The sequence below is a fragment of the Microbispora sitophila genome, assembly GCF_014892245.1.
Classification (GTDB): Bacteria; Actinomycetota; Actinomycetes; order Streptosporangiales; family Streptosporangiaceae; genus Microbispora; species Microbispora siamensis.
Genome location: NZ_JADBGC010000008.1, coordinates 97,960 through 210,977, shown reverse-complemented (window position 1 = coordinate 210,977; position 113,018 = coordinate 97,960). Strand labels below are relative to the sequence as shown.

Below are 113,018 nucleotides of genomic sequence, written 5' to 3'. Positions count from 1 at the left end.
GGGCCTCAGCCAGGCGGCCCAGCTCCGAGAACCGGATGCCGAGGTTGTACAGCGAGCCGGCGAGATCGGGACGGTACCGGTCGGGATAGGCCTCAGCCAGCTCCCGGCGTATGGTCACCGCCTCCTGCTCGACCGGCAGGGCCTCAGCGGGCCGGCCCGACTCCCAGAACCGCACGCCGAGGTTGGACAGCGAGGCGGCGAGGTCGGGACGGTACCGGTCGGGGTGGGCCTCGGCCAGCTCCCGATAAGTGGTCACCGCCTCCTGCGTGGAAGGCAGGGCCTCGTCGGGCCGGCCCAGCTCTGAGAAGGTGGAGCCGAGGTTGTACAGCGAGCCGGCGAGATCGGGACGGTACCGGTCGGGGTAGGCCTCAGCCAGCTCCCGAAAAATGGTCACCGCCTCCTGCTCGACCGGCAGGGCCTCAGCCAGGCGGCCCAGCTCCGAGAACCGGATGCCGAGGTTGTACAGCGAGCCGGCGAGATCGGGACGGTACCGGTCGGGGTAGGCCTCAGCCAGCTCCCGATAAATGGTCACCGCCTCCTGCTCGACCGGCAGGGCATCGTCGGGCCGGCCCAGCGCCGAGAAGTAGACGCCGAGGTTGGACAGTGAGCCGGCGAGATCGGGGCGGTACCGGTCGGGGTGGGCCTCGGCCAGCTTCCGATAAATGGTCACCGCCTCCTGCTCGACCGGCAGAGCATCGTGGGGGCGGCCCGACTCCCAGAACCGCACGCCCAGGTTGGACAGCGAGCCGGCGAGATCGGGACGGTACCGGTCGGGATAGGCCTCAGCCAGCTCCCGAAAAATGGTCACCGCCTCCTGCGTGGGAGGCATTGCCTGAGCGGGGCGGCCCAGCTCCGAGAACCAGATGCCGAGGTTGGACAGCGAGCCGGCGAGATCGGGACGGTACCGGTCGGGATAGGCCTCAGCCAGCTCCCGAAAAATGGTCACCGCCTCCTGCTCGACCGGCAGAGCATCAGCGGGCCGGCCCAACTCCCAGAACCGCACGCCGAGGTTGGACAGCGAGGCGGCGAGATCGGGACGGTACCGGTCGGGATAGGCCTCAGCCAGCTCCCGGCGTATGGTCACCGCCTCCTGCTCGACCGGCAGGGCGTCGTCGGGGCGGCCCAGCTCCGAGAACCGGACGCCCAGGTTGTACAGCGAGCCGGCGAGATCGGGACGGTACCGGTCGGGGTAGGCCTCGGCCAGCTCCCGATAAATGGTCACCGCCTCCTGCGTGGGAGGCATTGCCTCAGCGGGGCGGCCCAGCTCCGAGAGCCGGACGCCCTTGATCGTCAGCCATTGACCACGCTCGGCACTACGATCACCCGGGGGAAAGGTGTCGAGAACCTTGCCGGCGATGATGGCGTCCGCCTCGGCGAGGGCCAGCGACGGATAGGGCATGGCGTTTGAGATCGCGATCAGCGTCTCCCGCGGTGCTTGCAGCTCGGCAGCCACGCGACTGACCAGAGGCAAGATACGCTCCAACAGGGACTCAGCGGCCTCGTAGTCGGTCGAAGCCCGACCCAGCACGATCAACGCCTGCTGCGCCTGGATGTCGTCCAGCTCGGTCAGACACGCCCGCGCCAAGTCATCGGAGGCGGCAAGCTGGTGGGTCACATGCAACTCCGCCAGCCGATCCGGGCGCAGGCTGCCCAACCAGCCCTCTCCACCATCCGGGGGATACAGCCCGCGCAACCACCCGGCGATCTTCCTGCTCTGGGGCACGCCCGGCACCCGGCCGACCACCGCTACCGCCTCAGCGGCCGTTCGCGCCCCGAGCAGTGCCCCCGCGGCGACGATCTGGGCCAGCATCTCTCCAGTCAGACCGGCTGGCCCGTCACACAGGCCCATCGCCTCGGCGCTGCCCCGCCAGAACCGCGCCTCATGTCCCAGCAGATCCTCAAGGACCATGCCAAGATCCACCCGTACCGTACGCAACCCGCCCGACTCTTGGGCAGTCAATAGGCCGACCAGCGCCGCCGCATGCAGGTCGAGGATGCGCGCACGACCGACGGTGTCGCCGATGACAACCTTCGGGGCTGCGGTCACCCCCAACTTTCGGGCGAAGTCCGCCACCGCGGCGTCCACCACCTCGGCGTCGGTCATCTCCGCTTTCACCCGTGGCGATAAGACCATCCGCTCAACGGTGGCACGGGCATGCGCCTCGCGGACCGGGCGCTCTGCCGAGCCCAGCCGAGCCCACCACTCGCCGACATCACGGGCCAGCAACAGCAACCGCACCCGCTTGCCGTCATCGGCCACCACCGACCGCAGCAACGCCTCCAGCCCCCGGCGCGTCTCGGCATAGTCCACGACAACCAGCACGTTCGCCTGGGAGACCTCCCGCCACCGCTCCAGTGCTGTGGCCTCCTCACCCGCTCCAACCCGGATGACACCCCACGTGCGCTCGTCCAGCCGTGAGATCAATCGAAGCATCAGCCGTGTCTTGCCGACACCGCCCGGCCCGGTCACCAACCGCACCCGCGCCGCCGATGGGTCCGCGCACCAGCCCTCCAACGCGGCCAGCTCCACCTCACGGCCGACGAAGTCGACCGCTTCACGATGCGGCGCGAGAAGACTCGCCGGCCCGGTGTCGCCACTGGTCAACTCGGCCGCCGACCGCGCCGTCTCCCTGGCCCGGTCACGCTCGCGGACCGCGTCGTAGAGTGTTGGGGCGAACGCCCCCGACACCGCACCGACGATGCCCCCGACCCAGGCCCAGGGCGTATCGCCGAGCACCTGCCCGACCGCCGCCCCCGCGCTGGCCAGTCCCACTCCCAGGCCTCCGGCAGCCAAGGACCGTTTCGCACCGCCCATGGCCTCCATAGTGGAAGCCGCCCATACACCTGTCGCCGTCCGTCACCACAACGTGATCCACGGACGGTCGAGGGCTTCGCTCCCTCAGCCCCGGCCCAACGGAGTGCCGTTGGTTGCAGTTGGGGTTGCAGTACGAGGCCGTCCAGGACGGTTCAAGACGGACCGCGCAGGCCCGCTGACCTGTATTGAACTCTCTGGAACCATGATCGGCCGAGCTTTTAATCCGTCGGTTCAGGGTTCGAGTCCCTGGCGCCCCACCACTCCACACCCCATCTGACCTGCGGTTTCTCGGTTGAGATGGGTCTCGCGGCGAGAAGTTGATCTCGTTTGGTTGCTCGTTGTTAGCTCGCGGGTACGGACCGGGCACCTGTTAGATCGTTTAAACGCCCACCGTCAGGCCAGACCTCAAAGACGACCGGCAGAAGACCACAACCGAAGACCTTGCCGCGCCCCAGCGTCAAGTGAGGCTCTGGTCAGCTCCCTCTCGTCGTGTGGAAGTCGAAGGAGAAGAAGAGGTCGGACCAGCGGAAAGAAGAGCCCAGTGCAACCGTAGGAGACCGCCGTGGCGGCTGACCGGGGACGTGGTCTGCTGCGGCAACTGCTGCACGACCACCGGGACCTCGGGCCGCGCCGGAACTGCAGGTGCTGGCCCGCGCCCGCGCCGAGGAGGACCGTGCTGGGTGAAGAGAGCCAGCCAGAAGTGGTCCAGCGCCGGGTGGAGACCAGCCAACACCGCCTGCTGGCCACGATCTTCGGGATGAGTAGCCGTCACCCGGTGCGCCTGATGCGTCGGCCCGCACCCAACCTGTATCCGGCCGACGCCGCATTGTCCTGCCGGCGGGACTTCACAGTCACCGGCTGGCCCGCCGCGACGCGGGCGCACCCAGTCTACCTCAATCCCGATCAAGTTCGATGAGCCGCCATAGATTCTTCATGAATCAGGAGTTGCACCCTTTAGACTGTTTTCAGCGGGCCCTGTCGCATGGGATATCTACGCAGTGACACTACCGTTGCCGCTTCCACATAGAAGAATCCAGCTATATGTATAGTTGCCATCCGAACCCATAAGGAGATTGATCTCAAGGAAACACGTAGACCCGTCAAAGCCGCCACTGAACTTGGAGCGGGATGTATACTTATATCCGCTTTTTGGGTACCCTTTCATGGCGGAATAGTAAACACCCCCCGATAATTCTGGCTCTTCTATTAACTTTCCGGCCGTAGTGCGGGGGGAGATGAGTGTGGATGTGGTGGGACGCACCTCGCGTTGCTTCTTGTCGTATCGGACATGAAATGTTTGACATACATCGATGATGCTCCCTGTGCTACAAATATGCACTCGACCCCCTGATGTAGTTGAGCCCTTCCCGCCTCCATGGGTAGACGAGTTATGTGTCGGCGAGGCCGACTGGACGCTGTCGCTGCGGATAGGGGCGCGATGGCCCCCGGATTCGATTTGTGGATTCAGGCCGCATGAAGCGGCAATCGTGGTGACGAGAGCGGCCATCGCCGCGCAACCTCGATCTATGCGACTGTTCTTACGCACGGTTCAGACCCTTCAATTTAGACTTTGTACACCTATAGAACGGGGCCTGGCGCCCTCATCAGCGACTGATGAGGGCGCCAGGGTGTTCAGCAACTAGCCGAAGATCCACCAGTAACCGAACGAGCCATCGTAATGCGCGCGGCCCCTGATAGCAGCAGACGCTCACATGTTCCTCGTAACCGTACTTGTATGGCTCCTACTGCAACGCCGCGGTCGACGCCGACCTGAGTGATTGTCGTGCGAGCCACGATCTGAACATGCGACGGGGGCCCGGAGACGATGTGTCCGGGCCCCGTTTCACGCGAGAACACGAAGGGATGGATGCTGCAATGCCGAAAGACGCGCCGCCGAATGTGGCGCCTGGCCGGAGGCGATCCCGATGGGACCGCGTCGGCGGGTATGGAGATGCAGGCCAAGCTTCACCGTTGGGCGGCGACCGAGCCCGGCCGCAGGTTCGACGACCTGTTCAACCTCGCGCATAGCCGCTGAAAGTCGTCGGGGGCGTGCGCGCGGAATCCCAGTAATGACGAGCCCGAAGGTCACCACGCTGCTGGCAAAAAAGCCGGCCTGGGTCAGAGCAGTGTTCCAAGGTTAGTGGTCAGGAACCACGGCCAATTGAGTAGACGTACCCGTGCTGGCCGTACGGCGTAGCCGAGATGCCGGTTGCTGACCGCTGTGCTGGCGGAAGTCGTCCGACCCATCGGGCGGGGTCACAGCCGGTTGCTGCTCCATGCAATTCCCAAGCTGACAGTGCGGTTCGATCCCGTCACCCGATTCAAGCCGAAGGGCCTGGTCAGGACGTGAATCCCGATCCGACCCTGAGCATTTCTAGGCGCTCTCAGCCCGGCCCCCGGCGAGCGTAGCCTCTCTCCGGAAGCAGTGGCACACATCGATGCCCGAGGCCATATGCCCACGTGGACGTTCAGCCGTGTAGAAGCTCTGGCAGAAGTGGTCGCCACATCCACATTCGCCCCTGCGTTGAACTGTTCGGCACCATGATCGGCTGAGCTTTTAGTCCGTCGGTAGGGTTCGAGTCCCTGGCGCCCCACCACTCCACACGTCTCTCACCCCAACTGATCAATAACGGTCGCTCAACCATTGCTGTCGCAGGCTTTCGGAGCGCGGTCTGCGGGCCGGGCGCAGCGCGAAGTAGACCACCGCGCCGGAGGCCAGGTACAGCACGGCCTGCACGTTGAGGACGAACACCACATTGAGCACGTCGCCGAGCAGGCCGGCGGCCGCCATGCCCAGTCCCTGCGACGCGTTGTAGACCATGTAGAACACCCCGAAGGCCCGGCCCAGATCACTGTCGGGGACGCTTTGCTGGATCTGCGCGAACGCGCCGCTGTTGTACGCGATGCCGGGCACGCCGACCAGGATGAACAGCACGATGTACACCTCGATCTGACGCGAGAGCGCCGGACCGTTCCAGATGGTCAGGCTGAGCAGGCCGAACGAGGCGGCGCCCAGGCTCATCAGCAGCCAGGGGCCAAGGCGCGCACCGAACAGGCCGACGACGAGCCCGCCCGCCACGCCGCCGATCGCCTGGACACCGCGCAGCACGCCGGTGAGCGTGCCGTCGGCGTGCAGCGCGCGGCTGACGAACACGACGAAGAGCACCGCGAACAGGCCCTGGGCGACGCCGCCCAAGGCCACGCTCTGGAACGTCACCCGGACGCTGCGGTTGCGCATCGTCGTCATCAGGCCGAATCGCCAGTTCTCGAAGAACGACGTGGCGCCGCAGTCCGGGGCCGGTTCCGCGGCGTCGTGGTGTGCCGTCCGGCGGGCGGCTGCGATCAGGGCGGCGGCCGTCACGAAGGCCACGGCGGCGCCGATCGCCAGGTAGCGGGTTCCTTCCCGGGTGATGGCGAAGCCTCCGAGCGAGCTGCCGATCAGGCGCCCCACGCTGGTGTTGAGCGCGACCATGCTGTTGGCGCGCACCAGGTGCGCGGCCTCGACCAGCCGCGGCAGGGCCGCGTTGCGGGCCGAGTCGAACGTCTGGGTCAGCATCGCCTGGGCGCCGGCGACCAGGCAGATGATCCACAGGCGGTGGCCGGGTTCGCCCACCAGCGGCATCACCACCGCCGCCTGCAGCAGCGCGACGCCGCTCATCAGGCGGAACCGGTCGAAGCGGTCGGCGAGCGCCCCGGCGAACGATCCCATGGTGATGCCGCACAACAGCTCGACGAGGAACACGGCGGAGGTGACCAAGGCCGAGCCGGTGACGCCGAAGACGTAGATCGGCAACCCGGTGATCAGCAGCCAGCTCGCCACGCTCGAGGCGAGCCCGGCGAGCCAGACGAGGACGAATCCGCGGTGGCGCAGCAGCATCACCATCTCAGATGAATTCCGGTGTGGGATAGGCCTGCAGGCTGAGGCTGACCGGCCGGGCGTCACTCGGCGCCCCGTCGCGCAGCGGGCGCAGGTACGGCCGGATGACGGCGTCCAGCGTCAGGGTGAGGTGCCGCAGTTCCGCGGGGGTCAGCGAGAGCGTGTAGTTGTGGAAGGTCGCGCTCTCCTGCCACTGGTCGGGCAGCTTGTGCTGCTGTTGCCGGTAGTGCTGCAGCGAGCGGAACACCTCGTCCAGTTCCAGCGAGGTCAGCGCGTCGTTGACCTGCCGGCCCTGCTCGTCCCCGGGCTCCGGAAGGAACTCCAGCCCGGTGGCGACGGCGCGCCACGGCCGGTCGCGCCGGTTGGCGCCCTGCGCGGGCACGCGCTCGATCAGCCCGTGGCGGGCGAGCTGGTGCAGATGGTAGCTGCAGTTGGAGCCGGTGTCGTCGAGCGCCTCGGCGCACTGCGCCGCCGTTCGCGGGCCGGCCGCCAGCAGGTAGCGCAGCAGGCGCAGCCGTAGTGGATGGGCGAGCGCGCGCAGCGTCGTGGGGTCTTGGACGCGTACGCGCCGTTCCGGCTTTGTCGGTTCCATGGGCGCTCCTAAACGAAAGACTTCTTTCGTTGATACGCCCCAAAGACGTGTTCTCGCAAGGATTCTTGCGAATCGATGTGGTACGACGTAGGTCCGGCGTGGCCGACCTGGTCCTGGAGCCCACCGTGGGGCGGCGGCGCCGGAGACGACGGTTCAGTCGGCATTGTCGAGCGGAGGACCTGCTCGACGGGTGCCGACACCGCCCTTTTCTCCCTGGCACTCCCACGACCGCGGGTTCAGCGGGGACGGCGGCCCTTCCTGCCCCGGCCGGTTTGCGCGCCCCGGCGACCCGACCCGCCCGGAGCGGGACTCCGCGGCTGCTTCCGCGCCTTCTCCTGGGCAGGCGCGGGGGTACGGCCCCGCGAGCTGTTCACCGTACGCCCGCGGACAATGCCGATGAAGTCATCCACCAGCTCAGTCGTCGCCTTCGTGGGCCAGGCCAGCGCGACCTGCGACTGCGGCGTCTCCACAACCGGCCGGTAGGTCAGATCCTTGCGGTGATACAGGCGCGCCAGCGACTGCGGGACCAGCAGCAGCCCGGCCCCCGCCGCCACCAGCTGGATCGCCTCCGCCGTCGTGTCCGGACGCGTGAAGGCCGGCAGCCCCGGCTGGGCCGTCCACTCAAGGGTGTCGTCCCTCGGATGGAGCACCTCGTCGTCGGCGAGATCGGCAACAGTCACCTCGTCGGCGGCGGCCACCATGTGGTCCTTCGGCACCACGACCACGGTGGTCTCGACATAGAGAGGAATCACGCTGAGCCCTTCACGGTCCACGGGCAACCGGACGAACCCGGCGTCGGCGCCGCCGTCGTGCAGGAGCTTCACCACCTCGGCGGCGGGAACGGGGACCAACGTGAGTGGCACGTCGGGCACACGCTCGGCCCAGACGTTGACCCATTTGGCGGGCGTCACCCCAGGCACGTAAGCCAGCCGGAACTCCCTGTCGCTCACCTCCTCAGGGTATCGATGTCAGTGGAAGCGGCTTCGCGCCATACCCTTGACACCATGACCAAGCTCAAGACCACCCAGACGATGAAGCCCGCGACCGCGGCCAAGAAGCTGGGTGTGCTCCTCTCGGCCACTCCCGCCGAGTTCCAGGAGGGAGTCGTCTCCAGGGATGAGCTGAACGCGCTGCAGGCCAATCCGCCGGCATGGCTGGCCGATCTGCGGCGCAACGGGCCGCACCCCAGGCAGGTCGTCGCCGTGAAGCTGGGCATCTCCAACTCGGGCCTGGCCAGGGGCGGCATCACCGGGCCGCTCACCACCGCCGAGATCGACGCCATCAAGGCGGAGAACCCCGAGTGGCTCAAGCGCGAGCGGTCGATTCAGGCCGAGGTGCGCAAGGAAGCGCAGCGCCTCAAGCAGCGCTAGTCCGCCGATGGGAGCGGCGATCTGACTCGATTCGGTCCGCGCGCTCTCAATCCGTCGGTTCAGGATTCGAGTCCCTGGCGCCCCGTACGGTCCTGGGCTGATCCCGTTTCCGCGTTAGGCTTGCTCGGCGTGCTGTGGGGCTGGCTGTGGTGGGTTGTGCCGCTCATCGCGACCGTGGCGCTGTACGGCCTGGCTCTGCGTCAGACGGCAGGGGTGGCCGCCGGGGGCGTCGTGGTCGCGTTGGTGCTGACCGCGGGGACGGCGAGCGTCCTCGGGGAGTCACCCAGGTCCGTCATCGGCGTGACACTGCTGGCCGCCGGACTCGCCGCGGTCACCTGGGCCCTGGGCAGGTCGCGGCGGCGCGGCCGGGCGACACGCCGGGCCGTGGCCGTCTTCCGCGCGGCCGTGCCCGATGTGCCGGGCGTGGCCGCCGAGGCCGAGCGGCACCGGATCGCCGCCGAACTCCACGACACCGCCGCCCACAGACTCACCGGCATCGCGGTCGGCGCCGCCTCCGCCTTGCGTCTCGCCGACCCGGCTCTCGTGGCGGAGGCCGCCCGGTATGCCGCTGAGACCGGCCGCCTGGCCACCCGGGAACTGGAGCGGCTGACCGCCGGCGGCACCGGTATCGGCTCGGCCGATCTCGCCGACGTGGACGCGTTGGCCGCCACGTGGCCAGAGCCGCGTCTCACCTATGTCAGAACAGCCGGGAGCGCCCCGCCCGAGATCGCCGCCGTCGCATACCGGGTGGTCCGCGAGGCGCTGACCAACGCCCTGCGGTACGCGCCGGGAGGCGCCGTACGGGTCTGCGTCGACCGCGAACCCGGCCGCCTGGTCGTCACGATCGTCAACGATCCTGGCGAGCCGGTCGTGGACAACGCGGACGTGGCACGTGGACTGGGTGGTGGATACGGGCTCGCCGGGCTCAGGACGGCGGTGGCCGCCTGCGGAGGGTTCCTGTCGGCGGGGCCGGATGACCGGGGGTGGGCCGTGCGCGCCGAACTCCCGCTATCCCCTGACGAGGGCCAGGCATCGAGGTCGTACGAATGGCGTGGCCGGCAGGCGTCCGACGCCGCGCTTGCGATCCTCGCGGTGGCGCTGTCCATCGGTACGAGCCTGTTGACGACCGACACGCCCGAGAGCCTCCCCGGAGAGGCCGCCCTGCTGGTGCCGCTCTTCTTCGCGCACGCCCTGCCGCTCGGCCTGCGCAGGCGGGCGCCGCTTCTCAGCCTGGCGGCGGCGTTGTCGGTCTATCCGGTCCTGCTCGCCGCCGGGCTCGCCGGCTGGACGAAGCAGCCCGCAGGGGACGTGTTCCTGTGGTGCCTGTGGGTTGAGCTGGCGCTGCTCTACGCGCTGGGCGCGTACGGCCCTCGCGGCGCGTACGGCCCTCGTGCACGCCGGCGGTGGGGGGCTCTCGCCACGGCGGCGGTGGGGGCGATAGGCGGGCTTGCTCTGGCGTGCGGGCCGGGGATCGTGGGAGACCGGGCAGCCGCGTGGGCGGTGCTGGCCCTTGGCGTCGCGGTCCCGTCGGCGGTGGTGTGGGGGCTCGGCCTGGCGGCGGGGGCAAGGCGTGCGCGGCGCCATGCGGCCGTGGCTTGGGAGCGGGATCTGCTCGGCCGCGAGACGGCGACGGTCGTGCTGGCGGAGCGGAACCGGCTGGCGGCGGGCCTGCGGCGTACGGCCCTGTGCCATGCCGGGGCCATCGTGGTCGCGGCGGACGCGGGCCGGCTGGACACCGTGCTGGCCGAGGCCAGGGCCGGGCTGGCCGCGCTCAGGGAGTCGCTCAGCGAGCTGCGCCGCCAAAGCGGCGACGACCCGCCCCCGACCATCGCCGGAATCGCCCTGCTCGCGGCGCGGCACCAGGGCACCGTCCGGTACGCCGGAGCCCGCCGCGAAGCGTCCCCCAGCGTGGAGGTCGCCGCGTTCAGGGTGGCCGAGTCGATGCTGCGCGGCTGCGCACGGGATGAGCGGGAGATCACCGTGACCTGCCGCGCCGACGGCGTTGCGGTCTCGGGGCCTTCCGCCGGCACGGGCGGGGATCGGCGAGTCCGGACGCTGGCCGACGCGGCCGGAGGTAGCGTCTCGGACGCCGGGGACGGAATGGTAAGGGTGTGGCTTCCGGAGGTGCTCCCGTGATCAGGGTGACGGTCGCCGACGACCAGGCGGTGGTGCGGGCGGGCATCGCGGCGGTCCTGGACGCCGAACCCGATCTGAGCGTCGTGGGCCAGGCCGCGGATGGGGAGGCCGCCGTGGCGCTGGCCGTGTCGCTGCGGCCCGATGTGGCGCTCATGGACATCCGGATGCCGGGCCTCGACGGGTTGCGGGCGACCGCCCGGATCGGCGCAGAAGCGCCGGGCACGCGGGTGGTGGTGCTGACGACGTTCGGCCTCGACGAGTACGTGTTCTCGGCGCTGAGGGCCGGCGCCAGCGGATTCCTGCTCAAGGATGCCGAGCCAGAGCGGGTCGCCGACGCGGTCCGGGTGGTGGCCTCGGGAGACGCCCTCCTCGATCCGGGGGTCACCCGACGCCTCATCGATCGGTTCGCGTCCGAGCCGGAACCTCGTGACGCCGCCGTCCTCGGCACGCTCACCCGGCGCGAGACCGAGGTGCTGACGCACGTCGCCCGTGGTCTCACCAACGCCGAGATCGGCGAGGTTCTCCGGATCAGCCCATCGACGGTCAAGGACCACGTCGCGGTGATCCTCGCCAAGCTCGGCGTCCGTGACCGCCTCCAGGCGACCATCACGGCGTACGAGACCGGCCTGATCCTCCCGGGCAGGCGCTGACCCCCGCCGTACGGCGGGGGTGACGACGGTTCCGCGGGAGGAGGTCGAGGCGGGTTCGGCTTCCTAGCGTGGCTCGCATGAGATCCAACCTGTTGTCCGGCGGCGCGTTGTCGCTCGCCGGGGTGATCGTGGCGGCCGTGGCCGGGACGGCGGCCTTCGTCGGGACGGCCGCCGCCGTCCCGGCCGTGATGGTGTTCTCCGCGGCCGGCGTCGTCGCGGCGGCGGGAACCGCCTGGGTGTTCGGGCGGGCCGCGACAAGGCGGCTCGGCGGCCCGCGGGCGCTGTGGCCGTACGTCGCCGGCGTCGTGCTCGTGACGGCCGGGCCCGCGGCCCTCACGGTGATGCGCCCCTTCCCCGTGCCGCCCACGGCCGCGGCCCCGACCGGCGTCTCCCACTGGGACCTGTCCACGGGATCCCGCATCGCCTACGTGAAGATCGCCGCGTCCGGTAAGCCGCGCCCGACGCCCGTGATCTTCCTGCACGGCGGCCCCGGGACCCCCGGAGAGGGCGTCCCGGAGGCCGGGCGGGAGCTGGCCGCGGCCGGTTTCGACGTTTACGCCTATGACCAGGTCGGCGCCGGCCGGTCCACCCGGCTGGCCGACGTGACCGGTTACACCGTCGCCCGGCACGTCGCCGATCTGGAGGCGATTCGCCGCGCGATACACGCCGAGAAGGTCATCCTCGTCGGCAGGTCATGGGGCGGGACCCTGTCGGCGGCATACATGGCCGCCTATCCCAGCCACGTCGCCAAAGCCGTGCTCACCTCACCGGGCGCGATCTGGGAACCGGCCTTCCCCGGCGGACCGGGCAGTCCCTGGGACCGTCTCCCCCCGGCCCAGGCCGAACGCGCCGACGAGCTGACCTCCGATCCCCGGTTCCTCCTCCAAGCGCTCCTGCTCCAGGTCAACCCGGCTGCCGCGCACGCACTCGTGCCCGACGCCGAGGCCGACGCGTACTTCCGCGAATTGCTGATCACGGCCAAGGACGCCACCGGATGCCCCGGAAGCCCGCCCGCCCCCGTCCACGACAACCCGCCCGGCTTCTACACCAATCAGATGACGTCCGCCGACGCCACCACCGTCCCGGACCCGCGTCCGAAGCTGCGGACCGTCCATGTGCCCACGCTCATCGTGCGCGGCGAGTGCGACTACCTGAAATGGGCGGTCACCTACGAGTACCGGCGCACGCTTCCCGAGTCGACCCTCGTCTACGTGCGCGGCGCGGGGCATTCGATCGCCAACGGCCGCCCTGACCTCTACCGCGACCTGCTCATGACGTTCCTTCTCGACCGCCCGCTGCCCCTCCCGCCGGTCACGTCGGCGGACAAACCCGCCTGACTTGCATGGCTCCGGCGAAAGTGGTCCGGCCTACGGGACCACGGCCTGGGCCGACGTATGGGCAGCGCGACTTCGACGTGCTCGGCCAGGACCGGCAGCCGGCATTGCTCGTTGACAAGGAGGTCGACGGGTTGAGAAACAGCCCCGGAGGCTCTTGCGGGGAAACTCAAATCCTGTCGACCTTGCTGAGTGATCGGCCTACTCTGGCGGTATGGCCCATGGAAAGACCTCCTTCGTCTGCTTGCCTTGCCGAGCCTCGTACAAGCAGCCATATCCAGGCCTGGGCCTTGACGATCGGCTCTGTCCGCGATGCGCCCAGCCGCTTGTCCACGTCGGCTCCGCCTTCGCCGCTCCGCGTCGCCGGGACAGCGCAGGCTGGCGGACGCTCTCGGTTCTGCTGCACGCGGGTGTCCGCTTTCACAAGAGTTGTTGTGGGGGCCCTGGTTACCGCCCACGCTCGCTCAGCGAGGTGCGCGCACGAATGACGTACGCCCGGAGAACCGGAGAACCCTTTTCCAAAGCTCTGGTGCGCCCCGAACTGCCCTAGCCGACTGCCGGATCAAGCCTTCCGTGCCCGGCTCGCTGCCCTTTCCGGATGCATCGAGGCGCGTGACGATGAGGCAGGGAGGAGTGCGGCTTGTCACCGAGAAGCCGGACGCTGCGGGCGCTGAAAATTGATCTGCTGACGCTCGTGGGGTGTTTTCTGGGTCTGGTGCTCCTGAACCTTGTGGACGAGCCCGTGAGGTCCGGCGGCTGGCGCGCGGTAAGTGTGACCTTGGCTGTTCTGGCGTGGGTGCTCTCGTTGGTGATCATCGTCTGCTTCGTGTTCGCCGTTGTGGATGGTTTGAAAGTGGTCAAGCGCCGACGCGAGCGATCTCGCGGTTGATCTTCATGCCTGTCGGGCTGCCCCCAGCTTCACCGCCCTGCTGAGACGAGAAGGCTTCGAATCCTTACGGCGATCGTCCGCGACGTCACACTTCGCTCCCGCCGGTCCTCTTAGGTGGCGTGACCGTTCCCGTACACGTACAGCGGGCGGGACGGCGTGACCCACGGCGACAAGGAGCACTCGGGCATGACCATTCTCGTCACCGGAGCCACCGGCACCGTCGGCCGGCAGGTCGTCCGCCATCTTCTCGAGCGCGGCCGGAAGGTGCGGGCGCTGACCCGCGACCCCGGCCGCGCCGTCCTGCCGTACGGCGTCGAGGTGGCGGCGGGTGACCTCACCGACGCCGCCGGCCTGGAGGCGGCCTTCGACGGCGTCACCGCCGTCCACCTGATCAATTTCGGCGTCGGCTACCGGCCTCTCGCGAACGGACGCGACATCGTCGCTCTCGCGGAACGCGCCGGGGTCGGCAAGGCCACGGTCCTGGGCGGCTGGCAGGAGGGCACGCTGGAGCCGGCCGTCAGGGCGAGCGGCCTGGAGTGGACGTTCCTGCGGCCGATGCAGTTCATGGCCAACTTCCTCAACGACTGGGGCGAGTCGCTGCGGGCCACAGGCCGGGTGCGTGAGCCGTACGGCGATCGCCAGAGCCCGCCGGTCGACGAGTACGACATCGGCGCCGTCGCGGCGGCCGTGCTGACGCAGGACGGTCACGGCGGCAGGTCCTACCACCTCACCGGCCCCGAGGTGCTGACCGCGCGGCGCATGGTCGCGATCATCGCCGAGGTGACCGGCCGCGACCTGCGGTTCGAGGAACTCACCCCTGACCAAGTGCGCCGCGAGTGGAGCGGGCCGGGCCGGCGCCCGCCGCTGTCCCTCTTCCGCGCGTTCGCCGAGGCCGCGGGAGCCGACGAGGCGGACCTGGTGGAGAGCCTGCTGCGGATGTACGGCACGCCCAACGAGTACGCCACGACGCTGACCGACCACGTGGAGCAGGTCGCCGGCCGTCCGCCGCGCACGTTCGCCCAATGGGCCGCCGAGCACGCCCGTCACTTCCTGCCCGCGACACCGGCCTGACCCGCGCTGACCGGACGAAAGCGAATCGCATGATCCTCATCACCGGAGCGACCGGCGCCATCGGGCGTCTCGTCGTCCAGCAACTCGTCGCCGAAGGCGCCCACGTACGCGCCGTGAGCCGCTCTCCGCACGATGCGGCCCTGCCATACGGAGTGGAGGTCGTCCAGGGCGACCCGGCCCGGCCCGGCACGACCGCCGACCATTTCAAGGGCGTCGAGGCGGTCTTCCTGCACTCGCGCACCTTCGGGGACTCCGCCGACCGGCTCCTCGCCCTGGCCGCCGAGCGGGGCGTGCGCAAGGTGGTGGCCCTGTCCGCGATGAACATCGACGACCCGTTCGACCTCCAGCCGTCCCGCCGGCGCGGGGACCGGAACAAGGAGGCCGAGGAAGCGGCCGTCGCCAGCGGCCTGGCCTGGACCAGCCTGCGCGCCAGTAGCTTCGCCGGCAACACCCTGCAGGCGTGGGGCGCCCAGATCCGCGCCGGAGACGTCGTGCGCTACGTGCACGCGGGCTTCCGGGAGTCCGTGCTCGACGAGCGGGATCTGGCCGAGGTCGCGGCCCGCGCACTGCTCACCGAGGAACTGGCGGGCCGCCGGCTGGAACTCACCGGACCGGAGTCGCTGTCACACGAGGAGATGGTGGCCGTGATCGCCGCCGCGCTCGGCAGGCCCCTGCGCTTCGAGGAAGTCCCGCCGCGGGCCGTCGCCGCACACCTGATCGGCAGCGGGCTGCCCGAACCGTTCGTACGCGCCCTGATGGCCAGGTACGACCACTACGCCGGCCGCGACCAGCATCCCGTGACGGATGAGGTCGGCGAGGTCCTCGGCCGCCCCGCACGGACGTACGGCGACTGGGTGGCCGACCACATCGCCGCCTTCCGGAACGGATGAGCCTTCGATGCCGGCCGCCTACGTCGTCACCGCTCTGGTGACCATCGCCTTCACCACCTTCTCCGGATTCGCGGCCATGACCCGGTTCGCGCCGATCATGCGTACCCTCGGCCCCGCGCTCGCCCGAGCCGGCGTGCCGGAGTCGTGGCTGGTCTGGCCGATCGGCGCGCTGAAGGCCCTGGGCGCGCTTGGACTCGCGCTCGGGCTGCTCGGCGTGCCCCTCGTCGGCACGGCCGCCGCCGCGGGCCTCGTCCTCTACTTCGTCTGCGCCCTGTACACCCACCTGCGCGTCGGCGACTTCTCGCCCCAGTTCTACCTGGCGATCGTGTTCCTCGGTCTGGCGGTCGCCACGCTGGCGCTCGATCCCGCCCTGGTGCTGCACGCCACGCGCTGATTCGGTATCCGTACCGGCAAGGAGTCCCATGATGCGTGAAATCCCCCCGGCCGACGCTTCCGAGGTGTTCGCCGACCACCGCGAGTTGTTGTTCTCCATCGTCTACAACATGCTCGGCACGGTCGGCGACACCGAGGACGTGCTTCAGGAGACCTGGCTGGCGTGGGCGGCACGGGATGTGGCCGGCATCGACAACCACCGCGCGTACCTGGTGCGTGTCGCGGTCAACCAGGCCCTCGCCCACCAGAGCGCGTTGCGCAGGCGTAAGGAGACCTACCTGGGCCCATGGCTGCCGGAACCGCTGATCACCGGTCCCGACGCCGCCGGGCCCGCCGTACGCGCGGAGTCGGTGTCGATCGCGCTGCTGGTGATCCTGGAGACGCTCACCCCGCTGGAGCGGGCCGTGTTCGTCCTGCACGAGGTGTTCGCCTACCAGCACACCGAGATCGCCACCATGCTGGACCGCAGCCCGACCGCGATCCGGCAGATCGCCCACCGGGCGCGCGAACACGTACAGGCGCGGCGTCCGCGCGCCCGGGTCGACCGGCGCATGCACCGGGAGGTGACCGAGCGCTTCGTCGAGGCGGCGTTCGGCGGTGACCTGCCCGCGCTGATGGAGATGCTCGCGCCCGACGTCGTCCTGTGGCCCGACGGCGGGGGCAAGTCGGCGGCGGGCGGGCCGCGTCCGATCCGCGGCCGCGACAAGGTCGCCCGGGTGGTCGTGGCCAACGCGCGTGGCGGCGTGGACGTCCGGTATCGCCAGGTCAACGGAGACCCCTCCGTGGTGATCTTCGCGGAGGACGCGCCCCTCGCGGTGATGGTGCTCGACCTCGACCCGGGCGGGGAGCAGGTGCGCGACATCTACGTGGTCAGCAACCCCGACAAGCTCGGAACCATCTCCGACCGCACCACCGAGCGAGGACAGTCACCATCGGGCGCTTGATACCTGGACGATCGGTATCATCCATATCGTCGGAATCACCAATATCAAGATTATCGCGATCGGCCAGTGCATTTTGAGGGACATCGCGGAACGCTTCGCCACCAACATGTTCGGGAGAATCGCCAGGACCAGCAGAAGAAGCCAGGAGAAGACCGTGATGAACACGAACTCCGGAAAGGAATCGCGGTTGTTCGTAGGCGGGGGTCCAGTGATGATGTACTCGGAGAAGCTGATCGGAAAAAATGCGAATATTCCCAAGAGCAGATTGTAGACGGCCCCGGACACCATCCACGCTACGCGCGCTCCTGTAGCCGAACCCGAAGACGTGCGGTTCCTCTCCATTTCACGACTTCCCTCGACTCAGGTCACCGGAATTTTTTCAACATACGCGATAGATCCTGTTTTTCATACCCCAGGCGTCGGTCAACGGTGGAGCGCGTCCGGGGTGCCGTCCTCGAGGAGGAAGCCCCCGGACTGGTGGTGCCAGAGCCGGGCGTAGGGGCCTTCGGCCTGGAGCAGTTCGCTGTGGGTGCCCTGCTCCACAATGCGGCCCCGGTTGAGCACGACAAGCCGATCCATGCGGACGACGGTGCTCAGGCGGTGCGCGACCACGACCGCGGTCCGGTCCTGCATCAAGCGCCACAAGGCTTCCTGGACGAGGATCTCGCTTTCGGAGTCCAGGGCACTGGTCGCCTCGTCCAGCAGCAGGATGGGGGCGTCGCGCAGGATGGCGCGCGCGAGCGCGATGCGTTGGCGCTGGCCGCCGGAGAGCTTGACGCCACGCTCGCCGACCAGGGTGTCGAATCCGTCCGGCAGGGACTCGACGAACTCCGTGACATGCGCCGCCCGCGCGGCCTCGAAGATCTCGGCGTCGGTGGCGCCCGGCCGGGCGAACGCGAGGTTGTCGCGCACCGACCGGTGGAACATGGCGGGTTCCTGGGGAACGTAGGCGATCAGGCTGCGCAGGTCGGCTTGGCGCAGCCGGGCGATGTCCTGGCCGCCGATCAGGATCCTGCCGCCGTTCACGTCCATGAGACGCAGCAACAGCCGGGTGAGCGTGCTCTTGCCGCCGCCGGACTGGCCGACCAGCCCGATCTTGGCGCCGCTGGGGATGTCGAGGTCCAGGTCTTCGAAGAGGGGCGGGCCGCCGGCGTACCCGAACCTCACCCGCTCGAAGCGGACGCTCGCGTCGGCCGGGCGCAGGGGCTGCGGATCGGCCGGATCCACCACGGTCGGCGGCACGAGGAGCAACTCGGTGAACTGGGCCGCTTCGGTGAGCACGCTCTCGATGCGCCGGTAAATCTGGTTGAACTCGAACATGATGCTGATCGTGTTCGTGTAGTAGGTGAACGTCACCACGATGGCCTCCACACCGAGACCACCGCGGAGCGCCACGGCGAGGAGCAGGCCCACGGCGCTGGTGAGCACCGACAGAGGGGCGACGACGGTGTCCACCCGGAGGTTGCCGTAATCCCAGGAACGAAGGGACAACCTGCGCTGCTCGGCGATCCTCACCCGATATTCGGTGGCTTCGCGATCCTCGGCGGCGAACGCGCGGACCGTCTCCATGTTGGTCAGCACGTCGGCGACGTGGCCCGACACCAGCACTCTGGCGGCCTCGCGTTCGTCGACCAGGGCCTGGCGACGGCGGATGAGCGGAGCGACGAGAACAGCGGTGACGATGATGAGGCCCACGAGAACGAGGACCAGCAGCGGGTGATACCGCCACAGCACCACCGAGGCGAAGGCCAGGGGCATCACCTTGGCCATGATCGAGAATGTGAGCGTGTCGGCGAATTCCTCGAACCTGGAGGAGAAGCCGATCACTCGCTTGGTCAGCGAGCCGGCGAAGTTGTCATGGAAGAACGCGGTGTCCTTGGCCAGCAACTCGTCCATGCCCACCACGCCGAGCCGCTCGATGCCCCGGGCGTCGGTGCGGTTCAGGAAGTGCAGCCCCACGCGCCACAGCGCCTCGCCCGTCAGCAGCAACGCGCCGAAGCCGAGCACGTACGGCAGGAGCGCGTCGACGGTGCCTTTCCCGCCGGCGGACAGGTGCCCCACGAGCCCGGCCACCGCCAGTGGCGCCAGATAGAACAGGCAGATGTTCCCCATTGCCGGCAACGTCAGCGCGGGCACCGCGACCCGCCACTGGCGTCTCAGCTCACCGCAGTAGTAGCGCAGCGCCAGCAGGACCGCCGATTTTCGTACGGATGGGCCGTTTTCAGCGTCATCGACCGCCCCGAGCACAGCCATCAGCCCTCAGCCCTCCCCGAACGCCGACATCGCCGTGGACATGCTGCCGCAGCGTGTACGGAAAGAGCGAGCGATTTTTCTGTCACCCCGGCCAATAGGAGCGATCGGCGTGGACAATCACGCGGTGAAGGTCACTTGAACCTGACCGGTGAGCCTGGTTGCTCGGTGATTGCTCATCCGACCCCGGCACAGCACGCGGTGTCGTCATCCGCCGGAATGGCAGGGAGAATGGCAAACGAAACAGCATGAAATGACACGGTGTAACACCCCAGGGCCGACTGATCCACAGCGCTGTCCGACCACGACTATCCGCTTGAGTGGCCGAGGGGCCGGTCGTGCCCACGTACGGCAACGGCGGCGGGGTCGACCTCGTACGCGCCGGGGCGCTGAGCATGGGCGGGCTGCCGCTCTACCAGGCGAGGTTGCTGCTGGCGCTGCTGCCCTCCGAGGGCGTCCCCGTCACGCGGCAGACCCTCGCCGCCCATGTCCGACCCATCGATACCAAGAAAAGAGGATGCGCTGTGGCCAAGGAAATCTTCGTAGCGTTCGGGATCGACGTCGACGCGGTCGGCGGCTGGCTCGGCTCCTACGGTGGTGAGGACTCCCCGGACGACATCTCGCGCGGTCTGTTCGCCGGCGAGGTGGGCGTGCCGCGGCTCAACGCCCTGCTGAAGAAGTACGACCTGCCGTCGACCTGGTTCTGGCCGGGTCACTCCATCGAGACCTTTCCCGAGCAGTTCGAGCAGGTCGTGGCCGCCGGGCACGAGATCGGCGTGCACGGCTACAGCCACGAGAACCCGATCGCGATGAGCCGCGAGCAGGAGTCCACCGTCCTCGACTACTGCATCGACCTCATCGAGACGCGCACTGGCCGGCGCCCCACGGGATACGTCGCGCCGTGGTGGGAGTTCTCGCCGGTCACCAACGAGCTGCTGCTCGAACGCGGCATCAAGTACGACCACTCGCTCATGCACCGCGACTTCGAGCCGTACTACGTGCGCGTCGGCGACACCTGGTCGAAGATCGACTATGACAAGGACGCCCGCGAGTGGATGAAGCCGCTCGTGCGCGGGCAGGAGACCGACCTCGTCGAGATCCCGGCGAGCTGGTACCTCGACGACCTGCCTCCGATGATGTTCATCAAGACCAGCCCGAACAGCCACGGCTTCGTCAATCCTCGCGACATCGAGGAGATGTGGCGCGACCAGTTCGACTGGGTCTACCGCGAGTCGGAGTACGCCGTCTTCACCATGACGATCCACCCGGACGTCTCGGGCCGCCCGCAGGTCCTGCTCATGCTGGAGCGCCTCATCGAGCACATCAACAAGCACGAGGGCGTCCGGTGGTCCACGTTCGACGCCATCGCGGACGACTTCACGGCCCGCCGCCCCCGGGCGTAATCGCCCCGGTCTCGACGCAGGAGGGGAGTGTCCGGATGTGCGGCGCCTGTGGAGGTCCGCCCGCCGACTGGGCCGGGCCCCTCGTGTCCGGGCACCGGCGCCGGTGGGCCATCGCCGCCGGCGGCCGTCACGGTCATGAGCGTGCCGTACGGCGCCGCCCTGCACCTGCGGCTCGCCGCGTTCGGGCTGGGCGTCCGCGCGCTCGACCGGGCGGCGCCGTTCGGCTGCTCGCGGCGGACGGGAGGATCGTCGGCACCGGCCCACTGTGAACGGTGTGAGCGGAGAGCGCGCGGAGCCCGGAGGTCAGCCCTTGCTGCCGGTGTGCGCGATCCCCTGGATGAACTGTCGTTGCAGGAACACGAAGACGGCGATCACGGGAAGCGAGGCGATCAGGGAGCCGGCCATGAGGACCGGGTAATCGGTCTGATACTGGCCCTGCAACGAGGCCAGCCCCGCCGACAGCGTCATCTTCTCCGGGTCGGTGTTGACCACCAGCGGCCAGAACAGGTCGTTCCACGCCCACAGGAGCACGAGCACGGACAGCGCCACCAGCCCCGGCCTGGCCAGCGGCAACATGATCGACCAGTAGATCCGGACCGGGCCGGCGCCGTCGAGCCGGGCCGCCTCCTCCAGTTCACGCGGCAGCCCGAGGAAGAACTGCCGCAGCAGGAACACCCCGAACGCGCTGAACAGGCCGGGCACGATGATCGCCTGAAGGCTGTTGAGCCACCCGAGCGAGGACATGATCTGATACTGCGGAATCACGAAGAGCTGCGGCGGCACCATGAGGACCGACAGGAACAGCCCGAACAACACGTTCCTGCCGGGGAAGCGCAGCCGGGCGAAGGCGTAGGCGGCCATCGAGCAGAACAGCACCTGCCCGACGACCCGCCCGGCCGCCATGACGACCGTGTTGACGAACTGCTCGCCGAACGGCAGCAGGTCGAAGACCTTGGCGTAGTTGTCCCAGCGGCCCTCCGGCAGGAACGTCGGCGGCACCCGGGTGGCGTCGCTGAGCGTCTTGAGCGAGGTGATGACCTGCCACACGAACGGGGCCACCATCGCCAGCGACGCCGCGACGAGCACAGCATGCACGCCGAAGGCCCGGCGCTCGGACACGCGGTGCTCAGACATGGGGTGCTTGGACATGCGGTGGTCAGACATAGTGCACCCACCTCCGCTGGAGCCGGAACTGCAGGATCGTCAGCCCCGCGATGAGCACGAGCAGCGCGATCACGATGGCGGCCGCGTAGCCGCGGTCGTTGGTGACGAAGGCCCGCTCGTAGAAGAGCTGCACCACGGTCTGGAGCCGCCCGTACGCCGGGTTGGCCCGCGCCGACTGGCCCGATCCGGTCATCACGAAGACGAGGTCGAACAGCTGCAGCGAGCCGATCACCGAGACGATCGAGACGAAGAACGCGGTCGGCGACAGCATCGGCAGCGTGATCGAGAAGAACTGCCTGACGCGCCCCGCCCCGTCGAGGGAGGCCGCCTCGTACAGCTCCTTCGGGATGGCCTGCATGCCGGCCAGGAAGATGATCAGGTTGTAGCCGATGCTGCTCCAGATGCCCACGACGACCAGCGCGTACATGGCCGTGGCCGGATCGGCGATCCAGTTGGGACCGTCGATGCCGACCGTCGCGAGCACCTGGTTGACCAGGCCGTAGTCGCCGTTGTAGAGCCAGCGCCAGAGCATCGCGACCGCGACCGGCATGGTGACCACGGGCAGGAAGAACGCGGTGCGGTACACACTCACGCCCCGCAGCCCCGGCCGGTTGAGCAGCGCCGCGAACACGATCGCGAGCGGGATCCCGATCAGGCCGAGGGCGGTGTACGTGAGCGTGTTGAGCACCGCCCGCCCCACCTCGGGGTCGCCGAGGAGCCGGGTGTAGTTGTCGAGCCCCGTCCAGGTGTGCCCGCCGAACGCTCCCCACTCGGTGAAGGAGAAATAGGCGGTCTGCAGGACGGGCCACAGGTAGAAGATCGCCAGGCCGAGGCCGGTGGGGGCGATGAACGCGTACCCCCACAGCGCCTCGGCGCGGGGCCGCCGCGCCTTCTCCACGCGGGCCGCCCGTACGGCCCGCGATCCGGCGGTGGTGGTCACGTCACTCCTTGGCCAGCAGGTCGTTCATCCCGGCCGCCAGGTCCGCGGCCGCCTTCTCGATCGGCACCTCGCCGGTCCACGCCTTGGTGAGGTTGGTGAGCTCCGCCTCCTGCCAGGCGGCGGTGTTCTTGGAGACGGGGTAGGGCACCGCGTACGCGACGGCGTCGAGGAAGACCTGCAGCTTCAGCTCGGGGTGCGCACTCACCCAGGCGCTCTGGGTTCCGTTGTAGGCCGGGATCGGACCCTTCTTGCCGAGGATGTCGGCGGCCGGCTTGGAGCCGAGGAACTTGACGAACTCCCACGCCTGCGCCGGGTGCTCGGTCTTGGCCGACATCACGTTGGCGACGCCGTGGATGATCGTGGCCTGCTTCTCACCCTTCGGGAGCGGGGCGACGTCCACCTTGTCCTTGGTGTAGTCGTTCTTGGTGAACTCGGCCACGTCCCAGGAGCCGCCCCAGTACATGGCCAGTTTGCCGGCCTCGAAGAGCTGGAGCGGGGCGGTGTCGGTCATGGTCTTCAGGTCGGGCGACTGCTTGGCGGCGAGCAGGTCGGTCCAGAACTTCAGGCCCTCGATGGTCTTGGGATCGTCGTAACCCGACTTCCTGCCGTCCGGCGAGATCACGTAACCGCCGGCCTGGTAGATGGTGTTGTACTGGTATTCCTGAAAACTCGTGAGCTCGGCCCCGATGGCGTAGACGCCCTTGTCCGGGTCGGTGAGCTTGGCGGCCGCCTCCTTGAAGTCCGCCCAGGTCCAGCCGTCGGCCGGGTATTTCACCTTGGCGGCGTCGAAGAGCGTCTTGTTGTACCAGACGCCGACCGTGTCCATGTCCTTCGGCAGGCCGTACAGCTTGCCGTCGTAGGTGTAGAGGTCGACCAGCGCCTTGGGATAGACCGACGTGTCGACCTGCTCCTCGATCGGCTTGATCACGCCGTTGGAGGCGTAGAGCTGGAAGTTGGGGCCGTTCATCCAGAAGACGTCGGGCGCCGCCCCGCCGCTCGCCGCGGCCTTGAGCTTCGTCCAGTAGTCGGCCCACGGCGTGAGCTGGACATCGATGGCGATGTTCGGATGCGTTTTGGTGAACTCCGCCGCCAGCTCCTGCATCGCGCTCTGCTGGGTGGCGTCCCAGACCGCGTAGGACAGCGTCACCTTCTCCTGCGGCTGCGCGCCGGAGCCGGCCTGCTCACCGCCCCCGCACGCGGAGGCGAGCAGCGCCGCGCCAAGCAGTGGAGCACAGAGCGCAGCACCGCGTCGTGCCGACTTCCACATCTCCCGGTCCTCTCTTAGAACGTGGGAGTAATCATGGAGTCCTGTGAAATTTTGTTCAAGGGTGGCTGTGTTACAGATGGCTCACGAGCGGGGTGCGGCCGTCGAGCACGCGGTCCTCGACGTCGTCGAGGGCCAGCCGTACGGCGCCGAGCACCACGCCCTCCTCGCCGAGCGCCGACATGCGTACCTCCGGGGTGCGGATGCACCAGCGGTCGAGCTCGCGCCTGAGCGGCTCGATGAGCACGTCGGCCGAGCGCGAGAAGCCGCCGCCGACCACGACCATCTGCGGGTCCAGCGCCAGGACCAGCGCGGACGTGCCGAGTGCCAGGTCCCTGACGTAGCGGCGCACGGCCGTGGCCGCGGCCCTGTCGCCGGCCCTGGCCGCGGCGAACACGTCGCCGGCCTCGCCGCTGGCGGCGCTCAGATGCTCCTGCGCGCGGATCCAGCCGAGCACCGGCAGCGCGCCGATCTCGCCCGAGGCGTTGGCGAACCCCTTGTGCAGCTTGCCGTCGATGACCAGGCCCGCGCCCGTGCGCAGGCCGGCCAGCAGGAACACCATGTCCTTGGCGTAGCGGGCCACGCCGCGCCAGCACTCCGCGAGCGCGGCGAGCCTGCTGTCGTTCTCGACCAGCACCGGCCCCGGGGCGAGACGGCGCACGTGGGCGGCCAGGTCGACTCCGGTCCACTCGGGCAGCGCCTCGGAGAGCACCACCCTGCCGGCGCCGTCCACCAGGCCGGTGGTGCCGACGCCCGAGGCCCACACGTCGCCGCCGGTCAGGCCCGCCGCCTCCAGGCACTCGGTCGCCGCGCGGTCGACCGCATCCAGGCGCTCGGCCCGGCCCATCTCGGGCGTGACGGGGACGCGGGCGCTGCTCTGCACGGCGCCGTCCAAGTCGGCGACGACCGCGCGGACGTTGTGCCCGCCGATGTCGATGCCGAGCACCCGCCCCGCCTCCGCCCTGAACCGGTAGCGCCTGGCCGGGCGGCCCACGCCGCCCGCGGTGGGATCGGCCTCGGTGACCCAGCCCTTCTGCAGCAGCTCGCGAACCACGTCCTCGGTGGAGGCCCGTGAAAGCCCGGTGCGCTTGGCCACCTCGGTCAGCGTGAGCGACGTCCCGCCCTGCAGCGCCTTGATCACGGCAAGCGAGTTGAGCTGCCTGAGCCGTGAGAGGTCACCGCCGCTCGGCTCCTCAGCCATCGAGGCCCCCTTGCCGTCGACTTTCCCGGGACGAATAATGATGCTCTCCATGATATTGATTCGGGGAAGGTTCCATGACTGAGGTGACTTTAGCCGTCGTCGGCGGAGGCCTGCGAGGGCTGACCTACGCGCGCCGCGCGCACCACACGGGCGCCGGCCGCGTCGTGGCGGTGGCCGATCCCGATCCCCTCCGGCGTGCCGTCTTCGTCGAGGAGTTCGGAATCACGCCGGATCGCACGCACGCCGACTGGAAGGACCTGGCGGCGGGCGGCCGGGTCGCCGACGCGGTGGTCATCGCCACGCACGACCGGTTGCACACCGAACCGGCGGTGGCGCTGGCGGACCTCGGTTACCACATTCTCCTGGAGAAGCCGATGTCCACGAGCGAGCAGGAGGCGACCAGGATCGCCGAGGCGGCCAGGCGCAACGGCATCATGCTCGCGGTCTGCCACGTGCTGCGATACACGCCCTACACGCGGGCGATACGCGGACTGCTGGAGGACGGGCGAATCGGCCGGCTCGTCAACGTCCAGCACCTGGAGCCCGTGGGGTGGTGGCATCAGGCGCACTCGTTCGTCCGCGGGCACTGGCGGCGGCAGGACACCTCCGCGCCGATGCTGCTGGCCAAGGCGTGCCACGACATCGACTGGCTCGTCCACCTCTTCGGCCGCCCGCCCGCCCGCGTCTCGTCGTTCGGCTCCCTTTCGCACTTCCGCCCCGAGGACCGGCCCGCCGGGGCCGCCGACAGGTGCCTCGACTGCCCGATCGAGCCGTCGTGCCCCTACTCGGCGCCGCGGCTCTACCTGGGGTGTCTCGGGGATCCGTCGAGCGAGTTCTGGCCGCTGTCGGCCGTCACCCCGGGGCGCACCGAGGCGGACGTGCTGGAAGCGCTGCGTACGGGGCCGTACGGGCGATGCGTGTACGCGTGCGACAACGACGTGGTCGATCATCAGGAGGTCCTGATGGAGTTCGACGACGGCGCGACGTGCTCGTTCACGATGAGCGCGTTCACACCCATGGAGCACCGGCGTACGCGGTTGTCCGGGACGCACGGCTACATCGAGGGCGACGGCCACACCGTGCGCGTGGTCGACTTCCGCACCGGCACCGAGGAGACGATCATCGTGGGCGCCGACGGGACGACGTCCGAGGCGCAGGGCCCGTCGGCGGCCGACGGGCACGGGGGCGGCGACGAGGGCCTCACGGACGCCTTCCTCGCCGCCGTGGCCTCGGGCGACGCCGGCCTGCTGCGGTCGGACGCGGACGAGAGCCTGATGACCCACCGCGTGGTGTGGGCCGCCGAACAGGCCCGCCTCACCGGCAACGTCGTCACCTTGTGAGATCCCCGCCGCGATGGATTCGGGTGCGTGACTCCCGACCAAGGTGGCGCGGTATGTGCGCCTGGTCAACGCCACGACGATGTGCAAGACGACCGAGACCAAGGTGTCGTGGAACAAGACCGGTCCGCAGGGTCCGGTGGGCATCGGCGGCACCGGCCCGAAGGGCGACACCGGCGCCCAGGGTCCGAAGGGCGACAAGGGCGAGCGCGGCCTCTCAGGTCCCCAGGGCCCGAAGGGCGAGACGGGCGCGCGTGGTCCCGCGGGTCCGGCCGGACCCGCGGGCCCCGCAGGCTCCGGGGGCGGATCCGCCAACGTCGTCACCAAAGCGGACTCCCTCTACCTGCCGGCCGACGGCGGCAGCGACGACATCATGTGCCCGGACAACATGGTCGCCACGGGCGGCGGCTTCATCGCCGGCAGCGGCGCGAGCGCGCCCTACATCACCACGAATGCGCCGTACGTCGTCAACGGCGAGGCGGTCGGCTGGAGGCTCTACGGCAAGGGCGTCAGCGGCACCATCTACGTGATCTGTATCGGCGGCTAGCGGCACCGGGTGCGGTGCGGTGCACAGTCACCCGCCCGAGCTGTACGACGGCGGGTGAGAGTCCCGCCGAGTCCGGCGACGTACGGTCGGGACATGGCCGGCATTCCTGACGACCGTGGACCAGGACGTCCCACCACTCCGCTCGATGACGAGACGGAGCGGCACGTCGTGATGATGTGCGGCGTCGCGGGTTCGGGCAAGACGACCTACGCGCGGGAACTGGAGCGGCGCGGCTACGTCCGGCTGTCCGTCGACGAAGTCGTCTGGGCACGGCTCGGGCGCGACGGCGGCCATCTCGACCCGGAGGAGTACGCCGACCATCAGGCTCACGCCGAGGAGACCTTACGGCACGAACTTGTGCGGCTGATGCGGGCAGGCCGACGGGTGGTCCTGGACTACAGCTTCTGGCGGCGCGCGACACGCGACCGGTACAAGTCTCTGATCGAGAGTCACGGGTATCGGTGGGAGCTCGTCTACCTGAAGGCGAACCCGGAGACCCTGCGCCGGCGACTCGCGGCGCGCAACGCCCTGCGCGGGCCGAACCGCGTCACGGTGTCCGAGGATCTTCTGCGGTCCTACCTGGCGGGATTCGAGGAGCCCGTGGGTGAAGGAGAGCGGGTCATACCGCAGGAATGAGCCCCGGGGTGCGGGTTCTATCGCTGTCCGGCGAGGTGGGCGCCGTTGGCGGCGGCGATCACCCGGGTCAGCGCCTGGTGCAGACTCTGCAGTTCGGTCAGCTCCATCCCCAGCCGCTCGACGATCGCCACGGGGACCTTCTCGGCCTGCTGACGCAGTGCGCGTCCCTCGCCGGTCAGCACGATCGCCAGGGAACGCTCGTCGTCGCTGGCGCGGCGGCGCTCGACGAGGCCGGCGGCCTCCAGGCGCTTGAGCAGCGGCGACAGCGTGGCCGGCTCCAGCTGCAGCAGCCGGCTGAGATCCTTGACCGACAGTGGCGCGTACTGCCATAGGGCCAGCATCACCAGATACTGCGGGTGGGTCAGACCCATCGGTTCGAGCAGGGGCCGGTAGAGACCGATGACCGACCGCGAGGCGACAGCCAGGGCGAAGCAGACCTGGTTCTCCAGAGCCAGCGGGTCGACGATGTCGCCAATGTCACTCATGTGCACCTCCACCGCCATGCTACTGGATTAGTACACTAACTGTTAGTGCACTAAGCAGCGCCGAGAACACAGGAAGTGTCATGGCCCGTAGGAAGAGCCTCGAAGAGCGCATCGCCGACCGCGTCGCCAAGCGTCCGCCGATGAAGGAGAGCAAGCACTTCGAGCACGGCCCCGCCAAGTGGATCTTCGCCAGCGTCCTGGTGTTCGCGGTGCTCGTCCACTTCGTCATCGTCGGCCTCGTCATGCTTTTCGGTCACTGACCGAGGCGGCGCCCCACCGTCGGCACAGCGCAGACACAAACGCGAGGACGATCCGCAGGGATCGCGAACCATCGGCGCGGCGTAGACATGCCGAGGGCCCGCGGCGCGGCCGCCGCGGGCCTCGATCATCGCAGTTCGATCGCTCGTGACCAGGAAGGTCACGGGCTGGTGCAGGTGGCCGCCGGGGTGGCCGAGGACCCTCCGGCGATGAAGCCGAAGGTCGTGCTCCCGTTGGCCGCGACCGAGCCGTTCCACGCCTCGTTGCGCACCGTCGCGTTCGCACCGGAGCCCGAGCGTACGCCTCCCCATATCTGGGTGATGGTCTGCGAACCGGGCCAGGTCCAGTTCACGGTCCAGCCGTTGATCGCGGAGTTCCCCGCGCGCACCGCGACCTCACCCTGCCAGCCGCCGGACCAGGAGTTGATCACTCGGAACGTCGCCGAGCACGCTCCGGACACCCCGCCGGACGGCGACGGGCTCGGGCTCACCGGCGGGCTCGGGCTGGTGTTCGGGCTCCCGCTGGGCGAGGGGCTGGGTGACGGGCTCGGCGAGGGGCTGGGGCTGGGCGAGCGGCTCGGGCTCGGGCTGGGAGACGGGCTGGAGTCGGTCAGGACCGGCGTCGTCCAGTCTCTCCACTGCGACAGGTTGCCGGGCTTCTTCGACGAGAACCGGAACACGGCGGGGGCGTTGCCCGTCCTCAGCAGGAACTTCTGGATGTTCTGCTGCAGCGGGGTGCGCCATTCGGACCGGGTGGCGCAGTGAGTGCCGTCCTGTACGTCGGACCAGTAGCTGATGTTGTCTCCCGCGCCGAGCGCCTTGTAGATCTCGGCTCCGGCCAGCGCGGCCACGCTGCCCGACTGGGCGCCCAGCCAGTCGACGTGCGGGTTCTCCATGATGAACAGCCCGCGCGGGGCGATCATGCCCACCATCTCGTGGGTGTCCACCGGCAGCTGACCGGGGTTGCCGGTGAAGGAGCCGAACGCGTCTCCCAGCCACGGCTGCTCGGAATAGGCGCTGCTCAGCGGCTGCGCGCCGGACTCCTGGGCGATGCCGCGGAAGATGGGAACGCCGGCGCTGCCCGACTCGATCGGCATGGTCAACGCGATGCGCTGGTCGAACACTCCGGCCGTGAAGGCGCCCTTGCCGAACCGCGAGCATCCCGTGACGCCGGTCGCGTCCGCCTTGAGGATGCTGCCGCCCGACTGCTCGATGACGTCGATGATGCGGCTCACGCCCCAGGCCCAGGCGGCGAGCAATCCGGTGCTGCTCGAAGAGCCGTAGATGCTGTAGTAGGCACCCTGCTTGTTGTTGCGGGCCGTGCCCTCCTTGCCGACCGTATAGGGGTCGTAGCTGATGACGGCGGCGCCGCTCGCCTTGATGGTGGCCGTGTCGGCGCCGAATCCTCCATAGACGATGACGGCCGGGAACGGCCCGGTGCCACTCGGCAGATCCACGCTCGCCGAGAAGCTCGCGCTCCTGCCGCTGTCCGACACGTTGACCGTGATGCCGGTTCTGGAGACCGTCCCGGTGACGACGGCCGGCTTGCCGTGCTTCTCGCCGTAGACATACCGTTCAGCCAGTTTCTTGATCTCTTCGCGGCGGCACCTCCACTCCGACGTGGAGGTGATGCGCTGCCCGTTGATCTTCTTGAAGGGATCGGGAAGCCTGGAGTTGGCCGTACGCGTTCCCAGGTCGGACACCGCGCAGTCGGCGCCCTCGTCCTCGACGCCGGCGGCCGCCGCCTGCGCCGTTCCGGTCCCCACGAGTGCGCCGACACCGGCGTTCGCACCGGGGATCTCGAACACCGCGAGACCCAGCGCAAGCGCCGCGACGGCGCCGATGACGAGCGCGCGGCGGCCGTCCGGGGCGCGGCTCCCGCCGCCGGAAGTGACATCGTCGATCATCGGGCGCCTCCGCGGAAGGGCCGACCGGCAGCGATGGAGTGTGCGGGCCCGGCCTGCGCCGGTCTCGCCAGTGTTGCCGCCGGGACCTTGAAACCTTTCACGACAGTGCGTCCTTCCTCCTGAGGGTCCCGGACCTGTCACAGGTCCGGAGAGAACCGCGGGCCGAGTGGGAGGCGAATGTTTTCGAAGCATCACCGAAATGTTGCAGCCACCGCAAGGCCCAAACCGGAGGGTGTTTCACGCACGCCCACAAGGAGGACGATGGTGCTGTTCGCGGCAGGATTACCGCTAATGCCGCAGGGATTTTTCCGAAATACCTACGAAAGTTTCACGACAGCCGAGCCTCAGCCGGCGACCGGCCGGCGCCGCGACTCACCGCATCGGGGCGCCGGGCGTGGACATCGTCACTCTTCTCCCGCCCTCCCCCGAAGCGGAAGTGATCGCGGTGGTCGGGCAGATGTCGATAACTGGACCGCAGGTGCTGACCGGAAGCGGAGTTTCAGCGCTTCTCGCTGTCGTGCCTCACCCGTCGGCGAGGCGCTGGATGGTGGCGCTCAGCCAGGCCTGGAGATCAGCGGGGTCGCCGAGTTCGGAACGCAGGACCCGGCGGCGGGTCGAGACGCCGAGCACGAAGGCGTCGATCGCTGCGGCCCGGCTGCGGGCGTCCGCATCGTCCAGGCCGCTGTCGCGCAGGTAGCGGTGCAGCGGTTCCAGCGAGTTCGTGTCGAGGAAGGCGGCCAGCGCCTCCGCCGCCTCCGGGCGTTCACCGGACGCGCGTTGCAGCACAAGCAGCGGATCCTCTCCGGGTGCGCCGAACCAGCGCCGGACGATGCTCGCCGCGAGGCGCGCACCCAGCGCGGAACGGTCGCCGTCGAAGGAGGCGGAGACCGGGATCTCCACCCGGGTTGCCGCCAGGAAAAGGCCGTCCTTGCCGCCGAAATAGCGCGTGATGAGGTTGGGCGACACGCCGGCCGCGTCGGCCACGCCTTTGACTGTGGTCGCCGCGTACCCGTGCTTGGCGAACTGGCGTTGCGCGTGCTCCAGGATCCGCTGCCTGGTCGCGGCCGCATTGCGGACGGTCATGTGTACGAGCATACACATCATGTGTACGCTGATACACATGAACGACGAGATGCGGGAACGACTCCAGCGGACGCGGCGTGTCACGATCCCGTGGAGCGACGACGGGACGCGCGGCATCAGCGGCACCCACCTCGACGAACTGCTCGAACGCTGGGCGAACGGGTACGACTGGGGGGTGCACGAGCGCCGCATCGGCGAGTTGCCTTGGGTGACGGTGCAGGCAGGCGACACCGACCTGCGTATGATCCACCAGCGGTCCGCGGATCCCGGTGCCCCGGTTGTCGTGCTGCTGCATGGCTGGCCGGACTCGGTGTTGCGGTTCGAGCGCGTCCTGCCCTTGCTCGCGGACATGCACGTGGTGGTTCCCGCACTGCCGGGCTTCCCGTTCGCGGCCCCGCTCACCGTTCCCGGCATGTCGGTCAACCGGATCGCCGGGATCGTCGCGGACGCTCTGGACGAGCTCGGTTACTCGCGGTACACGCTGTCCGGCGGCGACGTGGGTGGCGCCGTCGCGGAAGTCCTCGCGGCAGCACACCCGGACCGGGTGGCTGCCCTGCACCTCACGAACGTTGCCCCGCAGCGTGCGCTCACGGCGGACCCGGCCGAGCTCGCGCCCGACGCGGCGGCCTACCTCGGCCGGTCGGCGCAGTGGTTCCGGACCGAGGGCGGGTACATCGCGGAGCAGTCGACGCGGCCGAACACGCTCGCGGTCGCCCTCGGCGACTCACCCGCCGGCCTCGCGGCGTGGATCGTCGAGAAACTGGAGTCCTGGTCCGACGAGTCGGCCTTCACCGCGGACGAGCTTCTCACCTGGGTCACCGCCTACTGGGTCACCGGAACGATCGGCACATCTTTCGCCACCTATGTCGAACCGGTCGCCCTCCCTGACCGGATCGACACGCCGACCGTGCTCTCCGTGTTTCCGCGCGACATCAAACCGGAGCCGCGAAGCTACGCCGAGGCGTTCCTGAACGTTCGCGATTATGTGGAACACCGTGCCGGGGGCCACTTCGCAGCCTGGGAACAGCCCGAGGCCTACGCCGGCGACGTACGCCGCGCGGTCACGCTGGGCGGCTGAAACGGCGCTTGCGGACGCTCCACCGCTGCACCGCCGTCCGCCCGGCACGGCCTGTGGCGTGGCACGGGCGGCGGGCTGACCGTCGCTGTGAAGTGCCGCCTGTTAGCCTGATCGGCATGATCAGAAGGGGGTCCAGGCAACGGGCACCCAGCGGGCCGGCTTCCGGTCCGCAGCGAGCTCTGATCATCGCCAGTTTCGTCAGCAGGGTAGGCAATGGTCTCTTCAACACCGCTGCCATCCTCTACTTCACGCTCGTGGTGCACCTGCCCGCCACACAGGTAGGAGCGGGGCTGACGATCGCCGGCCTGAGCGGCTTGGCGGCCGGAATACCGGCGGGGAATCTAGCCGACCGGTACGGCCCACGCACGATCTGGCTGATGGCCCTCGCCCTACAAGCCGCCACAATGGCGGCTTTCGTCTTCATCGACAGTTGGCTCGCGTTCACGCTCGTCGCCACGCTGGACCGGCTGGCCGCCACGGCGAGCGGCGCCGCGGGCGGTGCGCTCATCGCACGAGTCGGCGGTGAACGTCCTGCCGCCTTCCGGGCCAGACTCCGCACCTTCGTCAATCTCGGCGTCGTCGTGGGCACCCTGGGTGCGGCCTTCGCCATCCAGATGGACACTCGCCCTGCCTACACCGGACTGATCCTCGCAAACGCCGCGAGCTTCGCCTGCGCCGGACTGATCGTGTTCCTGGGCGTCCCGAACTACCGGCCTCTGCCCCGGCCCAAGGCGCACCGTCAGTGGTCCGTCCTGGCCGACCGGCCGTACGTGTCCTTCGTCGCGCTCTACAGTGGCATGGGCCTGCAGTACCAGACCGTCTCCCTACTGCTGCCGATCTGGCTCACCGCCCACACAGACGCACCGCACTGGACCGTGGCAGCGGTCTACGCGATCAACAGCGGCGTCTGCGTGCTGCTCCAACGCAGACTCGGCTCGAAGGTGGAAACCCCACGACAGGGCGGCCGCGCATTCCGCCTCGCCGGGCTCCTTTTCCTCGTCAGCTGTCCGTTGATGGCGCTGACAGCTGATGTTCCCGCGTGGGTCGCACCGGCACTCGCTGTCCTCGCCGTGTGCGTCCACAGCGTCGGAGAGGTGTGGGAGTCGTCGGCCGGCTTCGCGCTCGGCTTCGGTCTCGCGCCCGAGCATGCCCACGGGCAGTATCAGGGCCTCTTCGGTATCGGCTTCGACGCAGGCCAAGCCCTCGCCCCTGTGATCCTGACCGGAGCAGTCCTTGCGCTCGGACACGCGGGATGGCTACTCCTCGGCGCGTTCTTCGCGGGCCTGGGCGCGGCAGGACCTCCGGTGGCCGCATGGGCCGAGCAAACCCGCCGCAGAAAACCAGATACGGAAGCTTCCGCACAACGTCGGCAAGGTGAATCCCCGCTGCTGGAGGCCGACTACTAATAGCGAAGCGAGATGTACAGGGCCTCGCCGACCTTTCGGTAGCCGACGCGGGCGTAGACCCGTGCGGCTCCGTCGTCGGCGGGCGTGAGGAACGGCAATGTGATCCCCGCGTCACGACCCGCGCGGGTCAGCAACGCCGTGACGGCTCCCCCGATGCCGCGCCGCCGGTGTGAGGAGCGCACCGCGATGCCCGCCACCTCGGCGGTCCCCTCATGGGGGCCACCGATCTCCCCGGCGCCGACGAACTCCCCGGTCACGGCGTCGACGGCGGCGGCCACGAGCCCACCGCGGTCCAGCACCCGCCGGGATCGTGCGACGTCGTGCTCGGTCGTCTCGGGCACCTCGAACGCCTCGTTCGTGACCCGTGCGACCTGCCAGAGGTCCTGGTCGTCGGTCACGAGAGTGAGCCGCACGGAGGCGTCGAGCGGCGCGTCCACCACCTCGTCCGGGGGACAGACCAGGAGCGGAAAGCGGCCTTCGGCCGTGAACCCGGCCGCGAGCAGCGCGTCTTCCAGCTTCGGCGCCGCCTCCGGCACGTACTCGAGCCGGGGAGTCCTGGCCCGCTCGCGGAACGCCGCGACCAGCGCGGCGACCTCGTCCGCCGTCGGTACGACGTCGTCGTCGGGAACGGCGTAGTTGAACCAGGGGGCGTCGTCATGCTCGTCGAACCGGATCACGAACGGTCCGACCCGGCGTGCCCGAGTCCCGGCCGCCGACCTGAGATAGGCGTGCACCCTCGCACCCAGCACCTGCAGTCCTCCCCTGAGACGACGACCACCAAAAACTAGGTCCCCCTGATCCTCCGGACAACCGATTTCCGGCCGAGCCGGTCGGCGGGGCACGTCACCCCGCAGGGCCACGTCGAGGAGCGACCGAACGCCGATCCCGGACACGAGGATTCGGCACAGGAGCGAAACAACAATCGGTGGAGCCGTGAATTCGACGATTCGGACGACGCTCCGCGGATTCCCGCACATCCGAGAGTTCCCCGGCAGTTAGCGGCGTTGACATCTCTCGTCTTCCCTCACCCATGGACGCGTTCTCCGCCCTCGCGATTCGCCTCCCCGCACCCTCACCGGATCACCGAAAACGGCGTAACCGAAATACCCATTGATGAATTGACTGCGCCTGTCAATCTTTTGAGAGATATCTTATCGCCGCGGCGACCTCAAGCCGCAGCCGGCACATCCGCTACGCGACCACATCGGTGTCCGGCGGTTGCGCTCTCGTCGTGCGCAACCTCGTGGTCCCGGCCGGGTCGCTGACGGACTTCGACTCAGGCGTCAACGCCGTGAAGGCCCTCGGCTACACCAGCACGGACCGGCATTACCTCATGCTCACCGAGGCCACCGTGATCTGCGGCATGGGCGAGATCAAGGGTGACGACCTGACGACCGGGGCCGCCAATCTCAACAACGGCCTGGCCTACGCCCGCGTCGACGCCATCCCGGGCTGTTTCGGCGCCAACGCCATCGCCCACGAACTCGGGCACACCTTCGGCGCCGTACAGATGAGCGCGGCGCACTCCGACGGCAGCTGGCACTGCCTGGACCAGTGGGACCTCATGTGTTACGGCGGCACCCCGTCGTGGAACTGCCTCCAGTGGAACGACTACCGCCTGCCCGACTGCAACCGGGACGACTACTACAACGCCGCCCCGGCCGCCGGCAGCTACCTGGCCACGCACACTGGAACACCGCCAACAGCGCGTACCTCATCGCCGGGAGCACGGCCGACAGCGACCCCATCCCAAGGTCGGCAACACCTACGTCGTCACCAACGTGGCCACGGGAGGGGCGCTCGAACCCATCGGCGCGTCCACCGGGGCGCTGACCGAGCTGAGCCAGCGCGCCCGCGTCGACACTCCCAACCAGAAGTGGCTCATGGGCTACACGACCGGGCTGCAGTTCATCAACGTCGGCAGCCGCCTGTGCGCCGACAGCTCCTACAGCGGCACCACCCCCGGCACGACGCTGCTGCAGTACATCTGCAACGGCCAGGACGGCATGCGCTTCGCCTACCTGCCGGTCGGCACCAACACGTACGCCATCTTCGACTGGCTGTCGGGCCTGGCGCTGACCGCGAGCGGCTCCTACCCATCGCCCGTCACGCAGCAGACCTACACCGGCGCCACCAACCAGCAGTGGGTGTTCAACCAGGTCACCGGCATCGCCCCGGTCAACAACAGCGTCTACTACCTGCAGGGCCTGGGCAGCCGCGACAACGCCGAGCCGGTCGGCGGCTCGACCGCCTCCGGCACGCTGGTCACCCACAACCCGCCGTCGGGGGCGACCAGCCAGCAGTGGCGGTTGCAGGCCACCGGGTCGTACTGGAACCTGGTGAACGTCAACAGCGCCAAGTGCCTGGACCTGGTCTCGGCCGGCACCGCGAACGGCGTGCAGATCAGGCAGGCGACCTGCGGCACCGCGACCAGCCGGCAATGGACCTTGCGGCGGGTCGCCGACGGCACGTTCTATCTGGTCAACCGCTTCAGCGGGAAGGTGCTCGACAGCCCGCCGGGCAGCGGCACCACCCTGGAGCAGCAGACGATCACCGGCAACACCGACGGCGGCCTCGGCATCGTCGCGGGTGACCAGATCTGGTATCTGAACCCCGCCTGACGCCCCTCGCGGGCCGCCCGGAACTCCGGGCGGCCCGCATCGGGCCCTGTCAGTGTCACCCGGAAAGCTGGAAGTGCCAGACGACCATCGTCGGCACGTCGCCGTTGGCGGCTTCTGCCGCCTCGGGCACCAGGTCGGTGAGGCACCAGGGCCAGAGCTCCCAGACGCCTACCGCCTCCGCCGTGGACGGCGTCCCACTCCGCCGGGGACGCTCCGCCTTGGGTTCCTCGCAGCGTCGCACGTGCAATCCGGCCGGCAGCGCGGCGCGCAGGTAATCGCCTATCGAGTGCTGATGGGTGGAGATCCTTCCCGGCTCGCCGTCTGCTCGACGTACGGGCGGGACGAAGCCCCGTCCGACCCCTTCGGGGTGCATGTCGGAAACGATCAGATGTCCGCCCGGACGCAGGACTCTGGCGAACTCGGTCATCACCGGCCGCAGCGCGGGGACATGGGTCAGTGCCAGAGAGCACACCACCAGGTCCACGGCGCCGTCCGGCACCGGCAGGTCATGCAGGTCCCCGAGCAGGAACCGGCCGAGCGGTGCCCGGGCACGCGCGTGTGCCAGCATGTCGGGCGAGCTGTCCACGCCCAGCACCCGATGACCCCGTTCGGCCAGCGACGCCGCGACCCGGCCGGTTCCGCAGGCGGCGTCCAGGGCGACGCCCAGGGGCAGGGTGTCGACGATCGCGCCGATGATGGGCTCGTCGATGTCGAACAAGCCGTTCGGGCCGTCATAGGAGCCGGACCAGATGCGGTAGCCCTCCGTCGTGTCCACGCGCGCGACCTCCACGGCCGCCTCCGCCAGTGCCTCGTCGTCGAGCAGCCGGCGGATCTCCGCGATCCGCGAATCCACGAAGCCGCGGTCGAACCGGCCGGTGAAGGAACGCAACAAGGCGACGCCCTCGAGCCCGAGCAGGTACGCCAAGGGGTGCTCGTAGATCACCGGATCGAGACTAACGACACGCGTTATCCCGGTGCCATCGAAATAAGCGCCGCCATCCACCGCGCTGTCCGCACAGGTCACCGGGCACCAAGGGTGTCTCAGGGCGCCCCGGCGGACGGTCGGACGACGTCGGCGCCCCGCTCTTCGAGCAGGTCGGCCAGGCGTGCGGCGTTGCGCTGGGAGTTGTCGGCGCAGCAGTTGTTGGTCAGCACGTGCGTGGTCGCCGTACGGGCGGCGAGGTCCGCTATCCGGCCGGCCCAGTGCCGAAGTTCCTCCTCCGAGTAGAGGTAGCCGAACCGCTCCTCGATGACGCGGCTCGTCCACTTCTCCGAGCGACCGTGCAGGCGGACGACGGCGAGGTCGGAGGTGGCCGCGAGCACCGGCGGGACCGACGAGGGATGCCCCTGCGGCATGTCCACCCCGACGTACGGCACGTCGTTGGCGCGCAGGAAGTCGAGGGTGTCCCCCCGGGTGGCCTCGTCCATCCAGGCCGCGTTGCGGAACTCGACGCACACGCGCATCGGCAGACAGCGGTCGCGGCATTCGAGGATGTAGCGGCGGTGCGCGCCGCCCGGCGGGAACCACTGCGGGAACTGGAACAGCACCGCGCCGAGTTTCCCCGACTCGTGCAACGGCTCCAGCGCGCCGAGGAACCGGCGCCACACCTCCTCGACGACCTCCGGGGGGAGGTCGCGCCGGTAGAGCGTCCGCCCGGGCTCCCCCAGCACGGCCCGCAGGTCCCTGTAGAGCGCGGCCGACCGGGTCGGATGCCCGGTGAGCAGGGAGAACGCCTTCACGTTGAAGGTGAAGTCCTTCGGCGTACGGTCACGCCACAGCTCGGCCGTACGCCGGGCCGGCGGGTTGTAGTAGGTGGCGTCCACCTCCACCAGGGGGAACCGGCCCGCGTAGTAGCCGAGCCTGGCCTCGGGTGTGCGCGCCTCGGGCGGATACCAGCCTGAGGCGAGCAGCGACTTGTCCGTCCAGGAGGCCGTACCGACCAAGATCTTGCCCAACACAGTCGCACGGTGCCCATCGCAGTCGCACGGCGCCCATCGCAGTCAGGGGGGACCGGCTGCTCCAGCAGGCGGGGGGTTCCGCGCTCCCTCCCTTCGAGTTCCATGATCCCCAGTGCTCGGAGCGACGGACGTGATGCGGGTCAGCGGCCGAAACCGGCCTCACGGGCCCGTACGATCGCCTGGGCCCGGTCGGCGACCTGCAGCTTCGCGAAGACGTTGGACACGTTGTTGCGCACCGTCTTGGGCGACAGCGACAGGCGCTCGGCGATGCGGGTGTTGGACAGGCCGGCCGCGATGAGGTCGAGGATCTCCCGTTCCCGCGCGGTGAGCTGCGGAAACGGCTCCTCCCGCAGCGGCCGGACGGTGGCGAGCCTGCTGAAGTAGCGGGTCACCCGCCCGGCCAGCGCGGGCCCGAAGATGACCTCGCCGCCGGCGACGGCCGCGATGGCGCGCAGGATCTCCGTCTGGTCGGCGCCTTTGAGCAGGTAGCCCCGGGCTCCGGCCAGCATGGCGGAGAAGACGCTCTCGTCGTCCTCGTGCATGGTCAGCACGAGCACGTGGGTCTCCGGGCAGGCCTCCACGATGCGCTGGGTGGCCTGGACGCCGTCGAGCCGCGGCATCTGCAGGTCCATGACGACGACGCGCGGACGGAGCCCGATCGCCTGCGCGACGGCCTCCTCGCCGTCGGCCGCGGTGCCGACCACCTCGACCTCGCCCGTGGAGGCGAGCATCATCCGCAGGCCGTTGCGGTAGACGGGGTGGTCGTCGGCGAGCAGCACCGTGGGCATCCCGGCGCCGTCGGGGGACGGGCCGGCGGTCATCGCGTCGCCTCCGCGGGGAGGACGGCGTGGACGCGGGTCCCGCCGCCGTCGCGGGAGGTGACGGAGCAGCTCCCGCCGAGCTCTTCCGCGCGCTCCCGCATGCCGACCAGGCCCACGCCGACCAGAGCTCCCGGCCGCACCCCTCTCCCGTCGTCGAGCACCTCGACCTCCAGTTCGCTTCCGGTCGCCGTCAGGCGGACCTCGCAGGTGCCGGCGTCCGCGTGCCGCGCGACGTTGACCAGAGCCTCGCAGACGATCCGGTAGGCCGCCACCTCGGTCGCGGCCGGCAGCCCGGCCAGGTCGCCCGCGGCGTCCACGCGTACGGTCAGCCCGCCCTCCCGGAACCGCGTGGCCTCCTGCCGCAGCGCTCCCGCCAGGCCGAACTGGTCCAGGGCCGGCGGGCGCAGGTTGTGGACGAGCCGGCGTACGTCGCCGAGCACGGACGACAGGTCCGACCGCACCTCGTGCAGCGCCTCGCGGGCGGCGTCGAGGTCCCGGGTCACCAGGTTGCCCGCGGCCTCGACCTTGAGCGCAGCGGCGGCGAGGGTGGGCCCCAGCCCGTCGTGGAGGTCCCTGCGCAGCCTGCGGCGCTCCTCCTCGATGCCCGTCACCAGGCGTTCCCTGCTGTGCTGGAGCTCCTCGGCCAGGGCCGTGGCCCGTACGGCCGCCGCGGCCTGCCGTACGACGTCGGCGAGCAGCCGCTGGTCGGCGTCGGCGAGCGGCGCGCCCGCGCGCGGGACGAGGACGAGGCGGCCGATCGGGGCCGCGCGGTAGGCGAAGGGAAGGACGAGGACGTCGTCGCGCCGGGCGCCGTGCTCGACCACGAGGGTGCGGCCGTCGGCGCGGTCGAGTTCCACCCGCACGTACGGCGAGCGCAGTGCCGTGGACACCGCCCTGGCCACGGTGAGCAGCAGTTCCTCCGGGCTGACCGACTCCTCCAGCCGCCGGGCCAGGGCCGAGACCACGTCGTACGGCTCCGCCCGGCCGGCGAGGACGCGGCCCACCCAGCGGCGGACCCGCTCGCGCAGCGGCGCGTAGACGACGGCGACCGCGGCGGCGGCGAGCACGGCCGCGACCGGCTCGTCGATGAGCGCGCCCAGCCCCACGAAGACGGGGACGTCGATCGCGACCACGGCGACCGCCAGGCCGCCGTAGAGGAGGGTCCAGCCGAGCACGGGGTCGATGTCGTACAGCCGGTATCGGCCGACGGCCACCAGGACGGCGGCGGCGATCGCGACCAGGGAGACGACGAACGCGAGATCCTGCGGCACCCCCTCGACCACGGCGGGCACGAAGATCAGCACGCCGTTGAGCAGGGCCGCCAGCAGCATCCAACGCAACTGCGCGCGGCGCGCGCCGGACGACCCGCGGAAGCGCCGGACGAAGGCCGCGAGCGACACCAGCAGGCTCAGCACGAGCGCCGCCGGGGTGAGGGCCATCGCGACCCGCCAGAAGGCGTCCGGCAGAGGCGGCATCGGCAGGTCGAGCCCGGGGCCCCGCCAGGGCTCCTCCGGCGACTGCGCCCGCCATGGAACGGTGAGGAAGACGAGAACCGCGAGGCCGGTGGCGCCGAGCGACAGCGACGCGGCCCACCGCCAGCGCGGCGACGGCAGCCTGCCGTCGGGGAAGAACAGCAGCACGAGCAGCGGCAGCGGGTTGAGCAGCGGCCCGAGCCTCGCCCCCGCGTACACGGCGGCGCCGGTGAGCGGCAGCGTGCCGGCGTGCCGGGTGAGGGACAGGACGGCGTAGCCGGCGGCGAGGCCGTTGAGGCAGGACACCACGCCGCCGCCGATCAGCAGCCAGGTCATCGGGTGCGCGGGCAGGCGGGCGGCCAGCACCCCGCCCGCGACGGCGAGGGCCACGCCCGGAACGCTGGACGACCATGCGGGCCAGTCGAGCGGCTCGGGCCGGGTAACCGGCCCGGTCGCGATCTCGATCCAGATGGCGGACACGGCGGCGACGACGGACAGGGCCGCGAGCACCGTCGCGGCGGCCCCGAGACGGCGAGACGCGTCAGAAGGGCCGGGCACGCGGTCCAGCGTGCCACAGGGCCGCCCTTCCCGGCATGGGACCGGTGTCCCGTCTCCGCCCGGGACGCCTGCCCCTGATCGGTGCGGGCGCGGTGGTGGCCTCGCTCTCTGTCGGCCCGGGACGCGGCACGGAGACCGTGGTCGCGGCACCACCGGTCTCGGCGCGACCGGTCAGGGACGCGCGACGAAGGCTTCCGCCAGGAGGGAACGACCATGTCCGTTCACATCACGCCCAGCAACGTCAATCCGCAGGAACCGGCGCCGACGGCGGCTGCCGCTCCGGCCGCACCACCTTGGACCCGGCCGGCCGGGGTGCTGCTGGCCGCCGGAGCGGCGGCCTGGGCGGCCGGCACGGTCATCGTCGGCGACGACATCCAGAAGGGCATCCAGACGCTCGACACCCTGACCGGGATGCTGTTCGTCGCCGGGGTGTTCGGCTTCGTCGCGCTCGTGCTGGCCACCCGCGCCACCGGTGCCGGGTGGGGCCGGATCATCCCGGCGGGCCTGCTCGTGTCGCTTCCCGGCGCGTTCCTGCTGAACGCGCTCTCGTTCGGCTACGCCACCCACGACGACTTCCCGCTCCCTCTGATGATCCTCGACGCCTGCTGGCCGCTCAGCATGTTCGGCATGCTGGTCCTCGGCATCGCCGTGGCGGTCACCGGCCGCTACCGCGGCGCCCTGCGCTGGCTGCCGCTGCTCGCCGGCCTGTGGTTCCCGGTCACGATGGCGGCGCAGATCTTCGCCGGGTCCACCGCCTCGGTGTGGGTGAGCGCCGCCTGGCTGCTGGCCGCCCACGCCCACATCGGCGTCCGGCTCGCGCTGCGGCCCGCCGTCCGACCGGACGCCGCACGCCGGCCCGCACACCCGATGACATAGCCTGTGAGCAGGGAAAACGACGACCAGAGGAGAACCCCGCCATGGGTTCGCTGAGCCCTGTTCACTGGATGATCGTGTTCGTGGTGCTCGTGCTGCTCTTCGGCGCCAAGAAGCTGCCGGACACCGCGAAGGCCGTCGGGCAGTCGCTGCGGATCCTCAAGAGGGAGACCGGCAGGCTCGGCGACGAGGACGACGCCCCGGCCGCCCGGGCCCGTACGGCACCGGTCTCCCCGGACGTCGAGGAGCGGCTGCGGGCGCTCGAAGAGGAGAACGCCCGGCTCAGAGCCACGGCGGACGCCTCGCGGCGGGACGAGCCCGAGGTCCGCTGAGGCGTCGCTCCCCGGTCGACGGGGGCGAGGGTGATCCGGGCCAGGGGATTCGGTCCGGGCCGCGTGAACCTTTCCACGGGGCCCGGACTCCAACAGGACATGAAGCTCACGACCTCGCTCCGCGTTGTTCTCCCCGCCGCCGCGGCCGCCGCGTTGCTCTCCGCCGCGGCGCTCCCGGCCGACGCCGCGACCATGCCGAAGTTCGCCAAGCCCAAGGCGTACGGCACGTCGTTCCAGAGCGACCCCCACCACGACTTCACCAAGCACATTTCGCCGCGACACGACGGCATCCTGCGGGGCTGGGTCACGCACTACCGGTCCGGGGTGGCGGAATACGAGCCGATCAGGTGGGTGAAGGACAGGACCGGCCACACGGAGGGGCACTTCGAGGGACCGCCGGAGGGTGACGTCACGGCCTACGCCTCCCCCGTGGCGAAGAACGTCGTGTTCTACAGCGCCATCGGATGCAAGGGCACCACGGTGACGGTGGCGGACGGCGGCCTGGGGTCGAAGCGGTGCTCCCGGAGTGAGCTGATCTCCCGGATGAAGACCGTCCGTCATCCGGCGCTCATCACCGTCTATCGCGGCAAGATCGTCAAGGTCCAGGAGATCTACACCCCCTGAAAAACGCCGGTCACCCGGCACCGCTCGGCACAGGGCCGGACTTCCCATTCCCCGGAAGTCCGGCCCTTTCTCGTGCAGGGACCTGCCGCGCAGGCGGACGGCCCCGGCTTGACGCCGGTTGGGTTAGGAGAACATACTCTGGTTATAGCTTCTAACCAACGGAACGAGGTGTCATGGCCATGTCGGTCCGCGCCCGCGGTGTCTCGCTCGCGCTGCTGGCGTCGTCGCAGTTCCTGGTGGTGCTGAACACCTCGATCGTCAACGTGGCGCTGCCCGCCATCGGCGACGACCTGAGCCTGTCGGCCGCCGGGTTGTCGTGGGTGGTCAACGCGTACCTGATCGCCTTCGGGGCGCTGCTGCCCGCGGGCGGCAGGCTCGCCGACCTGTACGGCGGGCGGCGGGCCCTCGCCGCGGGGCTGGCCCTGTTCACGGCCGGCTCGGCCGGGGCCGCGCTCTCCCCCGGCGCCGGGGCGTTGATCGCGGCGCGGGCCGTCCAGGGCGTCGGGGCCGCCGTCCTCTCCCCGGCCGCGCTGGCCGTCCTGCTCGCGCTGTATCCCGCCGGCGCCGCACGCGGCCGGGCGCTCGGCGTGTGGGGTTCGGTCTCGGCGGCGGGCGGCGCGGCCGGGGTCCTGCTGGGCGGGCTGCTGACCGGCGCGCTCGGCTGGTGGTCGGTCTTCGCCGTCGGCGTGCCCGTCGCGGCGTTCGTCCTGGTCGCCGTGCCGCGCCTGGTCCCGGGCGACGACCGGCCGCCGCGCGGCGGCGGGCTCGACCTGCCGGGAACGCTGTCGGTCACGCTGGGCCTGCTCGGCGTCGCGTACGGCCTGGGCGGCGGCGGATGGGCGCCGATCGCCGCGGGCGTGGCCCTGCTCGGCGTGTTCGCCCTCTGGGAGCGGCGGGTGGAGCGACAGGCGGCCGTGCCGTTGATCCCGCCAAGCCTGCTGCGCACGGCCGACGTGGGCATCGGGAACGTGCTCATGCTGCTGCTCGGGATGGTCTGGGTCGGCACGTTCTTCTTCCTGCCGCTCTACCAGCAGCGGGTGCTCGGCTACTCGCCGCTGGAGGCGGGGCTCACCCAGCTTCCCCTCGCGCTGGCGCTCGTCCTGGCGCCGCTCGCGGCGGGCCGGCTGCGCCGCACGCTCGTCCCCGGCCTGCTGATGCTGGCGGCCGGGCTGGCCTGGCTGGCCCGGGCGCCGGAGGACGGGACCTTCCTCGTCGACCTGCTGGGGCCGACGGTCCTGGTGGGCGCGGGACTGGGGCTGGCGTTCGTGCCGCTGACCGCGCTCGGCGTCGCCGGGGTGCCCGGCGAGCGGGCGGGCGTCGCGAGCGGCCTCATCACCACCACGCGGCAGGTCGGCGGCGCGCTCGGCCTCGCCGTCCTCACCTCGGTCGCGGGCCTCGCCCCGGCCGGTGTCACCGGCTACCGCCACGCCTTCCTGACGGCGGCTGCCATCTCCCTCGTCGCGGCGACCGCCGCGCTCGTGAAAGGACGCATCCGATGAACAAGCCCTACCTGACCGGACACTTCACCCCGCACGTGGACGAGGTGACCGCCCGCGACCTGGTGGTGGAGGGCGCGCTGCCCGCCGAGCTGACCGGCCGGCTGGTGCGCAACAGCCACAACCCCCTCCCCGGGGTCACGCCCACGCACTGGTGGAAGGGCAGCGGCATGGTCCACGGCATCCGGCTGCGGGACGGCAGGGCCGAGTGGTATCGCAACCGCTGGGTGCGGACCCCCGCCCTCGACGGCGCGCCGTACATGACCGAGAAGGGGCCCGACCTGACCGCAAGCACCGCGGGGACCCACGTGATCGAGCACGCGGGCAGGCTGCTGGCGCTGTGCGAGGCCAACTACCCCTTCGAGCTGACCCCCGAACTGGAGACCGTCGGGGCGTACGACTTCGGCGGGAAGCTCACGACGATGATGACCGCCCACCCCAAGAGCGACCCGGTCACCGGTGAGCTGCACTTCTTCGGCTCCTCGCCGTTCCCGCCCCACCTCGTCTACCACGTGGCCTCCGAGACGGGCGAGATCGAGTTCAGCGAGGAGGTGCCTGGGGCGACCGCCTCACTGAAGCACGACTTCGCGATCACGGAGCACTTCGTGGTGTTCGTGGAGGGCTCTGTGACCTTCGACCACACCGAGACCTCCGGCATCCCGTACTCCTGGAGCGACGACCAGGTCACCCGCATCGGCGTGATGCCGCGCGGCCGGGGCGGCGCGGCGAGGATCCGGTGGTTCGCCATCGAGCCCGGCAGCCTGCTGCACGTCGCCAACGCGTACGAGGACGCCGAGGGCCGGATCGTCCTCGAAGGACCGGCCATGGACCGCGACGGGTTCCGGCGCTCGTGGAAGTGGTGGGCGGGGCTGCCCGGGCACGGCGTCGTGCCCGGCTCGCGCTCCTTCAACCGCCGCTGGGTCGTGGACCCGCGTACGGGCACGGTCGCCGAGGACGTTATCGACGACCTGGTCATCGAGTTCCCCACGATCAACGACGACCTGCTCGGCCGCGAGCATCGCTACCAGTACTCGATCTCCTTCCCGGACGACCGGGGCGTGGGCGGCTACGGCGTGGTCAAGTACGACCGGGTCTCCGGCGGCAGGCAGGTGCTGCCGGTCGGCGACGGGCGGCTGCCGAGCGAGGCCGTCTTCGTGCCCGCCGCCGGCGCGGTCAACGAGGACGACGGCTACCTGCTGACGGTCGTGAGCGACCTGCACGCCGACGCCTCCCGGCTGCTGGTCCTGGACGCCGCCGACCTGAACCGGCCCCCGGTCGCGGCCGTGCACCTGCCCCGCCGGGTGGTGGCCGGCATCCACGGTTCGTGGATCTCCGACAACTGACACCGGCAACCGACATCCGTTGAGAGGAAGAACGATGGACATCGACCGGAACGCCCCCGTCGTCGTCGAGCTGGAGACCACCGTGCACGCCCCGATCGAGAAGGTCTGGCGGCTGCACACCGACATCGACGCCTGGCCGAGCTGGAACCCCGACATCTCCTCCGCGCGCCCGCGCGGTGACCTCGCCGTCGGCGCGACCTTCGACTGGGAGACACACGGGCTGGTCATCGCCTCGACGGTCGCCGAGCTCGTCCCCGGGCGCCGCGTCGTCTGGGGCGGCCCGGCCCACGGCATCGACGGCGTGCACGTCTGGACCTTCGAGGAGATCGACGGCGGGGTGCTCGTACGGACCCGGGAGTCGTGGGCGGGGCAGCCCGTCGAGGCCGACCCCGAGGGCATGCGGGCGGCACTGGAGGGCTCGCTCCGGGCCTGGCTCGCCGCGCTCAGTCAGACGGCGCTCACGCAGACGGCGCTCAACGCCGGATGACCCCGTCGGGCCGGGCGGACGCGATGAGCCGGGAGACACCGATGAGAGGCACTCACCATAATGAGGGGATGTCAACGCCGCGGCAGCGCTACCGGGACCAGGTCCGTTCGGAGATCAAGCAGATCGCCCTCGTCCAGATCGGCGAGGGCGGGGCGGCGGCGCTGAGCCTGAACGCGGTGGCGAAACAGCTCGGCGTCACGGGCCCGGCGATCTACAAGTACTTCCGCAGCCGCGACGACCTGCTGACCGAGCTGATCCTCGAGGGTTTCGACGAGGTCGCCGCGGCCGTACGGGCCGCCGCCGGCGAGGGCGCGCCACGGGAGCGGCTGCACGCGCTGGCCCGGGCCTTCCACGGATGGGCGGTGACCAACCCGCACCTGTTCCAGTTGCTGGCCGGCACGCCCTCGCCGGGCTACCAGGCTCCGCCGGAGAGCGTGATGCGGGCCCGGAGCGTGCTCGGGCCCTTCCTCCCGGTGTTCGCCGGGGGGCACTGCCGACCGGGGACCGAACCGCTGCGGGAGCAGATGCGGCGGTGGGTGGAGGAGACCCCGGCGGTCGCCGAGTGGGTGCGCGCGTTCGCCCCGGAGGGGGAGCCGGCGACCGCCCTGGCCGGAACCGTGATGGCGTGGGCCCAGTTGCAGGGCGTGGTGAGCCTGGAGGTGCAGGGGCAGTTCGCCGGTATGGGTCACAGCGGGGCCACCCTGCTCGCCGCCATGATGGACGCGCTCGCCGACAGCATGGGCCTGTGACGGGCATCCTGGAACGATGAGTACGGAAACGATCAGCGCGGCGGCGGCGGGGTCCTGGCGGCTCGGCGACCTCACGGTCAACCGGATGGGGTTCGGCGCGATGCGCCTGACGGGCAGCGCCGCCTTCGACCTCGGCGCGCCGAGCGACCGCGAGCGGTCGATCGCGGTGCTGCGGCGCGCCGTCGACCTCGGCGTGAACCACATCGACACGGCGGCGTTCTACTTCTCTCGGCTGCGCTCGGCCAACGAGCTGATCAACCGGGCGCTCGCGCCGTATCCGGACGACCTGGTCATCGCGACCAAGGTGGGCCCGGGACGGGACCCGTCCGGCGAGTGGCTGCCGTTCGCCCGGCCCGACCAGCTGCGCGGCCAGGTCGAGGAGAACCTGCGCCAGCTCGGCCGTGACCACCTCGACCTGGTCTACCTGCGCCAGCCGGGGCTCGACTCGATCGCCGAGCACTTCGGCGCGCTCGCCGAGTTGCGCGACGCCGGTCTCATCCGGCACCTCGGGATCTCCAACATCCGGCCCGGGCATCTCGCGCAGGCCCAGGCGATCGCGCCGGTGGTGAGCGTGCAGAACCGGTACGGCGTCGGCGCCACGCGCAGCCGCGAGCTGCTGCGCACCTGCGGCGAGCAGGGCGTCGCCTTCGTGCCGTTCTTCGCGATCGCCGGCGAGGGCCGCGAGTCGGGGGCGAGCGGCACGGACCAGGAGGAGGTGCTCGCCGTGGCCCGTGCGCACGGAGCGGCCACCGCGCAGGTGCGGCTGGCCTGGACGCTCCAGCAGGGGCCGCACGTGCTGGCCATCCCGGGCACCGGCAACCCCGGTCACCTGACCGAGAACGTCGCCGCCGCCGCGCTGCGCCTCACGGACGAGGAGATGGCCCGCCTGGACGCGCTCTCCGACGCCGGCTGACCGGCCGTCTTTCCCCGGACGAGCGATCAGACAGCGACGGCGACCGGGGAGGTGCGCAGCGGCGCGAGGGCGGCGCTCCAGGCGACGACCTGGTCGAGCAGCGTGTCCAGGGCGCCGAGGCTGTAGGCGCCCGGCTTGAAAACGGTGTAGTTCTCGAACTCTGTCAGCAGGGACAGTGTGACCTGCGGGGTCACGTCGGCCATGTGCAGTGCCCCGCAGATGAGCCGCAGCTGCTCGACCGCGCGGGCGCCGCCGACGCCGCCGTAGGAGACGAACCCGACCGCCTTGTTGTTCCACTCCGCGTACAGGTAGTCGATGGCGTTCTTGAGCACCGCGGAGGTGGAGTGGTTGTACTCGGGAGTGACCATCACGAACCCGTCGAAGGAGGCGACGGCATCCGCCCAGGCCTTGGTGTGCTCATGCTGATACCGGCCCTGCGACATCGGCGCCGGTGTCGGCTCGTCCAGGTGCGGCAACGGGTGGTCCAGCAGGTCGACCAGTTCGAACTCGGCGTCCGTGCGGCGCGATGCCGTCTCATGGACCCACCTGGCGACCTGTGCGCCTCTGCGGCCGGGGCGGGTGCTGCCGAGGATGATTCCGATCTTGGTCATCGCTCTCCTGTTCCGATGCTGATGTTGTGGGATGTCCCTGCGAGCAGTACGACAAGGCAGCACCCGCGAATGTGAGGCGTCGCGGCAACCTCACAGTTCACCGCACTGTCTTGTCGGACTGGTGAAGGGCAGACCGCGACCCAGGGAGCTTCCGCAACCATGACCAACCACTCGGGGCCAGGAGACGACCGGTCCGACGCAGGCCTGAGCGCGATCATCAGCGAGCGGCGTCAACTGATCAATCTCGCCTACCGGCTGCTCGGCTCCCTGGCCGAGGCTGAGGACGTCGTGCAGGAGACGTACGCCCGCTGGTATGCCATGTCCCGGCAAGAGCAGGACGCCATCGAATCTCCCGGCGCCTGGCTGACCAAGGTCGCCGGCCGCCTCTGCCTCAACGTGCTGTCCTCGGCACGGGCCCGGCGAGAGACCTACGTGGGCGAATGGATCCCCGAGCCGCTACCCGACCCCACCGAATGGATCACCGGGCGGCCGGGCGGCGTCACCGCCGACCCGGCCGACCGGGTCACCCTGGATGAGTCGGTCAGCATGGCCTTCCTCGTCGTGCTCGAAGCGATGACCCCGGCCGAGCGCGTCGCGTTCGTCCTGCACGATGTGTTCCGCTACTCCTTCGCCGAGGTGGCCGAGATCGTCGGCCGTACGCCGGCGGCCTGCCGCCAGCTGGCCTCCTCGGCCCGCCGCCGCATCCGCGACTCACGCGCCGCTGCGACGCCGACATCCCGTCAGACGGGGATCGTCAAGGAATTCAAGCAGGCCTGGGAGGCCAAGGACATCAAGACCCTCATCGGCCTCCTCGACCCCGGCGCCACCGCCATCGCCGACGGCGGGGGCGTCGTCGGCGCCGCGCTCCGCCCGATCGAAGGCGCCGAGCAGATCGTGCGCTCCCTGCTCCGTCTCGGGGACAGGCTCCGCGACCTGACGCTCCTGGAGCGTACGGTCAACGGCCAGCCCGGCCTGATCGCCCAGCAGGACGGCGTCACCGTATCGGTGTACGCGTTCGACGTCGCGGACGACCGGATCAAACACATCTGGGTCGTACGCAACCCCCACAAGCTCCGCCCATGGACCACAGCCTGACCCGCCTGATCGTCAGCGTTCGTCTTGGGTGACACCCCTGGGAAGGCCGCCGGCTTCCCAGGGGGAGCCGGCAGCCCGGATGGCGGTCACTGGTCGCTCTTGGCCTCTGCCTTGGCCGACTGCATGTCCTCGCCCTTGCCTACCTTGGCCAGCGCCTCACGAAGCTGCTCGGCGGTCATCTTGGAGTTGCCCTCGATGCCCGCCTCATGGCCCTGACGGCGCAGGTCGTGGAGTTCCTGGTCCTCACTCATGACCTGTTCCCCTCCTGCGTACCGACATCAGAGCCGCTGGTCCCCCGCGGACGCGCCGCCCACACGGCCGCCGGACGAAGTTGGCGCGATTTTAGGAGGCGCATGGGACAGGAGCAGGGCGGCCGTCCGGGATCATTCCGGGACCGGACTTCGCCGGTGGCATCAAGAGGGAGGTCCAGTGGCTTCGGCAGGTCGCGGCGGCGTGCCCGCAGGTCGTCAAGGAGAGAACCGTTTCGCCCGTGGACTGACCGAAGTGTTCGCACCCGCGCACATCGTCATAGGACTACCGCTGGTGGTGGGCGCGACCACCAGCGGTTGGGCGGGCGTCGCCTGGGGCGCGCTGACCGCGGCACTGTGCGGAGGGATTCCTCTCGGGGTGCTTCTCGCAGGCGTTCGGTCGGGCCGATTCGGCGACAAGCACGTCAAGGATCGGGCCCAACGGCCGAAGCTGATCGGACTGATCGTCGCCCTGGTTGTCACCGTGCTGGCCCTGATGGTCATGCTCGGCGCTCCGCGCCTGATGGTCGCCGGCGCGGCCGCCATGCTCTCCACGCTGGCGGTGACCGGTCCGGTCACGCTCTGGTGGAAGATCAGCTTTCATACGGCGGTGGCGGCGGGCGGCGTGGTGATGCTGGCGTGGATCCTGCCGCCGGTTCCGGTCTACACGGCCGGTGCCGTGCTGGTGGCTGCGCTCGCCTGGTCCCGGGTGGTCATCCGCGATCACACGCTCGCTCAGACCGTCGCGGGAGCCATAGCCGGCGGAGCCGCGACGTGGCTCACGCTCGCCGTCTTCTTCCCATGACCGCAGCGGCCGGTGACTCACGCACCGTTCGGCGGGTGCCCACGCCCACCCCTCACGGCTCCGGACCCGACGGTGCCGGTCTTCCTGTTCAGGCGGCGGCCGAGGCGCTGTCCGGGGGCCTCCACGAGCCGGTACGCCACGTGACCGAGGGCCAGCAGGGCGAGGAAGAACACCGGGAGGTTCGGGACGACCCGCAGCAGGAGCGGGTGCAGCAGGTACAGAGAGAAGCTGATCACCCCGAGGTAGGCGAGCCACCGGGGGAACGTCCGGTGCCGCAGCACGAACGCGAGCGCGAAGAAGCCCGCCGCCAGCAGGACCGCCGAGGCCCAGGCGGGCTCGCGGGCCACCAGTACGCCGCAGACGAGGACCGTCAGCAGGGCGGCGACGGCCCGGACCGGCCGGAGCGTGCCCTGCTCGGCGCGCCACACGGCGGTCCCGGCGAACATCACCGCCGCGATGACCAGGCCCTGTCCCGCCCCGATCCGGCTGCCGAGGATCACCAGCGCCAGGCCGAGCAGGCCGCCGATCACCGCGGCCGCCGTCCTGAGGCGCCCGTTCGCGGCCACGGTCACGACGACGACCAGGACCACCGCGACGCCCATGAGCGCGGCGACCAGGTCCGCGCCGCCGTTGATCGTCGCGCCCGGCATGAGCAGCCCGAGCGGCACGGCCGCCACCGCCAGGACCACGGCGATCGGCGCCGACCTGTGCGCCTGCCGTACGGCGAACAGCCCCGCCGTCATCAGGTAGAACGCCATCTCGTAGGAGAGCGTCCACATCACGTTGATCACCGAGGGGACGCCGAGGAGTTCCTGCAGCATCGTGAGGTTCGCCAGCGCGACGAGCGGCGGCGGCCGGCGGTCGAGGCCCGGCGACGTCGCGAACACCCCGGCGTACGCGAGGAGCAGCGCGAGGGCGAGCGCGGCGAGCAGCAGCGGGAGAAGCCGGAAGGCCCGCCCGGTCCAGAAGGCCCGCAGGTCGCCCCGCCGTTCCAGCGAGGCCGGGATGATGTATCCGCTGACCAGGAAGAACACGAAAACCCCCCAGGTGCCGACGTCGACCCTGCGGTCCACCTCCCCCCAGACGCCCGGGACGAAGGTCCAGGCCGAGTGGTGCAGCGCCACGGCCGGAGCGGCGATCCCGCGTAAGGCGTCCAGCCATGCCAGCCGGGTGCGGTTTGCTGCCATTCAGGTGACTTTAGGCGAAATACGGTGTCGGCAGCACCGCGCCTGGTGAGCCGCGGACTCCGCAGGAATGCTAGGAAACGGGGATGGACCCTCGTGATCTCCGGCTCCTGGATGACGACGCTCTGGAGCGGTCCTCGGTCGTGGCCAACAGCGACATGAACCGCGAACGCCGCCTGGCGGCCTACCGGCGCGAACTCGGCGTCGACGTCCTCGCCCTCCTGCGCGGCGCCGAGCGCGACGAGGGAAGACGGCGGGAGTGAGCGCCCCGACGGTGAAGCGGGGAACACGGCCAGGCGGCCGTGGACTCCTACTACGCGTTCGGCTGACGCCCGTCGCCGGGCCGGGGGCGTACGTCGCAGTCCGTCAGGCCCGCGAGCACGCCGGCGAGCTGGCGGGCGTTGGTCTGCGCGTAGTCGCGGTAGCAGTTGTTCATCAGCACGTGGGTCATGGACGCCTGTCCACCGAGTTCGCGCAGCCTCGGCGCCCACCGCTTCAGCTCCTCGAGGGAGTAGCGGTAGCCGAAGCGCTCGTGGATGTCGTGGCTGGTCCACTTGTCGCTGTGCCCGTGGAAGCGCACGACCTCCAGGTCGCATGTGGCCGCGAGGACCGGTGGGATCGAGTCCGGATAGCCTTGCGGCATGTCCACGCACACGTACGGAATCGCGTACGAGCGGAGGAAATCGAGGGTCTCGGCCTGGTTCTCCTCGCTCATCCACGTGTGGTTGCGGAACTCCACCGAGATGCGGAGCGGCTCGCAGCGCCGCTTGCACTCGAGGATGTAGTGCTTGTTCGCCCTGCCGATCGGGAACCACCGGGGAAACTGGAAGAGGACCGCCCCGAGCTTGCCCGCCTCCCGTAGCGGCAGCAGGGCGCTGAGGAACCGCTCCCAGACCTGGTCCACGACCTTCGGGTCGAGGTCGCGGGCGTACAGGTTCTTGCCGCCGCCACTCGGCCGCAGGTCCTTCGGCAGCGCGGCCGGCCGGGTCGGATGCCGCGTGAGCAGCGAGAACGCCTTGACGTCGAAGACGAATCCCGCCGGCGTGCGCTCGGCCCACAGCCGTACGGTGGCCTCGGCGGGCGGCGCGTAGTAGGTCGAGTCGACCTCCACCAGCGGGAACCGGCTCGCGTAGTGGCGCAGGCGTTCCTCGGGCGTCGTGACGCCGGGCGGATACCACCCGGACTCCAGCAACGTCTTGTCGGTCCAGGACGCCGTGCCGACCAGGATCTGCCCCATACCTCACGATAAGGAGCCCGGTCCGCCCCGGCCGGCGGCGGGGCTCAGGCCTTGCGGCGGCGGAAGAGCAGGAAGGCGACGAACAGGAGCAGAAGACCGGCCGCTCCCGCGCCCCCGCCGATGAGCAGATAGCCGGTGTCGATGGGCGGATGGGTCGTGGGCGCGTCGGTGGGGCCGTTCCCGAAGTACTTCTTCCCCTTGTACGGCACGGCCCGGACCGCGGGCTTCCCCGGAGAACCGGCCGCCGCTACCACGGCGGCCGCGTCCACCTGGCCGAAGCCCACGAGCGGGTCGTACCCACCGGCCGGATGCCGGGCGGTCCTGGTCAGGATGGCGCGGATCTGCCCCGGCGTGAGCTTCGGGTTGCGGGACAGGGCCAGCGCGACCACCCCGGCGGCGAGGGCGCAGGCCGGGGAGGTGCCGTCCACCGACTGGTAGCCCCCGAGGTTCCTCGCGCTGTAGATGCCGACGCCGGGGGCCGCGATCGTGGTGTAGGTGTGCACCTGGGAGAAGCCCGCCCGGCGGCCGTCGGGCCCCAGCGCCGCCACGCCGATGACGCCGGGATAGGCGGCCGGGTAGGACACCCTTTTGTTCGCGTCCACGTCCAATCGATCGGTCGAGCCGCCGTTGCCGGAACTGGCCAGGATCGTCACGCCCTTGCTCACCGCGTAGTCCACCGCGGCGGCCGTGTCCTCCTCGTATCCCGCCAGGATCGCCCACTCGTCGGTGCCGAGCGACATCGAGACGACCTTCGCTCCCTTGCCGACGGCGTACCTGATGCCGTTGGCCAGGGCGTGCGCCGCCTTCTCGGTCTGCGCGTCCTGCTTCATCTTCAGCGCCCGCTGCCGCGCCGGGTCCTCGTGATCCCAGAGGACCCGCACCGACAGGATCCGGGCCTTCGGCGCCACCTTGAGCACGTCGGACGCCATCGCGGTGCCGTGCTCACCCCAGTACGACCGGCCCGGGCGGGCGCCGCCCCCGATGAAGTCGGGGCCGGTCGTCACCCGGCCGCGCAGCGCGGGATGTCCGGCCACCACACCGGTGTCGAGCACGGCCACCAGGACGCCGTCCCCCTGGGCCGTCCGCTGCGCCTCGGGCAGCCGCAGGGCCGCGGCCTCCCAGTCCCTGGGCGCGTCCGCCCGCGCCGGAACCGCCGTGCCCGCCGCCGAGACGACCACCGAGACGACCGCCGCGAGAACGGCGGGAAGGGCGGCACGAAGCCCGCGCCCGGTCACGCTCCCCCCTTGAAGGTCAGATCCGTCAGCCGCCAGGCGAGGGACTTGGCCAGCCCTTCCGCCACCGCGCTCCACGGCTCGCGGTCCATACGCTGGCCGCCGCGCCGCTCGCCCCAGGGCTCCGGGAGCCGGCCCGCCTTCCTGCCGTCCGACGGCCCCGCCGAGGCGACCACCGCGCACGGCGTGTCGATGTCCAGCACGCTGTAGCTCCCGCTGCCCGCCCGTACGGCGTCGCTCCAGGTGATCCCCGGGGCGGCGAGGGCGTGCACGGCCTGGTCGGGCCGGTCGGCGTCCCCCTTGTCGTGGACGAGGTCGCCGAAATCGAGCGCGATCTTCGGGTCGCCGAACATGACGATGGCGATGCTCGCGGCGGTTCCACCCGTGTCGTCCACGTACGTAGCGCGGACGGCCGCGACACAGCCGCGCCTGGCCGCCTCCTTCGCCACGGCCCCGGACAGCGCCTTGGCGCAGGAGGTCTCGGGGGAGACCGCGACCCTGGTCCAGCCGCGCTCGGTGTCGGGGTCGCCCTGTTTCTTCTCCGGGTCCTGCAGGCCGAGCGCCGTGGGGAACAGCGTCTCCACGGGCTCGTTGCGCCAGAGGTTGCGCAGGTATTCCTTGTTGCGGATCTCCTGGCCGCTGTTGGACACGGCCTGGGCGACGACGGCGCCCCCGCCGAGCAGGAGCAGCAGGCCGAGGCCGGCGGCCACGATCCCGCCGAGGACCCGCCCGGCCCCCCGCCGCGGCCGGCCGTCGCCTTCGGGCTCGTGCGGGCCTCCGGGCGCGGGCCACTGGCCCGGCTGCGACGGTTGCTGCGAGGGTTGCTGCGGCGGCTGCTGCGGCCGCGGCTGCCCACCGGGCTGGAATTGCGGGCCCGGCCCGACCGGCGGCGCGTATCGGCCCGGGGGCCGACCTTGTGGCGGCTGATTTTGTGGTGGATAGCCCGGCCACGGATGGTGCGGCGCTGCGGGCGACTGCGGACCATACTGCCCCGGGCCATGCTGTCCCGGACCGTAGGGATCGGCGGGAGGCCGGCCCGGATACGGGCCGGAAGGTGGGGGATGTGCCATCGCTCTCCCGTTGTGCGCGCCATACGCGGCACGCCCCCCGGCAGCCGGCCGTACGGCTGGGGAGCGCGGCGCGCGCACACGCCGGCCACGCTCCCCTCCCCGATCATGACATTTCGCACTATAGCCATCTCGTCGGCCGCGCCCGGGCGTCTACGACGGTCAAAAGAGCGGTGTGACCGACGTGACCCATGAAGCGTTCGCGGGACTATGATGTTGGAAAATAAAGTGCCTCCGGCGTCCGGCGGTCACTGGAAAAGCAGCACTGGACAGAGCAGCACGTGCGAAGCACACCGGAGGTGGCGATGCTGTCGACCTGGGCTCTGGAGACGTTCGGCCCGCGCGCCGAGCAGATCCGCCAGGGGGTGACCGAGGCGCTGGCGCTCGCGCTGGAGAACGCCCAGGACGCCCAGAAGACGGCGCGGACCGAGCTCCTCCACCCGTTCGGCTTCACGCTCATGTCCCGCAAGTTCGAGGCCCTGGCCAGCGCGTTCGCGGACATGCCCGACGTCGAGACCGTCAAGCCGCCGGGCTCCCAGCACGAGCTCGTCGTGCTCGGCGGCAACCTGCTGTTCCCCTTCCGCTACGCCAAGGACCGCTCGGTCAGCGTGGTCAACGCCAGGATCGGCGACGGCAGGCCGTCCGGGCTGGTGCAGGCGCTGTTCACCAGGTTCGGCCCGCGGCCCTGGGCCGAGCAGCTCACGCTCGGCGGCGTCGAGGCCGCCCTGCCGGAGCCCGCGACCCCGGCCGCCCGCGCGCTCACCCGGCTGCCCGAGGGCACCCGCCTCGTGCTCATCGCGTACGCGTGCAACGCCAAGGCCGGTCTGCTGGACGTGTGGTGGGGCGAGGCCGAGCTGCTCGACCGCACCGGCAGCCTGCGCTGGCACCACTGCGAGCCGATCCCGCTCGCCGGGCAGGTGCCCGCGGCCGAGCTGCCCGGCCTGGTGGCCCCCGTCGGCGAGGCGTCCGCGTTCACCCGGGGCGCAATGCCGGCTCCGGCGCTGAATCCCCGCCCGCCCTACGAGCGCGCGACCGCCCTGCCTCCGATGAGCGAGGCACCGTACGCACCGGACGCCGCCGCCGATGAAGGACGATGACCGGCTGCGCCTGGTCGAGGAGACCGTTCCCCCCGGATCCGGCAACCCAGCATCCCGCAACCCGGCACCCCGCACCCCTGCACCCGGCAACCCGGCGCTCAGCCCGCAGGCCGTGGCGGACGCCTTCGACGGAACCCGCCTCACCCAGGCGCGGAGGCTGGCGGCGCTGACGAAGAAGGAGGTGGCCGAGCGCATCGGCGTGTCACCCGCGGCGGTCGGCCAGTACGAGGCCGGGGTCACCCGGCCGCGTCCCGATCTGGTCCCGCTCCTCGCCGAGGTGCTCGCGGTCCCCGCGGCCTTCTTCCTGCCGGGCCGCCCGCACGGCAAGCTGGACGGCTCGATGGCGCACTTCCGCAGCCTGCGCTCCACCCGGGCCTACCAGCGGGCCAAGGCCGTGGCCTTCGTCGAGCAGGTCTGGGAGCTGACGTACGCGTTGGAGAAGCGGGTGCGGCTCCCCTACGTGGACCTGCCGGGCTTCGCTGGGGGCGAGGTGCACTCGGGCAGCGCCCTGCCCCGCGATCCCATGGGCGCGGCCCGCGCGCTGCGGGCCCACTGGGAGCTCGGCACCGGGCCGATCAGCCACCTGGTGCGGCACATGGAATCCCGGGGGATCGTCGTCGTCTTCCCCCAGGCCGACGAGGACGCGGTCACGGTGGACGCCTTCTCCACCTCCAGCCTGCCCCGGCCCATCGTCGTCCTGACGCCCAACCGCTTCGACGACGTCTACCGGCATCGCTTCACCGCCGCCCACGAGCTGGGGCATCTGGTGCTGCACGGGGACGCGGCGGCCGGGGACAGCCAGCAGGAGCGCGAGGCTGACTCCTTCGCCGCGGAGTTCCTCACGCCGCGCGACAGCATCCTGCCCAGCCTGCCCGCCCGCGCGGACCTGCGGCGGCTCGCGGAGCTGCGCCGTGTCTGGGGCGTGTCGGTCGACTCCCTGCTGTACCGGTGCCGGGAGGTCGGCCTGCTGTCCGACTCCGCGGCCGGGCGCGCCTACCAACGGCTCGCCGCGCTGCGCGGGCAGCCGGGCTTCGCCACCGAGCCGGTCTCGGGCTACTCCGGCGAGCAGCCGGTCCTGCTCGCCCAGGCCTTCGAGATGGCCGCGGCCGAGACCGGCCTGACCGTGCCCGCGCTGGCCCGGGAACTCGCCTGGCCCGTGGCACGCGTACGCGAGCTGATCGGCCTGCCCACTCACCGCCCCGAGCTGAGACTCGTCCCCTGAGGCCGCGTCCCGGGCGACGGCCTCCTCATTCCGTGGACCGACGCCCCGACGCGCTGGCCGCCTGTCGGCAGGCGGTGTCCGGTCGCCACCCCGCCGGTTGACATGCCGGCGGACCGGCGGAGCCGGGAGCGCGGGTCAGACGAGCGGGGTGGGGTCGGCGGGGGTGAGCAGGCGGCGGGTGGTCTCCAGCCCCCACTCGTCCAGGCCACGCAGCCGATCGCTGGAGGCCCGCAGGCCGCCGTAGCGCTCGACGGTGCGCGCCCAGTCCTCCCGCCGTTCGACCTCGGGGCGGAGCATGAGGCAGTCGGGGTCGTTGATCCAGAATCTGCCGTGCTGCCACGCCCGTGCGACGGTGTTCCTGGTGGCGTTGGCCTGGCTGGGCTCGGACGGGTGTCCGCTGGGGTTCTGCCAGTACGCGGCGATGTCCGGGCCCACTCGCATGGCGTCGACCATGCCGACCGAGGGCAGGATCGGCGCACCGCACCCGAGCAGGTACGCCTCGGGACCGATGGCCTCGCGGATCAGCCGCAGGCCGTGGCGATAGGCCTCCACGCCCGTCGCATCCTCGTGGCGGCGGCCCTCCAGCGCCCCCGCGTACACGAAGTCGATTTTGAAGTAGTCGACGCCCCAGCCGCGCATGGTCCGCAGTGTGTCCGCCAGGTATTCGGCCGCACCGGGATGGGTGAGGTCGAGCGCGGCGCAGGAGTCGCCGAGGACGTCACCCGCGAAGACCGGGTCGCCGCTCCCGGGATCGGTCACCAGCCACTCCGGATGCGCGGCGAAGAGCGCGCTCTTGCGGGCCACGACCATGGGGGCGATCCAGATCCCGGCCCGCCGTCCGTGCTCGCGGATGCGCCGGACCAACCCGGGCAGGTCGTCGAAGCGGCCCGAGGACGTCAGCCAGTCGCCCGGCGCGGCCTGGTAGCCGTCGTCGATCTGCACGACGTCCACGGGGACCGCCAGGTCGTCCATGGCCGTGAGATTCTCGGCGACGTCCTCCTGGGTGACCTCGGAGAAGTACTGGTACCACGAGCACCAGACCGTGGGCGACGGACGCGGGCGCACACCGGTCGGCCCGGCGAAGGCGGCGCCCCAGCGGGCCAGCGCCGCCTCCAGCCCGCCCTGGTGCTCCGTGTGGTCCACGGGGGCGTCCGACGCGATCACGACCTGGCCGCCGTACGGCCGTGCCTCGATGACCGGCACCCGGGACGCGACGCTCTCGGCGCTCGCGGCACCGAAGACGTGGACGGGCCCGCCGTCCCCGGGATCGACGGTCAGCAGCCCCTCGCCCCGGAACACGCCCTCGTCCGGGGCGGAGCCGTAGTGGCAGTCGATGACCAGTGAGTTCGGCAGGGTCACCCGATAGGGCGTCTCCGCCAGGGGAAGGGCAGCGGTGACGCTCCAGGACTGCCAGCCCTCCGCGTAGACCCGGGCCCTCGCCGGGTCCACGCCCAGGGCGGCGACGTCCTCAAATCGCGATTCCATCACCGGCCAGTTCACCTATGAACCGGTTAAGGGTCAAGAGCCGTCTCATCGGGTGGACGGGCGCGGTTGCGGCGGCTGTTCAGGCCGCGACGGCGCTCTGCACGACCTGCTCCTTCAGCGGTGCCAGAGCCCCGGCGATGGAGCCGATCGTCTCGGCGTCGACGCCGCACGACTCCAGCGCCCCGGCGAGATGGAAGACCACCTGGTCGAACTCCTCCGCCGTGATGCCGAGCCCCGCGTGCGCCTCGTCCATCGACTTGCCCCGGTATTCCTGCGGGCCACCGAGCGCGGCGGCGACGAAGCTGCGCTGGTGCGCCTTCAGCTTGGCCATGTCGACGTCGGCGAAGTAGCCCCGCAGCATCGGGTCGGCGACGACCCGCGTGTAGAACTCGTCGACCACGGCCGCGACCGCGTCCGAACCGCCGATCCCATCGAAGATGGACGCCATACCGCTTTCCTCCCGCATCTGCGTGACCTCGTTGCCACGACGATCGCCACGCGTCGTTACGGGCCGATTACCGGGCGGAAATACGTACGTAGCCGGGCTCTCACGCGGTCGACACCACCGAAAAGGCCGCAGGCGGGGGGCGGGTCCGGGTGCCGGTTGTTGCTCCAAGTAGTTGATTGTTCCCACTGGCGACGCGAGCGGGGCGGAGATACGGTCCCCCTCGGGAGGACGTTTTTCGCCTTCACGACAAGAAAAGCGTCAGCGAATTCGCTCTCGATATACCGGGCTATTTCGGGGTTGCCGACGCTTAGGGGCGATGTCTACCTTTGACAGCAAATGTGGCTCGGGGGGCGAGCGGCGGGCGGCAGCAGGGGGCGGTGTGGCGGAAGAGATGGTGCCCAACCCTCGCCACGCACAGCTGGTGGAACTTCTGAAAGAGGTACACAACCGATCTCAGGAGGTCGGGCAGGCATACCAGCGCGTCTACGCGTCGATGCAGTCCGGCAAGGTCTGGACGGGACCGACCGCCGCGAAATGGACTACCGAGGTCGCCGACCGGCACCACCGCCTGGCGCAGCTCGTACGGCAGATGACCAACGCGATCGAGGACGAACTGCACCGCTATCCGGCGATGGTGACCCGTTCCCAGGCCGAGCTCATCCGTCGCCGGCTGACCGGACGCCCCTGAGCCCGGCAGCCATGGGAGGAAGGACGCGATGACATCCCCCAGCGGCGACTTCTGCGGCATCGACCCGGCGGCGATGAACGCCATGGCGGCCGACCTGCGCCAGGCGTCCGACCGGCTCACCACCTTCGCCGCCGACTTCGAGGGGCTCTTCCGGGCCAACGGAGTGAGCACCACGCCACTCGTGCATATCGCCGCCATCGCCGACTGGGGCAGAAGCCAGGCCCCCACGCTGTCGGAGCGGGCCGAGCTGATCAAAGCGCTGAACGGGACCGGTGACCACACCTTCGCCCGCCTGCCCGACGCGCTGGACAGCTTCGCGGCCGGCCGCGGCCTTGGCCTCATGTACGGCACCGACATCCTCACCAACCCCGACACCAGCGTGGAGACCAAGGGCGAACTCGCCCACCAGCACATCAAGGAAATCGCCGCACTGGCCAAGGACCCCGCCGCCGCCGCGGCGTTCTTCGCCACCCTCCCCGCAAAGGTGCGCAACGCGCTGCCCAACCTGCTCATGAACACCGGCAGCCCGACGGCCAAGCAGGATCTCGCCGCCTTCAGCGCCGCCCTGGGCGCCGCGCTGCGCGCCCCTGGGGGCATCCCGGCGTTCGAGAAGATGAAGGCCGAGTTGCTGAGCAAACCCGGCAGTCGCGAGACCGCGTGGAACCGGCTCGCGCTGCTGGCCGGAGCGAAGGCCCCGACCACCGTGCGCGTGGCCGCCGCCCGCTCCCTCGCACTGGACGACTTCATGAAGAACCCCCGCCAGGACCGGACCGGCGCCGGCCTCGACGAGAGCAGGACGTACGGCTACTCCCCCGACACCGTCGCCCTCGCGCTGGAGGTCCTCGTCGGGGACGGCAAGGCCGCCCGCGCCGCCTTCACCCAAATGGGCGGCGACGAGGTCAAGCTCACCCAGGTCGAGAAGATGAAGCAGTTCCTGGACTACAGCAAATCCGTCGCCTCGGGTAACGACGTCGCCGACGCTTTCGGCCGGGTCCTGGCCACGGCCTCCGGAGCGTACGACGAGAGGGACGGAGCCCATTCGACCGAGGCCGCGAGGTTCGCCTTCGATGTGATCCGGGAGATGCCCAAGCTCGGTGTCCTCAGACCGATGCAGGTGTCCATGGCCGAGATCGCGGGCTCCTATGCCACCGAATTCACCGAGGGGGCCAACCTCAGTGATGCCAACCGCACCCAGCCCAGTGCCTTCGGACCGGTCAAGACAATCGTGCCCGGCCTGAACCCGATGTTCCGCCTCAGCCCGAAGGACACCAAAGAATTCGTCAGAACGTTCGCGGATTCGGCTGCGCACATCAAGCCCTTCGAGGAGGGGATGGGCAACCTCACCGACAGGATCGTCAACGCCGCCGCGAAGATGGACCACGGCAAGAGCACCGACCACCTCGAACGGGCGATGCGGGCGCTCGGCTACGTCGCCGGCATGCAGTTCGCCACCGAGCGGGAGGTGCAGGGAAAGCTCGACGCCGAGGACCAGGCCCGGGTCAAGGCAGAGATGTTCACGTACGGCCTCGGTCTCGGCGTCGTCGGACTGGCCATTTCGGGCATGACCGGGCAGATTTTGTGGCTGGGGGTGTCCAGCTTCTCGCCGCTCATCGTGGAACCGGGGATCACCCCAGGCAAGAGCCGGGTGAGCGGGCTGGACGAGAAGGATCGCGCCGCGTGGATGGCGCGGGAAACCTGGCTGGCGAACCTCTTGATGTCCAACGGCTTCAAGGCCAAGGTCCCGCCGAACGACCCACGCTTTTCGAACGCGCCGATCACCGGAGCCGACGGCACACTGCTGCCCTTCTCCGAGATCGCCAAGAACAAGGAGGCCGTACGCAACTTCGACAACTGGCTCATCGCCAACGGCTCCGGCGGGCTCAACAAGCGAGAACTCGGCGAGGTGCAAGTGTCTCTTCAGGAGCGATTCGCGGGGGCACGGAAAGTCGCAGAAACCCGGGGCCCATCACCATACGAGTAATCCTTCACTTCACTGCAACGGCAGGCAGTCCGTCTCACCCCGCACCTCCATCCTGCCCTTACTCGGAGAGGAAAGCACAATTCGTGTATGGTATTTATCGCTTACGGCCTGCTGATAGGTCGGAGTCATCCCAGCCTTGACCAACTCATAGTCCGCAATTGCGTCTAGCGTGCCCACCAATGCAAGGGTTATGCCCTCCGGATCTCCAGATCCGACTCTTTCCCTTGCCTTCAGGGCGTAGCTGCGTTTGAATTTACCGTCCCCACAGGGAATGTCCCTGCCTCCAGGGTCGGTTACCTCGACGTCCGTACCGAAAGCATGCTTCACGGTCTGGTCGATATGGCTTTTGAGGACCTGGCCGGCTTCGGCTGCTGTTGGTTCCGGTTCGCCACACGCGGACAGCATCAGTCCGGCTGCCAGGAAAATCGGGACGATAAGCCGCAGGCGAAGCGTCATGCAACCCTCCAGACAACCAAGTCCATGCGCCACACACCATCATGTCAACCGACCGGCCCATCGTACGTCCCGTTTACCGGAATACCTAGCCTCCGGCCAGAAGTGCACTGTTACATCTGACTCCGTTCACCGGCTCTAATTGGCTCGACTCATTCTTGAACTCATTAACCTCGATCTTTCGCGCCCGTCCGGTGGCTGGCTGAGCTATTCGGCTGGAGTGTGATTTTGGAGTTGTGGTCAGGCTGATGGCCCGGCTGTCGCGCCGGGGATGCGGGGTTCCACGGGCCCGCGGAGTGTCCTTCCTGGTAGTCGGGATGATTTGGCGCTGGTCAGGTCGGTGCTGGCAGGGCCTGGAGCCGGGTGACGGCGGTGACCAGCTGGCCGGCCCAGGGCCAGTATGCGGCGATGCGCAGGCGCAGGCGGCGTCCCCCGCGGACGAGGCGAGCGGCGACGGCGAACAGGCGCAGCCGCAGCCGTTTGGGCTCATACCGGCGAGCGGGCCCGTCCAGGGCGAGCATCTGCATCCAGGCGATGAGCTCGCAGGCCAGGGCGACAACCTCGCACCAGATCTCGTTCTGACCGAAGTCGTGCAGCGGCAGGTTGCGCAGCCCGGTGTCCTTGGCGGCGCGGATGCGGTCCTCGCAGCGGGCGCGGCGGCGGTGGCGTAGCTCCAGGTCGGCGAGCTGGCCCCGCTTGGTGTTGGTGACGAAGCAGGTGAAGCGGTGCCCGTCGATGTCGGTGAAGCGCAACTGCGCGCCCGGGTGCGGGCGCTCCCTGCGGACGATCAGGCGCATTCCCTTCGGCCAGCCGTCCAGCTTTACCAGGCCGGTCAGTTCGGCGACCCACGCACCGGGCCGTACCTGGCCCTCGGCGTCGTAGGCGGGTGTCCACGCCTGCTGGGGCAGGGCCAGGATCGCGGCCTGGACCTCCTCGGTGAGGGCGAACCCGATGGAATACGACAGCCGCCGCCCGGGGCGGGTCAGCCAGGACAGGAACTCGCGGGTGCCGCCGCCGGAGTCGGTGCGGATCAGCACCTGACGGCGGCGCTGCTTGGGAAGCTGAGCCGCGGCCAGGCGGGTCGCGGTGATGTGGTCGGCGGCGGTGTTGGACCCGGCGTTGCCGGGCCGTAGCACGATCGCCAGCGGTTCCCCGCCCCCTGCGGGGCCGTGGTCGGCGAAGACCGTCATCGGATGGAACCCGAAGGTCTTCTTCCAGGTCGGCGCGGCCTGGTCCTTGTCGGAGTGGGCGATGACGATGGTCGCGTCGATATCGATGGGGATCAGTTCATTGTCGGCGCCGGGGGCGTGGGTGCCGGCCAGCATCCATGCCCGCTCGCGGGCGATGGCACGGGCGGCGCGGATCGCCTTCAACGCGCGGGCGGGATCGGCGGCCAGGCGGTCGATCAGCCGGGACACGGTCGGATCGGAGGCGATCGGGCCGAACACCTCGCTTTGAGCGCGGAGCATCGCGATGTCGGCCAGGCAGTCCCCACCCAGCGCCATGGTTAGGGCCAGATCGGCGATGACCTTGCCGGGATCGTGCACGGCCCGGGACGCACGCCACCGCTCCAACTGCGCCGACAGCGCCGCATCCAGACCCGTGACCCGCAACGTCTCCTTCAGTAACAGCCCACCGGCCTGCGAGAGGAGTCCCGAGCCGTCAGCGGACACCATGATCTTGCGCCGGGACACGATAGTCTTCACTCGGAAAGTGCCTTCTGAACTGGTGCGGACAGGACCTTAGACAAGCCCAATCCTCCCGGCTCAAAGGCACTTTTCTCATGTAAACGATCAAGCCCGCTCAGATTCGCCGCGAAAGCCCGAGGCTAGAAAATGTCATCACCACCCGGCGGGACATTACCCAGGGGACCGGTGGAGACGATCAGCGTGATCGTAGGGCCCGGCGTGAGCTCGGCCCGCGACTGCGGCACCTGATCGATCACGGCACCCTGCGGGACGGCGTCACTCGGCTGCTCCACGGTCTTGACCTTGAAACCGGCACCCTGGAGCGTGTCCTTCGCGTCCCTCAGAGTGAAGCCGACCATGTTGGGCACCCCCGTAGTCGGCCCCGGCGTGTCCTTCGCCCTAGGGGAGATCTGTCGTGGTGACGGCGACAAATTTGGTCCCAGGGACACCCGCAACGTCACCGATTCGCCCGAGCGAATGAACTGCCCACTGGCGGGATCCGTGCCGATAACGATGCCGGCGGAGATCGTGTCGCTGTTCTCCTCAACCAGTGTCGGCGTCACGCCGAGACTGCTCAGCTTGCTGATCGCGGCCTGCATAGCCATTCCGCATAGCAGCGGCACAACGGCCACGAGCGGATCATGTCGCCGCAAAGGAGTGGCGGCTTGGGCGTCCTCTTCTGGCAACCCCAACGGCCCTGCGATCTCAATCCGAGATGAAACAGCCCCGTTTGGGCGAGCCCTACGTTCTTCCACCGAGCAAGACTCCTCAAGGGGGATGTCGAAATACTTAATACTAACCTCGATCTTTCGCGCCCGTCCGGTGGCTGTTGCGCCGGGACACGATAGTCTTCACTCGGAAAGTGCCTTCTGAACTGGTGCGGACAGGACCTTAGACAAGCCCAATCCTCCCAGCTCAAAGGCACTTTTCTCATGTAAACGATCAAGCCCGCTCAGATTCGCCGCGAAAGCCCGAGGTTAACGCCCGCCTGCCGTCATGGGGCTTCCATCGGCCTCTCGGGCCTCTCGGAAACGCGAGACGGTGCCCGGCCCCCGGTGGGCGCGGGCACCGTCATGGGGAGGGTCAGGGCCTTCCGGCGCCGCGCAGGGCGTCGCGGATCGCGTAGTAGGCCGGCTTGGGCTGGAGGTTCTCGTCGTACGGCAGGGCCGCGCCCTCACCCTCGAAGAAGGCGGGGATCCAGGAGTACTTGTCGGTGTAGTCCCAGATCGTGATGCCGACACAGCGGCGGACGGCGAGGCACGCCTTGGTCACCCTGGCGTACCAGTCGGCCTGGGTCGCGAGCTTGGCCTCGTCGGCCGGCACGTACATGCGGATGTCCAGCTCGGTGATGGCCACGTCCACGCCGAGGTCGGCGAAGCGCTGCAGGTTCTGCTGGAGCGTGTCCGGATAGCCGTACTGCAGTGCGAGGTGCCCCTGGAAGCCGACGCCGTCGATCGGCACCCCCTGGGCCTTGAGCTGCTTCACGAGGTTGTAGTACGCGTCGCTCTTGGGCCCGACGGCCTCGATGTTGTAGTCGTTCAGGTAGAGCTTGGCGTGCGGGTCGGCCTGGCGCGCCCAGCGCAGCGCGTCGGCGATGTAGCCGGGGCCGAGCGTCCGGTAGAAGATCGTGTCCCGGTAGGTGCCGTCCTCGTTGAACGCCTCGTTGACGACGTCCCACGAGTAGACCTTGCCCCGGTAGTGGCGCGCCTCGGTCAAGATGTGGTTCTTGAGGATGGCCCGGAGCTGGTCGGCGGTGAAGGTGCCGTTGTTCAGCCAGTCGGGGAGCTGGCTGTGCCACACCAGCGTGTGCGCCCGGAAGGACATGTGGTGCTTGCGGGCGAAGTCGAGCACCTGGTCACCCTGGGTGAAGTCGAACACCCCCTGCTGCGGCTCGGTTGCGTACCACTTGAGCGCGTTGCCCGCCGTGGTCGAGTTGAACTCGCTGCCGAGGATCTTGAGGTACGCCGCGTCGGAGAACTCGGGGTTGTCGGTGGCCGAGCCGAGGTAGCGATGCGAGGCGCCGGCCAGCTCACCCAGGGTCTTGTCGTGGTGCCGGTCGGGGTGAGCGGAGGCGGGGGCCGCCGCGAGCGCGGTGACGAGCCCGGCCGCGGCGAGGGCCGCGGCGAATCTGTGCAGCATGAGGAAGGTCCTCCGGTCGGGAGTACGGGGTCGGACGTCCAGATGCACGAGCCGGGAATGCTCCACAAGTCGAAACTTTTCGAAACAATCCCCTAACTTTCTGCTGACGTACCTTACGAACTGACTCGTCTCGGGTCAATGCCGGACAGCAAATCCGCGGACTACCAGCGAAAACGCCAGCAGAGGGCTGACAACAAATACGATCTATTCCGAAAGTTTCAACGAGAGAGAGGTCTTCGAGCAGCAGCTCGAGCTGTTCGAAGACGGAGGGATGGATGGGCCGCCGCACCAGGTGGGCGGATACTCCGACGCGCTTCAGGGCCCGATCGAGGCCGTCGCGGCACACGCCGCCGGCACCGGCTCCTACGGCGATCCGGCCTTTCAGGAGGAGGCGCTCCAGTGGGTCACGCTCCTGCAGCTGGCCGAGGACGACAGACCGGGATGATCTGGGGCGACGGCGCGTGGCTCATCTGGGGCATCCGTAAGGACCATTTGGCCGCGCGCGACTTCTCCAAGGTCCACCTCTCCGTCCAAGGGCACTGACCCCGGTGGTCACGGACGAAGGAGAGGGCCGGGGGCGCCCCGGCCCTCCCACCGTCACGGTTCCAGGCTCTCCGGAACGGAGTCGGAGGGCCCCTTCGGGCGTTCGGTGCGGCCGCGGGCGTCGTAGATCTTCACCCAGCGGATGCCGGGAAGCCGCTTGAGCGTGGGCGTGATCTCGTCGGCGACCGTGAACGCCGACCCACCGCTGCCGAGGGAACCGGTGAGCCGCACGTGGGCGACCCCGTCACGGACGACGACCGAACGGACGCCGGTGGCTCCCGAGGCGACGAAGCGCAGTCCCTTGGCGTACTCCGCCTGCGTCGGCCCGGCGAACAGCCGCTGAAGCGCGCCGCGCGCGGTGGACGGCGGCGTCACCGGCCGTGACACCGCCGCCGTGTACGGCCGCCGTCCCGCCGCGTACGCCCGGGAGTCGAGGAAGTACGTCCGCACCGGCACCGTCCGGTAGGGCGTCTTGATGTCCACGACCACCCGGCTCGGGTGCGTGAGGGTGTAGACGCGGTAGGACGCCTTCCTGCTCAGGCCGATGCCGAACGTGAGCTCCGCCTCGAAGTCGCCCGCGTTGACGACCTGGATCACGCCGGGCAGCGCGAAGGTCTCGCGGGCGGGCCCGTAGGTGGGGCGCCCGTTGTCGTCGTGGCCGGTCGCGCCGCCGAAGCGCAGCCCGAGGATCGCGTCGCCGGCCACCGGGACCGTGTGGCCCGAGCCGTCGGCGATCAGCCGGGAAACGTAGCCGGCGTCGCGCCGTGCCGGGAGTGGCCCGCGGAACTCGAAGACGACCCGGTCGAGTCCGGGCTGGTGCGAGGCGCGCACGTCGACCAGGGTCGCCACGCGCGGAGCCGCGTGAACGGCCGCGTTCGACGGGGTCGGTGTCGCTGCGGCCGGGGCCGCGGTCAGGCTCACCAGCGGCACGGCCAACGCCGCGAGCGAGCGCTTGGGGGGCAGAAACATGAGGGCTCCTCTGCCGGGTTCCTTTCGCGAGTTGGGGGACCCGCGGGCGGGCGCAGGGCCGGCTCCGGACCGGCGCCCACTTGAAGTATCCCCAGGTAGGCCCGACTCGGGGACGGGACAGACCTGTCACCTTCCATCCGGCCTTTCCGACCCATTGACGGCACGGTGGGCCCTATGTAACATCTGGGCAACCTAATGTAAGAAATTTGCAGCTCTAAATCGAGACTTTGCGGTTCTCCGCAAGTTCCGGCAGGAAGCACTGCGTCCGTGCGCCCCGCCACCGTCACCTTTCGCAGGAAAGGACATGAGGTGATGTCGGCCACGGCAGTGGGCAACCGGTCGCCGCCGCGACCCCGTCGAGCCCCGATCTCCGAAATCCCCCCACGACCGCGGATCGGATGACCCGCCGGTCGGTTCCTGCCGGACAGAGGAACGCAAATGTCGAAAACACATGTCCCGTTATTGCGCTTGATCGCTGTTGTGGCCGCGGCCTGCCTGCTCGCCGTGGCCGCGCCCCTCTCCCCCGCCTCCGCCGCCGGCGGCCCCAACCTCGCGGCCGGCCGCACCGTGACCGCGAGCAGCAGCAACAGTCCGTACGTCGCGGGCAACCTCAACGACGGCAACCAGGGCACCTACTGGGAGAGCTCGAACAACGCCTTTCCCCAGTGGGCGCAGGTCGACCTCGGCGGCGCGACGAGCATCGACCAGGTCGTGCTCAAGCTGCCGGCGTCGTGGGAGGCCCGCACCCAGACGCTGTCGGTGCAGGGCAGCACCGACGGGTCCTCCTTCACCACGATCGTGAGCTCGGCCGGCCGCTCCTTCGCCCCCGGCTCGGGCAACGCGGTGACGATCGGCTTCACCGCGACCACGACCCGGTACGTCCGGATCAACGTCACCGCCAACACCGGCTGGCCCGCGGCGCAACTGTCCGAGATCGAGGTGTACGGCGCCGCCACCGCCTCCGGCAACCTCGCGCTCGGCAAGACCATGAAGGAGAGCGCGCACGCCGACGTGTACGGCGCGGGCAACGCCAACGACGGCAACCAGGCCACCTACTGGGAGAGCGCCAACAACGCCTTCCCCCAGTGGCTCCAGGTGGACCTCGGCGCCTCGACCGCGGTCGACAAGGTGGTGCTGAAGCTCCCGCCGACCTGGGAGGCCCGCACCCAGACGCTGGCCGTGCAGGGCGGCACCGACGGCACCAGCTTCTCCACCCTCGCCGCCTCCGCGGGCCGCACCTTCGACCCCGCGAGCGGGAACACGGTCACGATCAGCTTCTCGACCGCGAACGTCCGGTACGTCCGGATCAACGTCACCGCCAACACCGCGTGGCCGGCCGCGCAGGTGGCCGAGTTCGAGGTGTACGGCCCGGCGCCCACCGGTGACACCCAGCCCCCGACCGCTCCCTCGAACCTGGCCTACACCGAGCCCGGCGCCAACCAGATCAGGCTCACCTGGTCGGCATCCACCGACAACGTCGGCGTCACCGGCTACGACGTCTACGCCAACGGGGTGCTGCGCACCAGCGTCGCCGGGAACGTCCTGACCTACACCGACACCCAGCCGGCCGACGCCACCGTGTCGTACTACGTACGGGCCAAGGACGCGGCCGGCAACGAGTCGGCCAACAGCAACACCGTCACCCGCAAGGGCTCGACCGGCGACACCCAGGCGCCGACCGCTCCCGGCAACCTCGCCTACACCGAGACCACGCCGGGGCAGGTCAAGCTCACCTGGACCGCCTCCACCGACAACGTCGGCGTCACCGGCTACGACGTCTACGCGAACAACGTGCTGCGCGGCAGCGTGGCCGGAAACATCACGACCTACACCGACACGCAGCCCACGAGCGCCACCGTGTCGTACTACGTGCGGGCCAAGGACGCGGCAGGCAACGAGTCGATCAACAGCAACACCGTGACCCGCAACGGCTCGGGCGGCGGCTCGAACATGGCCGTCGGCAAGCCGATCACCGCCTCCTCCTCCACGTTCACGTATGTCGCGACCAACGCGAACGACAACGATGTGGCGACCTACTGGGAGGGCGCGGGCGGCTCGTACCCGCAGACGCTGACCGTTCAGCTCGGGGCCAACGCGGTCGTGAGCTCGGTCGTGCTCAAGCTCAACCCCGACGCCGCCTGGTCCACGCGTACGCAGACGATCCAGGTGCTCGGCCGCGAGCAGAGCGCGTCCGGGTTCGCCAACCTGACCAGCGCGGCGACCTACACCTTCAACCCCGCGAGCGGCAACACGGTGTCGATCCCGGTCTCCGGCACGGTCGCGGACGTGCAGCTCAAGTTCACCGCCAACTCCGGCGCCCCGGCGGGGCAGGTGGCCGAGTTCCAGGTGATCGGCTCCCCGGCGCCCAACCCCGACCTGACCATCACCTCCCTGTCGGCCTCCCCCGCGTCCCCGGTCGAGACCGACGCCGTCACGCTGTCGGCGACGGTGCGCAACGCGGGCGACCTCGGCTCCGGCGCCACCACCGTCGACTTCTCCCTGGGCGGGACCAAGGTGGGCACCGCCTCGGTCGGCGCGCTCGCGGCCGGCGCCTCGGCCACCGTGACGGCGAACATCGGCCAGCGCGACGCGGGCAGCTACCCGCTGAGCGCCAAGGTCGACGAGTCGAACGCGGTCATCGAGCAGAACGAGACCAACAACTCCTTCACCGCCTCCTCCCCGCTGGTCGTGAAGCCGGTGGACAGCTCCGACCTGGTGGCCTCTCCGGTGAGCTGGTCGCCCGGCAACCCGGCAAACGGCAGCACGGTGACGTTCACCGTGGCGATCAAGAACCAGGGCACGGTCGCCTCGGCGGGCGGCGCCCACGGCATCACGCTCACGATCGCCAACGACTCGGGCACCGTGGTCAAGACGCTGACCGGCTCCTACAGCGGCGCGATCGCGGCCGGTTCCACGACGAGCCCGGTCAACCTGGGCACGTGGACGGCCGCCAACGGCAGATACACGGTGAAGACCGTGCTCGCCGCCGACGCCAACGAGCTGCCGGTCAAGCAGGCCAACAACACCTCCACGCTGCCGTTCTTCGTCGGCCGCGGCGCGAACATGCCGTACGACATGTACGAGGCCGAGGACGGCGTGACCGGCGGCGGGGCGACGGTCGTCGGCCCGAACCGGACCATCGGCGACCTGGCCGGCGAGGCGTCCGGCCGCAAGGCCGTGCGGCTCACCAGCACCGGCAGCTACGTGGAATGGACGACCAGGGCCGACACGAACACCCTGGTCACCCGCTTCTCCATCCCCGACGCGGCGGGCGGCGGCGGCACCGACGCCACGCTGAACGTCTACGTCAACGGCACCTTCCTCAAGGCGATCAACCTGACCTCGAAGTACGCGTGGCTGTACGGCCCGGAGGCGGGCCCGGGCAACTCGCCGGGCGCGGGCGCCCCACGGCACATCTACGACGAGGCCAACGTCCTGCTCGGGACGACCGTCCCGAAGGGCAGCAAGATCCGGCTGCAGAAGGACGCCGCCAACACCTCCACGTACGCGATCGACTTCGTGAACCTGGAGCAGGCGTCGGCGATCCCCAACCCCGACCCCGCGACGTACGCCGTGCCGACCGGGTTCACCCACCAGGACGTGCAGAACGCGCTCGACAAGGTGCGGATGGACACCACCGGCAAGCTCGTGGGCGTCTACCTGCCGCCGGGCGACTACCAGACGTCGGGCAAGTTCCAGGTGTACGGCAAGGCGGTCAAGGTGGTCGGCGCCGGGCCGTGGTTCACCCGGTTCTACGCGCCCTCGACGCAGGAGAACACCGACGTCGGCTTCCGGGCGGAGTCGTCGGCCAACGGCTCGACGTTCTCCGGGTTCGCCTACTTCGGCAACTACACCAGCCGCATCGACGGGCCGGGCAAGGTGTTCGACTGGCAGAACGTCGCCAACATGACGATCGACAACATCTGGGTCGAGCACCAGGTCTGCATGTACTGGGGCGCGAACACCGACAACATCACGATCAAGAACTCACGGATCCGTGACACCTTCGCCGACGGCGTCAACATGACCAACGGCAGCACGGACAACCTGGTCTCGAACAACGAGGCGAGGACGACCGGCGACGACAGCTTCGCGCTGTTCTCGGCCATCGACGCGGGAGGCGCCGACGAGAAGAACAACGTCTACGAGAACCTGACCGCGATCCTGCCGTGGCGCGCGGCCGGCATCGCGGTGTACGGCGGGTACGCGAACACCTTCAGGAACATCTACATCGCGGACACGCTGACCTACTCCGGCATCACGATCAGCTCGCTCGACTTCGGCTACCCGATGAACGGCTTCGGCGCGAGCCCGCCCACGGTGTTCGACAACATCTCGATCGTCCGTGCGGGCGGCCACTTCTGGGGCCAGCAGACCTTCCCGGCGATCTGGCTGTTCTCCGCCTCGAAGGTGTTCCAGGGCATCCGGATCAGCAACGTCGACATCGTCGACCCGACGTACTCGGGGATCATGTTCCAGACCCAGTACCTCGGCGGCCAGCCGGTCAATCCGATCAAGGACACCGTCCTCACCAACATCTCGATCTCCGGGGCGCACAAGAGCGGCGACGCGTTCGACGCGAAGTCGGGCTTCGCCCTCTGGGCGAACGAGCTGCCGGAGCCCGACCAGGGACCGGCGGTCGGGTCGGTGACCTTCAACAACCTGAAGCTCAGCGACAACTACCAGGACATCAAGAACACCACGTCCACCTTCACGATCAACATCAACCCCTGATGATGTGACGGCGCCGCCGGAGGGACGTCCCTCCGGCGGCGCTTTTTTCGTGCTGTTCAGGACGAACAGGGGGTGCCGTTCAGCGTGAAGCCGGTCGGGTTGCCGTTCGAGCCGCTCCAGGTGCCCTGGAAGCCGAACGAGACGTTGCCGCCCGCCGGAATCGAGCCGTTGTAGGACAGGTTCTTCGCCGTCACGGACGACCCGCTCTGGGTGACGTCGGCGCCCCAGTAGCCGGTGATCTTCTGGCCGTTCGGGAACGTGAAGCCGACGTTCCAGCCGTTGACCGAGCTGGAGGAGGTGTTGGTGACGGTGACGTTGCCGGTGAAGCCGCCCTGCCACTCGTTCTTGCTGTAGCTCACCCGGCAGGCGCCGCCGTTGCCGGGGGTGGGGCTGACGGTGGGCGTCGGCGACGGGCTCTGGACCACGCCGCCGATGCTGTAGGAGAAGTTGTTCACCGCGAGGCCGGTGCCGCCCACCCAGGGCTCGAACCCGGCCTGGACGCTGGTCAGATACCACGACCGCTGGCCGTAGCCCCGGTTCACCATGTCGTCGAAGAAGGTCCGTACGGCGAAGCTGAGCGAGTTCGTCGGCGAGGTGCGGACGTAGGAGACGACGTTCCAGCCGGAGTTGCCATACCAGACGTCCCAGGTGGCGCCGGCGAGGTTGACCGTGCCGACCTTCGAGCCGACCGGCTGGATCGAGCCGGTGTGGTTCAGCCAGACCATCAGCTCGGCGCCGGTGTTCTGGCCGTCCTTGCGGGGCGTCGGGTCGAACCAGATGTCGTACGCCGCGTCGTACACGCCCGAGCCGGGGTACGTCATGCTGACGCTGGTCTGCACCGTGTTGAACTGACTGTTGCTCACCTGCAGGGGGAGGCCGCTGCCGCTGGAGCAGTTGGCGTAGTGGCAGCCGGCGTACACCGCGGGGTAGGACCCCGGGGCGCCGTTCTGCGGCTTGTTGTGGGAGGCCTGCGTCACGGAGAAGCCGGTGCCGGTGACGTTGATGCACTGCTGGGTGTCATCGCCCCAGTTGTTGTTGATGACGACGTACTTGCCGCCCTGAATCGTGGTCGAGCCGTACTTCTCGCAGATCGTCGTGTCCGCGTGCGCCGCCTGACCGACGACGAGCGACGCGGCGACCGAGCCGAGCATGACGAGGCCCGCCGTGATCATTCGCATCTTCATGTCCCGGACCATAGACATCAGGCCAAGGCAGGCGACATGGGTCGAATTGATCGACAACTTGGACGAAACCCCGACCAGCGACAACGCCCTTACGGAAAGTGAAACTTTCAGTTACGAGTCCTGTCCGACTGCCGGCGTGCGCGACCACTCGCTGGGGAGTATGGCCCAGGAGGAGGTGAGGGCGATGTCCGTCACGGTCCGCCGCGTGTACGAGGACCCCGCGCCCGGGGACGGGACGCGGGTGCTGGTCGACCGGGTGTGGCCGCGCGGCCTCACCAAGGAGGCCGCGCACCTGGACGAATGGGTCAAGGACGTGGCGCCGTCCAATGCCCTGCGCTCCTGGTATGGCCACGTCCCCGAGAGGTTCGGCGAGTTCCGCAGCCGCTATCTCGCGGAGCTGGACGATCCCGAGCGGCGGGCCGCCCTCGACCGGCTGCGCCGGCTCGCGGAGAGTGGCCCGCTGACCCTGCTCACCGCGACCAAGGACATCGAGCACAGCCAGGCGGCCGTCCTCGCCGAGGTCCTGTCCAAAGGCTGACCGGCGCTCAGTGGACCTCGCGGGTCCGGCTGCCGCCGGTGAGGTCGAGCCGGACCATCGCCGGGAGGCGGCGCAGGCCGAGTGTGGTGCGCAGGTCCGGGACGGCCTCGTCGTGCAGCCGCGTGACCAGTGCTCCGAGGTCGGCCGGTTCCACGGCGGAGACGCCGAGGTCGAGGTGCGGATCGTCGGACGGGCCGCGCAGCACGGCGTGCGCCCGGCGCACCTCCGGATAAGCGCTGACCTGCTCGGCCAGGGCCTCGCTCGCGGGATGCGCGTCGACCTCGGTGACCCCGGACGTGTCCGACTCCAGGCGCAGCCGCCGCGGCCGGTCGACCCGCAGCAGCGCCAGCAGCCAGGCCAATCCGATGAGCCCGATCACGAATGCGATGGCGGCCACGACCGGCCAGAACCACGGCGCCGTAGCCGCCAGGTTCCTGGCCCCGGCGTCCACCACCGGCCCCCGCACCGCGGCGCCGCCGAAGGCGCCCAGCGCCCGCGCCAGCGCGAGGCCGCCCGCGGCCAGCAGGACCAGGCCGAACAACGCCAGGCCCGCTCGGTTGCCCTTGCCCGATCTCGTCTTCACGGTCCTGCCTCCTTCGTCTAGGACGGGCCGTGGACGCGCAGGTTCAGCGAGACGCGGTGGGCGGGGGCGAGCCGGGCCAGTTCGTCCTCGACGGCCGCACGCACGCGCTCCCCGAGCGCCGTCGTGTCGCGCAGGTCCGTTCGGACCGACACGTCCGCGTGCCAGCCGCGCATCCGCGCCCCGGCCGAGCGCACGCCGTCCACCTGGTTCGCCCTGACTCTCAGCGCCCGCGCCAGCGCGCGGCGCGGCAGGCCGACCACCAGGTCGGGATCTCCCGTGCGCAGCGCGATCATCCGCCCCCGGCCGGGGACCACCGCGATCAGTATCAGCACCAGGCCGATCAGGGCCAGCGCGGAGGCCACCGCGAGGGCCCGGCCGTCGTCCCACGGTGTGGTGCTCGCCCAGCGGGCCCACTGGTCGTACGGCACCAGCTTGACGGGGAGGCCCAGCAGCGCGGAGACCACGTGGACGGCGGTGAGGCCGCCGACCGCCAGCAGCGCCAGTGCGGCGACCGCCGCCGGCAGCCCCCGGCTGGGCCGGAAGGCCCGGCCGGCTCTCCCGGCCCCGAACCCCCGTGTCGGGACGAAGCGCGGCACCTTCTCAGACGGGCCTCGGACTTCGGTCATCGCCACCCCTCCGCTCGGGCCTTCACACGGGCCTGCGCCCGGACTTCCGCTCGGACTTCCGCTCGGGCACGAGTTCAACGACCTCGATGTCCACGTTCTCCACAGAGATACCGGTCAGCTCGCGCAGCCGGCGCCGGACGTGCTCGCGGATCTTCGCGGCCAGCCGCGGCACCGGCGCCGGATAACGCACGGCCAGATCGCAGTGGACCGCCGCGACCGCCCCGCACACCGACGCCGACACGTGGGGCAGGCCGGTCACGTGCTCGTCCTCGCTCGCCAGCTTCTCGGCGATCCTCGCGAAGGCGCGGTCCGAGATCGTCGTCGTCCCGTGCGCCGCGGGCTCGCTCATTGCCGTCTCGGGTGCATCTGCGGCATGTGTACGCCGCCTTCGAGCACCAGTCCGACGAGGAACCCGACGATGCCGAGGACCAGGACGATGATGAACGCGGCGAGACCGCCGAAGGCCCCGACCACCCCAAGCACCGTGCCGAACACCAGCCCCACGAGACCCCAGAGCGGATAGCCTTCCATGATCATTCCTTCCTTCCGCCGTCGTCTCTGACCACGTCGGCGATCGTCACGTCCACCCTGCGGCCGGCCGCCAGGTCGCCGATCGCGTCGCGGACCAGGTCGGCGACCTCCGGCAGCGGCCTGCCGTACCGGGCGACGATGTCGACCTCGATCACGTCGTCCCGTACGGCGACGCCGGGGACGAGACCGCCGGGCAGGTACGTCGCGACCACGCCGAACGGTCCCCGGGACAGGTCGGCGACGTCGGGACACGACAGCACGCGGTCGGCGATCCGGCGGGCGGAGACCTCGCGTTCCTCTTCCGCTCCGGTGCGGCCGTCCCGCTCCGGCGGGGGGCCTTCCGGGGAGCCGCGCCCGGCGGTCTCGGGCACCCGCCGGCGGTCTTCCGCCCCCGCGCTCTCCGGAACGGCGCTCATTGGACCCGCGGCTCCCCGTCCGCAGGCGCCTGCGACTCCTGCTGCCTCGGCAGGTGGACGTCGTCGACCGCGATGTTGACCTCGGTGACCTCCAGCCCGCACATGCGCTCCACCGCGCGGATCACGTGGCTCCGCACCGCCTGCGCGAGGTCGGGGATCGCGACGCCGTACTCGACGATGAGGTGGATGTCCACGGCGGCCTGCCGCTCGCCGACCTCCACGGACATGCCCCGGGTGACGCCGTCCTCCCCGCCGAGCGCGCCCCTGATCGCGCCGAACGCGCGGGCTGTGCCGGTGCCGAAGTCGTGGACTCCGTCGATCTCGCGGGCCGCCATTCCGGCGATCTTGGCGACCACCTCGTCGGCGATCGTGGTGCGGCCCCGCTCCGTCACCAGGCTGGAGCCACCCTGCGTTCCGAGGGACCGTCCGGGTGCATGCTCGACGGTCGCGGTCGACGTTCTGGTCTCGGTCATGTGACTCTCCCGCTTCACGTGCGCGGTAGGTACCGCTTACCGCCGATACAGGCCCGTGATACCCGGTTTGCACACAGTAATCATCCGAGGTGGGGCGAGGTTGGGTCATCGGAAGCCCTCCAACACACCAAGACCGGCGAGCCCGGGGAGGGCCAGAACGGACGGCTCTAAGGCGGGGATCAAGTCCGACCAAAACTGCCCGGTATGTACGAGATCGAGTTTTTATGTGCCTGTCTAGGGCATTCATACCGTTCAGTCGGATCGCAGCGCCGCACGGCGAGACGGGCGGATGTCCGGAACGGCGCTTCGGGGGCGGCCAGTAGGAGGCGCGATCATGAAAGACGGACTGAAGGTGGCCCTGGCTGTCATCGCGGGCTACTACCTCGGCCGGCACCACAAGCTGCGCCTGGCGCTGGTGCTCGCGCTGGCCATCCTCGCCGCCCGCCTCAAGGGCGAGGGAGCCGCGGGCGCCCTCCTCGAACAGGTCCCCAAGATCCTCGGCGGCACCGCCCCCGACCTGGGCAAACTCACCGAACGCGTGCGCGGCGACCTGCTCGACATCGGCAAGGCGGCGGCCATGCGCGCCACCAGCCGCCAGATCGACAACCTGAGCGACAAGCTGCACGAACGCGCCGAGGCGCTCCGGCAGCCCAAGGGCCGGGGCCGGGCCGCGGAGGAAGAGGCAGAGGAAGAGGAGAAGGAGCGGCCGGAGGAGGGCCGCCGCCGGGTGCCCCGCCGCCGCCCGCCGCAGCGCGAGCCTGAGCCCGAAGAGGCCTACGAGGAGGAAGAGGAGTACGAGGAGGAGCCGGAGGAGGAGGCGGAGGAGCCCGAACCCGAGGAGCGGCGCAGGCCCCGGATCCGTCCCACCCGCCCCGTGCTGCGGAGGAGGTGAGACCGATGACCGAACAGACGCGGGAACGAACGCAGGGCACACGGGCGCCGGACGAAGGGGCGCTGCCCACGCAGCGGCTCGGGCAGGAGTTCCAGAACCTCGCCACGGCCGTGGCCGAGCGCGCGTTGTCGCGGGTCGCCGAGAAGATCGACGGCCTGGCCGGCCGTCTCACCGACTACGTGGAGCACGGCGGCTCCGGGCTGTTCAGCGCGCTCACCGGCAAAGAGGGCGGCGGACGGGAGGCGCTCGGCGGGCTGCTCCGCGGTGTCACCCGCGGCCGGGACGCCCGAGGGCTGCTCAAGTCGGCCGCCGACCGGCTCGGCGCGACGGGCGGCGGCGGCCTGCTCGGCGCTCTCACCAGCGCTCTCACCGAGGACGGCGGGGGCGGCCATCCCGTACGCGCGGCCCTCATGGCGTACGGCAAGGAGAAGATCAAGGGCCTGTTCGGCGGGGGCGGCGGCGGAGGCAAGGGCCGCAAGGGCAAGAAGCTCAAGGTCACCAACATCATCGAATCGCTCGACATCGGCGCGCCGCTCCGCCTGGTCTACAACCAGTGGACGCAGTTCGAGGACTTCCCGAGCTTCATGAAGAAGGTCGAGACCGTCGAGCAGAAGTCCGACGAGAAGCTCGGGTGGAAGGCGCAGGTCTTCTGGTCCCACCGCACGTGGGAGTCGACGATCGTCGAGCAGGTCCCCGACAGCAGGATCATCTGGCGGTCGCAGGGCCCGAAGGGCTTCCCGGACGGCTCGGTGACCTTCCACGAGATCACTCCCGAGCTGACCCGGGTCCTGCTCGTCGTCGAGTATCACCCGCAGGGTTTCTTCGAGCGCGTCGGCAACCTGTGGCGGGCCCAGGGCCGCCGGGTCCGGCTCGAGTTCAAGCACTTCAAGCGGCACGTCATGACCAACGCCCTGCTGCGTCCCGACGAGATCGAGGGCTGGCGGGGCGAGATCCGCGACAGCGAGGTCGTCAAGGACCACGAGACGGCGCTGCGCGAGGAGCGCGAACGCGAGGGCCGCGAGCGGGGCGAGGAGGCCCCCGAGGAGCGCGCGGAAGCCGAAGAAGGCGAGGAGTTCGAGGAGCCCGAGGAGTTCGAGGAGGAGGTTCCCGAAGAAGGGGGCGCCGAGGAGGAGCCGTACGAGGAGGAAGAAGAGGAGCCCGAGCGGGCGCGCAGGCCCGCCTATGCGGGCGCCCAGGCGGGCGGCCGGGCCAGGCCGCCGGTCACCCGGAGGCGCGGGGACGAGTCCGCGGAGCGCGGCACGCGGGCGCCGGTCAGGCGGCGCGAAGCGGAGGCCGAGCGGAGCGAGGGCGAACAGCCCCGGAGGGGCGAGCAGGGCCGCAGGGGCGAGGAGTCCGAGGAGACGGGCGAGGCCCACGCAAGGGCGCGGGAGGAGCAGCCGGTGCGTCGCCGCCCCCTGGTCCGGCGCCGCCGTCCCCCCGAATAGAACAGCCGCCCGCGCGCCGAATGGCGGGGGCGGGGCGAGTAACCGCAGACACGACAAGGAAGCAAGGAGGGGAAGCGCATGACGGTAGCCGTTCCACCGGCGGGTGGCGGCGGATTGCCGGGCCGGTCGTCGGGATCGGGCCTGGCCGACGTCATTGACACGATCCTGGACAAGGGCCTCGTGATCGACGCCTACGTACGGGTCTCACTGGTCGGCATCGAGATTCTGACCATCGACGTGCGTGTCGTCGTCGCGAGCGTCGACACCTATCTCCGGTTCGCCGAGGCGGTGAACCGGCTGGACCTGGCGTCACAGCAGCAGGGGCTGCCCGACCTCCTGTCGAGTGCGCCCCAGAAGATCGCCCACGGCAAGTCCAAGGGCGTGGCCCAGGGCGTGCTGGAGGCGGCCGGAGAGAAGCTGCAGGACCTCATGGCGAGCTACGCGGAGGAACCCGCCCCGCGTACCCGCCGGCGTCGACGGGAGGAGGACTGAGATGACCGGCTCCACCAGGCAGTCCGGGGCGGGCGACCAGGCCGAGGCTCCCCCGCGCAACACCGCGTGCTACGTCTACGGCATCCTCCCGGAGGACGTGGAGATCAGCGAGGACGCCGTCGGGGTGGGCGATCCTCCGGGCAGGGTCACAATCATCAGGCACGGTGAGATCGCCGCCCTGGTGAGCGACGTCGACGTGGACCGCCCCCTCGGCCGCGCGCAGGACCTGGTGGCCCACGAGCAGTTGCTCGACGAGGCCGCGGCCGAGGTGCCCGTGCTTCCCCTGCGGTTCGGCGCCGTGATGACCACGCCGGAAGCGGTCGTGGAGGAGCTGCTGGCCCCGCACCACGACTCGTTCGCGGCCGCGCTGAAGCAGATCGAGGGCCGGACCCAGTTCGTGCTCAAGGCGCGGTACGCCGAGCAGCCGGTGCTGGTCGAGGTGCTGACGGAGAACGCCGAGGCCAGACAGCTGCGCGACCGGATCAGGCAGTTGCCGGAAGAGGTGACGCGTAACGAGCGGATCCGCCTCGGCGAGCTGATCACGCAGATCATCGCCGCGAAACGGGAGGCCGACACCCGGGCGGTCGTCGAACGCTTCGAGCCCGTCACCGTCGCCGCGGCGGTCCGGGACCCCAGCCACGAACGGGACGCCGCGCACGTCGCGTTCCTCGTGGAGAACGACCGCCAGGCCGACTTCGAACGCGCGGTCGGGGAGCTGCGCTCCGAGTGGGGAGACCGGGTCGAGGTCCGCATGCTCGGGCCGATGGCGCCGTACGACTTCGTCACCACCTGAGTATGAGGGGAGGCCGCCGTGGGACTGATCAGCCTGTTGTTCACCTGGCCGCTCGCCCCTGTCCACGGCGTCATCCGGCTGGGTGAGCTGATCCAGCAGCAGGTCGAGCATGAGCTGAGGGATCCGGCGGCGGTCCGGCGGCGGCTGGAGGCCATCGAGGAGGCCAGGCGCGCGGGCCAGATCTCCGAAGAGGAGGAGGCCCAGGCCGTGGAAGAGATCCTCAGGCTCATGAGCGGCCCGCGGAGGGGGTGATCGTCCATGCCTCCCCGGCGGAGAGCCCGTTACGACGAGGACGCCGCGCCGTACGGGCGGCGGGCCTCCTCGGGCATGCCCGTCGAGGAGGACGGGCCGTACGACGAGTCCGAGGGCGAAGACGAGGACGAGCGTTGGGATGAGCGCAGGGATGAGCGCGGCGCCGAGCCGCGCCGGCGCCGGGCCGCGCTGAACGCGGTCTCCGCCGGACGGCTCGGCCTGCGCTTCATCGCGGATCTGACCTCCAAGGAAACGGAGGGGGTCACGTCGGTGGAACCCGTGGAGAACGGCTGGCTGGTGGACGTCGAGGTCGTCGAGGACCGCAGGATCCCGTCCACCAGCGACATGCTGTCGATCTACGAGTGCCAGGTGGACGACGAGGGGAACCTCATGTCCTACCGGCGCACCCGGACCTACCGGCGCGGCACGGGCGCCTACGGCGGTGGGCTATGACCGATCCCCGCTCGCGTCCCGTCCTGCGCGAGTCGTACGCGCCGCCGGCCGTCATGGGACGGGAGTCGACCAACCTGGGCGACATCCTGGAACGCGTGCTCGACCGGGGCATCGTGATCGCCGGCGACATCCGGGTGAACCTGCTGGAGATCGAGCTGCTGACCATCAAGCTGCGGCTGGTCATCGCCTCGGTCGACACCGCGCGGGAGATCGGCATCGACTGGTGGGAGCGCGACCCGTGGCTCAGCGGCAGGGACCGCGAACTGGTCGAGGAGAACCGCCGGCTCCGCGAGCGCCTGGGCGCGGTCGAGGAGCGCCTGCTCGCCTGGGAGGAGCGGACGGAACTCGAACCGGGCGAGCGGGCGGTTGAGCGGCGCGGCGACCGTGCGGACGAACGGCCGGGCGAGCGCACGGGTGAGCGTGCGGTTGAGCGGCGCGGCGAGCGTGCGAGAGAAGGCATGGGTGAGCGGCGCGGCGAGCATGCGGACGAGCGACCGGTTGAACGCGCGGGTGAGCGGCGCGGCGACCGTCAGGCCGAGGAACGCGCCCGGCGGCTCGGCCGGCCTCCCGGAACGGAGCCCGGCCGTGAGTGAGAACCACCCCGCCGCTCCCATCACCCCGCCGCAGAAGGCGCGCGCCCCTGGCGGCCCGCGCGATGCGCACGAGACGCGGGGCGGCGACCTTCGCGCGGCCCGTGAGACCGCCACCCCGGGCGCCCTCGAACCGCGGGGCGCCGACCCTGGCGCGGCCCGTGAGACCGCCACCCCGGGTGGTCCCGGCGCGGGGGTCTACCTGTACGCGGTGACGTCCGGCGGGGAGCCCCCTCGTGACCTGCGCGGCGTCATGGACGGCCTGGTGCGGCCCGTGCCGCACGGCGGGCTCGTGGCCCACGTCAGCGACGTGCCCCTCGACCGGTTCGGCGAGGAACCGCTGCGCCGCTCGCTGGAGGACCTCGACTGGGTGGAGGGAGTCGCCCGCGCCCACCACCGGGTCGTCGAGGCGCTGGCGGCGGCCGGGCCGACCGCCCCCGTGCGCCTGGTGACCGTCTACACCGGCGAGGAGCAGGTCCGCGACCTCCTCGACCGGCGGCACGACGACTTCGCGGAGATCCTGTCGCATGTCGCGGGACGGCGGGAGTGGGGCGTCAAGGCATACCTGCGGCGGGACACGCCACCCCCCTCCCCGGCGCCCGCGGCCACCCCCCGGGCCGGTGGCGACAGCCCCGGCATGGCCTACCTGCGCCGGAAGAAGGAGAACCTGCGCGGCAGGGAGGACCTGTGGCGCGCCGCAGCCGAGCGGGCCGAGCGGTTGCACGCCGACCTGGGACAGCTCGCCGTGGCGAGCCGCCGCCACCGCCCGCAGGACCCCCAGCTGTCCGGGCGGAGCGAGTCGATGGTGCTCAACGGCGCCTACCTGGTCGATCCGGCCCGCGAGGAGGAGTTCGCCGCGGTGATCGGCGGCTACCGCGACCGGTTCCTGGACGTCGAGCTCACCGGCCCGTGGGCGCCCTACTCCTTCACCTCCATCGACCTCGGGGCGGGCCGTGCCGGGGGCGTGCGATGACGCCCGGCGGGACCCCGGCGTACGTGCCGGAGCGGCCGCGGGGCGCCTCCCTCGCCGCCGAGGGCCGCCTGCCGCCCGAGCGCGTGGCGCTCGTCGACCTGCTCGACCGGCTGCTCGCGGGCGGCGTGGTGATCACCGGCGACATCGTGCTGTCGATCGCCGACATCGACCTCGTCCGCATCTCCCTGCGGGCGCTGCTCGGCTCCGTACGCGGCACCGAGCCGTTCGACCCGCTCGGCGAGCCGTACGCGGGGACGGACGACCTCGGCGGCAGGAGGGAGATCGAGGATGACCGGTGGTGAGGCCGGGAGCGCTCCGCGGGACACCGGGGCGGGGCCGTGGCGGATGGACGTGGAGACCGAGGCGGGCGGCCCGGATCGGTGGGAGCAGGATCGGTGGGAGCAGGACCAGTGGGAGCGGAGCGCGGAACCCGGAAGGGGCAGCCCCTGGCGGCTGAACACCGACCCGGACGCGGTGCGGCGCGACCTGAGCCGTCTCGTGCTGACGCTCGTCGAACTGGTGCGCCAGCTGGTGGAACGGCAGGCCATCCGGCGGATGGACCAGGGCGACCTGTCCGACGAGCAGGTCGAGACCCTCGGCCTGACGCTGATGCGTCTGGAGGAGGCCATGACCGAGTTGTGTGAGCGGTTCGACATCTCGCCGTCCGACCTCAACCTCGACCTGGGGCCCCTCGGCACGCTGCTGCCCACAGACGCGCCGTGAGCGCGGACGTGTACGGCCAGGTCGCAGGGGTAGGCGGAGGAAGTCGATCGGGGCCGGAAGGAAATGTCATGAGTGTCGTCGGCCGGGACGAGGTCCGTGCGCTGCTGGAGTCGCCGTCGCCCGACGCGACGCTGGTGCTGGTGGGCGGGCGGTGCGAGGTCGTGCCGGAGTCGCGCGCCGAGGGCCTGGTGATCGCCAGCCGGCGCGACCTGGAGAGCCAGGTGGGAGGCGGCCCGCTGGACGACCGGCGGCTCGGCGAGCTCGCGGACCGGCTCGACACGGTCGCCCGCGACCTGGGGGCGTGACGGGCCGACCGGCGGCCCCATGGCGCGTGCCGGTCGTGTGGGGGGGAACGTATGGGGGAGTTCGATGCGTCCGCGTACGGGCGGGCGATCGCGGACATCTACGACGAGATGGTGGAGTACCTGCCCACCGGTCCGGCGGTCGAGCGCGTCTTCCGGCTCGCCGAGGGAGGGCCCGTCCTGGAGTTCGGGATCGGCACCGGCAGGCTGGCGCTCCCCCTCGCCGCCCGCGGCCTGGCCGTGGCGGGCGTCGACGGGTCGCCCGACATGGTGGCGATCCTGCGGGACAAACCCGGCGGTGACCGCATCCCGGTGACCGTGGGCGACTTCTCGGAGGTGCGGGTCGAGGGGCGGTTCGCGCTCGTCCTGCTGGCCTTCAACACCGTCTTCGCGCTGCCCTCCCAGGACGCCCAGGTGAGGTGCTTCCACAACGCGGCGGCCCATCTGCGGCCCGGGGGACGCTTCGTGGTCGAGACGTGGGTGCCGGACCCCGCGGCCTTCCGCGACCGGACGTCGCTGCGGCTGCTGTCGCTCGGCGAGGACGAGGTCGTCGTCGAGGCCGCCCGGCTGAGCCCGGCCGAGCAGTTCATGCACACCACGAAACTGCGGATGACCGCGGACGGTCTGCGGTTGCTGCCGGCAAACCACCGCTACGCCTGGCCGTGCGAGCTGGACCTCATGGCCCGCCTCGCCGGCATGGAGCGGGAGCACCGCTGGGCCGACTGGTCCGGCGCTCCGTTCACCGACGACAGCCGCGGCCACGTGTCCGTCTACCGCCTGCTGGAGAGCTGATGCAGTTGCCCGCGCCCCGAGGCCCGCTCACCGACCGGCTCTTCGCGGAGCTGGCCCGGCCGCCTCACGTTTTCGGCCCGCCGCCGGCCGACGCGTGCGACGGCGAGGACGACGCCCAGCTCGCGCTGTTCGTCTGTTACGAGCTGCACTACCAGGGCTTCGACGGCGTCGACGACCGCTGGGAGTGGAACCCGTCGGTGCTGGCCCTGCGGGAGCGCCTGGAGACGTGGTTCGAGGGGTGGCTGGCCCGGCGCGTGCCCCGCCCGCCCGCTCCGCCGCCGCAGGAGGTGCCCCGGGCCCTGGCGGCGCTGGTGGCGGCCGACGACGGCCCCTCCCTGTCGACGTACCTGCGTGGCAGAGGCGACGCAGGGCAGTTCCGCGAGTTCGTCATCCACCGGTCGATCTACCAGCTCAAGGAGGCCGACCCCCACACGTGGGGGATCCCGCGCCTGCTCGGACGGTCCAAGGCCGCGCTGGTGGAGATCCAGTCCGACGAGTACGGCGGGGGCAGGCCGGAGCGCATGCACGCCGAGCTGTTCCGCGCGACCATGCGGGGGCTCGGGCTCGACGACTCCTACGGCGCCTACCTGGGCAGCGTCCCCGGCGTGACGCTCGCGATCAGCAACGTCATGTCGCTGTTCGGGCTGCACCGCCACCACCGGGGCGCGCTCCTCGGGCACCTCGCGGCGTTCGAGATGACCTCGTCGCTCCCCAACCGCCGCTACAGCCAGGGCCTGCGGCGGCTGGGCGGCGACGCCGACGCGCGCCGCTACTACGACGAGCACGTGCAGGCCGACGCCGTGCACGAGCAGATCGCCGCGCACGACATGTGCGGCGCGTTCGCCGCCGAGCACCCCGGCCTGACCGGCGACGTCCTCTACGGCGCCGCCTGCGCGCTGGCCCTCGACCGGATCTTCGCGGAGCATCTGCTGGGCCGCTGGAGGGAGGGGCGCACCTCCCTGTGGAAGGCGGAGTGGCGGGCCGACGCCGAGGTGACGGTGCGATGACCGCGCTCGGCCGCCGCCCGCCCGAATCGGGCCGTACGACGGCGGAGATCGACTACGTACTTCCGCTGCGCTGGCACGACGACGCAGGGCTGGCGGAGCTGACCGGCTACCTGCGCGGCCTGGCCCGGCACGCCCGGATCGTGGTGGTCGACGGCTCGCCGTCGCCGCTGTTCGAACGGCACGCGCGCCTGTGGCGCGGCATCGCCGAGCACGTGCGGCCCGACGACGACCTGACGGTCGCCAACGGCAAGGTGGCCGGCGTGCTCACCGGCATGCGCCGCGCCCGGAGCGAGCACGTCGTCATCGCCGACGACGACGTGCGCTACGACGCGGACGCGCTCGCCCGGGTCCACGCCCTGCTCGGCCACGCCGACCTCGTCCGCCCGCAGAACCACTTCCACCCGCTCCCCTGGCACGCCCGCTGGGACACCGCCCGCACCCTGCTCAACCGCGGCCTCGGGGCGGACTATCCGGGGACCTTCGGCGTACGCCGCTCGTCGTTCGAGAAGATGGGCGGCTACGACGGCGACGTGCTGTTCGAGAACCTGGAACTCATCCGCACGGTCCGCGCCCACGGCGGCCGGGAGGCCCGCCCGCTCGACCTGTATGTGCGGCGCCTGCCGCCCGACACTCGCCGGTTCTGGTCACAGCGGGTCCGGCAGGCGTACGACGACCTGGCGCAGCCCGCGCGGATGGCGATCTTCCTCGCCGTCCTTCCCTGCGTGGGCGCGGCTCTGTGGCGACGCCGACCGGAGTTGATCGCGGCGGGCGCGGCGGCGGCGGTCGGCCTGGCGGAGATCGGACGCCGCCGCGCCGGGGGCCGCCGGGTCTTCCCCGCCACCGCCGGCCTGTTCGCGCCGGTCTGGGTGCTCGAACGCGCCACCTGCAGCTGGGCGGCCCTGGCCGCCAGGTTCGCGCTCGGCGGCGTGCTGTACGCGGGGCGGCGCCTGCGGGTCGCCGCGCACTCGACGCGGCGGCTCCGCCGCCGGGCACTCGCGACGGGGTAGGCAGACCGGGTAGGCGTGGCTGTTCTCGGATGAGGCAGTGGGCCGGCGGCCGGGGCATCGGTCAGCCGGGCGGGTCGGGCTCGCTCGTCGCACGGAAGCCGACCGCTTTGTGGGAGCCGTCGCAGAACGGCTTGGTCGAGGACCTGCCGCAGCGGCACAGTGCCACCGTGGCCCTGCCCGGGTCGATGCGCCGCCCGTCCTGCGTCACGAGCGTGAACGGCCCGCGCACCAGCAGCGGGCCGTCCTCGCAGGGCGTCACCGTGACCGCCGTCACCGTGGCCGGGTCCTCCGCCATGTGCTCCATGGGGTGCAGCCTGCCCGGGACGGTGACGGCATAACACGTGGTCAGCGGCGTAGGGTCAGTCCCATCTCGCGCAGTGGGCGGAGGGGCTGAAGGCCCAGCACCCGGCCCGCTCCGCGGCCGGTTCGTCCGCCGCGAGCGCGAACCCGGCGAACGGCCCGCTGAACGCGCCGGGGACGCCGGACGGACTGGGCGAGCCCGACTTCACGCTCGGCGGGGCGAAGGCCCACCGCGGCGTCGCCGTCCCGCCCGTCTGCCCGCCGCCGCCCAGGAGGGGATTGGAGCGCGGGCCGGAGAACTCGTGGGAGTGCCCCGACGTGCGGCTCCGCCAGGGCGCCAGGCTCCAGCAGGCGGCCGTGCCGTCGTCCCCGCATCGAACATGCGTATGGGCGACCAGCGGCGGCAGCGGCAGGTATCCCGGGATCACGATCGGCGTGGCCGGCGGCTGCCCGTCCGCGGGAGGCTGCACCGCCGCCGTACGGCCGGTGAGCGACGGCACGGGGGTCACCCACGTCGGACCGCCCGGAGACGTCGGCACGGCCGTGGCGCCGGTCGTCGGCGTCACTGCCGGGAAGGCCGTCCGTGCCGGCGTCGCCGTACCGGCCGCCCTGGGGACGGCGGACGGAGTGGCGGCGGGAAGCGCGGTCGAGGTGACGGCCCCGCTCGGCTTGGGCTCCGGAGGCTGCTGCGACGGCTTGTGCGTCGGCCTCTCGCTCGACGTCGGCTTGGCCGTGGGCTTCGGCTTCGGAGTGGCCTTGGCCGTGGGGATCGGCTTCGAGCTGGGCTTGGCGGTGGGGGTCGGCTTCGGGCTGGGCTTGGCCGTCGGCTTCTCCGTCGCTTTGTCCGTGGGCTTTCCTGTGGGCTTGTCTGTCGGTTTCTCCGTGGCCGTGGGGCTCGGGTTGCTGCTCGCCGTGGAGCCCGGGCTGGACGAGACGCTCACCGAGACGGTCGCGTTCGGGCTGGCCTGCGGCGTCGCGGTCGCGGTGGGCGCGCTGCTCGCTGTGGGCGCGGTGCTGCCGCTCGCGGCAGGTGCGGGAGTGGAGGCGGCGACGCCCTGTGCCTGCGCCCCCGGTGTCGCGGTCGCGGTGGACGCGCTGCTCGCGGTCGCCGCCGGCGCGCCCTGAGCGGTCTGGCCGGGAGCCGCGGTCGCGGCGCCTCCGGCCGTCGACTCCGGAGTCGAGGCGGCGCCCGGCCCGCCGTTCGGCCCCGCCTTGCCCTGCCCGATCGGCGCGGACAGGGCCTTCGTCATGGGGCCGCTGCTCGCGGTGGGAGCGGGCCCCTGCGGAGCCGACGGCGAGGACACGGGCGGTGTCGCCGTACCACCTGGCGTGTACGGCGAGGGAGTGGCCGGAGGCGGCGGGGCGGAGCCCTCGACGTGGCCGTTGCCGCCGGTGTGGCGCGAGGTGCCGGTCGGCCGGTCGCCCGTGGTGTGGCCGGAATCGCGGCTGTGATCACGGGAGCCGGGGGTTGTCCGGTCGCCCACGCGGCTCCGGTCCTCCGGGTTCGGGTAACGCGACTCGTGGGCCGTCCGATCCCCGGTGGAGGTGCCGCCCGAACCGGCGCCGAGGGTGACATCGGACGACCCGGGAGACGATCCGGTGGACTCGTGTGACTTCCCCGACGGACCGTCGGGACTGCCGGAGGAGGGGCTGTCGGAGGAGGGACTGCCGGAAGAGTCATGGGCCGTGCCGGACGAGCCTCCGGAGGAACCGGAGCCGTCCTTGTTCACCGCCTGAGTGTCAGGCGCGGCACCGCCCGGTGCGTTCGCGGGGCCGTCGTCCGCGCTGTCACTCGAGCCGACTGAGCCGCCCGACGACGAGGAATCCGATGAGGAATCCGATGAGGCGTCCGCGGGGTCGTTGGAGGTGGGCGCGGCCAGGGGGGCGGCGCCTTCTATCGGTGGTGGGGCGTCCAGGCCGGGCTCGGCCACGGCGGCCCAGGGCTGCGCGACGACGGCGCCGCCGGTGGCGGATACCGCGGCCAGGAGCAGGCCGGAGACCAGGGTGGCGCGCCGGGAGGACATTCGGGGGGTCATTGAGGGCTCTTCCTCGATCTAGGGAGTGGGCCGGGGACCGATGAGGGACTTCCAGCCCGCCGCGGCGAACTCGGGCGTCCCGGGGAGAGCGGCTGCGGGTACGGACGGAGGCGTCGGGTCGGGGATGTTCACCCAGTCGCCCTTGTCCGCACCGCGCATATCGGGTTTCCACGCCATCAGCAGACTCATGGCGTAGGGACTGGAGTAGACGGGCCGGGTGGCACCGGCGCCCGTGGTCGCCGTCACCTGCACGAGGACGGAGACCTGCACCTGCTCCTCGGAGCGGACCTTCCATTGGACGCCGATCGTCTGCGTCCGCAGAGCCGCCCCGGCGGGGAGGTTGCCTTCGGGGGGAAGGCCGAGGGTCTCCCGCCAGCCGCGTACGGCGTCGCGAGCACCCTCGCGCGCCGCCTCACGCTGGTCCGGCGGGGCGTACAGCGCGGCCGCCTGTTCCGCCTGGCCGACGTCGAGCGTCCAGGCGGCCTCCAGGGCGGCGGCCGCGGCGGACGCCGCCCCGATCTCGGTGCGGGGGAAGCCGACGGGATAGCCTCCGTCGCCCTCGTGACCGGCGGGCGCCGCCAGCGCGACGGACGGCGCGGCGACGCGCGCCGGCGTGGATGGCGCCTCGGTGTGCCGGGTCTGCAGCACGATCACCGCGACGGCGATGACGGTGACGACCCCCGCGATGGCGACGATCAGGTGCCGGGGATCCCACCGCCGCGGCGGTCCCAGGTCCCAGTCGAGCGCCGGGTCGGGGATGACCGGTCCCACTACTTGCTCCGGTCTGGCCGCTGTGAGAACGCCTGCCCGGCGGCCGCGGCGAGGCGCAGGTACGCGCCGCGGGTGGTGGGCCGCAGCCTCGCCAGGTCGACCTCCGCGCCCTCCTTCAGATGCGAGTCGAACGGCACCCGCACGACCGTGCGGCAGCGTCCGGCGAAGTGGCGTTCGAGCAGGTCGACGTCCACGTGTGACTTCGGCTCGACCGCGTTCAGCACGACGATGGCGTTCTTGACGAGGTGGCCGTGGCCGTGCGCGGTGAGCCAGTCGAGGGTCGCGGCGGCCGAGCTCGCGCCATCCACCGCGACCATGGTGACCAGCACGATCTGGTCGGCGAGCTCCAGCGTGGCGCCCATGGCGCCGTGCAGGAGCCCGGTGCCGCAGTCGGTGATGCAGATCGAGTAGTAGCGCTCGATCAGATTGGCGACCGTACGGTAGTCCTCGGCGTTGAACGCCTCGCTGACGGCCGGGTCGGTGTCGGAGGCGAGCACCTCCAGCCGGGCGGACGACTGCGAGGTGAACGCGCGAGCGTCGGCGTATCTGACGATGTGCGGCGCCTCGGCCAGCAGCGTCCGGATCGTCGCCGCGGTCTCTGACTTGACCTTGATGCCGAGCGTCCCCCGGTCGGGGTTGGCGTCGATGGCGATCACCCGGTCACCGCGCAGCGAGGCCAGCGTGTTGCCCAGCGCCGCCGTCGTCGTGGTCTTTCCCACCCCGCCCTTGAGGCTCATGACCGCGATCCTGTGGTGACCGCTGGCGACGGGTGTCTGGGCCTGGGCGATCAGCGTGCGCCGTTCCAGCTCCGCGGCCGACTCCGACGGGATGATCCGGCCGCCGGAGAGCTGGTAGACGAGCCGCCGCCAGCCGCCGGTGGGCTCGATACGGCGGTTGGTCAACAAGTGTTCGGCCGTGAGAGGCACGCTCTCCGGGAACTGCTCGGCGGGCGTGGGCACCGAAGTGTGAATCTCGGTCATGGGGGTCCTTTCACCGAGGACGGGAGGAAACGGGGGCGGTCAGCAGGTGCTCCATCGCACGGTGGCGGTGCGTTTGCCCTTCGGGCCATGCAGTTCGAGCGGCGTCGTCATGGGCGAGGGGACCCCGCACCAGTAGCGGACGCGCAACGCGCGCACGGTGAGCACGTCGGTGTGCCCGGGCTTGAGCGTTCCACTGGACGGCTCGACCACCAGGCCGGGAGCCGAAATCCGCCATTTCACGGGCTTTCCAGAGGTCGTCGAGAGAGTGAGGGTGCCCCTCCCGAACGCGTCGAGTGTGACGACGGACGGCGCCTGCACGCCCCAGGCCCCCATCAGGAAGGCACCGGGGGATGCGGGGGTGTCCGGAGCGGCCTGTCCGCCGGGCTGCGCGGCGCCCCCGGCCGCGGTGCCCTGTTGCCCGCCGGGCTGCGCAGTGCCCTGCCCGCCGGGCTGCGCGGTGCCCCCGGCTGTGGCGCCTCCGGCGGCGGTCGCGGTCACCGTGGCCTGCGGCGTGCCCGAGGCCGTACTCGTGGTGCCGCCCACCGCCGCGCCGTCCGTTCGGCCGGCCGAGGGGTTCGCGCCCGTCCCCGTGGGGTTGGCGGACGCCTGCGCGACGCTCGCCTCCAGCGACCCCTTCTGCGATTGGGGGGCGGGAGCGAAGAGGTTGATTCCCGTCACGGTCCCGGCGGCCCCCGCGATGACGACGATGACGATCCGTAACGCGGTCGCCCGAAGCAGCGTGCCGACCCGGGCCAGGACCTCGATGATCCTGATCTGCGCACCGGCGACCGGCCGGTCGCTGAGGTCCACTTTTCCGGCCGCGTCGGCGGCATCGGGGACGTGGGCGGGGGCGGGGACCGCCTCGGCGGCGTGCGCCAGGGCCTCCCTGGCCCTGATCTGCGAGAGCAGCGCGTTGTAAAGCGGCGTGTCCTGCCCCGGCGGCAGTTCGGCGGCCTCTCCGGAAGCCGGGTGCGCCCCCCGCGCCGCCCCGGCCGCGCCCAGGTAGCCGGCCGACCCGGCCGGCCCGGCCGATCCAACCGGCCCGAGCGGCCCGACGGACCCGGGCGAGCCCGCCCGCTGCGACCCAGGCGATCCGGTCGCGCCCCGCGATCCGGGTGATCGGCTCGCGCTCGACGGCCCGGGGAACGGGTTGGGGCGTCGCGTGCCGCGTGACTTCGGCGTCCCCGACGGCCACGGCAGGCTCGGCTGGGTGTCCTCCTGGGAGAAGGCCCGCACCGGGCGCTCCGGCAGTTCGGGCCCGGCATCCGCCGCGGCGCCGGCAGGGCGCGGCGTTTCCGGCTGCGCGGGCGGGAGCAGGCGGCCAGGTCCCGTGTCCTCGCGGTCCTCCCTGTCCTCCCGGGATGGCGGGCGGGACTCCTCACGAGAGACGACCGGAGACAGGCCGGAGTCGGGCGGCGCCGACGGCGGGACGGCCGGAGACGACGCGGGAAGCGCCGGTGCGGGGGCGGCAGGAGCGGGCGCGGTGCCCACGGGAGCGGACAGCGGCATGCCGAACGACGAGGGAGGCCGGTGGCCCGTCTGCTCCGCCGGAGCGGGCCGGGCTCTGTTCAGGGCGTCCAGGAGTCGCTGCCTGGTCTCGGGCGTGAGATCGGCGACCGGGGGGCGGGAGAGGATCTGCGGAACGGTGTATCGGATGTTGATGGGCCGCTTGCACACCACGCACGTCACGATGTGCCGGAGCAACGCCGTACGGGCGGCGCCGAAGTCGGCCGCCTCGCCGCGCTCGTCGGGGAAGACGGCGGCGGCCAGCGGGCCGATCTCCGGGCAGATCGGGCGGCCCCGGGCGAGGCCGTCCAGCCCGCTCACGAGGATCTCCACCACGTCCTGGGTACGCGCGATGAGCCTGCCGGCCTCCTTCAGCGGCAGGGCGAGCACGTACACGAGATCCCGCAACGGGAGTTCGTGGCGGTAGAGCAGAAGCAGCGTCTCCGCGCCCAGGGGGTCCGCCAGGCGCCAGGCGCGCCGCACCGCGAGGTGGTCGGGCCCGCCGGGGCCGGGTCCGGGCAGGAATCCCCGCCCCGGGCCGGTGGCGACCTCACGGCGCAGCGCGGACAGCAGCCAGGCCCGGTCTGAAACGTTCCCGGGCCGTTCGCGGGCGGCGCACGACTCCAGCGCGGCGATCACCGCCGCGAGCATGGGGCCGGACTCGAGGTGCCCCGAGGCGTAGTCGACGAGATGGGCGCCGTGCTCGTCCACCCATGCCATCCCCCGGCCGGGGTCGAGCGTCACATCCCCGGCGGGCGGATTCATGCGCACCGGATCAGGGTGAGGATGACGACGGCGTCATGTTCGGCCAGAGCATCACTGCGACTTAGGCTTCGCACTTGCCTAACAGGAAAACTTGATGCATACCGATACATAGAACGAGATCTTAGACTGACTGCGTTGTGTTGGGAAGGAAAAGAACCAGAGAAATCCTGAGTTGAGGATAAGCCGCAAATAACACCGATATGGTCATCCGAAAGGGGCCCAGTCGCGGTGCCGTTATCGTCTCCCGACTTGTCTGGAGAAGTTGCGGATCATACCGACCTCCCCACTTCAGTATCCGGATGACCTGGCCTTTCATTCTGTTTCCACGCATCGGACGCACTCGGCGGCGACAGAGTTTCCGCGCCCGCCTTTCGCGCGTCATCCGATAGCCACATCCGATGTGAATAGCTTTCATATTTACGGGGAATAACCAGCTTTCCATGCTTTTTCGGCATTACAGGACGCGCACGCCCGGTCTCGGTGTGAAGCACACCCCCGCCGCCCGACGAAACGATCTCGCGATTTACTCGGGAGCCGCAACCATCGGCCCGATCGACGGCGAAGAGGTACGCGTGGAGACCGTCGTCGTGCTGTTCAACCGGGACCTGCGAATCCATGATCACCCGGCGCTGTCCGAGGCGTGCGCCGTGGCCCGGCACGTCGTTCCGTTGTTCGTGTTCGATCCCGCGATCCGGGCCCGGCACCGCCGCGACTTCCTCCACGCGTCTCTTCACGACCTGCGGTCGTCCCTGCGCGCGCTCGGCGGGGACCTCCTCGTACGGCACGGCGACCCGGTGGCGCACGCCGTACGGGCGGCCGGGGAGGCGGGCGCGTCGGCGATCTGGGCGAGCGAGGACGTCAGCCCGCTGGCGCGGCGGCGGGAGCGGCGCCTGGCGGAGGAGTGCCGGGCCCACCGGCTGGAGTTCCGCCTCTTCCCCGGCGTGACCGTGGTGCCCCCGGGCGCGCTGCGACCCGGTGGCGGGAGCCATTACCGGGTCTTCTCGCCGTACTGGCGGGCCTGGTCGGCCACCGCGCGGCGGCCGGTCCTCGGCGCGCCCCACCGCCTGTGCCTGCCGCCCGGCATCGATGCCGGCGTCCTGCCCGGGGTGTCCCCCGAGCCGTACGGGATCGTGCGGGGCGGGGAGAGCGAGGCACGGCGGCGCCTGGAGCGGTGGGTGGGCGACGACCTGGCCTCCTACGCCGAGACCCGCGACCGGATGGCGGGGCGCACCTCGATGCTCAGCGCCTACCTCCACTTCGGCTGCGTGTCGCCGTCGGAGGTGGTCGACCGCGCCTGTGAGCGGCCGGGCGGCGAGGAGTACGTCAGGCAGCTGTGCTGGCGCGACTTCCACTACCAGGTCGTCGACGCATTCCCGGACATGGGCCGGCGCGACTACCGGCCGAGGGACGTGGGGTGGCGGCGCGACGAGGAGGCGGAGGCCGCCTGGCGGGAGGGCGCGACCGGGGTTCCGATCGTGGACGCGGGCATGCGCCAGCTTCGCGCCGAGGGCTGGATGCACAACCGGGTGCGCCTGATCACCGGCTCCTACCTGACCAAACGGCTCGCGATCGACTGGCGGGCCGGGCTCGAACACTTCGCCGAGTGGCTGATCGACGGCGACATGCCGAACAACTGCGGCAACTGGCAGTGGGTCGCGGGGACGGGCAACGATACCCGGCCCTACCGCACGCTCAACCCGCTGCGGCAGGCCAGAAGGTTCGACCCGGAGGGGGAGTACGTGCGGCGCTACGTCCCCGAGCTCGCGTCGCTGCCCGACGACCTGGTCCACGAGCCGTGGAGGGTACGCGGCGGGGTGCCGGGCTATCCCTCCTCTCCCCTCGGTGGTGAGCTCAGGGCGTGACGCCCGCTGTGCCCGTCCCGCCAGCGGCTGGGCGGCAGGCCGGTCTGACGCTGGAAGAACGTGGTGAAGTTGGCGGGATCGTCGAAGCCCAGCCGCTGCGCGCACCGCGCGACGGACAGGTCGGTGTGGGCGAGCAGCCGCTTGGCCTCCAGCAGGATCCGCTGGTCGAGAAACTGTTTGGCGCCCACTCCTGCCGCCGCGCGGGTGGCCCGGGTGAGGGTGCGGGGCGTGTAACCGAGCGGGCCCGCGTAGTCGGCCACGTGGTGCCAGGTGGCGAACGACTGTTCCACCGCGGCCCGGAACCGGCGGAACACCTCGTGCTCGGGGCCGTCGGAGCCCGGTGCGGAACCCGTCTCGGGGACCGCCCGCAGCACGAGCGCGGCGAGCAGGTGGGCGAGGATCGACGCCGACGCCGTCCGGGGATCCGCCAGGGCGGCCGCGTGCTCCCTGCCCAGGTGGTCGGCGGCGGTCAGGCAGAGGGGCCAGGCGCCCTCGCCGGCCCGCCAGGTCGCAGGGGCGAAGACGTCGGCCGCGGCCTGCGCCGCGGGTCCCGCCGGGGGAAGGACGCCCTGCTCGAACAGCACGAGGGACCCGTCGACCCGGTCGACGTCGGTCCAGCGGTGCACCACGCCGGGGCGGATCCACACGACGGTGCGTTCACCCAGCGGATGGTCCACGAAGTCCGCCGTGTGCCGGCCGCGCCCGGAGCGGATCAGAGCCAGGACGTGGAAGTCGGGACGCTGGGGGGTTGCCCGGCGGCCGTCGGGGTCCATGCGCCGCAGCGTGTCGAAGCCGAGCACCTCGACGCCGAAGTCCGGTCCCGGCGCCGGGGCGTAGCGGAGCTGCCGCACACCGGGAAGCTGACCGTTTTCCACAAGCACCGAGCGCCTTTCGACCGGGATCTCACCGGCCCGCCACCCTAGCGTTTTCTCCGTACCGCGGCACGACAGGGGCACCGAAGGGCGCGACACCCCGCTCACGTAGGCCTGCTCGTGCCATCGATCGGAGGACATGATGACGACGACTTTCACAACGGCGACTTCCACAACCCAGAGCGTCCCGGTGGCGGGCGGCACGATCGAGGTGCGCCACCGGGGAGGCGGCACGCCGACGGCGGTGTTCCTGCCCTACTGGGGCGGCTCGGCCGCGACCTGGGACGCGGTCGTGGAGCGGCTGCCGCGCGAACGCGGCACGGTCCGCTACGACCCGCGCGGGTGGGGCGCGTCGCGGGGGCTGCCCGGCCCGTACGGCCTCGAGAGGCTCGCCGACGACCTGGCCGCCGTGGTGCGGGAGCTGCGCCTGGAACGATACGTGCTCGTCGGGCACTCCATGGGCGGCAAGGTCGCCCAACTGGCCGCCGCCCGGCGTCCGGCCGGATTGGCCGGTCTGGTGCTGGTCGCGCCCGCGCCGCCCGAGCCTCCCGCCACCGTCACACCTGACTACAGGCGATTCCTCGCCGGCGCCTACGACTCGGCGCAGACCGTCGAGCAGGCCCTCGACACCGCCCTGACCGCCACCAGGATCCCGGACTCGGTCCGCGAGGCGATCGTGCGCGACAGCCTGGCCGCCGACGACGCCGCGCGCCGGGAGTGGCCCCTCCACGGCATCGCCGCCGACGTCACCGCCGCCGCGCGGGCGATCGAGGCTCCCGTGCTGGTGCTCGCCGCCGAGCACGACCGGGTCGAGCCGCCGCAGGTGCTCCGCGACCACCTGCTGCCCCACATCTCCCATGCGCGGTTGGACGTCGTCGCCGGAAGCGGGCACCTGCTGCCCGTGGAGGCGCCGGACGCGGTCGCCACGGCGGTGGACCGGTTCATCGCCACCGTCACCGGGGGCTGACGATCCCCACCTTCGGGTCGCCCTTCGCGCACGGCGCGGCCCGCCCGCCGAGCCGGACCGCCGAGCGCTGGGTGCTCGGCCGCCGGATGCCGATCCGCTGCGCGGCGGGCCGGTAGGCGATCGAGCCGTGGGCGGAGAACAGGACCCCCCTGCTCATGAGTCTCTTCTCGTCATCGCGGCGAGCTGGCCGACGACCCACTCGCGGTAGTCCTCGGACAGCGGATCGGCACCGACGATCCCCTCGACCATCCGGGGCAGCGCGATGGGCGCGAAGGCCAGCGCGTAGGCGACGAGCAGGACGAACTCGGCGTCCAGCTCTCCGGTGATCTCGCCCTCCTCCTGGCGGCGGCGGGTCCGCTCGACCGCCTCGCGCAGCCGGGCCCGCTGGGCCGCCGCCCATTCGTCGTCGCCCGCGGCGGCCGGGCTGTCCCCCAGCGCCTGCCAGACCACGAGCCGGGACCAGTCCGGGTTGTCCAGCGTCGCGTCGAGATGGGCCGCCACGCTCTCGGCGTACGTCGCGCCGGGCGGCGTCACGCTCTGCTGCGCCCGCGCCCACCTGCGCCGCAGTTCCTCGACGAGCCCTTGCTTACCGCCGAAGTAGTACGAGATGAGCTGCTGGTTGACGCCGGCTCGCGCCGCGATGGCGGCCGTACGGGCTCCGGCGTACCCCTTCGCACCGAACTCCTCGACCGCCGCCTCCAGGATCCGCTCGCGGGTCCGTTCTGCCGCCTTCCCCCGCTCCTGAGGTGCACGCCGCGCTGTTGAAGCCATGCGCGCACCCTAGCCAATCAAGTGCTTGAATGACAAATGTCAATCAACCACTTGAATAGGATGAGGTCATGATCTTCACAGAGCGCGAAATCGAGTACCTCGACGGTCAGCGGATCGGACGCCTGGCCACGCTCCACCCGAACGGCACGCTCCAGGTGAGTCCGGTCGGGTTCCGCTACAACCCCGAGCTGCGGACGATCGACATCGGCGGACGCGACATGGCGGCCAGCCGCAAGTTCCGCAACGTGCTGGCCAACGGCAAGGTGGCGTTCGTCGTGGACGACGTTCCGTCCGTCGATCCCTGGCAGGTGCGCTGCCTGGAGATACGCGGGCACGGCGAGGCGCTCGCCGAGCCCGCCGACTCGAACGCCCCACTGTCCGGCCCGATCATCCGCGTCCATCCGCAGCGGATCATCAGCTTCGGCGTCGACCCCGGCAACCCCGCCGCCGGCAAGCGCGACGTCGCCTCACATTGACCGGCGGTGGACCTCGTCCACCCGCTCGGTGAGGCCCTTGCGGTCGAGGTGTTCCAGCAGCGGCACCGCGACCCTGCGGCTGGTGCCGAGCGCGCTCCTGGCCTGGCTGACCGTGAACGGCTGCGGCAGCCGGGCCAGCAGCGTCGCCGCGCGTGCGTCGGCGCCCGGCGCGAGCACGACGCCCTCCGCCACGCGCAGCAGCGCCCCGGCGCGTACGGCGGCGGCCAGCTCGCGCGGCCCGAGCCCCAGCGCGGCCAGCCGCCCGGCCTCCGGCGCCTGGAACGGGGCCTTGGCCAGGTCGTCAAGCAGGGCCCGCACCGCCCGGGCGACGGGAGCGGGCAGCCCCGCGGTCCCGGTCACGACGCGGCCCGTCGTGGTGATCCGCCCGTCGGCCACCGTCAGCGGCGGCCGTACGAGCGCCGTCACGAGCCGGCGGTCGGGCAGGCCAAGCTCGTGGCGGGCGGCCTCCACCGGCATCCCGGGCTCCAGTGGGTGGTCGGCGGCGTACCGCCGTACGACCTCGGGGAGCCGGGCGGACAGCCTCGACCAGTGATCGGGGTCGGCGTGCCAGCCGGCGGCCACCGGCCGTCCTCCGGGCGGGCAGCCCATCGCGACCAGCTCGCCGTCGCGCAGCAGCAGGTGCGTACGCAGGAGGGAGGCCGCGTCGGCCGACGCGTCCGCCAGCGCCTTGGCGCGCTCCCTGGCCGCCCCCCGGCGGCGCAGCTCCGGGGGCCGCACGTCGAGCACGGTCGCCCGCGCGAGCACCCGCAGCTCGCCCTGCCCCCGGCCCGGGTCGCGCAGCAGCAGCGCGTCTCCCAGGTGCAGGGGAAGCGGCCGGGCCAGGCGCAGCCGGGCCGCCTCGGGGCCGAGCGGGCGCACCTCGCACGGCACCGACGCCGAGCCGATGTGGGCGGTGAGCCGCGCGGGCAGGGGCCCGCGGGCGCCTTCCGCCATCGTCACGCGCACGTCGGCCAGGCTCGTCGTCGTCCAGGCGCCGGGCGTGACGAGGGCGTGCCCGCGTTGCGGCGCGATCCGCCCGCGCAGGTTGAGCGCCACCCGCGCGACCCCGGTGATCGACTCGACGTGCTCCTTCAGCGACTCCAGGCCGCGCACCCGCACCGGCTCGCTGTCCAGTTCCAGCTCGTCACCGACCTCGACGCGGCCGGCGGGCAGCGTGCCGGTCACGACGGTCCCGCTGCCGCGCACGCTGAAGGCCCGGTCGATCCACAGCCGCACGGGGCTCCGCGGATCGGGCGCGGGCAGCGCCGCCACCAGCCGGTCGAGGGCGGCGCGCAGCCCGTCCAGGCCCTCGCCGGTGCGCCCGCTCACCGCCAGGGCCTCCACCGCGCTCAGCCCGGCCTCCGCCAGCCGGTCACGCGCGTCCTCCAACGCGGACGCCGGGTCGGCCAGGTCGGCGCGGGTGACGGCGAGCAGGCCGTGCCGTACGCCGAGGGTGCGCACCGCGACCAGATGCTCCTCCGACTGGGGCATCCACCCCTCGTCGGCGGCGACGACGAACATCACGGCGGGTACCGGGCCGACCCCGGCGAGCATCGTGCCCAGGAACCGCTCGTGCCCGGGCACGTCGACGAACGCCACCCGCTCCCCGGAGGGCAGCGTCGTCCAGGCGTAACCCAGCTCGATCGTGAGCCCGCGCCGCCGCTCCTCCGCCAGCCGGTCGGGCTCCATCCCGGTCAGCGCCCGCACCAGCGTCGACTTCCCGTGGTCGACATGTCCGGCCGTGGCGACGACGTGCATCAGCCGGCCGCCTTCAGGACGGCCTCCAGGACCTCGCCGTCCCGCTCCGGCGGCACGGCACGCAGGTCGAGCAGCAGGCGGCCCCCCTCGGCCCGGCCGACGACCGGCGGCTCGCCCCGCCGCAGCGGCACGGCCAGCCGTTCCGGCAGGCTCACGGCCATGCTCGGCAGGCGCACTCCGGGGGCTCCGCCCCCGCCCACGGTCGCCTCCGCGGGCACGGCCGCCGCGTCCACGCCCGCCTGGCACAGCGCCTTGGCCAGCGTCTCGGCGCGCTCGCCGAGAATGATCGGGTCGGCGTGGAGAGCCAGCCGTACGGGGGGCTCCGGGCCTCGCAGCGTCGCCTCGAGCGCGGCCAGCGTCAGCTTGTCCACGCGCAGCGCACGCGCGAGCGGGTGCCGCCTGAGCCGTTCGACGAGGTCGCGGCGGCCGAGCAGCAGGCCCGCCTGCGGGCCGCCGAGCAGCTTGTCGCCACTCGCGGTGACCAGGTCGGCGCCGGCCCGCAGCACGCTCACGGCGTCGGGCTCCTCGGGCAGGAGCGGATCGCGGTCGAGCAGCCCGGAGCCGATGTCGACGACCACGGGCACCCCCAGCCCGGTCAGCTCGGACACCTCGACCGAGCCGGTGAAGCCCTCGACCCTGAAGTTCGACGGGTGGACCTTCAGCACGAACCCCGTCTGCGGCCCGATCACGTCCCGGTAGTCGGCCAGGGCGGTTCGGTTGGTCGTGCCCACTTCGCGCAGCCGCGCGCCGGTGGACACGAGCAGGTCGGGAATGCGGAAACCGTCGCCGATCTCGACCAGCTCACCCCTGCTGATCACGATCTCCCGCCCGGCGGCGAGCGCGGTGGCGGTCAGCACGAGGGCGGCGGCGTTGTTGTTGACCACGTGGACGCCCCCGGCCTCGGGCACGGCCCGGGCGAGCGCCTCGACCGCGCCGCGTCCCCGGCGCGCCCGCGCCCCCGTGGCCAGGTCGAACTCCACGTCGGTCGCCCCCGCCGCCACCGTCACCGCCTCGACGGCGGCCGGGGACAGCGGCGCACGGCCCAGGTTCGTGTGGAGCAGCACGCCGGTCATGTTGATCACAGGACGGAGGCTCGTGGCGTGGCGCGGCAGCGCCGCCAGCGCGACGTCCGCGACGTCCTCCGGTTCGACCTCGCCCTGCCGCACCCGCTGCTGCGCGCACGCGACCGCGTCCTTGACCGCCGGACGGCCGAGCCGCTCGACGGCGGCGACCAGTCGCGGATCGGCCAGCACGGCGTCGGTGCGCGGCACCCGCCTCCGTGGATCCACACTTCAAATTACAGCGATGGCGCACGGCCCGGCCCGCGAGGCCGGGCCGTGCGCCCGAGGGCACGCCGGGCAGGGGACCAACGGCGTGCCCTGGTTCTTCGTCAGCTCTGGCAGTGGATGGGATAGGCGGCCTGCGCCGTCGGCTTGTTGTGGTTCAGGACCTCGATCTTGACCGTTCCGTCGGTCTTCTCGGCCCGCGTCCAACTCCAGGCCTGGATGCCCAGCACGCCGCTCTCCGGGATCGTGTGGGTGAAGGTCTGCTGGTCGACGCCGTCGATCACCCAGCGGTAGGTGATCTCCGTCCCGGCGGGCGCCTTGAACTCGCCGAAGGCCGTCAGGTAGGGGGCGATGACGCAGTCCCCGTAATAGCCGAGCGGCTCGATCTCGGTGATCTGCACCGTGCCCGGCGAGGGGTCCGCCGCCACGCACGTCCAGCTGTACGGCGCCTGCTTGGCGGGCTTGTTGTGGTTCAGGATCTCCAGGCGGACGACTCCGGAGCCACTGGACCTCGCGTTGCTGTACCAGAAGTCGCCGATTTTGCTCCGTACGCCCGGCTTGAGCTGGGCGGTCCTGAGCACACCCGGCTTGCCGTCGACGACCAGGCGATACGTGACCTCCGCGTCGCGGTCCGTCATCACCATCGCGTCGGCACGCAGGCTGAACGAGCCGTCGCACTGACCGGTGAACTGGGACGCCAGCATGTACTCGAAGGTCAGGTTGGCGTCGCCGCCCTCGGCCACGCACGTGAAGGTGAACGTACGCTGGGCCGGCTGGGCGGAGCCGCCTTCGGCCTGCAGGCCGAGGGTGTGGGTGCCGCTCCGGGTTGAGTCGAGGCTCCAGGTCGCGGACACGTTCTGCACGCGGGGCTGGTCACCGGCAGGGAAGTCGGCGAACTGCTCCTGCCACGCGGAGCCGTCGAGGCTCCACCGGTATTTGACCCTCTGCGCCGCGCCCGCCGGGAGCGAGATCCGGCCGGTGGCCTGGTACGCGACGGGTTCGAGGCAGCTGCCCTCGTAGTCACCCGGCGTGAGGTCGGCGATCTGCGGCACCGGCGTCTGCACGGGCGGCGGTGTCGGACTCGTGGACGGACTCGGACTCGTGGACGGACTCGGACTCGTGGACGGACGGGGCGAAGGCGACGGGCTGGGCGACCGGCTGGGCGGAGCCGACGGGCCCGGCGATGTCGGCGGCGTGGTCGTGCAGGTCACGGTGTAGGCGGCCCGCCCGGAGTCGTGGCCGCCGGCGTTGACGATGCGGATGGCCTTCCAGCCCGCGGTGGAGCTGCCCACGGCCAGCGGGAGCGTGACCTGCCGGCTGCGCGGGCCGCCGGCCGCGAAGAAGAGCGACTCGAGCCGGCCCTCCCCCGTGCCGCCGTCGATCCACCGGTAGTAGACCGTGGCGGGCGTACGCGACACCTGGATGGTGCCCGTGAACGTCACCGTCGTGGGGCAGGCTCCCCGGTAGGTCGCCGGGCTCGCGCTGACCGCGGCCGCGGCGACCAGCGGTGCGCCCGGCCTTGCGGGCAGCGGATGGGCGGTGTCCCAGATCACGACGGCGCCGGTGCACCCGACGTCGAATCGGCCCTTGGCCGACAGTCCCTTCTTGCCGAGGATCTCCACTGCCTGCCAGCCGGAGGTGCTGCGGTCGAACGTCTGCCGGTCCCGCACGACCACCTTGCGCGCGCCGTTGACGCGGAAGCTCCTGATGGCGCCCTTGCTCCCGTCGCCGCGCACCCAGCGGTAGCGCACGGTTCCCTTCCCCTTGGCCGCCACCACGGCGGAGAAGCCCACAGTGGTGGGGCAGGCGCCGGATCTCGTGGCCGGGCTCGCCTTGACCCCGGCCACGGCCGTCTTGACGACAGGGGCCGGCCTGGCGGCGGCCGACTCGGATGTGGGGGCCGTCATGGGAGCAGGGGCCGCGAGCACCGGAGGGGCGGTCAGCAGGCTGCCGAGCAGCGTGGCGCTCAGCAGCGTCGCCGTCCATCTCATCGGGGGTCCCTTTCGTTGTTCACGGGGAGTCGTTGCTCTTGAAAGACGGGCCATGCTGTCCGATCCGGCTTGGAGATCACTTGGCACCGCCTTGTGACTGCCGCCCCAGGCGTCTCCGGCCGTCGTTGACAGGGCCGGAGGCGGATCTTACGGTGCTGCTGTTCGCATGTGAGGAATTAGTTCGCATATGTGACCAGAGGAGCCGTCATGTCGTCCCTGACCCCCCAGATCGGCCGCCGGCAGGTGCTGGCCGGCGGGGCCGCCGCGATCCTCGGACTCGCGGTCGCGCCGCCCGCACGCGCCGCCCACGTGCTCCCCTTCGGCCGGTACGGCTCGCCCCGGCGCCGGCTGAACGACCGCACGCTCTACGTGGACGCCCTGGGACGCGGGGACCACACCACCGTCCAGGCCGCCGTCGGCGCGACCCCGGACGCCCCTGCCGAGGGCTGGACCCTGGTGATCGCGGCCGGGACCTACCGGGAGACCGTCCTCGTGCCGCAGGCCAAGACCGGCCTGTGCTTCCTGGGGGCGACCGGCGACGCGCGCGACGTGGTGATCGTCTACGGCAACGCGGCCGGCACGCCCAAGCCCGAGGGCGGCACGTACGGCACCAGCGGCAGCGCCACCACCACGATCCAGGCCGACGGCTTCACCGCCGCGCACGTCACGTTCGCCAACGACTGGCTGCGGGCCGACCACCCGGACGTCACCGGCACCCAGGCGGTCGCGGCCAAGGTCATGGGCGACCGGTCGTACTTCGAGAGGTGCCGCTTCCTGGGCCACCAGGACACGCTGTATGCCGACACCCGCGCCCTGACCTCCTTCGCGCGGCAGTACTACCGCGAGTGCCACATGGAGGGGGACGTCGACTTCGTCTTCGGCCGTGCCACCGCCGTCTTCGACCGGTGCGAGCTGAGCACCCTGGCCAGGGACGTGACGTTCCGTCCGTACGGCTTCGTGTTCGCGCCGAGCACGGCCGCCGCCAACCCGCGCGGTTATCTGGCGGTGCGATGCGTGATCAACGGGACCGCGGCCGACGCGTCCTTCGGCCTGGCCCGGCCCTGGCGGCCCAGCAGCGATCCGACCGCCCTCCCGTCGCTGGTCGTACGCGAGACCTGGATGGGCTCCTCGATCGACGCGGCCACGCCGTACGTGGACATGACCTCCGGGTATCACTGGCAGGACGCGCGATTCGGCGAGTTCCACGACATCGGCCCGGGCGCCGCGATCCCCGTTCCCGAGAACCGGCCACAGCTCACCCCCGAGCAGGCCGCCGAGCACACCCCCGGTGACTACCTCGGCGACTGGCGCCCCGGCCCCGCCCTGCTCCCCCGCCCCTCCGGCCGGTGACACCCTTCTGTCGGTCCCGGCGGTAACGGTGGGCTCCTCCTCCGCGAGTTCCTGGTAACCGCCTCGGGAGGGGAATCCTTATGGACGTGCGGGACCACGCCGGCGCCGGTCCCGGCCGGGAACCGGCGGTTCGAACCGGGACAGCCAACGGACGCGGCGTGCTCGAAGGGGCGTTCCACCTGCTCGACGTCCTGGCGGCGGCCGAGGAGGGAGCCGGTCTGTCCGAGCTCGCCCGCGACGCCGGCATGCCGAAGGCGACCACCTACCGCCTGCTCCGGCAGCTCGCGAACCTCGGCGCGGTGCAACAGCACGGGCAGCGCTACTTCGTCGGGCGGCGGCTCGCCCGCCTGGGCGGCGCCTGGCAGCCCGACCCGCGGCTGCAGGCCGCCGCCCGCGAACCCGTACGCCTGCTGTCCGCGCTGACGACGACCGTCACGTTCCTCACCGTGCTGGAAGAGGACCGGGTCAGGGTGATCACGGCGGCCCGGGGAGAGATCAGGGAGGTGCCGCCGGTCCTGCCGGGCTCCGAGCTGGCCGAGGCGACCGCCGCGGGCCGGGTGCTGCTGATGCAGAGACCGGACGGCGACACGGTGCCGCCGGGGTTCACGCTCGCCGAATGGCGGCGGGCCCAGGCGGCCTTCCGCCGGTCGGGTTCTGTCGCCGCCGATCACCAGGAGGTCCTTCCCGGAGTCTGCTGCGTGGCCGTACCGGTCCGGCGCCCGGACGGCGAGATCGTCGCGTCGGTCAGCGCGCTCGCGGTGCGGCCGACGGTGCCGGCCGGGCTCACCGAACTCGTGCTGCGCGCGTCGCGGGAGATCACGCGCAATCTCGGCCGCACCTGACGCCCGGTCCGCTGAGTGGACCGCGCTGTTTCCTCCCCTGGGTCGCCCGGCCGACACTGCATCGGCAGGGAACCGGCCGTACGTGCGAGGGAGCCACAATGGCCGCTGAGACGACACGGCTGACCATCCAGATCGCAGAGGAGAACGCCGACCCCCACGAACTGGAGGACCTGACGGCCCGGCTCCGTGCGGAGTTGCTGGAGATCGACGTGGCGACGGCGCAGGCCGAGCGGGGGGCGCCGCCGCCACCCGGCGCCAGGGCGGTCCTGTCGTTCACCCTCGGCGGTCTGGTGGTCTCCCTCGCGGGCACGGAACTGCTCGCCGCGGTCGTGACCGCGGTGACGGCCTGGCTGACCCGCGACCAGCACCGGTCGGCGAAGCTCACGATCGACGGCGACGCGATCGAGCTGACCGGTGTGCCGTCCGGTGAGCAACGCCGGCTGACCGATCTCTGGGTGCGGCGGCACGAGAGTGCTCGGCAGGGCGGCGTTCACGCCCCCGCCGGGACCCGGAGCGCTCTCATCGTGGCCGGCGACGAGTACCGCGATCCGGGGCTGCGGCGGCTGCGCGCTCCCGCGCACGACGCGGAGGCACTGGCCCGCGTGCTCGGCGATCCGGCGATCGGCGGCTTCCACGTACGGACGCTGCTCAACGAGCCCACGCACGTGGTCAGCGAGATGGTCGAAGAGTTCTTCACCGACCGGGCCCCCGACGACGTGCTGCTGCTGCACTTCTCCTGTCACGGCGTGAAGGACGACAACGGAGAGCTGTACTTCGCCACGCCCACCACGAAGTTGAACCGCCTGGGGGCGACCGCGGTCTCGGCCGAGTTCGTCAGCCGCAGGATGAGCCGCAGCCGGTCCAGGCGCATGATCCTGCTGCTCGACTGCTGTTACGCGGGAGCGTGGGCACGAGGCGCGCTGCCGCGCGCCGGCATGGGCGTGCACGTGGAGGAGCAGTTCGGCGGTCGCGGCCGGGTGGTGATCACGGCGTCGAACGCGATGGAGTACGCCTTCGACGGCACCGAGCTCGCCGACGCCCAGGAGCAGGCGCCGTCGGTGTTCACCCGTGCCCTCGTGGAAGGGCTGGAGTCCGGGGACGCCGACCGCGATCAGGACGGCTACGTCGGCATCGACGAGCTGTACGACTACGTCTACGACAAGGTCCGGCAGACGACACCGGGTCAGACCCCGGGCAGGTGGGCGTTCGACCTGCAGGGCGATCTCTACGTCGCGCGGCGTGCCCGTCCCGTCACCGTGCCCTCTCCCCTGCCGGCGGAGCTCCAGACGGTCATCGAGAATCCCATTCCCAGGGTCCGTGCCGGGGCGGTCGAGGAGCTGCGGCGCCTGCTGAGGAGCAGGCACGAGGGTCTCGCCCTGGCGGCACGGCTGGCGTTGCAGGAGCTCGCCGACGACGACAGCCGCACCGTGTCCACGGCCGCCGCCGAGGCCCTCGCCGGTGGCAGGACAGCGGTGCCGGCATCGCCGTCAGGGTCTCCACCTCCCGCGCCGATGTCGCAGTTTTCCCATTCCGTGCCGGTATCGCCGGAGCCAGAGCCGTCGGAATCCGCACCTCCCGCGCCCTCCGTCCGTGCCGCTACAGGCGAGCCTGCCTCGTCCGCACCCACCCGCCCCGCGGACGACCGCGCCGAACCGGTTCCGGGGGTGGTCGTCGCCCCTGGCGAAGGCATGCCGAGCCGATCGGTCGCGCCGCCCCGTACCGGAATGTCCCCGACCACGCTGTCCCCGGTAGGACAGCAGGCGTCATCCGTCTCCGCCACGGCGACGGCGGCATCGCCGGACCCGTCCGAGGGTACGGCGGGGATACGGAACCGCGTCCTCCGAGCGTTCCGGTCACGCGACCCAGCCCTGAACCTCCGGATGCCCGCCCTTCTGGCGGCCTTCCTGCTGGCGAGCGCGGCGCTCCCACGGCTGGATCCGATCGCCACGCTCTGGCAGTGGCTGCTGGTGGCCGCCGCCCTCGGGACGGGACTGCTTCCCCCGAAGGGACGGGCTCGGGAGATCACCCTCGGGTTCGCGGCCGGTCTGGGCGCGGTCATGCTGGCGTTGCTCGCGTTCTACGCGGACAGGTACAGCAGCGGCTGGAGCGTGTGGATCGCGGTGACCGGGACCCTGCTCATCTTCGCGGTCGTCATGCTGGAGGGCGCACCGGAAACGACGCGGTGGTCATGGGGCGGGGAGCGCATCGTCAGCCTGGTCGCGGTGGCGGTGATCGCGGCCCACCTGGCCTCTCCTGATCGCATCACCTACGACCCAGGGGAGACGCAGCAGTGGTGGGGAGCGATGGTGGTGACGGTCGCCTGCCTCTGCCTGTTCATCGTCCGCGGCATCGAGCAGCGACGCGACGCCCGAGCCCTCGTCGCGTTCGTCCTCGGCGCCGCCGCGACCGTGCTCATGCTGCTCGGCCTCGGCCGGGCCGAGGCGATCACCACTTACCTGCCCACTCTGCTCGTCATGCTGCTGCTCGGCGTCCGCCCTGCACGCGGGCGACCGGAGTTCCTCGCCGCCGCCCGGCTCTCCCTCATCGCGGGAGTTCTGCAGGGTGTCGCCGACCACGGTCTCTCGAACCGCGTCAACCCGACGTTCTTCATCGCCGTCGTCGCGGCCCTCCTGTTCGCGATCGCCGCCTACACGGCCAGGAGGAGGCCCTCCCGCTCGTCCCGTCAGGAATAGAGCCGGTGCCGTCCCATGGCGGACGAGTCAGGACTCCTCGGCGAACAGGTCCGCTGCGGAGCACGGAACGTTAGCCGTCGCCCGCTGAAAGTAGCCGACCGTCCGGCAGATCCACCGCTACATGTTCGGCAGATCTACCACAGATGTCCGGCAGATCCACCACAAGCCATTCGGCAAATCCACCACAAGCTAGTCGGCAGAATCACCACGAGGTGACCGGCAGATCCACCACAAGCTGTTCGGCAGATCCACCACGGCGAAGCCCGATCACCTATCCTGAACTGGTGGATATCGATGAGCTGACGCTCTTCCCCAGGCGTGCGGAAGACATGGCGCTGGAGGCACTGGCGGATACTCGCGTAGTCGTCATCAACGGCGCACGCCAGGTCGGCAAGAGCACTCTGGCGAAAGCGATCGTACGGCGCTCGCCCAAGGCTCGGGAGATCTACCTGGATCAAGCCGCTGTACGTGCTGCCGCCCGGCAGGATCCGGATGGCATCGTGCGCCACGATGGTCTTCTGCTCATCGACGAGATCCAACGCGTACCTGAGCTGCTTCTGTCGATCAAAAGCGTTGTCGACGCCGATCCTCGGCCAGGGCGCTTCCTGCTGACCGGCTCCGCCCGACTCCTGGGTCTACGAGATCTCCCCGATGCACTACCCGGCCGGTCCGAGACAATCGAGTTGTGGCCGCTCTCACAGGGGGAAATCGAGCGGAGCGCAGATGCGTTCATCGACGCGGCCTTTCGGCACGGACCTGATATCAAGGTTCCGAGAACACGCCTTCGACGGGTCGACTACGTGGACCGCGCACTGAGAGGAGGCTATCCGGAAGCAGTCCACCGGCCGACACATCGAAGGAGGGCCCGCTTCTTCGAGTCCTACATCTCAGATCTCATCAATCGTGACGTGAGACAGGTCTCCGACATCGAACGTCCCGCGGACATGCGTCGCCTGCTCAACATCCTGTGCGGCCGGATGGGCGGCCTGGCCGTGATCGACAACATAGGCCGTGATCTGGGATTGCCGTACACCACCACCAAGCGGTACGTCGGCCTACTCGAACTTGTCTACGTGATCCGGCGGATTCCGGCATGGTCCTCCAACGCCACCACTCGCGCCATCGCGACACCGAAGCTGCTGGTAGTGGACTCCGGTCTCGGGGCTCATCTCGCCGGGCTCACTCCCGCCCGCACCACCGACTTCACCGCCCCAATCGGGCCTCTCCTGGAGAACTTCGCCCTCGGCGAGCTGGCCCGCCAACTCACCTGGACAGAGGAACCGGTCAGGCTCTACCACTATCGAGATCGCGATGGAGTGGAAGTCGACGGGGTGCTGGAGAGGGCATCCGGCGAGATCGTCGGTATCGAGGTGAAAGCGGCGGAGACCGTTCGCAGCGAGGACTTTCGGGGGCTCCAGCACCTCGCTCGCAAGCTCGGCGACCGGCTAATCGCCGGATACGTCCTATATGCGGGTCCGGAGGCACTCCCCTTCGGGGATCGGATGCGGGCGCTTCCGATGTCCGCGTTGTGGGAGGCGGGGCCGGAGGCTTGATGTACGAGGGCCGATGGTGAGCGGAGGTGGACGGGAATCGAACCCGCCAGGCCGAGGACCTCGGCCTCGTCGGTTTTGAAGACCGCGGGGGCCACCAGGCACCCACACACCTCCAGGGAGAAACGTAGCCGGAACGGGGTAGGGACCGGGGCGGCGCCCCCGTGGTGGCGGCGTAGGCGGAGGATCGACTCGAGACGGGGCGGCATGACCGAGACGGTGGAGCGGGCCGGAATCCGGCTGACCCAGCAGGCGCACGGAGGCGGCTGCGCCTGCAAGATTCCCCCGGGCGAGCTGGAGAGCATCGTGGCCGGGCTCGTGGCCCCGAACCCCTCGGCGTACGCGCACGAGCTGGTCGTCGGGCTGGACGACGGCGATGACGCGGCCGTGGTCAGGATCGAGGGCGGCCGGGCGGTCGTCGCCACCGCCGACTTCTTCACCCCCGTCGTGGACGACCCGTACGACTGGGGGCGGATCGCGGCCACCAACGCACTGTCCGACGTGTACGCGGTGGGCGGCGAGCCGGTCGTCGCGGTGAACCTGCTGGGCTGGCCCAGGGAGACGCTGTCCATGGACCTCGCCAGGGAGGTGCTGCGCGGGGGCCTGGACGTGGCACGGGCCGCGGGCTGCCACGTCGCGGGTGGGCACAGCGTGGACGACCCCGAGCCGAAGTACGGCATGGCGGTCACCGGCCTGGCCGACCCGGACCGGCTGCTGCGCATCGACGCGGGACGGGCGGGGACGCCGATCTCCCTCACCAAACCGCTCGGCGTGGGCGTGCTCAACACCAGGCACAAGGCGACCGGCGAGGTGTTCCCGCAGGCGATCGAGGTGATGACGACGCTCAACCGGGACGCCTCCAGGGCGGCGCTGGCGGCCGGGGCCGGGTGCGCGACCGACGTGACCGGATTCGGCCTGCTCGGCCACCTCTACAAGCTCGCCAGGGCGAGCGGCGTCACGGCGGTGGTCGACGTGGCGGCCGTGCCCTATCTGGAGGGGGCGCGGCAGGCGGTGCGCGACGGCTACGTCAGCGGCGGCACCCGCCGCAACCTGGATTGGGTGCACCCCCACCTCGACCCAGGCCGGTACGCGGAGGAGGACCTGCTCCTGCTGGCCGACGCCCAGACCTCGGGCGGCCTGCTGGTCGCCGGCGAGGTCCCCGGCGCGCCTGTCGTCGGCGAACTCGTCCCGGCCGAGACCGCCGCGATCCGGCTCGTCTGAAACCCCCGAACCGGCCGCGGTCGCCCCCGCCGGGGAGCAGCCAGGTGGTAGACACAGCACATGCGACCCGAGCCCGGCGAGGTGCTGCATTTCTCCGAGGACCCCGAGATCACCCGGTTCGTTCCGCACGTGGCGGCCACGGCGCGGCAGCCGGAGGCGTACGTCTGGGCGGTGACGGCCGAGCGTTGCGCCGACTACTGGTTCCCCCGCCAGTGCCCCCGGGCCATGGCGTGGACGACGCCCGACTCCACGGACGCCGATCGCGACCGGATCATCGGGCCGGGCTGCGGCGAGCGGGTCCACGCCATCGAGTACCGCTGGCTGGAGGCGTTCCTGACCGTCCGCTTGTACGCCTACCGCTTCCCCGCCGAGAAGTTCGTGCCGTTCGGCGAGCCGGTGCCGAACGCGGTGGTGGCGACCGAGCCCGTCGAACCCCTCGGGCCGCCCGAACCCGTCGGCGACCTGCTGCGACTGCACGAGGAGGCCGGCATCCAGCTCAGGCTGCTGGACAACCTCTGGCCGTTCTGGGACGCGGTGACCGCGAGTTCCCTGGGCTGGAGCGGCATCCGCCTCCGCAACGCCCGCCCCCGGCGCCCACAGGAGTCAGCGGGGTTTGCCGAGTGACCACAGGGATGCCGCCATGAGGAGAGCGGTCAGCCCGCCGCAGATCATCACGGTGGAGACCGAGAAAGCGTCGACGACGCGTCCGCCGAGGAACGCGCCGAGGGCGAAGGTCGCCTGGAAGGAAGAGGTGAAAACGACCGTCGCGGCTTCGGGCGTGCGAGGGGCGGCGGCGATGAACGATGCCTGCGAACAGACGGGTACGCCTCCGTAAGCCAAGCCCCAGACCACGAGTGACATCACGGCGCCGATGGTTGTGCCGCCGACCGAGGGCAGCAGCAGGGTCGTGACCGCGATCAGGCAGCCGCAGGTCACGAAGGCCGTTCGCAGCCGCGTGACTGTGCCCTTGCCGGCCAGGAAGTTGCCGACGATTCCGGCGATGCCGTACGCCAGCAGGATGGCGCTGACGGCGGCGGGAGGCAGGCCGGTGACGTTCTGGAGGAAAGGTGTGACGTAGGTGTAGGTGCCGAAATGGGCCAAGACGATGAGGAAAGTGGCCAGCAAGGCGATGGCGGCACCCCGGGTGCGCAGCATGTCGAGCAGGACGCGAGGGCTGGTGACCTGATGGGCGGGCAGCGGCGGCAGCAGCAGTATCAGGGCCGCGAGGACCAGGAGTGCCGGCACGGCCAGGACCAGGAAGGCGGTCCGCCAGCCGGCGACGTTGCCGATGAAGGTCCCGGCCGGTACGCCGAGCACCGAGCCCAACGGCACGGCCGAGAAGATCACAGCGGTGGCGGTGCCGACGGCGTGCGGCGGCATCAGACGGCCGGCCAGCCCGGCCCCGATGGACCAGAAGCCGCCGATCGTGAGGCCGACGAGCACCCTGGAGACCAGAACGATCCAGTAGGAGGTCGCCACTGCCGCCAGCACGTCGGCTGCGGCGAGCACCCCCATGAGGACGCACAGCATCACACGGCGGTCCAGGCGCGCGGTGGTCAGTGTGACGGTAGGCGCGGCGACCGCGGCGACGAGACCGGGCAAGGCCATGGTCAGCCCTGTGGTGCCGTCGGAGATGCCGAAGTCGGCGCCTATGGCGGGCAGCAGGCCGATGGGCAGGATTTCGCTGGTGACGATGGCGAAGATGCCCAGCATGAGCGAGGTGACGGCGAGCCAGCCGATGAGAGGCGAGCGGGGCCGGGTGAGCGTGGTGGTCGACATGGGTCCGTTCGGCCAGGTGCGGATGGAGAGCGTGCACCAGCCAAGCAGTGAGGAGGCGGCGGGCACCGGCACGTTTC

110 protein-coding genes, 1 tRNA gene and 2 pseudogenes (1 of these 113 running past the window's edge) are annotated in these 113,018 nt (G+C 70.8%); 62 read left to right on the top strand and 51 right to left on the bottom strand.

The genetic code is table 11. From position 1 onward, the window contains the following. On the bottom strand, positions 1-2,773 hold the 5' portion of the coding sequence (locus IL992_RS16900; RefSeq protein ID WP_193204297.1) for a tetratricopeptide repeat protein. Its footprint begins 1,169 nt before the window's first position; only the first 2,773 of its 3,942 coding nucleotides appear in the window; its start codon is at positions 2,771-2,773; the stop codon falls past the left edge of the window. 715 nt (positions 2,774-3,488) lie between these two features. Between IL992_RS16900 and IL992_RS16895 the strand changes: the two genes are divergently transcribed. Next, positions 3,489-3,731 carry a hypothetical protein gene (locus tag IL992_RS16895; RefSeq protein WP_193204296.1) on the top strand — a complete coding sequence of 81 codons (243 nt, stop codon included), beginning with the start codon at positions 3,489-3,491 and terminating at the stop codon, positions 3,729-3,731. Positions 3,732-5,438: 1,707 nt separating this feature from the next. Here IL992_RS16895 and IL992_RS16890 read toward each other — a convergent pair. The 3 genes from IL992_RS16890 to IL992_RS16880 all read right to left on the bottom strand — a co-directional run bounded on the left by IL992_RS16890 (position 5,439) and on the right by IL992_RS16880 (position 8,234). Then, the gene (locus tag IL992_RS16890) at positions 5,439-6,698 is read right to left on the bottom strand and encodes an MFS transporter (protein ID WP_193204295.1); all 1,260 of its coding nucleotides are present in this window, start codon (positions 6,696-6,698) and stop codon (positions 5,439-5,441) included. Between the two features lies 1 nt (position 6,699). Then, on the bottom strand, positions 6,700-7,284 hold the full coding sequence (locus IL992_RS16885) for a winged helix-turn-helix domain-containing protein (protein ID WP_193204294.1): 585 nt from the start codon (positions 7,282-7,284) through the stop codon (positions 6,700-6,702). Positions 7,285-7,520: 236 nt separating this feature from the next. Beyond that, positions 7,521-8,234 carry a LysR family substrate-binding domain-containing protein gene (locus tag IL992_RS16880; RefSeq protein WP_319018605.1) on the bottom strand — a complete coding sequence of 238 codons (714 nt, stop codon included), beginning with the start codon at positions 8,232-8,234 and terminating at the stop codon, positions 7,521-7,523. Between the two features lie 54 nt (positions 8,235-8,288). On the opposite strand from IL992_RS16880, the gene IL992_RS16875 reads away from it, so the two are divergent. The 9 genes from IL992_RS16875 (at position 8,289) to sigJ (IL992_RS16835) (ending at position 16,961) form a co-directional block, all read left to right on the top strand. Continuing rightward, positions 8,289-8,654 carry a DUF5997 family protein gene (locus tag IL992_RS16875; protein WP_193204293.1) on the top strand — a complete coding sequence of 122 codons (366 nt, stop codon included), beginning with the start codon at positions 8,289-8,291 and terminating at the stop codon, positions 8,652-8,654. Positions 8,655-8,783: 129 nt separating this feature from the next. Next, a complete protein-coding gene (locus IL992_RS16870) occupies positions 8,784-10,790 on the top strand; it encodes a sensor histidine kinase (RefSeq protein WP_193204292.1) in 2,007 nt (668 codons plus the stop codon). Then, on the top strand, positions 10,787-11,440 hold the full coding sequence (locus tag IL992_RS16865; protein ID WP_319018604.1) for a response regulator transcription factor: 654 nt from the start codon (positions 10,787-10,789) through the stop codon (positions 11,438-11,440). The genes IL992_RS16870 and IL992_RS16865 overlap by 4 nt, the downstream gene beginning before the upstream one ends. Before the next feature lie 77 nt (positions 11,441-11,517). Continuing rightward, a complete protein-coding gene (locus tag IL992_RS16860; RefSeq protein ID WP_193204291.1) occupies positions 11,518-12,777 on the top strand; it encodes an alpha/beta fold hydrolase in 1,260 nt (419 codons plus the stop codon). A 637-nt stretch (positions 12,778-13,414) separates the two neighbouring features. Further along, positions 13,415-13,663: a hypothetical protein gene (locus IL992_RS16855; RefSeq protein ID WP_193204290.1), complete on the top strand. Its 249-nt coding sequence runs from the start codon at positions 13,415-13,417 to the stop codon at positions 13,661-13,663. Positions 13,664-13,849: 186 nt separating this feature from the next. Continuing rightward, positions 13,850-14,734, top strand: coding sequence for an SDR family oxidoreductase (locus IL992_RS16850; protein ID WP_193204289.1), 885 nt, complete (start codon positions 13,850-13,852; stop codon positions 14,732-14,734). 29 nt (positions 14,735-14,763) lie between these two features. Further along, on the top strand, positions 14,764-15,624 hold the full coding sequence (locus IL992_RS16845; protein WP_193204288.1) for an NAD(P)H-binding protein: 861 nt from the start codon (positions 14,764-14,766) through the stop codon (positions 15,622-15,624). Positions 15,625-15,631: 7 nt separating this feature from the next. Then, positions 15,632-16,018, top strand: a complete 387-nt coding sequence (locus IL992_RS16840) for a DoxX family protein (protein ID WP_193204287.1) — start codon at positions 15,632-15,634, stop codon at positions 16,016-16,018. A gap of 28 nt (positions 16,019-16,046) precedes the next feature. Continuing rightward, a complete protein-coding gene (sigJ, locus tag IL992_RS16835) occupies positions 16,047-16,961 on the top strand; it encodes an RNA polymerase sigma factor SigJ (RefSeq protein ID WP_226873149.1) in 915 nt (304 codons plus the stop codon). Positions 16,962-17,384: 423 nt separating this feature from the next. On the opposite strand, the gene IL992_RS16830 is transcribed toward sigJ (IL992_RS16835), so the two are convergent. Beyond that, the gene (locus IL992_RS16830; RefSeq protein ID WP_193204286.1) at positions 17,385-19,214 is read right to left on the bottom strand and encodes an ABC transporter ATP-binding protein; all 1,830 of its coding nucleotides are present in this window, start codon (positions 19,212-19,214) and stop codon (positions 17,385-17,387) included. A 317-nt stretch (positions 19,215-19,531) separates the two neighbouring features. On the opposite strand from IL992_RS16830, the gene IL992_RS16825 reads away from it, so the two are divergent. After that, positions 19,532-20,614, top strand: coding sequence for a polysaccharide deacetylase family protein (locus tag IL992_RS16825; RefSeq protein ID WP_404804757.1), 1,083 nt, complete (start codon positions 19,532-19,534; stop codon positions 20,612-20,614). A gap of 303 nt (positions 20,615-20,917) precedes the next feature. Here IL992_RS16825 and IL992_RS16820 read toward each other — a convergent pair whose 3' ends face one another. The 4 genes from IL992_RS16820 to IL992_RS16805 all read right to left on the bottom strand — a co-directional run bounded on the left by IL992_RS16820 (position 20,918) and on the right by IL992_RS16805 (position 25,183). Next, on the bottom strand, positions 20,918-21,748 hold the full coding sequence (locus IL992_RS16820; protein WP_193204285.1) for a carbohydrate ABC transporter permease: 831 nt from the start codon (positions 21,746-21,748) through the stop codon (positions 20,918-20,920). 22 nt (positions 21,749-21,770) lie between these two features. Next, a complete protein-coding gene (locus IL992_RS16815) occupies positions 21,771-22,718 on the bottom strand; it encodes a carbohydrate ABC transporter permease (protein ID WP_319018603.1) in 948 nt (315 codons plus the stop codon). Between the two features lies 1 nt (position 22,719). Then, the gene (locus IL992_RS16810) at positions 22,720-23,985 is read right to left on the bottom strand and encodes an ABC transporter substrate-binding protein (RefSeq protein WP_193204284.1); all 1,266 of its coding nucleotides are present in this window, start codon (positions 23,983-23,985) and stop codon (positions 22,720-22,722) included. A gap of 70 nt (positions 23,986-24,055) precedes the next feature. Continuing rightward, the gene (locus IL992_RS16805; RefSeq protein ID WP_193204283.1) at positions 24,056-25,183 is read right to left on the bottom strand and encodes an ROK family transcriptional regulator; all 1,128 of its coding nucleotides are present in this window, start codon (positions 25,181-25,183) and stop codon (positions 24,056-24,058) included. Positions 25,184-25,257: 74 nt separating this feature from the next. Between IL992_RS16805 and IL992_RS16800 the strand changes: the two genes are divergently transcribed. The 3 genes from IL992_RS16800 (at position 25,258) to IL992_RS16790 (ending at position 27,703) form a co-directional block, all read left to right on the top strand. After that, positions 25,258-26,523 carry a Gfo/Idh/MocA family protein gene (locus tag IL992_RS16800; RefSeq protein ID WP_193204282.1) on the top strand — a complete coding sequence of 422 codons (1,266 nt, stop codon included), beginning with the start codon at positions 25,258-25,260 and terminating at the stop codon, positions 26,521-26,523. Between the two features lie 55 nt (positions 26,524-26,578). Then, on the top strand, positions 26,579-27,067 hold the full coding sequence (locus IL992_RS46255) for a collagen-like protein (protein ID WP_226873148.1): 489 nt from the start codon (positions 26,579-26,581) through the stop codon (positions 27,065-27,067). A gap of 93 nt (positions 27,068-27,160) precedes the next feature. Continuing rightward, entirely contained in the window at positions 27,161-27,703 is a 543-nt protein-coding gene (locus IL992_RS16790) for an AAA family ATPase (RefSeq protein WP_193204281.1), read from the top strand. A 17-nt stretch (positions 27,704-27,720) separates the two neighbouring features. Here IL992_RS16790 and IL992_RS16785 read toward each other — a convergent pair whose 3' ends face one another. Next, a complete protein-coding gene (locus IL992_RS16785; RefSeq protein ID WP_193204280.1) occupies positions 27,721-28,188 on the bottom strand; it encodes a MarR family winged helix-turn-helix transcriptional regulator in 468 nt (155 codons plus the stop codon). 80 nt (positions 28,189-28,268) lie between these two features. Here IL992_RS16785 and IL992_RS16780 point away from each other — a divergent pair, with 80 nt between their 5' ends. Next, a complete protein-coding gene (locus IL992_RS16780; protein WP_193204279.1) occupies positions 28,269-28,448 on the top strand; it encodes a hypothetical protein in 180 nt (59 codons plus the stop codon). 158 nt (positions 28,449-28,606) lie between these two features. On the opposite strand, the gene IL992_RS48950 is transcribed toward IL992_RS16780, so the two are convergent. From IL992_RS48950 to IL992_RS16770, 3 genes and pseudogenes are all read right to left on the bottom strand, one after another. After that, positions 28,607-28,906 (bottom strand): cellulose binding domain-containing protein, encoded by a 300-nt coding sequence (locus IL992_RS48950; protein ID WP_404804763.1) that lies wholly within the window; start codon positions 28,904-28,906, stop codon positions 28,607-28,609. Positions 28,907-29,314: 408 nt separating this feature from the next. Then, positions 29,315-30,352, bottom strand: a pseudogene (locus IL992_RS48945) (glucuronyl esterase domain-containing protein); the annotation flags it as partial. Positions 30,353-30,874: 522 nt separating this feature from the next. Next, the gene (locus tag IL992_RS16770; protein ID WP_193204277.1) at positions 30,875-31,435 is read right to left on the bottom strand and encodes a helix-turn-helix domain-containing protein; all 561 of its coding nucleotides are present in this window, start codon (positions 31,433-31,435) and stop codon (positions 30,875-30,877) included. 37 nt (positions 31,436-31,472) lie between these two features. On the opposite strand from IL992_RS16770, the gene IL992_RS16765 reads away from it, so the two are divergent. Both IL992_RS16765 and IL992_RS16760 read left to right on the top strand, forming a co-directional pair. After that, on the top strand, positions 31,473-32,513 hold the full coding sequence (locus tag IL992_RS16765; RefSeq protein WP_193204276.1) for an epoxide hydrolase family protein: 1,041 nt from the start codon (positions 31,473-31,475) through the stop codon (positions 32,511-32,513). Between the two features lie 116 nt (positions 32,514-32,629). Further along, positions 32,630-33,919 carry an MFS transporter gene (locus IL992_RS16760; protein ID WP_193204275.1) on the top strand — a complete coding sequence of 430 codons (1,290 nt, stop codon included), beginning with the start codon at positions 32,630-32,632 and terminating at the stop codon, positions 33,917-33,919. Here IL992_RS16760 and IL992_RS16755 read toward each other — a convergent pair. After that, positions 33,916-34,668: a GNAT family N-acetyltransferase gene (locus IL992_RS16755; RefSeq protein WP_193204274.1), complete on the bottom strand. Its 753-nt coding sequence runs from the start codon at positions 34,666-34,668 to the stop codon at positions 33,916-33,918. The genes IL992_RS16760 and IL992_RS16755 overlap by 4 nt on opposite strands. Positions 34,669-35,607: 939 nt before the next feature. Here IL992_RS16755 and IL992_RS16750 point away from each other — a divergent pair. Further along, the gene (locus IL992_RS16750; protein WP_226873229.1) at positions 35,608-36,540 is read left to right on the top strand and encodes an RICIN domain-containing protein; all 933 of its coding nucleotides are present in this window, start codon (positions 35,608-35,610) and stop codon (positions 36,538-36,540) included. Positions 36,541-36,595: 55 nt separating this feature from the next. Here IL992_RS16750 and IL992_RS16745 read toward each other — a convergent pair whose 3' ends face one another. From IL992_RS16745 to IL992_RS16730, 4 genes are all read right to left on the bottom strand, one after another. Further along, positions 36,596-37,483, bottom strand: coding sequence for a class I SAM-dependent methyltransferase (locus tag IL992_RS16745; protein ID WP_193204272.1), 888 nt, complete (start codon positions 37,481-37,483; stop codon positions 36,596-36,598). 98 nt (positions 37,484-37,581) lie between these two features. Next, on the bottom strand, positions 37,582-38,499 hold the full coding sequence (locus IL992_RS16740; protein WP_319018602.1) for a DUF72 domain-containing protein: 918 nt from the start codon (positions 38,497-38,499) through the stop codon (positions 37,582-37,584). Between the two features lie 140 nt (positions 38,500-38,639). Beyond that, positions 38,640-39,320 (bottom strand): response regulator, encoded by a 681-nt coding sequence (locus IL992_RS16735; protein WP_226873142.1) that lies wholly within the window; start codon positions 39,318-39,320, stop codon positions 38,640-38,642. Next, entirely contained in the window at positions 39,317-41,350 is a 2,034-nt protein-coding gene (locus IL992_RS16730; protein ID WP_193204271.1) for a histidine kinase, read from the bottom strand. The genes IL992_RS16735 and IL992_RS16730 overlap by 4 nt, the downstream gene beginning before the upstream one ends. A 213-nt stretch (positions 41,351-41,563) precedes the next feature. On the opposite strand from IL992_RS16730, the gene IL992_RS16725 reads away from it, so the two are divergent. The 8 genes from IL992_RS16725 (at position 41,564) to IL992_RS16690 (ending at position 48,167) form a co-directional block, all read left to right on the top strand. Next, positions 41,564-42,226: a hypothetical protein gene (locus IL992_RS16725; RefSeq protein WP_193204270.1), complete on the top strand. Its 663-nt coding sequence runs from the start codon at positions 41,564-41,566 to the stop codon at positions 42,224-42,226. A gap of 41 nt (positions 42,227-42,267) precedes the next feature. Beyond that, on the top strand, positions 42,268-42,555 hold the full coding sequence (gene tatA, locus IL992_RS16720) for a Sec-independent protein translocase subunit TatA (RefSeq protein WP_193204269.1): 288 nt from the start codon (positions 42,268-42,270) through the stop codon (positions 42,553-42,555). 99 nt (positions 42,556-42,654) lie between these two features. Continuing rightward, positions 42,655-43,179, top strand: a complete 525-nt coding sequence (locus IL992_RS16715) for a hypothetical protein (protein WP_193204268.1) — start codon at positions 42,655-42,657, stop codon at positions 43,177-43,179. Positions 43,180-43,352: 173 nt separating this feature from the next. Then, complete coding sequence (locus IL992_RS16710) at positions 43,353-44,678, top strand: MFS transporter (RefSeq protein ID WP_226873140.1); 1,326 nt, start codon at positions 43,353-43,355, stop codon at positions 44,676-44,678. Then, positions 44,675-46,018: a carotenoid oxygenase family protein gene (locus IL992_RS16705; protein WP_193204267.1), complete on the top strand. Its 1,344-nt coding sequence runs from the start codon at positions 44,675-44,677 to the stop codon at positions 46,016-46,018. The genes IL992_RS16710 and IL992_RS16705 overlap by 4 nt, the downstream gene beginning before the upstream one ends. A gap of 34 nt (positions 46,019-46,052) precedes the next feature. Next, positions 46,053-46,505 (top strand): SRPBCC family protein, encoded by a 453-nt coding sequence (locus IL992_RS16700; protein WP_193204266.1) that lies wholly within the window; start codon positions 46,053-46,055, stop codon positions 46,503-46,505. Positions 46,506-46,573: 68 nt separating this feature from the next. Next, positions 46,574-47,254, top strand: coding sequence for a TetR/AcrR family transcriptional regulator (locus IL992_RS16695; RefSeq protein WP_193204265.1), 681 nt, complete (start codon positions 46,574-46,576; stop codon positions 47,252-47,254). Positions 47,255-47,270: 16 nt separating this feature from the next. After that, positions 47,271-48,167: an aldo/keto reductase gene (locus tag IL992_RS16690; RefSeq protein ID WP_193204264.1), complete on the top strand. Its 897-nt coding sequence runs from the start codon at positions 47,271-47,273 to the stop codon at positions 48,165-48,167. 26 nt (positions 48,168-48,193) lie between these two features. On the opposite strand, the gene IL992_RS16685 is transcribed toward IL992_RS16690, so the two are convergent. Next, positions 48,194-48,778 carry an NADPH-dependent FMN reductase gene (locus IL992_RS16685; protein ID WP_193204263.1) on the bottom strand — a complete coding sequence of 195 codons (585 nt, stop codon included), beginning with the start codon at positions 48,776-48,778 and terminating at the stop codon, positions 48,194-48,196. Between the two features lie 159 nt (positions 48,779-48,937). On the opposite strand from IL992_RS16685, the gene sigJ (IL992_RS16680) reads away from it, so the two are divergent. Continuing rightward, a complete protein-coding gene (gene sigJ / locus IL992_RS16680) occupies positions 48,938-49,873 on the top strand; it encodes an RNA polymerase sigma factor SigJ (RefSeq protein ID WP_193204262.1) in 936 nt (311 codons plus the stop codon). 86 nt (positions 49,874-49,959) lie between these two features. On the opposite strand, the gene IL992_RS16675 is transcribed toward sigJ (IL992_RS16680), so the two are convergent. Beyond that, entirely contained in the window at positions 49,960-50,124 is a 165-nt protein-coding gene (locus tag IL992_RS16675) for a hypothetical protein (protein WP_193204261.1), read from the bottom strand. Between the two features lie 253 nt (positions 50,125-50,377). Here IL992_RS16675 and IL992_RS16670 point away from each other — a divergent pair, with 253 nt between their 5' ends. Then, positions 50,378-50,926, top strand: a complete 549-nt coding sequence (locus IL992_RS16670) for a phosphatase PAP2 family protein (RefSeq protein ID WP_319018600.1) — start codon at positions 50,378-50,380, stop codon at positions 50,924-50,926. A gap of 17 nt (positions 50,927-50,943) precedes the next feature. Here IL992_RS16670 and IL992_RS16665 read toward each other — a convergent pair whose 3' ends face one another. After that, complete coding sequence (locus IL992_RS16665; RefSeq protein ID WP_193204260.1) at positions 50,944-52,113, bottom strand: acyltransferase family protein; 1,170 nt, start codon at positions 52,111-52,113, stop codon at positions 50,944-50,946. A gap of 83 nt (positions 52,114-52,196) precedes the next feature. Here IL992_RS16665 and IL992_RS16660 point away from each other — a divergent pair, with 83 nt between their 5' ends. Then, positions 52,197-52,373: a hypothetical protein gene (locus IL992_RS16660; protein WP_226873138.1), complete on the top strand. Its 177-nt coding sequence runs from the start codon at positions 52,197-52,199 to the stop codon at positions 52,371-52,373. A gap of 50 nt (positions 52,374-52,423) precedes the next feature. Here the strand turns inward: IL992_RS16660 and IL992_RS16655 are convergent, their stop codons facing one another. The 3 genes from IL992_RS16655 to IL992_RS16645 are packed head-to-tail and all read right to left on the bottom strand — an operon-like array spanning position 52,424 to position 55,289. Next, entirely contained in the window at positions 52,424-53,347 is a 924-nt protein-coding gene (locus IL992_RS16655) for a DUF72 domain-containing protein (RefSeq protein ID WP_193204259.1), read from the bottom strand. A 44-nt stretch (positions 53,348-53,391) separates the two neighbouring features. Then, on the bottom strand, positions 53,392-54,582 hold the full coding sequence (locus IL992_RS16650; RefSeq protein WP_193204258.1) for a S8 family serine peptidase: 1,191 nt from the start codon (positions 54,580-54,582) through the stop codon (positions 53,392-53,394). After that, positions 54,579-55,289 carry a hypothetical protein gene (locus tag IL992_RS16645; RefSeq protein ID WP_193204257.1) on the bottom strand — a complete coding sequence of 237 codons (711 nt, stop codon included), beginning with the start codon at positions 55,287-55,289 and terminating at the stop codon, positions 54,579-54,581. Before IL992_RS16645 ends, IL992_RS16650 begins: the two co-directional genes overlap by 4 nt. Positions 55,290-55,927: 638 nt before the next feature. Here IL992_RS16645 and IL992_RS16640 point away from each other — a divergent pair. Together IL992_RS16640 and IL992_RS16635 are read left to right on the top strand one after the other, a co-directional pair. Next, positions 55,928-56,743, top strand: coding sequence for a hypothetical protein (locus IL992_RS16640; protein ID WP_193204256.1), 816 nt, complete (start codon positions 55,928-55,930; stop codon positions 56,741-56,743). Beyond that, on the top strand, positions 56,730-57,965 hold the full coding sequence (locus IL992_RS16635; protein ID WP_193204255.1) for a helix-turn-helix domain-containing protein: 1,236 nt from the start codon (positions 56,730-56,732) through the stop codon (positions 57,963-57,965). Before IL992_RS16640 ends, IL992_RS16635 begins: the two co-directional genes overlap by 14 nt. A 135-nt stretch (positions 57,966-58,100) precedes the next feature. Here the strand turns inward: IL992_RS16635 and IL992_RS16630 are convergent, their stop codons facing one another. Together IL992_RS16630 and IL992_RS16625 are read right to left on the bottom strand one after the other, a co-directional pair. Beyond that, a complete protein-coding gene (locus IL992_RS16630; RefSeq protein WP_193204254.1) occupies positions 58,101-59,450 on the bottom strand; it encodes a glycoside hydrolase family 36 protein in 1,350 nt (449 codons plus the stop codon). Between the two features lie 79 nt (positions 59,451-59,529). Then, positions 59,530-59,898, bottom strand: a complete 369-nt coding sequence (locus IL992_RS16625; protein WP_193204253.1) for a group I truncated hemoglobin — start codon at positions 59,896-59,898, stop codon at positions 59,530-59,532. Between the two features lie 421 nt (positions 59,899-60,319). Between IL992_RS16625 and IL992_RS16620 the strand changes: the two genes are divergently transcribed. Both IL992_RS16620 and IL992_RS16615 read left to right on the top strand, forming a co-directional pair. Further along, positions 60,320-60,586, top strand: coding sequence for a hypothetical protein (locus IL992_RS16620; protein WP_193204252.1), 267 nt, complete (start codon positions 60,320-60,322; stop codon positions 60,584-60,586). A 28-nt stretch (positions 60,587-60,614) separates the two neighbouring features. Beyond that, entirely contained in the window at positions 60,615-62,567 is a 1,953-nt protein-coding gene (locus IL992_RS16615; RefSeq protein WP_193204251.1) for a hypothetical protein, read from the top strand. 9 nt (positions 62,568-62,576) lie between these two features. Here the strand turns inward: IL992_RS16615 and IL992_RS16610 are convergent, their stop codons facing one another. From IL992_RS16610 to IL992_RS16595, 4 genes are all read right to left on the bottom strand, one after another. Further along, positions 62,577-63,023: a hypothetical protein gene (locus IL992_RS16610; protein ID WP_193204250.1), complete on the bottom strand. Its 447-nt coding sequence runs from the start codon at positions 63,021-63,023 to the stop codon at positions 62,577-62,579. 329 nt (positions 63,024-63,352) lie between these two features. After that, the gene (locus IL992_RS16605) at positions 63,353-64,726 is read right to left on the bottom strand and encodes an IS1380 family transposase (RefSeq protein WP_319018599.1); all 1,374 of its coding nucleotides are present in this window, start codon (positions 64,724-64,726) and stop codon (positions 63,353-63,355) included. A 122-nt stretch (positions 64,727-64,848) separates the two neighbouring features. Further along, positions 64,849-65,340 (bottom strand): PASTA domain-containing protein, encoded by a 492-nt coding sequence (locus tag IL992_RS16600; protein ID WP_193204249.1) that lies wholly within the window; start codon positions 65,338-65,340, stop codon positions 64,849-64,851. A 451-nt stretch (positions 65,341-65,791) separates the two neighbouring features. Then, entirely contained in the window at positions 65,792-66,847 is a 1,056-nt protein-coding gene (locus IL992_RS16595) for an endo-1,4-beta-xylanase (protein ID WP_193204248.1), read from the bottom strand. A gap of 271 nt (positions 66,848-67,118) precedes the next feature. Here IL992_RS16595 and IL992_RS16590 point away from each other — a divergent pair, with 271 nt between their 5' ends. Continuing rightward, the gene (locus tag IL992_RS16590) at positions 67,119-67,292 is read left to right on the top strand and encodes a hypothetical protein (RefSeq protein ID WP_193204247.1); all 174 of its coding nucleotides are present in this window, start codon (positions 67,119-67,121) and stop codon (positions 67,290-67,292) included. 152 nt (positions 67,293-67,444) lie between these two features. Here the strand turns inward: IL992_RS16590 and IL992_RS16585 are convergent, their stop codons facing one another. Beyond that, complete coding sequence (locus IL992_RS16585; RefSeq protein WP_193204246.1) at positions 67,445-68,359, bottom strand: GerMN domain-containing protein; 915 nt, start codon at positions 68,357-68,359, stop codon at positions 67,445-67,447. 468 nt (positions 68,360-68,827) lie between these two features. Between IL992_RS16585 and IL992_RS46245 the strand changes: the two genes are divergently transcribed. Beyond that, a complete protein-coding gene (locus IL992_RS46245) occupies positions 68,828-73,093 on the top strand; it encodes a discoidin domain-containing protein (RefSeq protein ID WP_264295012.1) in 4,266 nt (1,421 codons plus the stop codon). A gap of 56 nt (positions 73,094-73,149) precedes the next feature. Here the strand turns inward: IL992_RS46245 and IL992_RS16575 are convergent, their stop codons facing one another. Continuing rightward, complete coding sequence (locus IL992_RS16575; RefSeq protein WP_226873136.1) at positions 73,150-74,277, bottom strand: GH12 family glycosyl hydrolase domain-containing protein; 1,128 nt, start codon at positions 74,275-74,277, stop codon at positions 73,150-73,152. A gap of 184 nt (positions 74,278-74,461) precedes the next feature. Between IL992_RS16575 and IL992_RS16570 the strand changes: the two genes are divergently transcribed. After that, positions 74,462-74,815 (top strand): DUF488 domain-containing protein, encoded by a 354-nt coding sequence (locus IL992_RS16570; protein ID WP_193204244.1) that lies wholly within the window; start codon positions 74,462-74,464, stop codon positions 74,813-74,815. 7 nt (positions 74,816-74,822) lie between these two features. Here IL992_RS16570 and IL992_RS16565 read toward each other — a convergent pair whose 3' ends face one another. The 6 genes from IL992_RS16565 to IL992_RS16540 are packed head-to-tail and all read right to left on the bottom strand — an operon-like array spanning position 74,823 to position 77,444. Then, positions 74,823-75,398, bottom strand: a complete 576-nt coding sequence (locus tag IL992_RS16565; RefSeq protein ID WP_193204243.1) for an Asp23/Gls24 family envelope stress response protein — start codon at positions 75,396-75,398, stop codon at positions 74,823-74,825. A gap of 17 nt (positions 75,399-75,415) precedes the next feature. Beyond that, positions 75,416-76,024 (bottom strand): DUF6286 domain-containing protein, encoded by a 609-nt coding sequence (locus IL992_RS16560; protein WP_193204242.1) that lies wholly within the window; start codon positions 76,022-76,024, stop codon positions 75,416-75,418. A 22-nt stretch (positions 76,025-76,046) separates the two neighbouring features. Next, entirely contained in the window at positions 76,047-76,373 is a 327-nt protein-coding gene (locus IL992_RS16555) for an Asp23/Gls24 family envelope stress response protein (RefSeq protein WP_193204241.1), read from the bottom strand. Then, positions 76,370-76,555, bottom strand: a complete 186-nt coding sequence (locus tag IL992_RS16550; protein WP_193204240.1) for a hypothetical protein — start codon at positions 76,553-76,555, stop codon at positions 76,370-76,372. The genes IL992_RS16555 and IL992_RS16550 overlap by 4 nt, the downstream gene beginning before the upstream one ends. 2 nt (positions 76,556-76,557) lie before the next feature. Further along, a complete protein-coding gene (locus IL992_RS16545) occupies positions 76,558-76,971 on the bottom strand; it encodes an Asp23/Gls24 family envelope stress response protein (RefSeq protein WP_226873134.1) in 414 nt (137 codons plus the stop codon). Beyond that, positions 76,968-77,444, bottom strand: a complete 477-nt coding sequence (locus IL992_RS16540) for an Asp23/Gls24 family envelope stress response protein (RefSeq protein WP_193204239.1) — start codon at positions 77,442-77,444, stop codon at positions 76,968-76,970. The genes IL992_RS16545 and IL992_RS16540 overlap by 4 nt, the downstream gene beginning before the upstream one ends. Positions 77,445-77,778: 334 nt before the next feature. Between IL992_RS16540 and IL992_RS16535 the strand changes: the two genes are divergently transcribed. The 14 genes from IL992_RS16535 to IL992_RS16470 all read left to right on the top strand — a co-directional run bounded on the left by IL992_RS16535 (position 77,779) and on the right by IL992_RS16470 (position 87,165). Beyond that, positions 77,779-78,336, top strand: a complete 558-nt coding sequence (locus IL992_RS16535; RefSeq protein WP_193204238.1) for a hypothetical protein — start codon at positions 77,779-77,781, stop codon at positions 78,334-78,336. A 5-nt stretch (positions 78,337-78,341) separates the two neighbouring features. Then, on the top strand, positions 78,342-79,781 hold the full coding sequence (locus tag IL992_RS16530; RefSeq protein ID WP_193204237.1) for an SRPBCC family protein: 1,440 nt from the start codon (positions 78,342-78,344) through the stop codon (positions 79,779-79,781). Between the two features lie 78 nt (positions 79,782-79,859). Next, entirely contained in the window at positions 79,860-80,273 is a 414-nt protein-coding gene (gvpJ, locus tag IL992_RS16525; protein WP_193204236.1) for a gas vesicle protein GvpJ, read from the top strand. Between the two features lies 1 nt (position 80,274). Beyond that, complete coding sequence (locus tag IL992_RS16520; RefSeq protein ID WP_193204235.1) at positions 80,275-81,066, top strand: GvpL/GvpF family gas vesicle protein; 792 nt, start codon at positions 80,275-80,277, stop codon at positions 81,064-81,066. Between the two features lie 18 nt (positions 81,067-81,084). Beyond that, entirely contained in the window at positions 81,085-81,318 is a 234-nt protein-coding gene (locus IL992_RS16515; RefSeq protein WP_193204234.1) for a gas vesicle protein GvpG, read from the top strand. 6 nt (positions 81,319-81,324) lie between these two features. Continuing rightward, positions 81,325-81,771 (top strand): gas vesicle protein GvpO, encoded by a 447-nt coding sequence (gene gvpO, locus IL992_RS16510; RefSeq protein WP_193204233.1) that lies wholly within the window; start codon positions 81,325-81,327, stop codon positions 81,769-81,771. Continuing rightward, positions 81,768-82,364: a gas vesicle protein gene (gene gvpJ / locus IL992_RS46240; protein ID WP_226873133.1), complete on the top strand. Its 597-nt coding sequence runs from the start codon at positions 81,768-81,770 to the stop codon at positions 82,362-82,364. The genes gvpO and gvpJ (IL992_RS46240) overlap by 4 nt, the downstream gene beginning before the upstream one ends. After that, complete coding sequence (locus IL992_RS16500; protein WP_319018598.1) at positions 82,357-83,334, top strand: GvpL/GvpF family gas vesicle protein; 978 nt, start codon at positions 82,357-82,359, stop codon at positions 83,332-83,334. The genes gvpJ (IL992_RS46240) and IL992_RS16500 overlap by 8 nt, the downstream gene beginning before the upstream one ends. Beyond that, the gene (locus IL992_RS16495) at positions 83,331-83,636 is read left to right on the top strand and encodes a gas vesicle protein (RefSeq protein ID WP_193204232.1); all 306 of its coding nucleotides are present in this window, start codon (positions 83,331-83,333) and stop codon (positions 83,634-83,636) included. Before IL992_RS16500 ends, IL992_RS16495 begins: the two co-directional genes overlap by 4 nt. Continuing rightward, a complete protein-coding gene (locus IL992_RS16490; protein ID WP_226873131.1) occupies positions 83,623-84,057 on the top strand; it encodes a gas vesicle protein K in 435 nt (144 codons plus the stop codon). The genes IL992_RS16495 and IL992_RS16490 overlap by 14 nt, the downstream gene beginning before the upstream one ends. A 68-nt stretch (positions 84,058-84,125) precedes the next feature. Continuing rightward, positions 84,126-84,362: a hypothetical protein gene (locus tag IL992_RS16485; RefSeq protein ID WP_193204231.1), complete on the top strand. Its 237-nt coding sequence runs from the start codon at positions 84,126-84,128 to the stop codon at positions 84,360-84,362. 51 nt (positions 84,363-84,413) lie between these two features. Then, positions 84,414-85,151 (top strand): class I SAM-dependent DNA methyltransferase, encoded by a 738-nt coding sequence (locus IL992_RS16480; protein WP_193204230.1) that lies wholly within the window; start codon positions 84,414-84,416, stop codon positions 85,149-85,151. Continuing rightward, positions 85,151-86,158 carry an iron-containing redox enzyme family protein gene (locus tag IL992_RS16475; RefSeq protein WP_193204229.1) on the top strand — a complete coding sequence of 336 codons (1,008 nt, stop codon included), beginning with the start codon at positions 85,151-85,153 and terminating at the stop codon, positions 86,156-86,158. The genes IL992_RS16480 and IL992_RS16475 overlap by 1 nt, the downstream gene beginning before the upstream one ends. Next, positions 86,155-87,165, top strand: a complete 1,011-nt coding sequence (locus IL992_RS16470) for a glycosyltransferase (protein WP_193204228.1) — start codon at positions 86,155-86,157, stop codon at positions 87,163-87,165. Before IL992_RS16475 ends, IL992_RS16470 begins: the two co-directional genes overlap by 4 nt. A 61-nt stretch (positions 87,166-87,226) precedes the next feature. Here the strand turns inward: IL992_RS16470 and IL992_RS16465 are convergent, their stop codons facing one another. Both IL992_RS16465 and IL992_RS16460 read right to left on the bottom strand, forming a co-directional pair. Then, positions 87,227-87,469, bottom strand: coding sequence for a CDGSH iron-sulfur domain-containing protein (locus IL992_RS16465; RefSeq protein ID WP_226873127.1), 243 nt, complete (start codon positions 87,467-87,469; stop codon positions 87,227-87,229). Positions 87,470-87,524: 55 nt separating this feature from the next. After that, positions 87,525-87,965, bottom strand: coding sequence for a hypothetical protein (locus IL992_RS16460; RefSeq protein ID WP_193204227.1), 441 nt, complete (start codon positions 87,963-87,965; stop codon positions 87,525-87,527). On the opposite strand from IL992_RS16460, the gene IL992_RS16455 reads away from it, so the two are divergent. The 3 genes from IL992_RS16455 (at position 87,952) to IL992_RS16445 (ending at position 89,202) form a co-directional block, all read left to right on the top strand. Next, the gene (locus IL992_RS16455; RefSeq protein ID WP_193204226.1) at positions 87,952-88,590 is read left to right on the top strand and encodes a hypothetical protein; all 639 of its coding nucleotides are present in this window, start codon (positions 87,952-87,954) and stop codon (positions 88,588-88,590) included. The two genes, IL992_RS16460 and IL992_RS16455, sit on opposite strands and share 14 nt — an antisense overlap. Before the next feature lie 87 nt (positions 88,591-88,677). Continuing rightward, a complete protein-coding gene (locus IL992_RS16450) occupies positions 88,678-88,917 on the top strand; it encodes a hypothetical protein (RefSeq protein ID WP_193204225.1) in 240 nt (79 codons plus the stop codon). A gap of 147 nt (positions 88,918-89,064) precedes the next feature. Then, positions 89,065-89,202, top strand: a complete 138-nt coding sequence (locus IL992_RS16445; RefSeq protein WP_193204224.1) for a hypothetical protein — start codon at positions 89,065-89,067, stop codon at positions 89,200-89,202. Positions 89,203-89,519: 317 nt separating this feature from the next. Here IL992_RS16445 and IL992_RS16440 read toward each other — a convergent pair whose 3' ends face one another. Genes IL992_RS16440 through IL992_RS16430 form a run of 3 tightly spaced genes read right to left on the bottom strand, consistent with a single transcriptional unit; the run spans position 89,520 to position 93,529 of the window. Next, positions 89,520-90,272, bottom strand: a complete 753-nt coding sequence (locus IL992_RS16440) for a hypothetical protein (protein WP_193204223.1) — start codon at positions 90,270-90,272, stop codon at positions 89,520-89,522. After that, a complete protein-coding gene (locus tag IL992_RS16435; protein ID WP_193204222.1) occupies positions 90,272-91,252 on the bottom strand; it encodes a MinD/ParA family ATP-binding protein in 981 nt (326 codons plus the stop codon). Before IL992_RS16435 ends, IL992_RS16440 begins: the two co-directional genes overlap by 1 nt. 39 nt (positions 91,253-91,291) lie before the next feature. Then, entirely contained in the window at positions 91,292-93,529 is a 2,238-nt protein-coding gene (locus IL992_RS16430; protein WP_193204221.1) for a collagen-like triple helix repeat-containing protein, read from the bottom strand. 566 nt (positions 93,530-94,095) lie between these two features. Here IL992_RS16430 and IL992_RS16425 point away from each other — a divergent pair. After that, positions 94,096-95,385, top strand: a complete 1,290-nt coding sequence (locus tag IL992_RS16425) for a cryptochrome/photolyase family protein (RefSeq protein WP_319018596.1) — start codon at positions 94,096-94,098, stop codon at positions 95,383-95,385. Here IL992_RS16425 and IL992_RS16420 read toward each other — a convergent pair. After that, entirely contained in the window at positions 95,346-96,236 is an 891-nt protein-coding gene (locus IL992_RS16420; RefSeq protein WP_319018595.1) for a helix-turn-helix domain-containing protein, read from the bottom strand. The two genes, IL992_RS16425 and IL992_RS16420, sit on opposite strands and share 40 nt — an antisense overlap. A 160-nt stretch (positions 96,237-96,396) precedes the next feature. Between IL992_RS16420 and IL992_RS16415 the strand changes: the two genes are divergently transcribed. Then, a complete protein-coding gene (locus IL992_RS16415) occupies positions 96,397-97,224 on the top strand; it encodes an alpha/beta fold hydrolase (protein ID WP_226873125.1) in 828 nt (275 codons plus the stop codon). Here the strand turns inward: IL992_RS16415 and IL992_RS16410 are convergent. Continuing rightward, positions 97,211-97,381, bottom strand: a complete 171-nt coding sequence (locus IL992_RS16410) for a hypothetical protein (protein ID WP_193204219.1) — start codon at positions 97,379-97,381, stop codon at positions 97,211-97,213. The two genes, IL992_RS16415 and IL992_RS16410, sit on opposite strands and share 14 nt — an antisense overlap. Then, positions 97,378-97,995, bottom strand: a complete 618-nt coding sequence (locus IL992_RS16405; protein WP_193204218.1) for a TetR/AcrR family transcriptional regulator — start codon at positions 97,993-97,995, stop codon at positions 97,378-97,380. Before IL992_RS16405 ends, IL992_RS16410 begins: the two co-directional genes overlap by 4 nt. A 68-nt stretch (positions 97,996-98,063) precedes the next feature. Here IL992_RS16405 and IL992_RS16400 point away from each other — a divergent pair, with 68 nt between their 5' ends. Then, the gene (locus IL992_RS16400) at positions 98,064-98,471 is read left to right on the top strand and encodes a PPOX class F420-dependent oxidoreductase (RefSeq protein WP_193204217.1); all 408 of its coding nucleotides are present in this window, start codon (positions 98,064-98,066) and stop codon (positions 98,469-98,471) included. Here IL992_RS16400 and selB read toward each other — a convergent pair. The 3 genes from selB to IL992_RS16385 all read right to left on the bottom strand — a co-directional run bounded on the left by selB (position 98,463) and on the right by IL992_RS16385 (position 103,506). Next, positions 98,463-100,229, bottom strand: a complete 1,767-nt coding sequence (gene selB / locus IL992_RS16395; RefSeq protein ID WP_193204216.1) for a selenocysteine-specific translation elongation factor — start codon at positions 100,227-100,229, stop codon at positions 98,463-98,465. The two genes, IL992_RS16400 and selB, sit on opposite strands and share 9 nt — an antisense overlap. After that, complete coding sequence (selA, locus tag IL992_RS16390; protein WP_193204215.1) at positions 100,229-101,518, bottom strand: L-seryl-tRNA(Sec) selenium transferase; 1,290 nt, start codon at positions 101,516-101,518, stop codon at positions 100,229-100,231. The genes selB and selA overlap by 1 nt, the downstream gene beginning before the upstream one ends. Positions 101,519-101,619: 101 nt before the next feature. Continuing rightward, the gene (locus tag IL992_RS16385; protein ID WP_193204214.1) at positions 101,620-103,506 is read right to left on the bottom strand and encodes a hypothetical protein; all 1,887 of its coding nucleotides are present in this window, start codon (positions 103,504-103,506) and stop codon (positions 101,620-101,622) included. A 207-nt stretch (positions 103,507-103,713) separates the two neighbouring features. On the opposite strand from IL992_RS16385, the gene IL992_RS16380 reads away from it, so the two are divergent. The 4 genes and pseudogenes from IL992_RS16380 to IL992_RS16365 all read left to right on the top strand — a co-directional run. Then, positions 103,714-104,856, top strand: coding sequence for a pectinesterase family protein (locus IL992_RS16380; protein WP_193204213.1), 1,143 nt, complete (start codon positions 103,714-103,716; stop codon positions 104,854-104,856). Positions 104,857-104,936: 80 nt separating this feature from the next. Further along, the gene (locus tag IL992_RS16375) at positions 104,937-105,698 is read left to right on the top strand and encodes an IclR family transcriptional regulator (RefSeq protein ID WP_226873122.1); all 762 of its coding nucleotides are present in this window, start codon (positions 104,937-104,939) and stop codon (positions 105,696-105,698) included. Positions 105,699-105,796: 98 nt separating this feature from the next. Continuing rightward, complete coding sequence (locus IL992_RS16370; RefSeq protein ID WP_193204211.1) at positions 105,797-108,391, top strand: caspase, EACC1-associated type; 2,595 nt, start codon at positions 105,797-105,799, stop codon at positions 108,389-108,391. A 143-nt stretch (positions 108,392-108,534) separates the two neighbouring features. Continuing rightward, positions 108,535-109,758, top strand: a pseudogene (locus IL992_RS16365) (ATP-binding protein); the annotation flags it as partial. A gap of 206 nt (positions 109,759-109,964) precedes the next feature. Here the strand turns inward: IL992_RS16365 and IL992_RS16360 are convergent. Beyond that, positions 109,965-110,058: transfer RNA gene (locus IL992_RS16360), tRNA-Sec, on the bottom strand. Positions 110,059-110,148: 90 nt separating this feature from the next. Between IL992_RS16360 and selD the strand changes: the two genes are divergently transcribed. Together selD and IL992_RS16350 are read left to right on the top strand one after the other, a co-directional pair. Further along, positions 110,149-111,162 (top strand): selenide, water dikinase SelD, encoded by a 1,014-nt coding sequence (selD, locus tag IL992_RS16355; protein WP_193204210.1) that lies wholly within the window; start codon positions 110,149-110,151, stop codon positions 111,160-111,162. 60 nt (positions 111,163-111,222) lie between these two features. After that, positions 111,223-111,786: a DUF6886 family protein gene (locus IL992_RS16350; RefSeq protein WP_193204209.1), complete on the top strand. Its 564-nt coding sequence runs from the start codon at positions 111,223-111,225 to the stop codon at positions 111,784-111,786. Here IL992_RS16350 and IL992_RS16345 read toward each other — a convergent pair. Next, a complete protein-coding gene (locus tag IL992_RS16345) occupies positions 111,766-113,013 on the bottom strand; it encodes an MFS transporter (RefSeq protein WP_319018593.1) in 1,248 nt (415 codons plus the stop codon). The two genes, IL992_RS16350 and IL992_RS16345, sit on opposite strands and share 21 nt — an antisense overlap. Positions 113,014-113,018 lie beyond the last annotated feature (5 nt).

Bases quoted from the DNA above. Each gene is read 5' to 3' on its own strand.
- IL992_RS16890 (WP_193204295.1), bottom strand. From the start codon at position 6,698: ATGGTGATGCTGCTGCGCCACCGCGGATTCGTCCTCGTCTGGCTCGCC.
- IL992_RS16885 (WP_193204294.1), bottom strand. From the start codon at position 7,284: ATGGAACCGACAAAGCCGGAACGGCGCGTACGCGTCCAAGACCCCACG.
- IL992_RS16875 (WP_193204293.1), top strand. From the start codon at position 8,289: ATGACCAAGCTCAAGACCACCCAGACGATGAAGCCCGCGACCGCGGCC.
- IL992_RS16860 (WP_193204291.1), top strand. From the start codon at position 11,518: ATGAGATCCAACCTGTTGTCCGGCGGCGCGTTGTCGCTCGCCGGGGTG.
- IL992_RS16850 (WP_193204289.1), top strand. From the start codon at position 13,850: ATGACCATTCTCGTCACCGGAGCCACCGGCACCGTCGGCCGGCAGGTC.
- IL992_RS16845 (WP_193204288.1), top strand. From the start codon at position 14,764: ATGATCCTCATCACCGGAGCGACCGGCGCCATCGGGCGTCTCGTCGTC.
- IL992_RS16840 (WP_193204287.1), top strand. From the start codon at position 15,632: ATGCCGGCCGCCTACGTCGTCACCGCTCTGGTGACCATCGCCTTCACC.
- sigJ (WP_226873149.1), top strand. From the start codon at position 16,047: ATGATGCGTGAAATCCCCCCGGCCGACGCTTCCGAGGTGTTCGCCGAC.
- IL992_RS16830 (WP_193204286.1), bottom strand. From the start codon at position 19,214: ATGGCTGTGCTCGGGGCGGTCGATGACGCTGAAAACGGCCCATCCGTA.
- IL992_RS16820 (WP_193204285.1), bottom strand. From the start codon at position 21,748: ATGTCTGAGCACCGCGTGTCCGAGCGCCGGGCCTTCGGCGTGCATGCT.
- IL992_RS16810 (WP_193204284.1), bottom strand. From the start codon at position 23,985: ATGTGGAAGTCGGCACGACGCGGTGCTGCGCTCTGTGCTCCACTGCTT.
- IL992_RS16805 (WP_193204283.1), bottom strand. From the start codon at position 25,183: ATGGCTGAGGAGCCGAGCGGCGGTGACCTCTCACGGCTCAGGCAGCTC.
- IL992_RS16800 (WP_193204282.1), top strand. From the start codon at position 25,258: ATGACTGAGGTGACTTTAGCCGTCGTCGGCGGAGGCCTGCGAGGGCTG.
- IL992_RS16790 (WP_193204281.1), top strand. From the start codon at position 27,161: ATGGCCGGCATTCCTGACGACCGTGGACCAGGACGTCCCACCACTCCG.
- IL992_RS16785 (WP_193204280.1), bottom strand. From the start codon at position 28,188: ATGAGTGACATTGGCGACATCGTCGACCCGCTGGCTCTGGAGAACCAG.
- IL992_RS16780 (WP_193204279.1), top strand. From the start codon at position 28,269: ATGGCCCGTAGGAAGAGCCTCGAAGAGCGCATCGCCGACCGCGTCGCC.
- IL992_RS16770 (WP_193204277.1), bottom strand. From the start codon at position 31,435: ATGACCGTCCGCAATGCGGCCGCGACCAGGCAGCGGATCCTGGAGCAC.
- IL992_RS16765 (WP_193204276.1), top strand. From the start codon at position 31,473: ATGAACGACGAGATGCGGGAACGACTCCAGCGGACGCGGCGTGTCACG.
- IL992_RS16760 (WP_193204275.1), top strand. From the start codon at position 32,630: ATGATCAGAAGGGGGTCCAGGCAACGGGCACCCAGCGGGCCGGCTTCC.
- IL992_RS16735 (WP_226873142.1), bottom strand. From the start codon at position 39,320: ATGACCGCCGGCCCGTCCCCCGACGGCGCCGGGATGCCCACGGTGCTG.
- IL992_RS16725 (WP_193204270.1), top strand. From the start codon at position 41,564: ATGTCCGTTCACATCACGCCCAGCAACGTCAATCCGCAGGAACCGGCG.
- tatA (WP_193204269.1), top strand. From the start codon at position 42,268: ATGGGTTCGCTGAGCCCTGTTCACTGGATGATCGTGTTCGTGGTGCTC.
- IL992_RS16715 (WP_193204268.1), top strand. From the start codon at position 42,655: ATGAAGCTCACGACCTCGCTCCGCGTTGTTCTCCCCGCCGCCGCGGCC.
- IL992_RS16710 (WP_226873140.1), top strand. From the start codon at position 43,353: ATGGCCATGTCGGTCCGCGCCCGCGGTGTCTCGCTCGCGCTGCTGGCG.
- IL992_RS16705 (WP_193204267.1), top strand. From the start codon at position 44,675: ATGAACAAGCCCTACCTGACCGGACACTTCACCCCGCACGTGGACGAG.
- IL992_RS16700 (WP_193204266.1), top strand. From the start codon at position 46,053: ATGGACATCGACCGGAACGCCCCCGTCGTCGTCGAGCTGGAGACCACC.
- IL992_RS16695 (WP_193204265.1), top strand. From the start codon at position 46,574: ATGTCAACGCCGCGGCAGCGCTACCGGGACCAGGTCCGTTCGGAGATC.
- IL992_RS16690 (WP_193204264.1), top strand. From the start codon at position 47,271: ATGAGTACGGAAACGATCAGCGCGGCGGCGGCGGGGTCCTGGCGGCTC.
- IL992_RS16685 (WP_193204263.1), bottom strand. From the start codon at position 48,778: ATGACCAAGATCGGAATCATCCTCGGCAGCACCCGCCCCGGCCGCAGA.
- sigJ (WP_193204262.1), top strand. From the start codon at position 48,938: ATGACCAACCACTCGGGGCCAGGAGACGACCGGTCCGACGCAGGCCTG.
- IL992_RS16675 (WP_193204261.1), bottom strand. From the start codon at position 50,124: ATGAGTGAGGACCAGGAACTCCACGACCTGCGCCGTCAGGGCCATGAG.
- IL992_RS16665 (WP_193204260.1), bottom strand. From the start codon at position 52,113: ATGGCAGCAAACCGCACCCGGCTGGCATGGCTGGACGCCTTACGCGGG.
- IL992_RS16660 (WP_226873138.1), top strand. From the start codon at position 52,197: ATGGACCCTCGTGATCTCCGGCTCCTGGATGACGACGCTCTGGAGCGG.
- IL992_RS16655 (WP_193204259.1), bottom strand. From the start codon at position 53,347: ATGGGGCAGATCCTGGTCGGCACGGCGTCCTGGACCGACAAGACGTTG.
- IL992_RS16635 (WP_193204255.1), top strand. From the start codon at position 56,730: ATGAAGGACGATGACCGGCTGCGCCTGGTCGAGGAGACCGTTCCCCCC.
- IL992_RS16630 (WP_193204254.1), bottom strand. From the start codon at position 59,450: ATGGAATCGCGATTTGAGGACGTCGCCGCCCTGGGCGTGGACCCGGCG.
- IL992_RS16625 (WP_193204253.1), bottom strand. From the start codon at position 59,898: ATGGCGTCCATCTTCGATGGGATCGGCGGTTCGGACGCGGTCGCGGCC.
- IL992_RS16615 (WP_193204251.1), top strand. From the start codon at position 60,615: ATGACATCCCCCAGCGGCGACTTCTGCGGCATCGACCCGGCGGCGATG.
- IL992_RS16610 (WP_193204250.1), bottom strand. From the start codon at position 63,023: ATGACGCTTCGCCTGCGGCTTATCGTCCCGATTTTCCTGGCAGCCGGA.
- IL992_RS16595 (WP_193204248.1), bottom strand. From the start codon at position 66,847: ATGCTGCACAGATTCGCCGCGGCCCTCGCCGCGGCCGGGCTCGTCACC.
- IL992_RS16590 (WP_193204247.1), top strand. From the start codon at position 67,119: ATGGATGGGCCGCCGCACCAGGTGGGCGGATACTCCGACGCGCTTCAG.
- IL992_RS16585 (WP_193204246.1), bottom strand. From the start codon at position 68,359: ATGTTTCTGCCCCCCAAGCGCTCGCTCGCGGCGTTGGCCGTGCCGCTG.
- IL992_RS16575 (WP_226873136.1), bottom strand. From the start codon at position 74,277: ATGAAGATGCGAATGATCACGGCGGGCCTCGTCATGCTCGGCTCGGTC.
- IL992_RS16570 (WP_193204244.1), top strand. From the start codon at position 74,462: ATGTCCGTCACGGTCCGCCGCGTGTACGAGGACCCCGCGCCCGGGGAC.
- IL992_RS16560 (WP_193204242.1), bottom strand. From the start codon at position 76,024: ATGACCGAAGTCCGAGGCCCGTCTGAGAAGGTGCCGCGCTTCGTCCCG.
- IL992_RS16555 (WP_193204241.1), bottom strand. From the start codon at position 76,373: ATGAGCGAGCCCGCGGCGCACGGGACGACGACGATCTCGGACCGCGCC.
- IL992_RS16550 (WP_193204240.1), bottom strand. From the start codon at position 76,555: ATGGAAGGCTATCCGCTCTGGGGTCTCGTGGGGCTGGTGTTCGGCACG.
- IL992_RS16545 (WP_226873134.1), bottom strand. From the start codon at position 76,971: ATGAGCGCCGTTCCGGAGAGCGCGGGGGCGGAAGACCGCCGGCGGGTG.
- IL992_RS16540 (WP_193204239.1), bottom strand. From the start codon at position 77,444: ATGACCGAGACCAGAACGTCGACCGCGACCGTCGAGCATGCACCCGGA.
- IL992_RS16535 (WP_193204238.1), top strand. From the start codon at position 77,779: ATGAAAGACGGACTGAAGGTGGCCCTGGCTGTCATCGCGGGCTACTAC.
- IL992_RS16530 (WP_193204237.1), top strand. From the start codon at position 78,342: ATGACCGAACAGACGCGGGAACGAACGCAGGGCACACGGGCGCCGGAC.
- gvpJ (WP_193204236.1), top strand. From the start codon at position 79,860: ATGACGGTAGCCGTTCCACCGGCGGGTGGCGGCGGATTGCCGGGCCGG.
- IL992_RS16520 (WP_193204235.1), top strand. From the start codon at position 80,275: ATGACCGGCTCCACCAGGCAGTCCGGGGCGGGCGACCAGGCCGAGGCT.
- gvpO (WP_193204233.1), top strand. From the start codon at position 81,325: ATGCCTCCCCGGCGGAGAGCCCGTTACGACGAGGACGCCGCGCCGTAC.
- gvpJ (WP_226873133.1), top strand. From the start codon at position 81,768: ATGACCGATCCCCGCTCGCGTCCCGTCCTGCGCGAGTCGTACGCGCCG.
- IL992_RS16495 (WP_193204232.1), top strand. From the start codon at position 83,331: ATGACGCCCGGCGGGACCCCGGCGTACGTGCCGGAGCGGCCGCGGGGC.
- IL992_RS16490 (WP_226873131.1), top strand. From the start codon at position 83,623: ATGACCGGTGGTGAGGCCGGGAGCGCTCCGCGGGACACCGGGGCGGGG.
- IL992_RS16485 (WP_193204231.1), top strand. From the start codon at position 84,126: ATGAGTGTCGTCGGCCGGGACGAGGTCCGTGCGCTGCTGGAGTCGCCG.
- IL992_RS16480 (WP_193204230.1), top strand. From the start codon at position 84,414: ATGGGGGAGTTCGATGCGTCCGCGTACGGGCGGGCGATCGCGGACATC.
- IL992_RS16475 (WP_193204229.1), top strand. From the start codon at position 85,151: ATGCAGTTGCCCGCGCCCCGAGGCCCGCTCACCGACCGGCTCTTCGCG.
- IL992_RS16470 (WP_193204228.1), top strand. From the start codon at position 86,155: ATGACCGCGCTCGGCCGCCGCCCGCCCGAATCGGGCCGTACGACGGCG.
- IL992_RS16465 (WP_226873127.1), bottom strand. From the start codon at position 87,469: ATGGAGCACATGGCGGAGGACCCGGCCACGGTGACGGCGGTCACGGTG.
- IL992_RS16435 (WP_193204222.1), bottom strand. From the start codon at position 91,252: ATGACCGAGATTCACACTTCGGTGCCCACGCCCGCCGAGCAGTTCCCG.
- IL992_RS16415 (WP_226873125.1), top strand. From the start codon at position 96,397: ATGATGACGACGACTTTCACAACGGCGACTTCCACAACCCAGAGCGTC.
- IL992_RS16410 (WP_193204219.1), bottom strand. From the start codon at position 97,381: ATGAGCAGGGGGGTCCTGTTCTCCGCCCACGGCTCGATCGCCTACCGG.
- IL992_RS16405 (WP_193204218.1), bottom strand. From the start codon at position 97,995: ATGGCTTCAACAGCGCGGCGTGCACCTCAGGAGCGGGGGAAGGCGGCA.
- IL992_RS16400 (WP_193204217.1), top strand. From the start codon at position 98,064: ATGATCTTCACAGAGCGCGAAATCGAGTACCTCGACGGTCAGCGGATC.
- selB (WP_193204216.1), bottom strand. From the start codon at position 100,229: ATGCACGTCGTCGCCACGGCCGGACATGTCGACCACGGGAAGTCGACG.
- IL992_RS16385 (WP_193204214.1), bottom strand. From the start codon at position 103,506: ATGAGATGGACGGCGACGCTGCTGAGCGCCACGCTGCTCGGCAGCCTG.
- IL992_RS16380 (WP_193204213.1), top strand. From the start codon at position 103,714: ATGTCGTCCCTGACCCCCCAGATCGGCCGCCGGCAGGTGCTGGCCGGC.
- IL992_RS16375 (WP_226873122.1), top strand. From the start codon at position 104,937: ATGGACGTGCGGGACCACGCCGGCGCCGGTCCCGGCCGGGAACCGGCG.
- IL992_RS16370 (WP_193204211.1), top strand. From the start codon at position 105,797: ATGGCCGCTGAGACGACACGGCTGACCATCCAGATCGCAGAGGAGAAC.
- selD (WP_193204210.1), top strand. From the start codon at position 110,149: ATGACCGAGACGGTGGAGCGGGCCGGAATCCGGCTGACCCAGCAGGCG.
- IL992_RS16350 (WP_193204209.1), top strand. From the start codon at position 111,223: ATGCGACCCGAGCCCGGCGAGGTGCTGCATTTCTCCGAGGACCCCGAG.